This is a genomic window from Haloarcula sp. CBA1129 (assembly GCF_008729015.1).
Classification (GTDB): domain Archaea; phylum Halobacteriota; class Halobacteria; order Halobacteriales; family Haloarculaceae; genus Haloarcula.
In genome coordinates this window covers 2081221-2190685 of record NZ_RKSM01000001.1, presented here as the reverse complement: position 1 = coordinate 2190685, position 109465 = coordinate 2081221, and the positions used below count along the sequence as shown (strand labels likewise).

At 63.6% G+C, this 109465-nt stretch carries 120 protein-coding genes, 4 tRNA genes and 1 pseudogene (1 of these 125 cut by a window edge); 74 read left to right on the top strand and 51 right to left on the bottom strand.

Annotation, left to right across the window (positions count from 1 at the left end):
• Window positions 1-146 precede the first annotated feature (146 nt).
• The gene (locus Har1129_RS10995; RefSeq protein ID WP_151100687.1) at window positions 147-1553 is read right to left on the bottom strand and encodes a class II fumarate hydratase; all 1407 of its coding nucleotides are present in this window, start codon (window positions 1551-1553) and stop codon (window positions 147-149) included.
• 566 nt (window positions 1554-2119) lie between these two features.
• Here Har1129_RS10995 and Har1129_RS10990 point away from each other — a divergent pair.
• From Har1129_RS10990 to Har1129_RS10980, 3 genes are read left to right on the top strand one after another with little or no spacing between them, the layout of a single operon-like run.
• Window positions 2120-3184: a carbohydrate ABC transporter permease gene (locus Har1129_RS10990; protein ID WP_151100686.1), complete on the top strand. Its 1065-nt coding sequence runs from the start codon at window positions 2120-2122 to the stop codon at window positions 3182-3184.
• Complete coding sequence (locus tag Har1129_RS10985; RefSeq protein WP_151100685.1) at window positions 3181-4110, top strand: carbohydrate ABC transporter permease; 930 nt, start codon at window positions 3181-3183, stop codon at window positions 4108-4110. The genes Har1129_RS10990 and Har1129_RS10985 overlap by 4 nt, the downstream gene beginning before the upstream one ends.
• 17 nt (window positions 4111-4127) lie before the next feature.
• The gene (locus tag Har1129_RS10980; RefSeq protein WP_151100684.1) at window positions 4128-5267 is read left to right on the top strand and encodes an ABC transporter ATP-binding protein; all 1140 of its coding nucleotides are present in this window, start codon (window positions 4128-4130) and stop codon (window positions 5265-5267) included.
• Window positions 5268-5306: 39 nt separating this feature from the next.
• Here the strand turns inward: Har1129_RS10980 and fen are convergent, their stop codons facing one another.
• Window positions 5307-6287: a flap endonuclease-1 gene (fen, locus tag Har1129_RS10975; protein WP_151100683.1), complete on the bottom strand. Its 981-nt coding sequence runs from the start codon at window positions 6285-6287 to the stop codon at window positions 5307-5309.
• Between the two features lie 90 nt (window positions 6288-6377).
• A complete protein-coding gene (locus Har1129_RS10970) occupies window positions 6378-6926 on the bottom strand; it encodes a GNAT family N-acetyltransferase (protein ID WP_151100682.1) in 549 nt (182 codons plus the stop codon).
• Window positions 6927-7044: 118 nt separating this feature from the next.
• Here Har1129_RS10970 and Har1129_RS10965 point away from each other — a divergent pair, with 118 nt between their 5' ends.
• Window positions 7045-7458: a DUF3054 domain-containing protein gene (locus Har1129_RS10965; RefSeq protein WP_151100681.1), complete on the top strand. Its 414-nt coding sequence runs from the start codon at window positions 7045-7047 to the stop codon at window positions 7456-7458.
• 36 nt (window positions 7459-7494) lie between these two features.
• Here the strand turns inward: Har1129_RS10965 and Har1129_RS20590 are convergent, their stop codons facing one another.
• Window positions 7495-7662, bottom strand: coding sequence for a hypothetical protein (locus Har1129_RS20590; protein WP_004518770.1), 168 nt, complete (start codon window positions 7660-7662; stop codon window positions 7495-7497).
• A gap of 467 nt (window positions 7663-8129) precedes the next feature.
• Between Har1129_RS20590 and Har1129_RS10960 the strand changes: the two genes are divergently transcribed.
• Both Har1129_RS10960 and Har1129_RS10955 read left to right on the top strand, forming a co-directional pair.
• On the top strand, window positions 8130-8363 hold the full coding sequence (locus Har1129_RS10960; protein ID WP_151100680.1) for a hypothetical protein: 234 nt from the start codon (window positions 8130-8132) through the stop codon (window positions 8361-8363).
• A gap of 113 nt (window positions 8364-8476) precedes the next feature.
• Entirely contained in the window at window positions 8477-9484 is a 1008-nt protein-coding gene (locus tag Har1129_RS10955) for an ornithine cyclodeaminase family protein (protein ID WP_151100679.1), read from the top strand.
• A gap of 18 nt (window positions 9485-9502) precedes the next feature.
• On the opposite strand, the gene Har1129_RS10950 is transcribed toward Har1129_RS10955, so the two are convergent.
• The 3 genes from Har1129_RS10950 to srp19 form a co-directional block, all read right to left on the bottom strand.
• On the bottom strand, window positions 9503-10618 hold the full coding sequence (locus Har1129_RS10950; RefSeq protein WP_151100678.1) for a presenilin family intramembrane aspartyl protease PSH: 1116 nt from the start codon (window positions 10616-10618) through the stop codon (window positions 9503-9505).
• A 75-nt stretch (window positions 10619-10693) separates the two neighbouring features.
• Entirely contained in the window at window positions 10694-10921 is a 228-nt protein-coding gene (locus Har1129_RS10945; RefSeq protein WP_014039740.1) for an H/ACA ribonucleoprotein complex subunit GAR1, read from the bottom strand.
• Window positions 10918-11196 (bottom strand): signal recognition particle subunit SRP19, encoded by a 279-nt coding sequence (srp19, locus tag Har1129_RS10940; RefSeq protein WP_151100677.1) that lies wholly within the window; start codon window positions 11194-11196, stop codon window positions 10918-10920. The genes Har1129_RS10945 and srp19 overlap by 4 nt, the downstream gene beginning before the upstream one ends.
• A gap of 122 nt (window positions 11197-11318) precedes the next feature.
• On the opposite strand from srp19, the gene Har1129_RS10935 reads away from it, so the two are divergent.
• Window positions 11319-12089, top strand: a complete 771-nt coding sequence (locus tag Har1129_RS10935) for a CAP domain-containing protein (protein ID WP_151100676.1) — start codon at window positions 11319-11321, stop codon at window positions 12087-12089.
• A 699-nt stretch (window positions 12090-12788) separates the two neighbouring features.
• On the opposite strand, the gene coxB is transcribed toward Har1129_RS10935, so the two are convergent.
• Window positions 12789-13553, bottom strand: a complete 765-nt coding sequence (gene coxB / locus Har1129_RS10930) for a cytochrome c oxidase subunit II (RefSeq protein ID WP_151100675.1) — start codon at window positions 13551-13553, stop codon at window positions 12789-12791.
• A gap of 142 nt (window positions 13554-13695) precedes the next feature.
• On the opposite strand from coxB, the gene Har1129_RS10925 reads away from it, so the two are divergent.
• From Har1129_RS10925 to Har1129_RS10905, 5 genes are all read left to right on the top strand, one after another.
• A complete protein-coding gene (locus Har1129_RS10925; RefSeq protein WP_151100674.1) occupies window positions 13696-15084 on the top strand; it encodes a heme o synthase in 1389 nt (462 codons plus the stop codon).
• Entirely contained in the window at window positions 15081-15779 is a 699-nt protein-coding gene (locus Har1129_RS10920; RefSeq protein ID WP_151100673.1) for an ABC transporter ATP-binding protein, read from the top strand. The genes Har1129_RS10925 and Har1129_RS10920 overlap by 4 nt, the downstream gene beginning before the upstream one ends.
• A gap of 31 nt (window positions 15780-15810) precedes the next feature.
• Complete coding sequence (locus tag Har1129_RS10915) at window positions 15811-16050, top strand: SelT/SelW/SelH family protein (protein WP_151100672.1); 240 nt, start codon at window positions 15811-15813, stop codon at window positions 16048-16050.
• A 272-nt stretch (window positions 16051-16322) separates the two neighbouring features.
• Entirely contained in the window at window positions 16323-17264 is a 942-nt protein-coding gene (locus Har1129_RS10910; protein ID WP_151100671.1) for an ABC transporter ATP-binding protein, read from the top strand.
• Window positions 17261-18001, top strand: coding sequence for an ABC transporter permease (locus Har1129_RS10905; RefSeq protein ID WP_151100670.1), 741 nt, complete (start codon window positions 17261-17263; stop codon window positions 17999-18001). The genes Har1129_RS10910 and Har1129_RS10905 overlap by 4 nt, the downstream gene beginning before the upstream one ends.
• Window positions 18002-18021: 20 nt before the next feature.
• On the opposite strand, the gene Har1129_RS10900 is transcribed toward Har1129_RS10905, so the two are convergent.
• On the bottom strand, window positions 18022-18561 hold the full coding sequence (locus Har1129_RS10900; protein ID WP_151100669.1) for a dual specificity protein phosphatase family protein: 540 nt from the start codon (window positions 18559-18561) through the stop codon (window positions 18022-18024).
• Window positions 18562-18721: 160 nt separating this feature from the next.
• On the opposite strand from Har1129_RS10900, the gene cofD reads away from it, so the two are divergent.
• The 5 genes from cofD (at window position 18722) to Har1129_RS10875 (ending at window position 22289) form a co-directional block, all read left to right on the top strand.
• Entirely contained in the window at window positions 18722-19714 is a 993-nt protein-coding gene (gene cofD, locus Har1129_RS10895) for a 2-phospho-L-lactate transferase (protein WP_151100668.1), read from the top strand.
• On the top strand, window positions 19714-20460 hold the full coding sequence (locus Har1129_RS10890; protein ID WP_151100667.1) for a tRNA-dihydrouridine synthase: 747 nt from the start codon (window positions 19714-19716) through the stop codon (window positions 20458-20460). Before cofD ends, Har1129_RS10890 begins: the two co-directional genes overlap by 1 nt.
• On the top strand, window positions 20433-21296 hold the full coding sequence (locus Har1129_RS10885) for a triphosphoribosyl-dephospho-CoA synthase (protein ID WP_151100666.1): 864 nt from the start codon (window positions 20433-20435) through the stop codon (window positions 21294-21296). Before Har1129_RS10890 ends, Har1129_RS10885 begins: the two co-directional genes overlap by 28 nt.
• Window positions 21293-21907 (top strand): DUF447 domain-containing protein, encoded by a 615-nt coding sequence (locus Har1129_RS10880; protein ID WP_151100665.1) that lies wholly within the window; start codon window positions 21293-21295, stop codon window positions 21905-21907. The genes Har1129_RS10885 and Har1129_RS10880 overlap by 4 nt, the downstream gene beginning before the upstream one ends.
• A 190-nt stretch (window positions 21908-22097) precedes the next feature.
• On the top strand, window positions 22098-22289 hold the full coding sequence (locus tag Har1129_RS10875; protein ID WP_004516807.1) for a 30S ribosomal protein S17e: 192 nt from the start codon (window positions 22098-22100) through the stop codon (window positions 22287-22289).
• Between the two features lie 56 nt (window positions 22290-22345).
• Here the strand turns inward: Har1129_RS10875 and Har1129_RS10870 are convergent, their stop codons facing one another.
• Window positions 22346-23407, bottom strand: coding sequence for an Mrp/NBP35 family ATP-binding protein (locus Har1129_RS10870; protein WP_151100664.1), 1062 nt, complete (start codon window positions 23405-23407; stop codon window positions 22346-22348).
• Window positions 23408-23535: 128 nt separating this feature from the next.
• Complete coding sequence (locus Har1129_RS10865; protein WP_151100663.1) at window positions 23536-23835, bottom strand: hypothetical protein; 300 nt, start codon at window positions 23833-23835, stop codon at window positions 23536-23538.
• 217 nt (window positions 23836-24052) lie between these two features.
• On the opposite strand from Har1129_RS10865, the gene Har1129_RS10860 reads away from it, so the two are divergent.
• The 31 genes from Har1129_RS10860 to Har1129_RS10705 all read left to right on the top strand — a co-directional run bounded on the left by Har1129_RS10860 (window position 24053) and on the right by Har1129_RS10705 (window position 51316).
• Window positions 24053-24137: transfer RNA gene (locus Har1129_RS10860), tRNA-Ser, on the top strand.
• Window positions 24138-24158: 21 nt separating this feature from the next.
• Window positions 24159-24692 carry a 30S ribosomal protein S13 gene (locus Har1129_RS10855; protein WP_151100662.1) on the top strand — a complete coding sequence of 178 codons (534 nt, stop codon included), beginning with the start codon at window positions 24159-24161 and terminating at the stop codon, window positions 24690-24692.
• Window positions 24692-25207 (top strand): 30S ribosomal protein S4, encoded by a 516-nt coding sequence (locus Har1129_RS10850; RefSeq protein ID WP_004516803.1) that lies wholly within the window; start codon window positions 24692-24694, stop codon window positions 25205-25207. Before Har1129_RS10855 ends, Har1129_RS10850 begins: the two co-directional genes overlap by 1 nt.
• Entirely contained in the window at window positions 25204-25593 is a 390-nt protein-coding gene (locus Har1129_RS10845; protein ID WP_004516802.1) for a 30S ribosomal protein S11, read from the top strand. The genes Har1129_RS10850 and Har1129_RS10845 overlap by 4 nt, the downstream gene beginning before the upstream one ends.
• Window positions 25594-25596: 3 nt before the next feature.
• Window positions 25597-26376, top strand: coding sequence for a DNA-directed RNA polymerase subunit D (locus Har1129_RS10840; protein WP_151100661.1), 780 nt, complete (start codon window positions 25597-25599; stop codon window positions 26374-26376).
• A gap of 104 nt (window positions 26377-26480) precedes the next feature.
• A tRNA-Leu gene (locus Har1129_RS10835) sits at window positions 26481-26565 on the top strand.
• A 24-nt stretch (window positions 26566-26589) separates the two neighbouring features.
• Complete coding sequence (locus Har1129_RS10830; RefSeq protein WP_004516800.1) at window positions 26590-26940, top strand: 50S ribosomal protein L18e; 351 nt, start codon at window positions 26590-26592, stop codon at window positions 26938-26940.
• Window positions 26937-27374: a 50S ribosomal protein L13 gene (locus tag Har1129_RS10825; RefSeq protein WP_008310363.1), complete on the top strand. Its 438-nt coding sequence runs from the start codon at window positions 26937-26939 to the stop codon at window positions 27372-27374. Before Har1129_RS10830 ends, Har1129_RS10825 begins: the two co-directional genes overlap by 4 nt.
• Entirely contained in the window at window positions 27368-27766 is a 399-nt protein-coding gene (locus Har1129_RS10820) for a 30S ribosomal protein S9 (RefSeq protein ID WP_004516798.1), read from the top strand. The genes Har1129_RS10825 and Har1129_RS10820 overlap by 7 nt, the downstream gene beginning before the upstream one ends.
• A gap of 12 nt (window positions 27767-27778) precedes the next feature.
• Window positions 27779-27979 (top strand): DNA-directed RNA polymerase subunit N, encoded by a 201-nt coding sequence (locus Har1129_RS10815; protein WP_023843157.1) that lies wholly within the window; start codon window positions 27779-27781, stop codon window positions 27977-27979.
• The gene (locus tag Har1129_RS10810) at window positions 27976-28149 is read left to right on the top strand and encodes a DNA-directed RNA polymerase subunit K (RefSeq protein WP_004516796.1); all 174 of its coding nucleotides are present in this window, start codon (window positions 27976-27978) and stop codon (window positions 28147-28149) included. The genes Har1129_RS10815 and Har1129_RS10810 overlap by 4 nt, the downstream gene beginning before the upstream one ends.
• A 2-nt stretch (window positions 28150-28151) precedes the next feature.
• Window positions 28152-29357 carry a phosphopyruvate hydratase gene (eno, locus tag Har1129_RS10805; protein WP_151100660.1) on the top strand — a complete coding sequence of 402 codons (1206 nt, stop codon included), beginning with the start codon at window positions 28152-28154 and terminating at the stop codon, window positions 29355-29357.
• Window positions 29354-30175 (top strand): 30S ribosomal protein S2, encoded by an 822-nt coding sequence (gene rpsB / locus Har1129_RS10800; RefSeq protein ID WP_151100659.1) that lies wholly within the window; start codon window positions 29354-29356, stop codon window positions 30173-30175. The genes eno and rpsB overlap by 4 nt, the downstream gene beginning before the upstream one ends.
• A gap of 103 nt (window positions 30176-30278) precedes the next feature.
• Window positions 30279-30662 carry a DUF5518 domain-containing protein gene (locus tag Har1129_RS10795; protein ID WP_151100658.1) on the top strand — a complete coding sequence of 128 codons (384 nt, stop codon included), beginning with the start codon at window positions 30279-30281 and terminating at the stop codon, window positions 30660-30662.
• Window positions 30663-30720: 58 nt separating this feature from the next.
• The gene (locus tag Har1129_RS10790; RefSeq protein WP_151100657.1) at window positions 30721-31101 is read left to right on the top strand and encodes a DUF5518 domain-containing protein; all 381 of its coding nucleotides are present in this window, start codon (window positions 30721-30723) and stop codon (window positions 31099-31101) included.
• Between the two features lie 70 nt (window positions 31102-31171).
• Window positions 31172-32509, top strand: coding sequence for a cytochrome P450 (locus Har1129_RS10785; protein ID WP_151100656.1), 1338 nt, complete (start codon window positions 31172-31174; stop codon window positions 32507-32509).
• Between the two features lie 376 nt (window positions 32510-32885).
• The gene (locus Har1129_RS10775) at window positions 32886-35066 is read left to right on the top strand and encodes a PAS domain S-box protein (protein WP_151100654.1); all 2181 of its coding nucleotides are present in this window, start codon (window positions 32886-32888) and stop codon (window positions 35064-35066) included.
• A gap of 67 nt (window positions 35067-35133) precedes the next feature.
• Complete coding sequence (gene mvk, locus Har1129_RS10770; protein ID WP_151100653.1) at window positions 35134-36117, top strand: mevalonate kinase; 984 nt, start codon at window positions 35134-35136, stop codon at window positions 36115-36117.
• On the top strand, window positions 36114-36866 hold the full coding sequence (locus Har1129_RS10765; RefSeq protein WP_151100652.1) for an isopentenyl phosphate kinase: 753 nt from the start codon (window positions 36114-36116) through the stop codon (window positions 36864-36866). Before mvk ends, Har1129_RS10765 begins: the two co-directional genes overlap by 4 nt.
• Window positions 36867-37120: 254 nt before the next feature.
• The gene (locus tag Har1129_RS10760) at window positions 37121-38533 is read left to right on the top strand and encodes a hypothetical protein (RefSeq protein ID WP_151100651.1); all 1413 of its coding nucleotides are present in this window, start codon (window positions 37121-37123) and stop codon (window positions 38531-38533) included.
• Between the two features lie 264 nt (window positions 38534-38797).
• A complete protein-coding gene (locus Har1129_RS10755; RefSeq protein ID WP_151100650.1) occupies window positions 38798-40144 on the top strand; it encodes a ribonuclease J in 1347 nt (448 codons plus the stop codon).
• A gap of 4 nt (window positions 40145-40148) precedes the next feature.
• Window positions 40149-41189, top strand: coding sequence for a geranylfarnesyl diphosphate synthase (idsA3, locus tag Har1129_RS10750; protein ID WP_151100649.1), 1041 nt, complete (start codon window positions 40149-40151; stop codon window positions 41187-41189).
• 88 nt (window positions 41190-41277) lie between these two features.
• Window positions 41278-42213 (top strand): ArsA family ATPase, encoded by a 936-nt coding sequence (locus Har1129_RS10745; protein WP_151100648.1) that lies wholly within the window; start codon window positions 41278-41280, stop codon window positions 42211-42213.
• A 307-nt stretch (window positions 42214-42520) separates the two neighbouring features.
• The gene (locus tag Har1129_RS10740) at window positions 42521-44260 is read left to right on the top strand and encodes a glutamate--tRNA ligase (RefSeq protein ID WP_151100647.1); all 1740 of its coding nucleotides are present in this window, start codon (window positions 42521-42523) and stop codon (window positions 44258-44260) included.
• A gap of 161 nt (window positions 44261-44421) precedes the next feature.
• Window positions 44422-45387, top strand: a complete 966-nt coding sequence (locus Har1129_RS10735; RefSeq protein WP_151100646.1) for an alpha/beta hydrolase — start codon at window positions 44422-44424, stop codon at window positions 45385-45387.
• A gap of 49 nt (window positions 45388-45436) precedes the next feature.
• Window positions 45437-45766 (top strand): ferredoxin family protein, encoded by a 330-nt coding sequence (locus Har1129_RS10730; protein ID WP_151100645.1) that lies wholly within the window; start codon window positions 45437-45439, stop codon window positions 45764-45766.
• 207 nt (window positions 45767-45973) lie between these two features.
• On the top strand, window positions 45974-46828 hold the full coding sequence (locus tag Har1129_RS10725) for an electron transfer flavoprotein subunit beta/FixA family protein (protein ID WP_151100644.1): 855 nt from the start codon (window positions 45974-45976) through the stop codon (window positions 46826-46828).
• A 2-nt stretch (window positions 46829-46830) separates the two neighbouring features.
• The gene (locus tag Har1129_RS10720; RefSeq protein ID WP_151100643.1) at window positions 46831-48492 is read left to right on the top strand and encodes an electron transfer flavoprotein subunit alpha/FixB family protein; all 1662 of its coding nucleotides are present in this window, start codon (window positions 46831-46833) and stop codon (window positions 48490-48492) included.
• Window positions 48485-50146 (top strand): FAD-dependent monooxygenase, encoded by a 1662-nt coding sequence (locus Har1129_RS10715; RefSeq protein WP_151100642.1) that lies wholly within the window; start codon window positions 48485-48487, stop codon window positions 50144-50146. Before Har1129_RS10720 ends, Har1129_RS10715 begins: the two co-directional genes overlap by 8 nt.
• An 11-nt stretch (window positions 50147-50157) precedes the next feature.
• Window positions 50158-50517, top strand: coding sequence for a hypothetical protein (locus Har1129_RS10710; RefSeq protein WP_151100641.1), 360 nt, complete (start codon window positions 50158-50160; stop codon window positions 50515-50517).
• A 67-nt stretch (window positions 50518-50584) separates the two neighbouring features.
• Entirely contained in the window at window positions 50585-51316 is a 732-nt protein-coding gene (locus Har1129_RS10705) for a GNAT family N-acetyltransferase (protein ID WP_151100640.1), read from the top strand.
• A gap of 4 nt (window positions 51317-51320) precedes the next feature.
• On the opposite strand, the gene Har1129_RS10700 is transcribed toward Har1129_RS10705, so the two are convergent.
• The 5 genes from Har1129_RS10700 to tmcA all read right to left on the bottom strand — a co-directional run bounded on the left by Har1129_RS10700 (window position 51321) and on the right by tmcA (window position 56954).
• Window positions 51321-52295 carry an LLM class flavin-dependent oxidoreductase gene (locus Har1129_RS10700; RefSeq protein ID WP_151100639.1) on the bottom strand — a complete coding sequence of 325 codons (975 nt, stop codon included), beginning with the start codon at window positions 52293-52295 and terminating at the stop codon, window positions 51321-51323.
• Window positions 52296-52370: 75 nt separating this feature from the next.
• A complete protein-coding gene (locus tag Har1129_RS10695) occupies window positions 52371-53972 on the bottom strand; it encodes a class I adenylate-forming enzyme family protein (protein WP_151100638.1) in 1602 nt (533 codons plus the stop codon).
• An 89-nt stretch (window positions 53973-54061) separates the two neighbouring features.
• Complete coding sequence (locus Har1129_RS20585; RefSeq protein WP_191906155.1) at window positions 54062-54226, bottom strand: hypothetical protein; 165 nt, start codon at window positions 54224-54226, stop codon at window positions 54062-54064.
• Complete coding sequence (locus Har1129_RS10690) at window positions 54223-54720, bottom strand: DUF456 domain-containing protein (protein WP_151100637.1); 498 nt, start codon at window positions 54718-54720, stop codon at window positions 54223-54225. The genes Har1129_RS20585 and Har1129_RS10690 overlap by 4 nt, the downstream gene beginning before the upstream one ends.
• A complete protein-coding gene (tmcA, locus tag Har1129_RS10685) occupies window positions 54717-56954 on the bottom strand; it encodes a tRNA(Met) cytidine acetyltransferase TmcA (RefSeq protein ID WP_151100636.1) in 2238 nt (745 codons plus the stop codon). Before tmcA ends, Har1129_RS10690 begins: the two co-directional genes overlap by 4 nt.
• 87 nt (window positions 56955-57041) lie before the next feature.
• Here tmcA and Har1129_RS10680 point away from each other — a divergent pair, with 87 nt between their 5' ends.
• The 6 genes from Har1129_RS10680 (at window position 57042) to Har1129_RS10655 (ending at window position 59984) form a co-directional block, all read left to right on the top strand.
• Window positions 57042-58055: a nitronate monooxygenase family protein gene (locus Har1129_RS10680; RefSeq protein WP_151100635.1), complete on the top strand. Its 1014-nt coding sequence runs from the start codon at window positions 57042-57044 to the stop codon at window positions 58053-58055.
• Window positions 58056-58268: 213 nt separating this feature from the next.
• Window positions 58269-58631, top strand: coding sequence for a 50S ribosomal protein L7Ae (gene rpl7ae, locus Har1129_RS10675; RefSeq protein WP_004516765.1), 363 nt, complete (start codon window positions 58269-58271; stop codon window positions 58629-58631).
• Between the two features lie 11 nt (window positions 58632-58642).
• Entirely contained in the window at window positions 58643-58870 is a 228-nt protein-coding gene (locus tag Har1129_RS10670; RefSeq protein WP_004516764.1) for a 30S ribosomal protein S28e, read from the top strand.
• A gap of 2 nt (window positions 58871-58872) precedes the next feature.
• Window positions 58873-59196, top strand: coding sequence for a 50S ribosomal protein L24e (locus Har1129_RS10665; protein WP_151100634.1), 324 nt, complete (start codon window positions 58873-58875; stop codon window positions 59194-59196).
• Window positions 59196-59660, top strand: coding sequence for a nucleoside-diphosphate kinase (ndk, locus tag Har1129_RS10660; protein ID WP_151100633.1), 465 nt, complete (start codon window positions 59196-59198; stop codon window positions 59658-59660). The genes Har1129_RS10665 and ndk overlap by 1 nt, the downstream gene beginning before the upstream one ends.
• A 66-nt stretch (window positions 59661-59726) precedes the next feature.
• Window positions 59727-59984 (top strand): glutaredoxin family protein, encoded by a 258-nt coding sequence (locus tag Har1129_RS10655; RefSeq protein WP_151100632.1) that lies wholly within the window; start codon window positions 59727-59729, stop codon window positions 59982-59984.
• Window positions 59985-60108: 124 nt separating this feature from the next.
• Here the strand turns inward: Har1129_RS10655 and msrB are convergent, their stop codons facing one another.
• The 10 genes from msrB to Har1129_RS10605 form a co-directional block, all read right to left on the bottom strand.
• Complete coding sequence (msrB, locus tag Har1129_RS10650) at window positions 60109-60513, bottom strand: peptide-methionine (R)-S-oxide reductase MsrB (protein WP_151100631.1); 405 nt, start codon at window positions 60511-60513, stop codon at window positions 60109-60111.
• A 35-nt stretch (window positions 60514-60548) separates the two neighbouring features.
• Window positions 60549-60622, bottom strand: a tRNA-Thr gene (locus Har1129_RS10645).
• Between the two features lie 32 nt (window positions 60623-60654).
• Window positions 60655-61122, bottom strand: coding sequence for an N-acetyltransferase (locus Har1129_RS10640; protein WP_191906154.1), 468 nt, complete (start codon window positions 61120-61122; stop codon window positions 60655-60657).
• Window positions 61123-61206: 84 nt separating this feature from the next.
• Window positions 61207-61782, bottom strand: a complete 576-nt coding sequence (locus Har1129_RS10635) for a CBS domain-containing protein (protein WP_151100630.1) — start codon at window positions 61780-61782, stop codon at window positions 61207-61209.
• A 67-nt stretch (window positions 61783-61849) separates the two neighbouring features.
• Window positions 61850-62623 (bottom strand): GTP cyclohydrolase III, encoded by a 774-nt coding sequence (locus Har1129_RS10630; protein ID WP_151100629.1) that lies wholly within the window; start codon window positions 62621-62623, stop codon window positions 61850-61852.
• A gap of 108 nt (window positions 62624-62731) precedes the next feature.
• Entirely contained in the window at window positions 62732-63070 is a 339-nt protein-coding gene (locus Har1129_RS10625) for a hypothetical protein (RefSeq protein WP_151100628.1), read from the bottom strand.
• A 55-nt stretch (window positions 63071-63125) separates the two neighbouring features.
• On the bottom strand, window positions 63126-63425 hold the full coding sequence (locus Har1129_RS10620; protein WP_151100627.1) for a DUF5785 family protein: 300 nt from the start codon (window positions 63423-63425) through the stop codon (window positions 63126-63128).
• Window positions 63426-63470: 45 nt separating this feature from the next.
• Window positions 63471-64853, bottom strand: coding sequence for a CARDB domain-containing protein (locus Har1129_RS10615; RefSeq protein WP_151100626.1), 1383 nt, complete (start codon window positions 64851-64853; stop codon window positions 63471-63473).
• A 315-nt stretch (window positions 64854-65168) separates the two neighbouring features.
• Window positions 65169-65252: transfer RNA gene (locus tag Har1129_RS10610), tRNA-Ser, on the bottom strand.
• 26 nt (window positions 65253-65278) lie between these two features.
• Window positions 65279-66031 carry a hypothetical protein gene (locus tag Har1129_RS10605; protein ID WP_151100625.1) on the bottom strand — a complete coding sequence of 251 codons (753 nt, stop codon included), beginning with the start codon at window positions 66029-66031 and terminating at the stop codon, window positions 65279-65281.
• 100 nt (window positions 66032-66131) lie between these two features.
• Between Har1129_RS10605 and Har1129_RS10600 the strand changes: the two genes are divergently transcribed.
• On the top strand, window positions 66132-66668 hold the full coding sequence (locus tag Har1129_RS10600) for a hypothetical protein (RefSeq protein WP_151100624.1): 537 nt from the start codon (window positions 66132-66134) through the stop codon (window positions 66666-66668).
• Here the strand turns inward: Har1129_RS10600 and Har1129_RS10595 are convergent, their stop codons facing one another.
• The 4 genes from Har1129_RS10595 to aroA all read right to left on the bottom strand — a co-directional run bounded on the left by Har1129_RS10595 (window position 66669) and on the right by aroA (window position 70333).
• Window positions 66669-67295, bottom strand: a complete 627-nt coding sequence (locus tag Har1129_RS10595) for a uracil-DNA glycosylase family protein (RefSeq protein WP_151100623.1) — start codon at window positions 67293-67295, stop codon at window positions 66669-66671.
• A gap of 1 nt (window position 67296) precedes the next feature.
• Complete coding sequence (gene aroC, locus Har1129_RS10590) at window positions 67297-68496, bottom strand: chorismate synthase (protein WP_151100622.1); 1200 nt, start codon at window positions 68494-68496, stop codon at window positions 67297-67299.
• A gap of 48 nt (window positions 68497-68544) precedes the next feature.
• Window positions 68545-68940: a hypothetical protein gene (locus tag Har1129_RS10585; RefSeq protein WP_151100621.1), complete on the bottom strand. Its 396-nt coding sequence runs from the start codon at window positions 68938-68940 to the stop codon at window positions 68545-68547.
• Window positions 68941-69043: 103 nt separating this feature from the next.
• Window positions 69044-70333, bottom strand: coding sequence for a 3-phosphoshikimate 1-carboxyvinyltransferase (aroA, locus tag Har1129_RS10580; protein WP_151100620.1), 1290 nt, complete (start codon window positions 70331-70333; stop codon window positions 69044-69046).
• Between the two features lie 95 nt (window positions 70334-70428).
• Here aroA and Har1129_RS10575 point away from each other — a divergent pair, with 95 nt between their 5' ends.
• Window positions 70429-71136: an SDR family NAD(P)-dependent oxidoreductase gene (locus tag Har1129_RS10575; RefSeq protein ID WP_225307801.1), complete on the top strand. Its 708-nt coding sequence runs from the start codon at window positions 70429-70431 to the stop codon at window positions 71134-71136.
• A 45-nt stretch (window positions 71137-71181) separates the two neighbouring features.
• Window positions 71182-72048 carry a ZIP family metal transporter gene (locus Har1129_RS10570; protein ID WP_151100618.1) on the top strand — a complete coding sequence of 289 codons (867 nt, stop codon included), beginning with the start codon at window positions 71182-71184 and terminating at the stop codon, window positions 72046-72048.
• A gap of 9 nt (window positions 72049-72057) precedes the next feature.
• On the opposite strand, the gene Har1129_RS10565 is transcribed toward Har1129_RS10570, so the two are convergent.
• The 4 genes from Har1129_RS10565 to Har1129_RS10550 all read right to left on the bottom strand — a co-directional run bounded on the left by Har1129_RS10565 (window position 72058) and on the right by Har1129_RS10550 (window position 77135).
• Window positions 72058-73458 carry a PAS domain S-box protein gene (locus Har1129_RS10565; protein ID WP_151100617.1) on the bottom strand — a complete coding sequence of 467 codons (1401 nt, stop codon included), beginning with the start codon at window positions 73456-73458 and terminating at the stop codon, window positions 72058-72060.
• A 6-nt stretch (window positions 73459-73464) separates the two neighbouring features.
• Complete coding sequence (locus tag Har1129_RS10560) at window positions 73465-74955, bottom strand: ATPase domain-containing protein (RefSeq protein WP_151100616.1); 1491 nt, start codon at window positions 74953-74955, stop codon at window positions 73465-73467.
• 498 nt (window positions 74956-75453) lie between these two features.
• A complete protein-coding gene (locus Har1129_RS10555) occupies window positions 75454-76686 on the bottom strand; it encodes a TIGR00300 family protein (RefSeq protein WP_151100615.1) in 1233 nt (410 codons plus the stop codon).
• Between the two features lie 62 nt (window positions 76687-76748).
• Complete coding sequence (locus Har1129_RS10550) at window positions 76749-77135, bottom strand: hypothetical protein (protein WP_151100614.1); 387 nt, start codon at window positions 77133-77135, stop codon at window positions 76749-76751.
• A gap of 156 nt (window positions 77136-77291) precedes the next feature.
• On the opposite strand from Har1129_RS10550, the gene Har1129_RS10545 reads away from it, so the two are divergent.
• Entirely contained in the window at window positions 77292-78941 is a 1650-nt protein-coding gene (locus Har1129_RS10545) for a thiamine pyrophosphate-binding protein (RefSeq protein WP_151100613.1), read from the top strand.
• A 34-nt stretch (window positions 78942-78975) separates the two neighbouring features.
• The gene (locus Har1129_RS10540; RefSeq protein WP_151100612.1) at window positions 78976-79677 is read left to right on the top strand and encodes an SOS response-associated peptidase; all 702 of its coding nucleotides are present in this window, start codon (window positions 78976-78978) and stop codon (window positions 79675-79677) included.
• A 19-nt stretch (window positions 79678-79696) separates the two neighbouring features.
• Here Har1129_RS10540 and Har1129_RS21210 read toward each other — a convergent pair whose 3' ends face one another.
• Window positions 79697-79822: a hypothetical protein gene (locus tag Har1129_RS21210; RefSeq protein ID WP_255518344.1), complete on the bottom strand. Its 126-nt coding sequence runs from the start codon at window positions 79820-79822 to the stop codon at window positions 79697-79699.
• Window positions 79823-79941: 119 nt separating this feature from the next.
• On the opposite strand from Har1129_RS21210, the gene cysK reads away from it, so the two are divergent.
• Entirely contained in the window at window positions 79942-80871 is a 930-nt protein-coding gene (gene cysK / locus Har1129_RS10535; RefSeq protein WP_151100611.1) for a cysteine synthase A, read from the top strand.
• 33 nt (window positions 80872-80904) lie between these two features.
• Here the strand turns inward: cysK and Har1129_RS10530 are convergent, their stop codons facing one another.
• Window positions 80905-81516 (bottom strand): translation initiation factor IF-2 subunit beta, encoded by a 612-nt coding sequence (locus Har1129_RS10530; RefSeq protein ID WP_004593474.1) that lies wholly within the window; start codon window positions 81514-81516, stop codon window positions 80905-80907.
• A gap of 97 nt (window positions 81517-81613) precedes the next feature.
• Here Har1129_RS10530 and Har1129_RS10525 point away from each other — a divergent pair, with 97 nt between their 5' ends.
• Entirely contained in the window at window positions 81614-81994 is a 381-nt protein-coding gene (locus tag Har1129_RS10525; RefSeq protein ID WP_151100610.1) for a transcriptional regulator, read from the top strand.
• A 10-nt stretch (window positions 81995-82004) separates the two neighbouring features.
• Window positions 82005-82724, top strand: coding sequence for a DICT sensory domain-containing protein (locus Har1129_RS10520; protein WP_151100609.1), 720 nt, complete (start codon window positions 82005-82007; stop codon window positions 82722-82724).
• 37 nt (window positions 82725-82761) lie between these two features.
• Here Har1129_RS10520 and Har1129_RS10515 read toward each other — a convergent pair whose 3' ends face one another.
• Window positions 82762-83889: a CapA family protein gene (locus Har1129_RS10515; RefSeq protein WP_151100608.1), complete on the bottom strand. Its 1128-nt coding sequence runs from the start codon at window positions 83887-83889 to the stop codon at window positions 82762-82764.
• Between the two features lie 121 nt (window positions 83890-84010).
• Here Har1129_RS10515 and Har1129_RS10510 point away from each other — a divergent pair, with 121 nt between their 5' ends.
• Window positions 84011-84382 carry a hypothetical protein gene (locus Har1129_RS10510; protein WP_151100607.1) on the top strand — a complete coding sequence of 124 codons (372 nt, stop codon included), beginning with the start codon at window positions 84011-84013 and terminating at the stop codon, window positions 84380-84382.
• Between the two features lie 36 nt (window positions 84383-84418).
• Here the strand turns inward: Har1129_RS10510 and Har1129_RS10505 are convergent, their stop codons facing one another.
• The 6 genes from Har1129_RS10505 to Har1129_RS10480 all read right to left on the bottom strand — a co-directional run bounded on the left by Har1129_RS10505 (window position 84419) and on the right by Har1129_RS10480 (window position 92670).
• Window positions 84419-86242, bottom strand: a complete 1824-nt coding sequence (locus tag Har1129_RS10505) for an L-aspartate oxidase (RefSeq protein ID WP_151100606.1) — start codon at window positions 86240-86242, stop codon at window positions 84419-84421.
• 125 nt (window positions 86243-86367) lie between these two features.
• Window positions 86368-87843, bottom strand: coding sequence for a Na+/H+ antiporter NhaC (nhaC, locus tag Har1129_RS10500; protein ID WP_151100605.1), 1476 nt, complete (start codon window positions 87841-87843; stop codon window positions 86368-86370).
• Between the two features lie 208 nt (window positions 87844-88051).
• A complete protein-coding gene (locus tag Har1129_RS10495) occupies window positions 88052-89197 on the bottom strand; it encodes an ABC transporter ATP-binding protein (protein WP_370455414.1) in 1146 nt (381 codons plus the stop codon).
• Window positions 89187-91052 (bottom strand): iron ABC transporter permease, encoded by a 1866-nt coding sequence (locus tag Har1129_RS10490; protein ID WP_151100604.1) that lies wholly within the window; start codon window positions 91050-91052, stop codon window positions 89187-89189. Before Har1129_RS10490 ends, Har1129_RS10495 begins: the two co-directional genes overlap by 11 nt.
• A 12-nt stretch (window positions 91053-91064) precedes the next feature.
• Window positions 91065-92189 carry a thiamine ABC transporter substrate binding subunit gene (locus tag Har1129_RS10485; protein ID WP_151100603.1) on the bottom strand — a complete coding sequence of 375 codons (1125 nt, stop codon included), beginning with the start codon at window positions 92187-92189 and terminating at the stop codon, window positions 91065-91067.
• Between the two features lie 64 nt (window positions 92190-92253).
• Window positions 92254-92670 (bottom strand): hypothetical protein, encoded by a 417-nt coding sequence (locus Har1129_RS10480; RefSeq protein ID WP_225307800.1) that lies wholly within the window; start codon window positions 92668-92670, stop codon window positions 92254-92256.
• A 68-nt stretch (window positions 92671-92738) separates the two neighbouring features.
• On the opposite strand from Har1129_RS10480, the gene Har1129_RS10475 reads away from it, so the two are divergent.
• The 5 genes from Har1129_RS10475 (at window position 92739) to Har1129_RS10455 (ending at window position 97374) form a co-directional block, all read left to right on the top strand.
• Window positions 92739-93395, top strand: coding sequence for a sugar phosphate isomerase/epimerase (locus Har1129_RS10475; protein ID WP_151100602.1), 657 nt, complete (start codon window positions 92739-92741; stop codon window positions 93393-93395).
• Between the two features lie 52 nt (window positions 93396-93447).
• A complete protein-coding gene (gene pdhA, locus Har1129_RS10470; RefSeq protein ID WP_151100601.1) occupies window positions 93448-94560 on the top strand; it encodes a pyruvate dehydrogenase (acetyl-transferring) E1 component subunit alpha in 1113 nt (370 codons plus the stop codon).
• 42 nt (window positions 94561-94602) lie between these two features.
• Window positions 94603-95325: a hypothetical protein gene (locus Har1129_RS10465; RefSeq protein WP_151100600.1), complete on the top strand. Its 723-nt coding sequence runs from the start codon at window positions 94603-94605 to the stop codon at window positions 95323-95325.
• Window positions 95326-95497: 172 nt separating this feature from the next.
• Entirely contained in the window at window positions 95498-96823 is a 1326-nt protein-coding gene (locus Har1129_RS10460) for a divalent metal cation transporter (RefSeq protein ID WP_151100599.1), read from the top strand.
• Complete coding sequence (locus tag Har1129_RS10455) at window positions 96820-97374, top strand: hypothetical protein (protein WP_151100598.1); 555 nt, start codon at window positions 96820-96822, stop codon at window positions 97372-97374. Before Har1129_RS10460 ends, Har1129_RS10455 begins: the two co-directional genes overlap by 4 nt.
• 38 nt (window positions 97375-97412) lie before the next feature.
• Here the strand turns inward: Har1129_RS10455 and Har1129_RS10450 are convergent, their stop codons facing one another.
• From Har1129_RS10450 to Har1129_RS10445, 3 genes are all read right to left on the bottom strand, one after another.
• Complete coding sequence (locus Har1129_RS10450; RefSeq protein WP_151100597.1) at window positions 97413-97661, bottom strand: hypothetical protein; 249 nt, start codon at window positions 97659-97661, stop codon at window positions 97413-97415.
• A gap of 19 nt (window positions 97662-97680) precedes the next feature.
• On the bottom strand, window positions 97681-97836 hold the full coding sequence (locus Har1129_RS20580; RefSeq protein WP_004963115.1) for a hypothetical protein: 156 nt from the start codon (window positions 97834-97836) through the stop codon (window positions 97681-97683).
• Between the two features lie 78 nt (window positions 97837-97914).
• Complete coding sequence (locus tag Har1129_RS10445) at window positions 97915-99828, bottom strand: beta-CASP ribonuclease aCPSF1 (RefSeq protein ID WP_151100596.1); 1914 nt, start codon at window positions 99826-99828, stop codon at window positions 97915-97917.
• Window positions 99829-100096: 268 nt separating this feature from the next.
• Between Har1129_RS10445 and Har1129_RS10440 the strand changes: the two genes are divergently transcribed.
• Window positions 100097-100579, top strand: coding sequence for a hypothetical protein (locus Har1129_RS10440; RefSeq protein WP_151100595.1), 483 nt, complete (start codon window positions 100097-100099; stop codon window positions 100577-100579).
• Between the two features lie 488 nt (window positions 100580-101067).
• Here the strand turns inward: Har1129_RS10440 and Har1129_RS10435 are convergent, their stop codons facing one another.
• The 4 genes from Har1129_RS10435 to Har1129_RS10420 form a co-directional block, all read right to left on the bottom strand.
• The gene (locus tag Har1129_RS10435; RefSeq protein ID WP_151100594.1) at window positions 101068-102126 is read right to left on the bottom strand and encodes a hypothetical protein; all 1059 of its coding nucleotides are present in this window, start codon (window positions 102124-102126) and stop codon (window positions 101068-101070) included.
• A 146-nt stretch (window positions 102127-102272) separates the two neighbouring features.
• Window positions 102273-103538: a Dyp-type peroxidase domain-containing protein gene (locus Har1129_RS10430; protein WP_151100593.1), complete on the bottom strand. Its 1266-nt coding sequence runs from the start codon at window positions 103536-103538 to the stop codon at window positions 102273-102275.
• A gap of 81 nt (window positions 103539-103619) precedes the next feature.
• Window positions 103620-104123, bottom strand: coding sequence for a winged helix-turn-helix transcriptional regulator (locus Har1129_RS10425; protein ID WP_151100592.1), 504 nt, complete (start codon window positions 104121-104123; stop codon window positions 103620-103622).
• Window positions 104120-104455, bottom strand: coding sequence for a hypothetical protein (locus Har1129_RS10420; RefSeq protein ID WP_151100591.1), 336 nt, complete (start codon window positions 104453-104455; stop codon window positions 104120-104122). Before Har1129_RS10420 ends, Har1129_RS10425 begins: the two co-directional genes overlap by 4 nt.
• An 81-nt stretch (window positions 104456-104536) precedes the next feature.
• Here Har1129_RS10420 and Har1129_RS10415 point away from each other — a divergent pair, with 81 nt between their 5' ends.
• The 3 genes from Har1129_RS10415 (at window position 104537) to proS (ending at window position 107666) form a co-directional block, all read left to right on the top strand.
• Window positions 104537-105259 carry a hypothetical protein gene (locus Har1129_RS10415; protein WP_151100590.1) on the top strand — a complete coding sequence of 241 codons (723 nt, stop codon included), beginning with the start codon at window positions 104537-104539 and terminating at the stop codon, window positions 105257-105259.
• Window positions 105260-105338: 79 nt separating this feature from the next.
• On the top strand, window positions 105339-106115 hold the full coding sequence (locus Har1129_RS10410) for an S-adenosyl-l-methionine hydroxide adenosyltransferase family protein (protein WP_151100589.1): 777 nt from the start codon (window positions 105339-105341) through the stop codon (window positions 106113-106115).
• Between the two features lie 96 nt (window positions 106116-106211).
• A complete protein-coding gene (gene proS / locus Har1129_RS10405) occupies window positions 106212-107666 on the top strand; it encodes a proline--tRNA ligase (RefSeq protein ID WP_151100588.1) in 1455 nt (484 codons plus the stop codon).
• Window positions 107667-107672: 6 nt separating this feature from the next.
• Here proS and Har1129_RS10400 read toward each other — a convergent pair.
• A pseudogene (locus Har1129_RS10400) lies at window positions 107673-108204 on the bottom strand (patatin-like phospholipase family protein).
• A 488-nt stretch (window positions 108205-108692) separates the two neighbouring features.
• On the opposite strand from Har1129_RS10400, the gene Har1129_RS10395 reads away from it, so the two are divergent.
• Both Har1129_RS10395 and gltB read left to right on the top strand, forming a co-directional pair.
• Complete coding sequence (locus Har1129_RS10395; protein ID WP_151100587.1) at window positions 108693-109106, top strand: CBS domain-containing protein; 414 nt, start codon at window positions 108693-108695, stop codon at window positions 109104-109106.
• A 154-nt stretch (window positions 109107-109260) separates the two neighbouring features.
• Window positions 109261-109465: the 5' portion of a glutamate synthase large subunit gene (gene gltB, locus Har1129_RS10390; protein ID WP_151100586.1), read on the top strand. Its footprint extends 4343 nt past the window's final position; only the first 205 of its 4548 coding nucleotides appear in the window; its start codon is at window positions 109261-109263; the stop codon falls past the right edge of the window.

Genomic DNA, 109465 nt, shown 5'->3' with positions numbered 1-109465 from the left:
GTTCGACACGAGCGCCCTCGCTATTCCACGGCTCCCCGTTCGCAATTTCGAGGGCCGCTCGCTGCTCACGGGTCACTTCGTTCGCCGTTCGCAATTTCGAGGGCCGCTCACTCCGTTCACGCCCCTCGCTTCGTTCGCGCCCCTCGCTACTCCTCGCCCAGAATCCCACGCTTCGTCATCTTCTCGGGGTCGAGCACGTCGTCGACCTCGTCCTCGTCGAGATACCCCTCTTCGAGGACGACCTCGCGGATGGTCTTTTCCTCGTCGAGCGCCTTCTTCGCGACCTTGCTCGCCTTGTCGTAGCCGATGGCGGGGTTGAGCGCCGTCGCCAGCGCCATGCTCTGCTCGACGCGCTCGGCGCAGTGGTCGGCATCGGCCTCCAGTTTGGCGACGAACTTCTCGCCGAACACCGCGCTGCTGTTGGCGATGAGCTTGGCCGACTGCAGGAAGTTCGAGGCCAGCACGGGCTTGTAGAGGTTCAGGTCGATCTGCCCCTCCGCCGCACCGGCTGACACGGCGGCGTCGTTGCCGACGACTTGCTTGTGGACCTGATTGACCGCTTCGGCGACGACGGGGTTGATCTTGCCGGGCATAATCGAGGAGCCGGGCTGGTTCTCCGGCTGGTCGATCTCGCCGAGGCCGTTGCGTGGGCCGGAGGCGAGCAGGCGGAGGTCGTTGGCGATCTTGTTCAGCGAACCAGCGACGGTTCGAAGCGCACCGTGGGCTTCTGACATCGCGTCGTGGGCGGCCTGTGCCTCGAAGTGGTTGTCCGCCTCGCGGAAGCTGAGATCGGTCTCTTCGCTGATGTACGCAGCGGCCTTTTCCGGGAACTCGGGATGGGTGTTGAGGCCGGTCCCGACTGCGGTTCCGCCGAGTGCGAGTTCGGCGAGGCGGCCGTGGACGTCCTGCACGCGGGAAATACCTTTTTCGACCTGCGTGCGGTAGCCGGAGAACTCCTGTCCCAGCGTCACCGGGGTCGCGTCTTGGAGGTGGGTCCGACCGGTCTTGACGACGTTGTCGAACTCGTCTTCTTTGGCTTCGAGTTCGTCACGCAGCGTCTTCAGGCCGGGAATCACGTCCTTCTCGACGGCCTCTAGCGACGCGACGTGCATCGCCGTCGGAATCACGTCGTTGCTGGACTGGCCGAAGTTGACGTGGTCGTTCGGGTGAATCTCGCGGGTCCCGACCTCGCCGCCGTACAGTTCCGTGGCGCGGTTCGAGATGACCTCGTTGGCGTTCATGTTCGACGACGTACCCGACCCGGTCTGGAACACATCGACGGGGAACTGGTCGTCGTGCTCGCCGGCGATGACCTCGTCGGCGGCTTCGATGATACAGTCCGCCTTGTCTGCCGGAATCGTTTCGAGGTCGCGGTTCGCCTGCGCGGCCGCCTTCTTCACGACGCCGAGTGCTCGGATGAACCGCCGTCCGAACGTCACGTCGCTGATCGGGAAGTTCTCGACGGCGCGCTGTGTCTGTGCGCCCCAGTACGCGTCGGCTGGCACCTGCATCTCACCGAGGCTGTCCTGCTCTGTCCGGTACTCGTCGGTCATACGTCCGGGGGGTGGTCCGCCCGGTCGTAAAACCCTCCGGTACGAGTCTGGACACCACTCGTCACAAGCCTGTAGCGTCCGGGATGGAGTTCACTGGGTATCACGAGTCCCCGGTCGGACAGCGGAGACCGTGGGGCTCAGAACCCGTGACCTAGATAAACGTGTATTATCATTCGGAAATATTAAGTAGAATCTCTCTCCACTTACCATGAGTTCGACGCCACAGAGACGTTCATGACTGACGCCCCCACAATGCTCGGTGACGGCAGTGTGTTGCTGTTGTCGTCGGCTGCCGGGGCCCGATGGGACACCGACGGACGTGACACATCGCGAACGCTCGCAGCCGGTGTACCCGCCGCGTTGCAACCGCTCGCCCGCTCGACACGACGACGGGATGGCACACCCGTCATCTGGCGTTCCCACGTCGCCTGCCAGCCTGTGTTGGTGCGACAGGCTGGGCGGGTTGCGTGGTCTGTACGCGTGTTAGCTGGCGAGTCTATGTGACTGACGACACATCCGTCGGGACGATGGACGGCGAACTCACGTCGGCGAACGACTGACCAACCATGCGCGAGATACTCAGTAGACTCCTCGCCACCGGGGGTAGGCTCCGGTCGGCGGTATCGAGAGACGAATCGGACGGAGACCAACTGGCAACAGACGGCGGGGCGACGGTGGAAACGACTCGGGGCGACTCGCTCCGGAACTCACTGCCGGTCGAGTGGGAACTCATCGAATCCGCCCCGTTCTGGCTCCCGCCAGTCCTGTTTGCGGGCTTTTTCGTCTACGGCGCTATCGCTTGGAACTTCCTCCTGTCGCTGACTGACTACAACGGCTTGGGTGGTGCACAGTACGAGACCTTCGATTTCAGTATGTACAGCCGCATGCTGAACGACGGGGCGTTCTGGCAGGCGGCACAGAACACAGTCGTGTTACTGGTCGTGTTCACCGTTCTCTGTCTGGCGCTTGGCCTGTTTGTGGCCATCCTCATCGACCAGCAGATACGCTTCGAGAACACGTTCCGGACGATATACCTGCTCCCGATGAGCCTCTCGTTCGTCGTCACGGCGACGATGTGGGCGTGGGTGTACAACGCCCGCAACGGTGTGCTCAATCAGCTCTTCCGATTGTTCAATCTCGAAGGTGCTCTTGTGGGACTGCTTCGCCCGGCAGGAGTCAACGCCGAAGTCATTCAGTGGCTTTCTTGGAATACGACCGCTCTAGCGGCGGTCATCTTCGCGCTCATCTGGCAGTTCAGCGGCTACGCGATGGTCGTCTTTCTCGCCGGCCTCCGAGCGATTCCGACAGAACACTACGAGGCCGCTCGGGTCGACGGCGCGTCCACGATTCGGATGTATGCGCGGGTAATCATCCCGCAACTCCGCGCCTCCGCGGTGTCGGCGTCGGTCGTGCTGATGGTGTTTGCGCTGAAAGCGTTCGACTTCATCTACGCGCTCCGTGGCTCACAGCCGGGGGCGAACATGGACATTCTGGCGACGATGATGTATCGGGTCGCGTTCGACAGCCTCCAGTGGGCGTACGGGTCGGCCGTCGCTATCGTGCTGTTTGCCCTCGCACTGCTGGTTATCGGACCGTACCTCTACAGCGAATACCGACGGGGTGAACTATGAGTATCAGAGACGGGGACTTCATCGACGAACTCCGCAGTACAGAGAACAGCCGTATCGGCCTGTATGCCCTCCTGCTGGCGGGCATCGCCTTCTACCTCTTCCCGGTGGAGACGGCCGTGATGACGATGTTCAAGACCGAGAGCGCCTTCGCCCGGACGCTCCCGTTCGCACCGCCGGGCACTGACGGCTTCACGCTCGACGCGCTCAGTACCGCTTGGAACACGCTCCGGCCGGGACTGTTGAACTCACTGCTGATGGCGATTCCGGCGACGATTATGTCGGCGCTACTGGGAAGCCTGACCGCGTACGGACTGACGACGATTAGTTGGCGCGGCCAAGTCGGCGTGGTCGTCCTCATCATCGCGGGCATCTTCATCCCATATCAGGCCGTGCTGGTCCCGCTGGCACAGTTCTGGTTCCAGATACTCCCCGGACTGGTCGAGGGGTTCGTCAACACCCTCTTTGGCTTCATTACGGGCGGTAGCTGGGAGTATCCGAGCCGGAACGGCTACGTACAGTTGCTACAGCTGTCGATTACTCACGCGGCGTACGGGATACCGATCTGTACGCTGCTGTTCCGGTCGTACTATCAGAGCATCTCCGAGGAGATGATCGAGGCCGCTCGCCTCGACGGCGCGAGCGCGTTCAGCATCTACCGCAACATCATCCTCCCGCTGTCGCTGCCGATGTTCGCGGTGACGCTCATCTACCAGTTCACGCAGGTGTACAACGACCTGCTGTTCGCGCTGGTGCTCATCAACGAACCGGCCTCACAGGTGGCGACCCAGCGCCTTGCGGCGCTCACTGGCGGGGTCGTCCAGTCGTTCAACACCACGATGGCTGGGGCCATCGTCGCAGCACTGCCGACACTGCTCGTCTACATCGTGTTCGGCGAACAGTTCGCGAAAGGCGTCGCTGGAGAGTAATTACGGAGGTATTCACAATGGCACAACTCACACTGGACGAGGTAACGAAGACGTTCCAAGACGACGACGGCGAAATCATCGCAGTTGACGAGGTCTCGGTCGACATCGAGGACGGCGAGTTCCTCTGTGTCGTCGGCCCATCGGGCTGTGGGAAATCGACGACCCTGCGGATGATTGCCGGGCTCGAAGACATCACGCGCGGTGAAATCCGGCTGGACGGCCAGATCATCAACGACCAGCCGCCGGCCCGCCGGAACGTGGCGATGGTGTTCCAGTCCTACGCCCTGTACCCCCACATGACCGTGCGGGAGAACATGGCGTTCGGGCTGGAGGAGTCGACGGACATGCCCGACGAGGAGATCAACGAGCGCGTCGAGGAGGCGTGCAAGGACATGGGCATCTTCGAACTCATCGACCGCAAGCCCGGCGAACTCTCCGGCGGCCAGCAACAGCGCGTGGCGCTGGGCCGCGCCATCGTCCGGGACCCCGAAGTGTTCCTGATGGACGAGCCGCTGGCGAACCTCGACGCGAAGCTCAAAGCCGAGATGCGGACCGAACTACAGGAACTCCAGCAGGACCTCGACGTGACGACGGTGTACGTCACACACGACCAGACGGAGGCGATGACGATGTCCGACCGCATCGCCATCCTCAACGACGGTGTCCTCCAGCAGTGTGCGACGCCGCTTGAGTGTTACCACGAGCCGAACAACCTCTTCGTCGCGGGGTTCATCGGTGAGCCGTCGATGAACTTCTTCCCGATGACCCTCGAAGGGTCGACGCTCAAAGGCGAGTGGTTCGAGTACGAACTCAGCGATGAGACGGTCGCTCAGGTCGAGGGAACGACCGACATCACGCTGGGCATCAGACCCGAAGACATCGAGTTCGTCCAGAGCGACACCGGTCCGAACGTGTTCGATTCGACGGTCCACGTCGTCGAGCCACGCGGGAACGAGAACACGGCCCACCTGCAGTTCGACGAATCGATGGACGACCAGTTCATCGCGACGGTCGGCGGGATGAAACAGCTCAAGTCCGGCCAGCGCGTCAAAGTCCACATCCCTGAGAACGCGATTCACCTCTTCGATACGGCCAGCGGAGAGGCCATCCGGAACCGCACACTCGACGAGATCGAAACGGTCGAATCGGTCGTCTGAGCTGGAGCCGTTTTTACTGCGCTGTCGGGCAGCCGGTGTTCACGCCCACCGGTCGAGCCCGGTCTGGACGACCGACTCGTCGATGCGCTCGAACCCGCGAGCGACTTCGTCGGCGTCGACCTCCCACTGCTCGGTGACGAACGCGCGGGCGGCGTCAATATCCGGCTCGATGCTGTCGGGGATTTCGTAGTCGTCGGTCACTGCGGGGTCGAGAAACAGGTCCCGGATGCGGTCTGCGTGGTCGATGTGCTCGCCGCGGGCGTCGAGAACAGCGTAGAGGTCGCCGTGCTCGTGGAGTTCCGTGACGGCGGTCTTGGGGCCGATACCCGAAATACCCTCGTTGAAGTCCGTCCCCATCAGGATAGCGGCGTCGACCAGTTGCTCCCAAGTGAGATCGTGCTGTTCGAGCGTGGCCGCGAAGTCCATCAGCTCGGGGTCTCCCTTCGAGGTGATCTGGCGGAGCGTCATCGGCGCGCCAAACAGCAGCGCGTCGTAGTCCTCGGTCCCGACGTAGTCCACGTCGCCCCGACGGGCCATCACCGATGCCTGTCCCTCGCCTTCCGCCGGGGCGTCGACGATAGGCACGCCGAGCAGTTCCAGCAGTTCCCGCGTGGTGTCGACGATAGTGTCGGTCAGCCGCTGGGTCCGAGAGTCCAGTTTCGCCACGCGGGTCGCGTCCCCGGCCTCGCGGGCATCTTCCAGTTCGGACTCGTACTTCTCGCGCTGTTCGCGGCGCTTCTCGACCTCGTCGTCTTTGAGGTCCGTGACCGCGCCGTCGAAGACGAACACCGGCGTCATATCGTGCTCGAAGAACTTCGGCAGGCCTTGGACGACGCCGATGAGGTTTGCCACTTCCTCGCCGTCGCTGGTGGTGTATTTTGACTCGCTGGTGAACTTCACTGTCGTCGTCAGATAGCGATAGAGCCAGTTGTGGGCGTCCACGGCGACGACGCTCCCGCCGAGGTCGCCGAACGAAACGTCCGACAGCGCCGCGAGCGACCGCAAATCAGCGTTTCCCATTGGCAGGCTTTTGGCCGACAGCCGCTTGAATCTCTCGGAGACGACGCGGCATGCCGTCGGGGTTGCTGACGGACCGTTTGTGCCCACGTGTCAGTCTGTGGGCTCGGAGGGCTGCTCCGCCCAGTCGTCGAGGGTCGGCGGGGGGTCGGCGTCGGCCTTCGCGTCGAGGAACGACTCCTCTTCTGTCGAGAGGTCGCGCTTCCGGAACAGGTCCAGTCCGGCCTGATACCGTTCGGTGCTCCGGTCGCCCGGCCAGACAAGGTCGAGTTCGGCCATGCCTGACTCCGCACCGCTGAAGCAGAACCCGGCCCGGTAGGCGGCTTGGTAGGAAAACGGGTTATTGACGCCGATGGACACACGTTCGAAACCCCGCTCCGTAGCACGCTCCCGAACGAATCGCAAGAGGCGGGCTCCGAGCCGGTCGCCCTGCCGGTCCTGCCGAACGGTGATATACCGGACACAGAGTGTGTTCGAGTCTGTCCGGTCAGCGTCGAACGCAGCCGCGGCAACGACGCTGTCGTCCCCGATGACCGCCTTTCCGGTCGAGGTCATCACGAACTTGCCCGCGTACGCGAACTGCTCGTAGTCCAGCCGGAGCCGGTGGCCGTCTTCGGGCCAGCCGAGCAGCGTGAACTCCATAGTGCAACTGGACGGGCCGCTCCCTGTAATCAGTGATGGTCCGACCTGTCTGTTCCAGAGCACCAATCGCTGTCGTCGAATCCGGGAGAGCGAAGTGCCCGGAACTGGAACTCCCTGTATGAGCGTCTCGACGGTGGGGAACGGTCGTATCGAACTGTCCGCTCGGACGGCGCTAGTCGCTGTCGGTGACCTGCTGGCGATTGCTGTGTTCGTCGGTGTCGGCGAACTGACCCACGGGATCAATCCGATACTCAACCCGGGCCGGTTCGCAGGGACGCTGACGCCGTTTTACCTCGGTTGGCTCCTCGTCGCGGGTATCGGTGGCTTGTACACCGCCGCTGCGACCGGGACGGTTCGAGCGGCGGTCGGCCGTACTATCGTGGCGTGGGTGCTGGCAGTCGGGATCGCGCAGGGACTTCGGTCGACGGCGATGTTCCCCGGGAGTGCGGCGCTGACATTCGCACTCGTATCCGTCCTCGTCGGCGGCACGCTGTTGCTGCTCTGGCGTGGTGCAATTGCAGTCGTAAAATAGGGCGGCCTGCTGCAGCGCTACGGTGTCGATGACGGACTATCGCAGGTCGGCGACTTCAAGCGACTCTGTCGACTGGATCCATGCCTGATGGTTCTCTCGGTCGTAGATTACGAACTCTTCGTCGCCGATGTTCAGTTCGGCGTATCGTCGTTCTTGGTCGTCGGTCGCGGCGTCCGTCGTGTTGTCCGTTGCGTTCGTGCTCATTGTCTCGTTTGGAAGTCGGCGTTACCGTTTTTCTCCGATTTAACATATCTCGGGAGACCTAATAAGCACATGGACCCAGTTATCACCGGAGAAAATAGAGGCCATGACCACTCCACTGACCACCTAACCTAGTTCTCAATTTCTGAAACCGGGAGGATGGGAGGCTTCTACCCCGGAATACGGATCGCCGTTGCAGTAGTCTCCGGACAGCAGGGGTGAACCCCGTATCCGCTCTCACGGGGAACCCACGTGTATCTGCGGGCCAGCAAAGACAGGCCGTCATCGACCTTATATTGTGAGTTACTCACAGGAATTGTGGTATATTAATCTTTTCCCACTATCCAACTCATAACTTATGAGGTTGTTACACAGCGGGTACTGAGTAAATTTGCAGGGGCCATTGAATGTATTATTCCGTATTTTAGGGAAACATTCATATACTCTGCTACCATAGATAATTTATACTTATGACGGGATATTACGACATCATTCTCGGACTCATTCCGCTTGCCATGGCTGGCATCACCGCCTCCCTGTTCGTTGTCGGCCTCGAACTGACGACGGCGATTCCGATGGCCTCTGTCGTAACGGTTGGCCTCATCGGCCATGCGATGTTCGTCCGTGCCCCCGTCGACCCGGTTCCAAACGACACGCCGGCCCAGCAGAGCGCGCAGTCGGACCCGGTACAGACAGCGGACTGAGCGCTGTCCCATCGTCTACTCTCCTGCTTTCGATAGATATTGACTGATCGTATTCTCGACTGAACATATTGGCTGCCGGGCAGTATAAGAGTCGGTCGCACAAACGACGGAGTATGCCAACAGATGCGACAGCGCTGTTCTTGCAGAGTGACGAGGTCGCCGACCTCGCTGAACCCGCCGAGTACGTCGACGCTGTCAGAGAGGGATACCGTCAGCGTGGGGAGGGTGCCCCGGCAACTCCCAGAACAACGCTGTTCTCGGACGAGCCCGCAGGAATGTTGACGGGCTATCTCGCGATTCTCCCCGATACCGGTGCGATGGGCGGATACACCTACGCAGCCGGTTTCGGCGGACGAGACGCACACTTCACGCTCCCGATCTTTGACGCCGACAGCGGCGACCCGCTCGCTGTCCTTGACGGCGCGAGCATGAACCCGCACAAAACTGGCGCGGCCGGGGCAGTCGGTGTCGACGCACTGGCCCGCCGTGACGCTAGCGACCTCGCAGTCATCGGCAGCGGCGCACAGGCCCGTGGTCAGGTCCGTGCGACGGCAACAGTCCGGGACTTCGACCGCATCGAGGTGTACTCCCCAACGGCCAGTAACCGGGAGTCCTTCGCTGCGGAGATGAACGACGCACTGGACCCGACTGTGGCGGCCGTCGCGTCCCCGGCCGCAGCAATCGAAGGGGCCGATGTCGTTATCACGGCGACCAGCGCGAGCGAGCCGGTGTTCGACGGCGACTTGCTCGAATCGGGAACCCACGTGACCGCGATGGGCCAGTACCATCCCGAAAAGAACGAACTGGACGCGACGACAATCGAACGCGCCACGTACGTCCCGGACCTGCGTGAGCGGGTGACACAGGACGCCGGGTCGTTCATCAACGCCCTTGATGCGGGCGTCATCGACGAGGACCACGTCCACGCTGAGCTGGGAGACATCGTCGCTGGTAACGCCCCCGGGCGGCAGTCTCCCGACGAGATTACAGTCTTTGACTCCGGTGGCACAGCCATCGAAACCGTCGCTGCGGGCCACATGCTGTACGAGCGAGCGAAGGCCAAGGGCCGCGGCGAGGAGATCGACTTTGCGCCCGCGAGCAAAGCTTTGACCGGCCGATAGTGGCAACCGAAGCGACAGTTAGAGGTACGGGCCGAGGCCGAGAGCATCGACCAGACTGATACCAGCGGCGAGCGCGCCGACGATATAGCCGGCGATGGTCCCACCGTTCAACAGCGGAAGCCCTGCGTGCGCGCGCCCCTTCAGTACCATCCAGAGTAGTATCGTCAGACCGACGTAAGACCCGATCATTGCGGTCAGCGCCGGCAACGGGACACCGAACACCGACAGCACGTCCGACGAGGCGAAAAAGGCGGCGCTGGCGACGAGTATCGACGGGATGATGGCGTCACCGAGCCCGATAAACAGGGCGTCGCGCTCTAGCGGGTCGGCGTGAACGTCGCCACCCTCGCCCGCTTTGCCGGTGTCCGTTGCCTCGTCGGGATGGTCCGCCGGCTGGCTTCCGTCTGCAACTGCCGTACCGTTCGCGTCAGCACCGGATTCTGTGTTTGTTTCCCCCTCTGCTGCGTCGTCCGCCGCCGCCGGTGAGTTGTCGCTCGTCTCGTCTTCCGCTGTCGGGTCCGGCGTCGTCGCGTCGAGATACGAGTACGACAGCGTCATCGGGATCACGAGGACGACGGGGACCTTGAGGTCCATCACGCCCGAGGCCAGCGTGAGCATGTGTTCGGTCCCGTAGACGCTAATCGCATCATACACCGCGAGCACGGTTAGCAAGACCAGCGACGGCAGAATCCCGAAACTGATACCGAACAGACCCGCGGCGGCAGCCCCCATCACCGCACCGGCACTATCGATGACGTACCACTCGGGATACACCAGCAGTGCCGTCCCTAAGCCCAGCGCTAACAGGACGGCAACGACGTTGAGGCCGGCGTACGTGAGCACTGGCGGCACCAGCACCTGAAACACGTACAGCGAGAGCCAGGCCGCCGAGAAGACAATGAGCCCGCGGATGAGCTGGTCAACGTCGTAGCGGAAGGCAAGCAACATAACCGCCGTCGCGACCAGAATCGCCCCGATGTACATGAGGCTATTCGTGGGGTCAGATGGGTCTTCGACGGCTTGGTAGCCAGCCGATTCGAAGGGCTGGACCAGCGCCAGCGCGCCGAGTTGGACGAACAGGAAGATACCAGCGATAAGACCACAACCGCCGAGGATTCGCCACCGTCGCTCCATGCACACACGTCCTACAGGAACCGGTTTGAGCGTTACGAAGCAGGTGTAGACAGGCGTCGGCGGTTCGGAGGGCCGTTACCGCGCGTACAGGACGGTACCGACCAGCGCTGGAAGATGCACGCTGTCGTTCGGCGAGACTGCAAGGTACGGCCGCTCGACCGGGCCGAACACATCGACGACGGAGCCAACAGTCTGGAGTTCCTCGTCGACCACGTCAGTTCCCACGGACGCGTACTCGTCGTCAGGCGCTCGGACCACTGCGAGTCCCTGTGCGACCCGTGAAACAGTACCGATGCGTTTCATTCACGCAGGGCCTGCATGTAGGCCGCCACGGCCCCGAGCAGGTCGCTTTTCGTCGCATCGTCAGCGTCCTTGACGACGACCCGCCCGCGAGCTTCGTACTCGCGTGGATACGTCTTGTCCCGTTCGATGACCGCGTCGTAGCCGACCTGCTGGACGGCTTTGGCGATCTCGTCGATAGTCGGGTCCTCGACGGCTAGATCCAGTGACACGCGACGCCCGTCGCTGCGCGAACGGTTGGCGTCGAGTGCCGCCGGCCAGATAACGTTCTCGACCATACCGGCAGTGGCCGCCCGTGGCATATATGGGTTATCGTCACCGCCGACAGTATCCGAAGTGAAAATCAGTTGAAGTATATGAAGAATCAAGCTTACATACCTCTGTAATCTATCCGTGGTATATGGTAAAGAAAGGGTTACTCGCTATCACCGCCGTGGTGCTTCTTGTGGTTCTGGGGACGGGTGTCCTTATCGGAGCACAGTTTGCGGGCGGGACAGCGGGTCCAACGGCACAGACGACTGATTCACAGAGCGACGACAGCAGTGGTGGTTCAACGTCGACGGCGACAGCGGACAGTAGTACTTCGCCAACACCGACACCGGGAGCAAACAAGACGGCGACGCCGACTGAAACAGCGGCCCCACAACAGGAGGCAATCCCGGCGCGGAAGTTCAATGAACAGAACGTTTCGGACTATATCCGGACGTTCCTCAACGAGGAGCGCGAGGCCGCAGGTGTCCCGCCGTTCACGTCGGGACTCCAGACCGAAGGCGATCTCAACGAGATGGCAAGGGCTCACAGCGAGCAGATGGCCGTCGAGGGGAAGGCGATTCACACAATCGACGGCGTCTCCAGTAAGGACCGGTACCAAGACACTGGACTCTACGACCGGTGTACGTTCGATTCAGCGGAGGGCGAGTACATAGAACAGCCCGACCGAAACCGGTTCGAGGCGGTTGAGCAGACAGTGGCCGGACAGACTTACGAGGAGGACGGCAAAGAGCGGTTCCATGCTACCGACAAGGAAATCGCCAGAAAGATCGTCGATGACTGGATGGCATGGCCGGACTATCGCGAGCGACTCACGCTCCGTAACGCCAATCTCGTCGGTATCGGCGTGGAGATAACCGACACCGGCAACGTGTACGCGACCGCCAACATCTGTGGCTAACGGTCAGACTGGTTGATCGGCGCAGCGACCGCTCTGACGGCTGGGCCGTTCGTGAGCGCTGCCTTGCCGCCACTCTCACACATCGTGTCCAAGTTCTACGCGTTTCAGCTCAATGTGAGCGGTGTCGTCGCTTTGCTCTCTGTGTGAACCGCTCGTAAACCGCACTCGATCTCACCAGCGACGATGAATCGCCGACAGTTCCTCTCACTCTCAGCACTTTCCGTATCCCTCCCCGACCGTGCCGAGTGGGTATTGACGGTGCGACGGAAAATAACGCCTCAGCGCCGAACACGACAGAAACGCCGAACAACACCGCAACACTAACCCAGAGGCCATCCCGAAGCCGTGACGCCGGAATGTTGGCCGCCGGTGTGTGAAGGGCCGAAGCTCGTGGAAGCCTATATTGTGGCGGTTTTGCGGGCGACGTTGTACTGATTGCCACCTGCCAGAACAAGGAACCTTCAATTCAAATAGAGGACTCGATCCAGATCAACCGCGGCGTAGATAGTGGATTCAAACGGTGAAGTAACTGCAAGATGGGTCGTCCAGTAACGACTGGTAGATCGGTTCGGCTCTCCCGTGATCGCTCGGGTCGGTCGTCACTGGCAGTTAGCGTACCGGAAGCTCACGTGCTAGTGTTGAGAGTGATATCCCGTAACTCGCCACTTCTCGAAGGAGAACAGACGCTCAGCTACCGCGCTACTCGCCGCTGTTTCCGGAGCCGTCACCGCCGCTCTTTTGCTCTGCCAGCCAGTCCTCGTACTCGTCCTGTGGGACGACCTCAACGGTCCCAAGCATCTGTGAGTGACCTGAACCACAGTACTCGGCACAGTAGAGCTGGTATGTCCCGGTGTTACCCGCGTTGGTCCGGAGACGGTTGTACTGGCCGGGGAACGCGTCGGATTTCAGTCCAAGTCCGGGAACGTGGAACGCGTGCAACCAATCCGTGGATGTCACGCGCAGCGATACGTCCTGATTGGCCGGTATCTTCAGGTCTGTTCTGGTGGTGACTTCCGCCTCGCCGTCCCAGCTCGATTCGTTGTAGTAGAACGTCCAGCCGTACCGCTGGGCCTCGACGGTAATGAGCTCAGTGTCCTGTTCTTGCAGTGCGGCTTGGTCACCGGCTTCGGCGGTGACGTACGGGCTCGCCATCACCTGATAGGAGGCGACGCCGACGAACAGAAGAATGATCGCCGTTGCGATGGTCCAAGTGACTTCGAGTCGGCGGTTCTCCTGCGTGGGAAGCGCCTCTTCCTGATTACGGAACCGCCAGACGGTGTAGACCAGAATCCCTTCGACGAGGACCGTAATCGGGATAGCGACGTACAGGAGGTTCATATTTAGCCCCCAGATGAGGCTATCCGTCGTCGAGTCCTGAATCTGTGCGGCGGCGGCCGGCTCGACGGCGAGCGCGAGCAACGCAGCACCGAACAGAGCGACCAGACCGGCGCGTTTCCGGGTCATGGATGCGGCTTAGGATTTCGGAGATAAATAACTGCTGTCTTCGCCGCAGGCCCCCGATTTGCAGCAATAGGGCAGCAGAATTGCTCCGAACGGAGACAGCGGAATCGCGAGGTCTAAGTGGCCAGCATCGAAGGATACAATAATGGCAGAGAGCCGGACCTTCACCGGGCTGCTCGCCGCAACCGCTGTCGGCGTGTACTTGCTAGTTCTCGCCGGCGCGACGACAACGCTCACGGATGCGGCAGCAGCCTGTACTACTTGGCCGCTGTGTGACGGACCGGTCGACGTGACGAACACGGCCCTGCTGGTCGCTTGGGGACATCGACTTGTCGCAGCCGCCGTCGGACTTCTCGTGGTGGCTATGACCGTTGTCGGCCTCCGATCCAACTGTCGTGGCCGCGTCAAGGCAGCTATCATTCTCGGAGCCGCGCTGTACCCGGTCCAGATCGCGCTCGGTGCCGTCGTCGCGACGACCACCGAGACGGCACTCCCCGGCGCCCACCTCGCTCTGGGGATGGGCATCTTCGGCTCGTTCGTGCTGGCTCTGGCGTGGCACCTCGAAGCTGAGACAGGCAGCGACGATGAGACCCCCGTGAAGAATCCGACACTCGCGCCGGAACCAGCTGACGACGGGCCGGAACGGTCGCCGACGCTCTCCGCTCGTGAGCGCGTCATCGAAACTCTATCCGCGTACTTCCGCCTGATGAAGCCTCGTCTGATGTGGCTCCTGTGTCTGGTCGCCGCGGCCGGGATGGCACTGGCCGCTGGACAGACGCTCACTGTTCGGACGGTGCTGCTCACGCTCGGGGGTGGCGTCCTCTCTATCGGCGCATCCGGGACGTTTAACCACGTCCTCGAACGTGACATCGACAAGCGGATGGACCGGACCTCGGACCGTCCTATCGCGACCCACCAGATTCCGGTCCGGAACGCGCTGGCGTTCGGATTGCTCCTGTCGTTTGCGTCACTATGGTTGTTCTGGCAGGTGAACGCGCTCGTGGCGGTGCTCGGCCTGACTGCGATTGTGTTCTACAGCGTCATCTATACGCTCGTGTTGAAGCCAAACACTGTTCAGAACACTGTCATCGGCGGGGCTGCCGGCGCACTACCGGCGCTCATCGGATGGGTCGCCGCCGACGGGTCGGTCGGCCTCCCGGGCGTCATCCTCGCCATCGTGATTTTCCTCTGGACGCCGGCGCATTTCTACAACCTCGCGCTCGCGTACAAGGACGACTATGAGGCGGGTGGTTTCCCGATGATGCCGGTCGTCCGTGGCGAGACGGAGACGCGAAAGCACATCGTCTACTATCTCGGGGCGACACTCATCGCCTCGGGCGTCTTGGGCGTGCTCACATCGCTTGGTTGGCTGTACGCTGTCACGTCGGTATTGCTGGGTGCGGTGTTCCTCTGGGCCGTCATCCTGCTCCACCGCGAGCAGACCGAAGCGGCGGCGTTCCGAGCGTTCCACGCGTCGAACGCCTACCTCGGTGCGGTCCTGATCGCCATCGTTGTCGACGCACTGGCACTATGAGTACCACGACAGCGACTCTGAGAGACGCGATACCGGACACGCGCTCGCTGGTGACTGGAGCAGCCGTGTTGAACGCGGAATTCATCCTCATTCTGGGCTATGTCGTCAACACCGCCCAGCCAGCGACGGACCCGTTCCTGCTTGTGTTCCCGTTCATCTGGCTCAACATCGCCGGTCTCGTTTTCCTTCGGGTCCGACCGGAACTGACTGGCCGCCGCCGGACACTCGGCAGTGCGGTTCTCGCTCTGGGCTATCTACTCGTGCTTGGGTACGTCGGCGGCGTGTACGGAACGGGCGGTCAGGGGACCGGCCTTCGGCTAGTCACGCAGGCCCCGCCGGGGTTCTCGCCGACGGTCGTGTTCAGCGGTGCGACCCTTAGCGTGGTGCTTATCCCGTGGAAGATTGCCGGCTACTTGGCGCTCTCGTATCTGGTGTTCGTGACTGCTGTCGACGCGAGTGGCGGCGCGGTGGGCGGCATCGTCGGCCTCTTTTCGTGTGTCTCCTGTGTCCTCCCGATTATCGCGTCGATACTGGGCGGTTTCGTGGGCGTCGGGGCAACGCTATCTCAGGCGGCCCTGTCCCAGTCGTATGGTCTCTCGACGGTGGTGTTCGTCACCTCGGTCGGACTGCTGTACGGTGTCCACCGGTTCGACGTGACGCTTGTCGGTCGGCTCCGAACGTTGATCGGACCATAGGGCTTTCAGGCTGACAGACGTGAAAACGGGTATGAGTTCTGTCGAAATCGAATACTGCGTCCCGTGTGGATTCCGTGAGCGAGCGGTAAACGTCCAGCAAGCGATTCTGTCCGGACTCGAGCAGGAACTCGACAGCGTCCGACTGGTCATGGGCGACCACGGCGTGTTCAGGATTACCGTGGACGACGAGACGGTCTACGACAAAGCTGAGGCCGGCGACGAGTTCGACGTGGACGCTATTGTACGCAAGGTCCGCTCGCACGTCATCTGACAGGCATCGTGATGCTGTCCGTGGAATTCTGTGCCGGAACTGCTATTGGGTCTGTGACGGCCTCCCGCACAACAAACTATTTATTGTTTTGCTGTGACATCTTCGCCACATGGCGACGAAAACCGAATTCTGTGACCACTGTGAAGAGACTACGCCAGTCGTCACGGACAAGCCGTGGCTCCCGGCTGTTTGTCTGGAATGTGGACGTAACGTGTAGTATATAGTCACGCGAGAACGGAACTGCTTTCGGCAACCCGACCGGACGAGGGCGCATGGACGAGGTACTGGTCGCGTCGGATGTCGGGCGGCGCTACGGCGAGACGGTCGCACTCGACGGCGTTTCGCTGACGGCGACTACCGGAGAGGTACTCGCGCTGGTCGGTCCAAACGGGGCTGGCAAGACCACGCTGGTACGCGCGTTGACTGGAACGACAGATGCGACTGGCGAGGTACGGCTGTTCGGCCAGTCACCCAGAACGGTCGCTCGCGACCGAATCGGTCTTTTGCCACAGTCGTTTTCGCCCCACGAGCGGTTGACGGCCCGAGAACTACTTGAGTACTACGCCGGCCTGTACGACGATACCCGTGATGTCGAGGGTGTCCTCGATGATGTCGGTCTGGCTGACACGGCTAGCACAACCTACGAAAATCTCTCAGGCGGGCAACAGCGACGGACGTGCGTTGCGACGGCGCTCATCAATGATCCGGACCTCCTCGTGCTGGACGAACCCACGACTGGCATCGACCCGGCCGGTCGGCGTGACCTCTGGCGACTACTGGAGGGGCTTGCCGACCGCGGCGTGACGATACTCGTGACGACACACTACATGGAGGAAGCCCAGCGCCTCGCGGACCGTGTCGGCCTCCTCGCTGACGGGAGGCTTATTGCACTTGATTCCCCGGAGGACCTCGTCGCTGAGCACGGCGGCGACAGCCAGCTCGTTGTGGAGGGGACCTTCGACGAAGCCGCTGTTGCAGCCATCGACTACCCGGCGGAGACGGCACTCCGGAACGGTCGGTTGGTCGTCTACGGCATCCGCCCGGAATCTATCGGAAACATCACTGCGCAGCTGGGGGAGGCGGGCATCGAGTACGACAGCCTGACTTGGAAACAGCCAGACTTGGAAGACGTGTATCTCGAACTCACCGGGACGGCCGTCGGCCAGCGCGGTGAACCACAGCAGACGGAGCCGGTCGCGGGTGGTGTCCAATGAGTCGACTAGGGCGACTCACATCGGAGACGCGTGCAGCGTCGCTGGCCTTTCTCCGGCGACGGACGGCCGTCTTCTTCACGTTCTTCTTCCCGGTCATCATCGTCGTCATCTTCGGCGTACTGGTCCAGACTCAGCCGGGTGGCGGCGGGCTGTTTACTGAGCCGCCGAGCTTCTACGCGCCGGGATATCTGGCCGTCGTCGTCCTGTTCACGCCACTCTCCCGCGTCGGCAGCGAGGTGGCGCGTCATCGGGACGGCAACCGCTTCGAGAAACTGGCGACGACGCCGCTGACCCGCACCGAGTGGCTGCTGGCACAGACGCTCGTCAACGTCGTCATCATCGGCATCGCCGGCCTCCTGATTCTGGGCCTGATGGTGTGGCTCACCGGCGCGACGATACACCTGTCGGGGCTGTTGCTCCCGTTTGTCGGCCTCGGCGTCGCGCTGTTCTGTGCCGTCGGCGCGATGCTGGGCAGTCTCGCGGACTCGCAGGACGGCGTTATCGCAGCGAGCAACGGCCTCGCACTCCCGTTGCTCTTCCTCTCGGAGACGTTCGTCCCACAGACGCTTCTGCCCGCGTGGCTGCCGACGTGGCTCTCGCCGCTGACGTACTTCTCACGTGGCGTCCGTGCGGCGACGACGGGGACTGGCGAAGCGCTCGGCCCGCTCGCTGTTCTCACCGTCTGTGCCGTCGTCGGCTTTGCTGTCGGCGCACGGCTTCTCCCGCGAACGGACTGAATCCGCTGTGCTGAGGGGCCTTACAGACGCGCGACAGACGACAACAGGTCGAACAGTTCTTCTTTGGTCGCGTTCCCCGATTTGACCGCGTCCTTGGGGTCACGACCCATCTCCTGTACTGTCTCGATGGCACGGTCGGGGCCGTAGTCGTAATGATACACCAGCCATGCGGCGAGTACCTGTCCGGTGCGACCGATGCCGGCCAGACAATGAACGACAACTCGTTCCTCTGTCTCACAGGCGTCGACGAGGAACGGCAGAATCTCGTTGTGGAGGCGGTCCTGAGGGATGAGTTGATGATCGGGAACCGGTACGTGACGGACTGATGACGCTCCGAAGGCCGCCCGATAGCGCTGGATGTTTGCCCCAGCGTCGTCGAGTTGTTGCCCCGGAAGGAGACAGCAGACCCGCTCGATGTCGTGTGCCTGCATATGTGTGACCCAGTCGTCGATAGCGTCCTGATGTGTGGCGGCAGTATGCCAGCCCGGTGCACAGGAGCCGTAGACGTACTCTTCGTTGGAGGTTGCAGGCGCGAAGCGGTGTGGATTCACGATGGGCATAGCACCCGTTGTCCTGCCTATCCTACGTACCCCCTTGATTCTACCCACCCAGTTCTCAGCTGTGATTCTCTGAATAGAAGGTAGTTTCTCCACAACTGCTTACCGACCCGACCGGTTCCAGTGGTCACGTTTATACTGTCAGTTCCCCCTACGTCGAGACATGGTGACGTTTCTTGCCGGTGGGACGGGAACGCCGAAGCTCCTCGCCGGTGCCGACGACGTGTTTTCGCCCGCGGCGACGACTGTCGTCGCCAACACCGGCGACGATATCGAACTGGGTGGGCATCTGATCTGTCCAGACCTCGATACCGGCCTGTTTCTGGACGGTGATGTCCTCGACCGAGAGATGTGGTGGGGTATCGCCGACGACACTGCCGAGACACACGCCGAGCTGACACGACTTGCTGACGCCGCCGGGCTCGACGGCGGCCCGCGATACCTCCCTGCCGACGCACAGACAGCGGGGCGTGATATCGCTCGCTGGCGGCGCTTCTCCGGCGTTGCGGAGTTCATGCACATCGGCGACCGGGACCGTGCGGTCCACATCACGCGGACCTCGCTGCTCGACGAGGGCCACTCGCTGACCGAGGTGACGCGCACGCTCGCAGACGCCTTCGGCCTCGACCGAACGCTGCTGCCGATGAGTGACGACCCCGTCGCTTCGATCATCCACACGCCGAGCGGGCCGATGCACTTTCAGGAGTGGTGGGTTGGCCGCAACGGCGAACCACCGGTCGAGGACGTGGAGTTCCGTGGCTCCGAGACGGCTAACGCGACGGATGCCGTTCTGACCGCGCTCGACGACGCCGTCGTCATTGGACCGTCGAACCCCGTAACTTCGCTCGGGCCGATGCTTGCCATCGACGAGATTGAACAGGCACTCCACGAAACAACGGTCGTCGCCGTCTCGCCGTTCATCGAAGATACGGTGTTCTCTGGGCCGGCAGCGGAGCTGATGGCCGGTGTCGGAGTTGAGCCAAGTACCGCCGGTGTAGCCGAGTCGTACCCCTTCGCTGACGCCTTCGTGCTGGACAACGACGATTCGACCCCGCTGGACGTGCCCGTCGTCCGAACCGACACCACCCTTGATGATGAGGCCGACGCTGACCGAGTGAACCGCGCCGTCGAAACGGCCCTCTCAGAGGTGGCCTGATGTTCGAGCCGCGAATCGCCCTCGCGAGTCTGAGCGGCGAGGCCGACGCGTCGTGGGCCCGCGCGGTCGAATCCCACATCGGGTGTGCGTTCCTCGGCGGTATCGCACTTGACGACCGGACCCGCGAGGCCGCCCGAGCGATGAGGGACCGCGACCGCTCCGAGTTCCTGCCCGACGACCCGGTCGCGTTCGTCGACGACCAGCTCGGCACGCTCGAAGACGCTCCGCTACGCCCGGCGTTCAACGTCCGGAGCGCGGCGCTCGACCCTGTCGAGCGGGCTGCCACCGTTTGTCAGCGTCACGACGCCATCATCGAGATCAATGCCCACTGCCGGCAAGACGAGATGTGCGCTGCCGGTGCCGGCGAGTCGCTGCTGCGGGAACCGGAGCGACTGGCGACGTTCGTGGAAGCAGCAGCGTCGACGGGGGCGACGGTTTCGGTGAAAGGCCGCGCTGAACTCGACGGCGCCTCGCTCCCAGCCATTGCTCAAGCCATCGAAGCGGCCGGTGGCGACATGTTCCACGTCGACGCGATGGACTCGGAGTCCGTCATCGCCGAGGTGACCGACGCCACCGACCTGTTCGTCGTTGCGAACAACGGCGTCCGAGGGGGTGAGACGGCGCGGGAGTACCTCACCTACGGCGCGGACGCGGTCAGCGTCGGTCGCGCAAGCGACGACCACGAGACGCTCCGCGCCGTCCAAAAAGCAACGACGGAGTGGTTCGAATCGGAGGTGTCACCGTGACAGAGCGGTCGGTCGGACAGAACGCCCAACTGGCACTACTACTGGAGGTCTCCGGCACGCCGAAGCCCGGCAACGTCGACCGCGAGCGAGAGTACGACGATCTCCGGTTCGAGCACTTCATGGCCGGTGCCGTCGGGGCTCGTCCCGGACTCGACCGCGCGGCTGCGGGCGACCCCATTGGTCCTGCGTTCGAGACAGCCGTCGAAGGGATGGCGGGACAATCAGCCGGCAACACCCAGTTCGGGGCCTTGCTGATACTCACACCGCTTGTGGCCGCGGCGAGTGGTGGCCGACTATCGCCGTCCGGCATGGACGCTGTGGTCCGTGAGACGACTGTGGAGGACGCGGCAGCGTTCTACCGCGCCTTCGAGCACGTCGATGTCGCTGTCGATGACCCACCTGACGGGCTGGAGCCGCTCGACGTTCGCCGCGGAAGTAACGCGATTCCTGTGCTCCGGGCGCGGGATCTGACGCTGTTCGACGTGATGGCGGAAAGTGCCGATGTTGACGGTGTGGCAGCTGAGTGGGTGTCCGGATTCGAGCGCGTCTTCGAGGCCAGCGAGCGGCTACTGGACGGGTCGGGACCTGTCGCCGACCGCGCGTCGGACGTGTTCCTCGAACTACTCGCGGCAGAGCCCGATACTTTCATCGTCACGCGGCAGGACCGCGAGACCGCCGAGGAGGTCCAGCGACGAGCACAGGCCGTTCTCGACGGTGACGAAGACGCCACCAAGCTCGCCGAGGAGTTCGTCGAGCGGGATATCAACCCGGGGACGACTGCGGATCTGGTCGCGGGCGGGCTGTTCGTCGCGCTGGAGCGGGGGCTCGAAGTGTGACCGAGGGCTCGTCGCCGGACGGCGCTGGCTCCGGAGCAACGTGGCCCGTCACGCTGGGCGGCGTTACCGAGACTATCGTCACTACGTTGGGACCGAACAAGCGCTGGAACGTGGCTGCACTGGGTATCCATGCGCCGGACGGAGACGAGCCAGCCACGGCGACGACGTGGGGCCGGACCCGGACTTGGCGGAACTTCCGTGAGCGCGGGGGTGGCTACGTTCAGTTCACTCGCGACCCGGTCGATTTCGCCGAGGCGGCGCTGTCAGTCCGCGAGGAAGACGCCCCTATCCTCGACAGCGCGGACGCGTGGGTCGAAGTCGATGTCGAGCGGTGTGATTCTGGGTCAGAGGGGGACACGCAGTTGGTCGAGTGGGCGCTATACCCCACCGATAGTGCCGTCGAGCGGCGCGTCGTGCCGACGACGAACCGTGGCCACGCCGCCGTCATCGAGGCGACTGTCGCAGCCTCGCGACTGGACGTGCCGAGCTACGACCGGGAGACGCTATTGGACCGGCTCGCGTATTTCGAGTCCGTGGTCGAGACGGCCGGCAGCGAGCGCGAGCGAGCGGCCTTCGAGCGCGTGCGTGAGTTGGTGGATGCCGACTGGTAGGGACTCCGCACGGAATTAGGGGCATACAGGCGACACACCGCAATCGGTGACAGGCTGTGTCGCACTCTCGCTGGACCTGCCACGCCGACAATCAGCGCACGGCAACCCTTGGGTCCACTCCTCCTGATAAACGTTCGCGTGCGTGGTCCGTTCCGAACCCTTTTTGAGTGCGACCAAGCAAGTAGCGCGCATGGCAATCAAACCCGCCTACGTCAAGAAGACCGGGACGCTCCTCATGGAGCGATACCCTGACGCCTTCGGTGCAGACTTCGAACACAACAAAGATGTCGTCGAGGAACTGACCAACATCGAGTCCAAGGGTGTCCGCAACCGCATCGCCGGCTACGTCACCCGGAAGATGAACAACCCGGTCGAAGCGTAATTCAGTTCTTTCTCTCTGTCTCCCGAGACAACTGAGCTATTGCTCTCTTCTGCCCGCTACTGCTCCGGTTGAGCGGCCTGACTGTCGCTCTGGCGCTTCCGGTGGATGATGCCCTGCATATTGGCGGTGCGGGCGGCGATGTCGCGGAACGATTCGCCGACATCGCTGTCCTCGTCGAGAACGAGCGGTTCACCAGTGGCTCCGCCTTCTCTGACTTCGGGGTCGAGCGGGATTTCCCCGAGGAACGGCATCTCTGTTTCGTCAGCGAACTCGCGGCCGCCGCCGCTGCCGAAGATGTCGTGCGTGCCGCCACAGTCCGGGCAGACGAACGACGACATGTTCTCAACAATGCCCAGAACGGGCGTCTCGTGGCGACCGAACATCCGGAGCCCCTTCCGGGCGTCGTCGAGGGCGACTTCCTCGGGCGTCGTGACGATGACAGCTCCGGAGACGGGTACCTGCTGGAGCATCGTCAACTGCGTGTCGCCGGTCCCCGGCGGCAGGTCGACGACCATGTAGTCGAGTTCGCCCCAGAGCACGTCGTCCCAGAGCTGCGTGAGAACGTTGTCGACCATCGGCCCGCGGAAGATGACAGGGTCGTCCTTGCCGACGAGGAAGTCCATGCTCATCAGCTTCATCCCGTGTTTCTCGACAGGGATGATTTCCTCGTCTTCGGTCGCACGCGGCTGTTCGTCGGCGTCGAGCATCCGCGGGACGTTCGGGCCGTACACGTCGGCGTCGAACAGTCCGACGCGGGCACCGAGTCGCGAGAGGCCGGCGGCGAGATTGACTGCGACGGTGGACTTGCCGACGCCGCCCTTGCCCGAGGCGACCGCGATGACGTTTTTGACTTTCGGGAGCGGGTCTTCGGCCTCCGGGACCCCACGGTCGACGCTCGCCGAGAGATCTATCTCTCGATCCATGTCACCCAGCGCCTCGCGGACCTCGTTCGCCATGGTCGTCTCCGTCGGCGAGTACGGTGCACCGAGCGCCAGATCGATGCTGACCTCGTCGTCAGTCACGTCGATGCTGTTGACTAAGCCGAGTGAGACGATGTCGGCTCCAAGGTCCGGGTCCTCGACCGTTCGCAGGCGCTCGCGTACGTCGTCTGTATTCATGCACAGGAGTAGGTCCCGGAGGTGCGATAAGGATTGTGACACTGCCGAACACGGCCAGAGAGGCCCAACTATTTCCGTCACGCATGCAGGCGCACGCAAGAAGGTCAGGTATGGCGAGCACTCCGAACTCAGGGGTGCCGGAACACGTAGACGCTCTCTCCGTCCAACTCGGCGCGCAGTTCGCCGCCGTCGTGGTCGAACACGAGCCGTTCTGGCGACCCAGCAAACGAGTGCAGTGGCATGCCTGTGTCTATCGTGCCGTCGGGAGCAACTGCGACGTTGGTTCGGCCGCCGAAATCAGCCCGAAGCGTGCCGTCGTCCGCTTCTGTGACGGCGTCAGGCCCAGCGAACCGTTCTAAATGGTCACGGACTGCTGCCCGGTCGGCTGGGTCGACGCTGCTACCGCCGTCGGTGCTATGCCGGTGCATATGCCGGTGTGTGTCTCCAGTGACGAATGGATTGTGCTGGCTCGTCTATTGTGGTGAGACTTGCTATTACCTGTCTCAGTGGGTATGTCTCGGAGTCACGCAGCCGGTTCCCCTTCGTTGCGTTTAAATACAACCCCGGAATAGAAGCGGATAGACTCGTGTAGGGGGACCGGCCCCCGAGTCCGCGTGCTGCGGGCGCGAGTGTCATAGAACGCGTGTCGTGGTAGCCAAGCCTGGCCCAAGGCGCAGGGTTGCTAACTCTGTGGCGTACAGCCTCCGGGGTTCGAATCCCCGCCACGACGCTCACCCATCAGTACCTACATATGAGTGCAGAAGACCCAGACGCGGGCGAGGACGCGGATGCCGAAGAGGAGGAGGACATCCGCTATTTCGTCCGCATCGGACAGACAGACCTCGACGGGACGAAATCCGTCGAGCGAGCACTGACAGAACTGAACGGTATCGGCCACCGGGCCGCCCGAATTATCGCCCAGAAGGCGGACGTCGACCGACGTTCGGTCTTCGGCAAGCTCGACGACGACGTCATCGAGCGCGTCGTCGACCACGTCGAGAACTTCGCCGACGAGGTGCCCGAGTGGATGGCCAACCACCAGAAGGACTACTTCACCGGTGAGACCACCCACGAGACTGGCAACGACCTCCAGCTCACCCGCCGGCAGGACATCAACCGCATGAAGATGATCGACTCCTACCGCGGTGTCCGCCACAAGCGCGGCCAGAAGGTCCGTGGACAGCGCACGAAGTCCACCGGCCGGACGGAGGGGACCATCGGCGTCAACGTCGAGGCGATTAAAGAAGAGCAGGCTGAGGAAGCCGCCGCGGAGGATGACGAATAATGGCGCTTGGTTCGAACACGAAGTTCTACGAGACGCCGAATCATCCCTTCCAGGGCGAGCGTATCGCCGACGAGGCCAACCTCATCGGCCGCTACGGCCTGAAGAACAAAGAAGAGCTCTGGCGCGCACAGTCCGAGCTTCGTGGCTACCGCCGTGAGGCCCGGAAGCTGCTGGGCAGCGCCGGCGAGCACGAGACCGAGGCCGAGGAATTCCTCGCTCGACTCAAGCGCTACGGCATCCTCAACGAGCAGGACCAGCTCGACGACGTGCTGTCGCTTGACGTGACCGACGTGCTGGAACGTCGCCTGCAGACGGTCGTCTACCGCAAGGGCTACGCGAACACGCCCGAGCAGGCCCGCCAGTTCATCGTCCACGGACACATCGTGCTTGACGACGCTCGCGTCACCCGACCCGGCATGACGGTCGAAACCGCCGTCGAGAGCTCGGTCGGCTTCGACGAGCACAGCTCGCTGTCGGACGAACTCCATCCTGAGCGCGCGGAGGCCCAAGAATGAGCGAAGAAACCGAAGACATCTGGGGCATCGCCCACGTGCACGCATCGTTCAACAACACGATCATCACCATCACCGACCAGACCGGCGCGGAGACGCTCGCAAAGAGCTCCGGCGGGACGGTCGTCAAGCAGAACCGCGACGAAGCGTCGCCGTACGCGGCGATGCAGATGGCCGAGGTCGTTGCGGAGAAGGCCCTTGACCGTGGCGTCGAAGGCGTCGACGTTCGCGTTCGTGGTCCCGGCGGCAACCTCCAGACCTCGCCCGGTCCGGGTGCGCAGGCGACGATCCGCGCACTCGCCCGAGCAGGACTGGAGATCGGTCGCATCGAGGACGTCACGCCGACCCCGCACGACGGCACTCGTGCACCCAAGAACTCCGGATTCTAACCAATGACACAGGACTACGAGGTTGAGTTCGTCGAACGCGGTGAGCGCGAGGCCCGGATCCTCGTGCGCGGCATCACGCCGGCATTCGCCAACGGCATCCGCCGAGCGATGGTCGCGGACGTGCCGACATTCAGTATCGACACGGTCCGCGTCATCGAGAACACCAGCGTGATGTTCAACGAGCAGATCGGTCTCCGACTGGGACTGGTCCCGCTCACGACCGACCTCGACGACTTCGAAGTCGGTGACGAAGTGACGCTGTCGCTGTCCGTCGACGGGCCGGCCACGGCCTACTCCAGCGACCTCGTCTCCTCGGACCCGATGGTCGAGGCGGCCGACGACAACATCCCGATCATCGACCTCAAGGACGGCCAGCGCCTCGAAGTCGAGGCCGACGCCGTCCTCGACACAGGTCGGGAACACGCCAAACATCAGGGCGGCGTGGCCGTCGGCTACCGACACCTCCAGCAGGTGGAGGTCGTCGGCGACCTCGGCGAGTTCGAGGACGACGACCCGAACATCCTGCGTGGCGTCATCGAAGAGCAGGCAGCCGAACACGCTGCCAGCGACGCCACCAACGGCGAACTCGTCGCGACAGACGAGTTCGACAACGACCTCCGGAACCGCTACCCCGGCAAGGATGTCGAGGTCTCGGACGTGCCGAACGCGTTCGTGTTCCACGTCGAGACGGACGGGTCGTTCACCACCGAGGAACTGGTCCTGCGCGCGGTCGAGACGCTGCGTGACCGCGCGACCGAACTGAAAGACGCAGTCCAGCTGTAACGATACAATGCCCCGACACACCCCACCACTACCGATGACCGCCCGCTCCCCGAGCGCGAGGACCGAAAGGGGTTTTACGGGGCACGCAAAACGAACAATCGCGCGCAGGGATAGCCAAGTTTGGCCAACGGCGCAGCGTTCAGGGCGCTGTCCCGTAGGGGTCCGCAGGTTCAAATCCTGCTCCCTGCACTTTTCCCACAACGGAGGAATCATATGAGTAAGACGAACCCGAGACTCAGTAGTCTCATCGCCGACCTGAAGTCAGCCGCCCGCAGTTCGGGCGGTGCTGTCTGGGGCGACGTCGCCGAGCGCTTAGAAAAGCCACGGCGCACACACGCGGAAGTCAACCTCGGCCGTATCGAACGATACGCCCAGGAAGACGAGACCGTTGTTGTGCCCGGCAAGGTGCTTGGCTCCGGTGTCCTGCAGAAGGACGTCACCGTCGCCGCTGTCGACTTCTCCGGAACCGCCGAGACGAAGATCGACCAGGTTGGAGAGGCTGTATCACTCGAACAGGCAATCGAAAACAACCCAGAAGGCTCCCACGTCCGGGTGATCCGATGAGCGTCGCAGAGTTCGACGCGGATGTCATCGTTGACGCCCGCGACTGTATCATGGGCCGCGTCGCATCACAGGTCGCCGAACAGGCACTCGACGGCGAGACGGTCGCTGTCGTCAACGCCGAACGCGCTGTGATCACCGGCCGAGAGGAGCAGATCACGGAGAAGTACAAGAAACGTGTCGACATCGGTAACGACAACGGGTACTTCTACCCCAAGCGACCGGACGGTATCTTCAAGCGCACCATCCGTGGCATGCTGCCCCACAAGAAGCAGCGTGGCCGCGAGGCGTTCGAGAACGTCCGTGTCTACCTCGGCAACCCGTACGACGAGGACGGCGAGGTTCTGGACGGCACGTCGCTTGACCGACTGTCGAACATCAAGTTCGTCACGCTGGGCGAGATCAGCGAAACGCTTGGAGCGAACAAGACATGGTAACGAACACGTCTGGCAAGAAGAAGACCGCCGTCGCCCGCGCGACCGTTCGCGAGGGTGAGGGCCGCGTGCGTATCGACTCGCAGCCGGTCGAACTCGTCGACCCGGAGCTGGCGCAGCTCAAGATGCTGGAACCGTTCCGCATCGCCGAGGACGACCTCCGCGGCGAGGTCGACGTCGAAGTGTCCGTCGAAGGTGGCGGCGTCATGGGACAGGCAGATGCCGCCCGGACCGCCATCGCTCGCGGGCTCGTCGACCACACCAACGACGCCGAACTCCGTGACGCGTTCATGGAGTTCGACCGCTCGCTGCTGGTCAACGATGTTCGCCAGTCCGAACCCAAGAAGTGGGGCGGCCCCGGTGCGCGGGCCCGCTACCAGAAATCGTACCGCTAAGGTGATACAGGTATGATGGTACCGGTTCGGTGTTTCACGTGCGGTAACGTCGTCGGCGAGCACTGGGAGGAGTTCAAGGCACGCACCCGCGAGGCCGAGGAGCCCGAGAACCCGGAGAAGGTCCTCGACGAACTCGGCGTTGAGCGCCACTGCTGTCGCCGGATGCTCGTCTCACACAAAGACCTCGTCGACATCGTCTCACCCTACCAATGAACGCACAGGAAAGCCGCTACGAGAAGGCCCGCAAACTCGGCGCACGAGCGCTGCAGTTGGCTCACGGTGCTCCCGTGCTCATCGAGACGGAACACACCCAGCCGATACTCATCGCCGCCGAGGAGTACGACGCTGGCGTCCTACCGTTTACGGTCAACAGGAGTGATTAACGATGACGCGCATCACTGATATCCGACTCCGCCGCGTCCTCGACTCCCGCGGGAACGCGACCGTCGAGGCCGACGTTCTCACCGAGAGTGGGGGCTTCGGTCGTGGCAAGGCACCGAGCGGTGCAAGCACGGGCGAGTACGAGGCCATCGAACTCCCCGCCAACGAGGCCATCGCCAAGGCCCGCGAGGAGGCACTCCCGCGACTCATCGGCGAGGTCCACGCCGGAAACCAGCGTGACGTCGACGCGGCGCTCCACGCCGCCGACGGCACTGACGACTTCTCCGGCATCGGTGCCAACAGCGCTGTCGCCATCTCGATGGCGGCCGCCAAGGCCGGTGCCGACGTGCTGGGCGCACCGCTGTACCAGCACCTCGGCGGCACCTTCCGGGGCAACGAGTACCCGACGCCGCTGGGCAACATCATCGGCGGCGGCGAACACGCCGCGGACGCGACCAACATTCAGGAGTTCCTCGCGGCACCCGTCGGCGCACCGAGCGTCGAAGAGGCCGTCTTCGCCAACGCCGCGGTCCACCAGGAAGTCCACGACATTCTGGCCGACCGCGACCTGCCAGCAGGCAAGGGCGACGAGGGCGCTTGGGCACCATCCGTCTCGGACGACGAAGCGTTCGAGATCATGAACGAGGCCGTCGAGACCGTGGCCGACGACTTCGGCTTCGCGATCTCGTTCGGACTCGACGTCGCCGGTGCAGAGCTCTACGACGCTGACGAAGACGGCTACGTCTACGACGACGGCGTCAAGTCCACTGAGGAGCAGATCGAGTACATCGCCGGGAAGGTCGAGGAGTACGACCTCGTCTACGTCGAGGATCCCCTCGACGAGAACGACTACGAGGCCTTCGCGGACCTGACCGCACAGGTCGGTGACCAGACGCTCGTCTGCGGCGACGACCTGTTCGTCACGAACGTCGAGCGCCTGCAGGCCGGGATCAACGCCGACGCCGGGAACTCCATCCTGATCAAGCCGAACCAGATCGGGACGCTCACCGACGCTGTCGACGCCATCGAACTGGCGACGGCAAACGGCTACGAGTCCGTGGTCTCCCACCGCAGCGGTGAGACCGAAGACACGACAATCGCACACCTCGCTGTCGCCACAGACGCACCGTTCATCAAGACCGGCGCGGTCGGCGGCGAGCGCACAGCCAAGCTGAACGAACTAATCCGTATCGAGGACAACGCAGTATGAGCGGCAACGAAAAAGAAGGTCTCGACGCGTCAGACTCCGACTTCGACCCGTCCGACGAGGACGACGAAGCGGTCGACGCGGAGACCGAAACGGAAGCCGAACAGCCCGCCGACGACGCCACGGAGGCGACAGAGGCCGAACCAACCGATGCCGACACGGAGGCTGACGAAGAAGCCGAGGCCGACGAGGCCGCCGGCCCACAGCTGGACGAGGACGTCATGCCCGACGAGCAGTCGGAAGCTGACCTCCTCATCCCCGTCGAGGATTACCTCGGCGCTGGTGTCCACATCGGGACCCAGCAGAAGACCCAGGACATGGAGCGGTTCATCCACCGCGTCCGGACCGACGGGCTGTACGTGCTGGACGTCTCGATGACCGACGAGCGCATCCGTACCGCAGCGGACTTCCTGTCCAACTACGAACCGGAGCAGATTCTGGCCGCGTCGTCGCGCCAGTACGGCCGGTTCCCGGCCGAGAAGTTCGCCGAAGCGATTGGCGCACGCGTCCGCACTGGCCGGTTCATCCCCGGCACGCTGACCAACCCCGACTACGACGGCTACATCGAGCCTGACATCGTGGTCGTCACCGACCCGATCGGTGACGCCCAAGCTGTCAAGGAAGCCATCACGGTCGGCATCCCGGTCATCGCGATGTGTGACTCCAACAACACCACGTCGAACGTCGACTTGGTCGTCCCGACGAACAACAAGGGGCGCAAGGCGCTGTCGGTCGTCTACTGGCTGCTGGCCAACGAGACGCTCGACCGCCGCGGTGCCGAGCCGACGTACGGACTCGACGACTTCGAGTCCGACATCTAACGTCGCTGAACTGTTTCGTTTTCCGGCCCGCCGACAAGCGAGTGGCGACGACGTTGTGTTGCCAACACAAGACCTACCACGAGCCCCGGAGAAGCCACGGGAAATGGGAGAGGGAGACACGTTCGTCAACGCCGTTATCGGAGCCGTCGCGACCGCACTGCTGAGCGGATTCGTCCCGCTTGCGCCGCTACTTGGCGGCGGAATCGCTGGCTACCTCGAAGGGGGCAGCCGAGACGACGGGGTCCGCGTCGGGTTCCTGTCCGGCGTCATTGGGCTAGCGATGTCGCTGGTCTTCTTCGTGGTCGTGTTCGTCTTTCTGGCCGCGTTCTTGGCGTTCGTTCCCGAGGCACTCGGCGTGTTCGGTGCGATGGGGTTGCTCGTGCTCGTTCTGGGGGCGGTCACGACGGCGGCGTACTTCCTCGGGCTGAGCGCGCTCGGCGGCTGGCTCGGCAACTACGTCAGATACGACACGACTATTGGCGACTGATCGACGGGTCCCGCTGTCGGTAACTACATCACTGGGGACCCCACTACCGAGAACGCATATGCGCGAGTCGGTGATCAACGCCGGAATCGGGGCACTCGTGACGATTGCGCTGTCTTTCATTCCGTTCTCGTCGGTGGCCGGCGGTGCCATCGCCGCGGCGAACCACGGCGGCGGCTACCGAACCGGGCTCTGGCTGGGGACGCTGGCCGGCGTCTGTGCGATGGTCCCCCTGCTCGCCCTCTTTATTCCGGCGCTGTACATCGCCGGACTGCTCGGGTTCGGGATTCCGCCCGGCGCACCGGGCTACGACCTGTTTCTGGCGCTCGTCTTCGCGTTCTTCCTGCTGTACACTGCCGGCCTCAGCGCCCTCGGTGGCCTCGGTGGCGTCTGGGTATCCGCACACACTGACTGGAACCTTGACGCCGACCGCTGGCTCTAAACGCGCCAGAGCCGCCCGATTTCCGACATTTGGCATACCATTCAAGCGTGTTCGGCACTAACTGTGGCTGATGTCAAAGACGCCGCCCGGACCGAAGGGCGAACCGCTGTTCGGCAGTAGTCGGACGTACGCTCGGGACCCGTTCCGGTTCATCTCGGCGCTGGAGCGGGCTTACGGCGATGTCGCCCGTTTCGACATGGGGCCGATGGACACGGTCATGCTGTGTGACCCGACGGCAATCGAACGCGTGCTGGTCTCGGAGGCTGACCAGTTCCGCAAGCCCGACTTTCAGGGCGACGCACTGGGCGACCTGCTTGGTGACGGGCTATTGCTGAGCGAGGGTGAGACGTGGGAGCAGCAGCGAAAGCTCGCGAACCCCGCCTTCTCGATGGCGCGGCTGTCGGGGATGGCCGACCGAATCACCGGCCACGCGGAGGACCGGATTGCCGACTGGTCCCACGGCGATGTCATCGACGCCGAACAGTCGATGACCCGGGTCACGCTGGACGTGATTCTGGACCTGATGATGGGCGTCGAACTCTCCGAACAGCGAGTACAGACCATTGAGGAGCAACTGCTCCCGCTAGGCCAGCGGTTCGAGCCGGACCCCATCCGATTTGCCATGCCGGAGTGGATGCCGATGCCCGATGACGCCGAGTTCGACCGCGCCGTACAGACGCTGGATGCGGTGCTGGACGATATTATCGCGGTCCGCGAGGATTCGCTTGGAACGGACGAGGACGGCCCGATGGACTTCCTGTCGGTGCTCCTGCGCGCTCGCGACGAGGGGAACCAGTCGCCCGAGCAACTCCGCGACGAGATGATGACGATGCTGCTTGCGGGCCACGACACGACGGCGCTGACGCTGACCTACACGTGGTTCTTGCTGTCGGAACACCCCGGGGTCGAACAGCGGGTCCACGAGGAACTGGACGACGTCATCGGCGACGACCGGCCGGGGATGGAACACGTCCGCGAACTGGACTACCTCGAATGGGTGATTCAGGAAGCGATGCGGCTCTACCCACCGGTGTACACGATCTTCCGGGAACCGACCGAGGATGTGACGCTGTCGGGCTACGAGGTCGACTCGGGGACAACGCTGATGGTCCCACAGTGGGGCGTCCACCGCTCCGAGCGGTTCTACGACGATCCCGAGACGTTCGACCCGGAGCGCTGGAAGCCCGAGCGAGCCAGTGAACGCCCACGGTTTGCCTACTTCCCGTTCGGTGGCGGGCCGCGCCACTGTATCGGGAAGCATCTCGCGATGCTCGAAGCACAACTCATCACCGCGACCACGGCCAGCCAGTACCGGCTGGAGTTCCAAGGCGAAACGCCCCTAGAACTGTTGCCGTCGCTGACTGCCCATCCCCGTCAAGAAATGTCGATGCGCGTGCGGAAACGGTAGAGATGTGCACTCCGAGATGACCGCTCCGGCATCGCCGTCGCCTGCCACAGCGTCGGTCCGACGCGACAGCGACCTCGTCACCAGCTATTTACTGTAGAGCCCCGTGTTAACGTGCAAGAAAAGCGGACCTGCACGTCACTCCGATGACCGGATTCAGCCACAGTCACTGCGGGAAGCTTCCGCTCACAACCAACTACTTGACCACCATGACACTGCTGCAGAACATCACTGGCGGCAACCGTCCCGCGCCGTTTGCAGTTGTCCTGCGACCGGCCCTGTCCCGAGACAGTTCCCAGAGCGATATCGCTCCGGGTACTCTTGACCGGTGGAGCGACAGCTATCTCGGCGCAACAACTGGACCCAAACAGGATACCGGATGATGTCTGAGACCGCTGCCAACGGGGACGACAGGGTCCGGGTCCTCTATGTCGGCATCGACTCGGATGACACCGAGGCGCTGTCGACGGCGCTTGAACGCGAGAACGACCGCATCACAGTCGAAACGGCGTGTACCGTCGACGGAGCTGTGGCAAGGCTGGCTGACGATACCGTAGACTGCCTCGTCTCCGACTACACCCTGTCTGACGGGAACGGTATCGAGCTTCTGGAGACGGTTCGCGACGGGCACCCGGACCTCCCGTTTATTATCTACACCGCGCAGGGGAGCGAGGGAGTCGCCAGTGAGGCGATTTCGGCTGGTGTCACGGACTACCTCAAGAAAGAGCCGGGTACCGAACAGCATGCCGGTCTGGCGAACCGAATAACGGACGCCGTCAACCACTACCGCTCACAGCAGGCTGTCAGCGAGCGGACCCAAGCGCTCCAGAGCTACAAGCGGATGGTCAACGCCATGCAGGAGACGGCCTGTATATACGATGCTGCGGGACGGTTCAAAACCGTCAACGAGGCGTTGGCGGAGTGGTACGACGCGACATGTGCCGAACTCGAAGGCCAGACTAGCCGGCTCGTTCCACATATCCGAGCCGAAGGTGAGACAGACCGCTATCAGGAACTACTCGATGGAACGCGGGAGAAACTTAGCGGTGAAATCGAAGCGGAATTCCCCGGCCACGGACATGCGGTGATCGCGTACCAACTAACACCGCTACTCGTCGATGGAGTCATCGACGGAATCGTCGGCGTCGCCCGTGATGTTACCGACCGGAAAGAGCGTGAACGGGAACTGCTCCGGAACAAACGCGCGATAGACGAGGCCCCAGTCGGCGTCACCATCACTGACCCTACCCAGCCGGACAATCCACTGATATACGCCAACGAGCACTACCGCGACCTGACTGGCTACTCACACTCGGAACTGCTCGGGAAGAACTGCCGGGTTCTTCAGGGCGAAAACACCGACCCGGAGCCTGTTGCCACGATGCGGGGCGCGATCGATGCAGAGGAACGCGTGACGGTCGAACTTCGGAACTACCGGAAGGACGGGACAGAATTCTGGAACCGGGTGCGGATCGCGCCGGTTCGCGACGATGACGGGACAGTCGTCAACTATGTGGGGTTCCAGCAGGATATCACGGCGCGGAAACGCCGCGAGAAGCGGTTAGAGGAAACATCGTCACGGCTCGAAGCTCTCTTCGAGAACTCACCGGATATGATCGATGTCCTTGATTCCAATGGGACGATTTGCGAGGTGAACCAGCGGTTCTGTGCGGAGTTGGGGTACGACGAGAGCGAGGTGCTCGGGCGGTCGATCTGGGAGTTCGACCGGAAGTTCGACGCCGAGGACGTACAGACACAGCTTTCCGGGTTCAGTGTCAACGAACGGCGCAAGTTCGAAGGCCTGTACGAACGCCGCGATGGGTCGACGATGCCGGTCGAAGTACATCTGCTTCGGCTCAGTCTCGACGGCGAGGACCGGTTCTTGGCGATCAGCCGTGATATTACGGAGCGCAAGGAGCGCGAGCAGGAACTCGAACAGCAAAACGAACAGCTCGAGCAGTTCGCCAGTGTTGTCAGCCACGACCTTCGGAACCCGCTGACCGTCGCGCGCGGACGCCTCAAGCTCCTGCGTGAGGAGTCTGATAGCGAACATCTCGATGCTATCGACAGCGCACACCAGCGAATGGATACGCTCATCGACGACCTACTCACGCTCGCACGCGACGGGTCGTCACCCGCTTCGCCCGTCGCGGTTGACCTCGAACCGTTCGTCCAGACATGCTGGCAAAACGTCGATACAAAAGCCGCGGCGCTCCGCACTGACATCGCCCGCCCGATCCGCGCCGACGAGAGCCGTCTCCGCCAACTGTTCGAGAATCTCATCCGCAATGCAGTCGAACACGGCGGTGACGACGTAACCGTGACCGTCGGCGAACTGGCTGACGGCTTCTACGTTGCGGACGACGGCCCCGGCATCCCTGTGGCCGACCGCAGAGACGTGTTCGACGCCGGCTACTCGACAGCGGTCGACGGGACTGGGTTCGGCCTGAGTATCGTGAAACAGGTCGCTGACGCCCACGGTTGGACAGTCCGCGTCGTCAGCGGAACCGACGGCGGCGCTCGCTTCGAGTTCACCGACGTTGACACTGTGTCCGGGTAGTACCCCGATGTTCTTCCTGACCGTCGACTCCGAAAACGCCTAACGCCCGGGGTGCACACGGGCGGGTATGGTCACGTCGAGCGCTCCCGGGAAGGTGTACCTGTTCGGGGAGCACGCGGTCGTCTACGGCGAGCCGGCGGTGCCCTGCGCCATCGAGCGGCGAGTGCATGTGACAGCAACTGAGATCGATCAGGGATTGCGCATCCATACGAACGACTTGCAACTGGATGGCTTTACCGTCGAGTACTCCGGTGACGGAGAGAGCCATCCGGACGTGGATGTCGCCGAATCGCTTGTCGAGGCTGGGATGGGGTACGTCAACGAAGCGGTGGCACAGGCCCGTGACGCTGCCGACGCGCCGGAGGCGGGCTTCGAGATATCTGTCGAGGGCGACATCCCGCTCGGGGCGGGACTGGGCTCGTCAGCCGCGCTCGTCGTCGCGGCGATAGACGCGGCAACAAGGGAACTCGGCGTCGAACTGCCGGCGAGTGATATCGCCGACCGCGCCTATCAGGTCGAGCACGCGGTACAGGACGGACAGGCCTCACGGGCGGACACGTTCTGCTCGGCGATGGGCGGGGCGGTCCGCGTGGAGGGCGACGACTGCAGACGGCTGGACGGCATCGACACTCTCCCCTTCGTCATCGGCTACGACGGTGGGGCCGGCGACACCGGGGCGCTGGTCGCCGGCGTCCGGGACCTCCGGGAGGAGTACGACTTCGCCGCCGACACCGTCGCGGCAATCGGCGATATCGTCCGTGAGGGCGAGACGGTGCTTGAAACAGGCGACTACGAGCGCTTGGGGGACCTGATGGATTTCAACCACGGACTGCTCTCGGCGCTGGGCGTCTCCTCGCGGTCGCTGGACTCGATGGTATGGGCGGCCCGCGACGCCGACGCACACGGCGCGAAGCTCACTGGGGCCGGTGGCGGTGGTTGTATCGTCGCGCTGGACGAGACGGACGACGCGCTCACGGCGCTCAAGTACACGCCGGGCTGTGAGAACGTCTTCCGGGCCGAACTGGACACTGACGGGGTCCGGCAGGAATGACAGTCGTCCTCAAACTCGGCGGGAGCGTCATCACGGAGAAAGACGAACCCGAGACGGTCGATCAGGCGGCTCTGTCGGCTGCGGTGTCGGCTATCGTCGAATCGGCAGTCGGCGAGGATATCGTCATCGTTCATGGCGGCGGGAGCTACGGCCATCACTACGCCGCCGAATACGGCGTCAGTACGACCGAAGGGACCCACGACGTGGACGGCGTGCAGGCCATCCACGGCGCGATGTGTCGGCTCAACACCGCTGTCGTGGATGCGCTTACAGAGCAAGGGGTCCCGGCCGTCCCAATCCATCCGTTCTCGGCAGCCACGCGCGACGCCGATGGCGACCTCTCGCTACCGACAGCGCAGATCACGACACTGCTGGAGGAAGGGTTCGTTCCGGTCCTCCACGGCGACCTCGTCGCACACGCTGGCGCGGGCGCGACGGTCCTGAGCGGCGATGAACTGATCGTTGAACTCGCACCCGCTGTCGACGCCGAGCGGGTCGGTGTCTGCTCGACTGTTCCCGGCGTTCTCGATTCGGACGGAACTATCATCGACCGGATCGAGACATTCGAGGCCGTCGCACCAGCGCTGGGTGGCAGCGACGCGACGGATGTGTCAGGCGGGATGGCCGGCAAGGTCCGTGCGCTGCTTGCACTTTCGGCCCCTGCCCTCGTGTTCGGCCCCGACGCGCTCCCCGCGTTTCTCGCCGGTGACAGCCCGGGAACGACTATCGCTGGTGATGACGCCGACTGATGGGACTGCTGTGACTGTCGTCAGCGGGTCCGGCCCAGAGCACGACTCGTACTGTTGGCTGTCAGTACATGGAGAGACTCGGCTCCCGAGGTGTCGCTTGCTGTCGGGATGTTACAGCCGGCGGTATTGGGCAATAGCGAGCGCAGGCAGCCTGCTCCAGCGGTAGTCCTACCCGGATGTATCGGACAGCTAATTTAAATATCACTTTCTCAACTGTCGTAACATATTTGTCCTCTGTTATCAATTATGCGACTATGTCTGCAGTAGGTCTGACCGACGTCTATCGATACGGAACGAGGTTTCTCGGGACATTGCTCGTCGTCGCCGGCGTCGGTGGCGGCCTCATCGCTGCAGGGTACGTGCTGATACAGAACGGCTCGCTCGACTCGTTCTCGGGGACGCAAGGCTATCGCGCGGTACTCGGGATCGTTGTCGGTACGCTCGGCGGACTCCTGTTACTCTCCGGCCTGCTCGGCCTGTCCCACAAGCTCATCGCCGACGCGACGATGGCAGGGACGCTTGCGGCCCGGACAGCGAGTGATGCGGTAGCGACTGAAACGGCCGATGGTACCGCTGCGCCCGCTTCCGAACCGGCGTCGGGTTCCGATGAACCGACGCCAGAACCGGCCGAGCCTGAGCCAGCAGTTTCTCAGGGTCCCGAGCCGGCCGACGACCCCGCGTCTGTCGAGCCGGCGATGGGCGAGTCCGAGGTGTCGGAACCAGTCGCGGACTCCGAGGCGGACGCCGACTCCTCCGGTGAATCGGGGACCCAAGCATCCGCACAGCAAGACCTTGCCCCATCCGACGCGGTAGCGCCGTCTGCTGCCGACACTGCAGCGGCCGAGGCTGGCGACGATCCGGCGGCGGCAACTGACGATGATCCGGCAGCAGATGCTGACCCAGCGACGGATGAGGGCCCCCTAACAGCCGACGACACACCGGAACCACCGTTGGCTGACGAGACGATGGCCTCGGCGGCAGATGCAGACGCCGTGGAGACGGCCGCGGCGGCACAGGACGAACAGAGACCGAACCAACAGTCGGCCGAAAACGCACCCAGCCCGGAACCTGAGACTGCGGACGACACCACTGCGGAGCCATCCCCAACTAATCTCGCCGACGACTCGGACTCGGAGGACCCTCAGCCCGAACCCAGCGAGCAGTCGGACCGCGACCTGCTCGCGGAGGACGCTGCTGCGGAGTCGGAACCGAGCACGGAGCCACAGGAATGGACGCCGCCGGACCCTGCGGAGTTCGACACGCAGAGCGAGGAACCCGCGGCGGCTGACGACTGGGGAGCCGACGAGCCAGCACCGGCCGACGACAGGGGACTCGAATCTGAAGCCGAGACCGACCCCGCAGGTGTCGGCAATCTGGACGCTGACGAGGCTGACCAGCACGACGCCGTGACTCAGGATACCCGACTACTCGACGAAACCGACGAGACAGACACGTCCAGCGGTCCGCGGACGGCAGACGACCTGTTTGGCGGCGCTGCAGACGAACAGCCCGGAGCTGAGGCTGACGAAAGTGTGCAGAGCGAGACAGAGTCACAGGACACGGAGACGACTGCTGACGAGGACTCGACGCCCGCGGAGGACAGTGTCACCGGCTTCGACGTTTCCAGTGATGACGACCCGCTCTCGGACCCCCTAGACGACAAGTAGCGACGAACCCACACCGTTTTAAGAAGCGCCGTTGTAGTCCGGAGTAACCGAGCGCACGGCCGCCCGCGGACTGCGGTTCGGCGGCCGGCAGACGGCGGATGTAAGTTGCGGGACGGAAGTCCCTCCCACTGCGGTTGCACAGGCTACGGGCGTACCCGACTGGCCTGGAGCGCCGACGCGGACAATGTCGCCTACATTGCAGATACCGTCGTTGCCGTGCCCCACCGGATGCCCGCGGCCGGCTTTCCACTCGGAGCTACAACCATGGAAGTCGAAATTGCGACAATTGGCGGTTACGAGGCTGTAGGCCGACAGATGACGGCCGTCCGTGCAGGGGACGACGTCGTCATCTTCGACATGGGCCTGAACCTCTCGAAGGTACTGATTCACGACAACGTCGAGACGGAACGGATGCACTCGCTGGACCTCATCGACATGGGTGCCATTCCGGACGACCGGGTCATGTCCGATTTGGAGGGCGACGTGAAGGCCATCGTGCCGACACACGGTCACCTCGACCACATCGGTGCGATATCCAAGCTCGCCCACCGCTACGACGCACCTATCGTCGCGTCGCCGTTCACCATCGAACTCGTCAAACAGCAGATCAAGAGCGAGGAGAAGTTCGGCGTCCAGAACGACCTCGTCAAGATGAGCGCCGGCGAGACGATGTCCATCGGCGAGCGCAACGAACTAGAGTTCGTCAACGTCACACACTCCATCATCGACGCCATCAACCCCGTGCTCCACACGCCGGAAGGCGCAGTCGTCTACGGGCTTGACAAGCGGATGGACCACACGCCGGTCATCGGCGACCCCATCGACATGAAGCGGTTCCGCGAGATCGGTCGCGAGGGCGAGGGCGTCCTCTGTTACATCGAGGACTGTACGAACGCCGGAAAGAAGGGCCGCACACCGTCCGAGAACGTCGCTCGAACTCACCTCAAGGACGTCATGACGAGCATCGAGGACTACGACGGCGGTATCGTCGCGACGACGTTCTCCTCACACATCGCGCGTGTCAAGAGCCTCGTCGAGTTCGCCGACGACATCGGCCGCCAGCCGGTGCTGCTGGGCCGCTCGATGGAGAAATACTCCGGTACCGCTGAGCGACTGGACTTCGTCGACTTCCCGGAAGATCTGGGGATGTACGGCCACCGCAAGTCCGTCGACCGGACGTTCAAGCGGATCATGAACGAGGGCAAGGAGAACTTCTTCCCCATCGTCACCGGCCACCAAGGCGAGCCGCGCGCGATGCTCACCCGCATGGGTCGCGGCGAGACGCCCTACGAGCTAGACGACGGCGACAAGGTGCTGTTCTCGGCCCGGGTCATTCCGGAACCGACCAACGAGGGCCAACGCTACCAGTCCGAGAAGCTCCTAGGTATGCAGGGTGCACGCATCTACGACGACATCCACGTGTCGGGCCACCTCCGCAGTGAGGGCCACTACGAGATGCTCGACGCGCTCCAGCCGAAGAACGTCATCCCGGCCCACCAGAGCCTCGAAGGGTTCGCGCCGTACGTCGACCTCGCGGAAGACATGGGCTACAAAGCCGGACGGGACCTCCACATCACCCGCAACGGCAACATGATCAAGCTCACCGAGTAAATCGATGTCCGAACGCCATCAGCAGGTCGAAGACGCGATTGTCGCCCGACGAGACCGGGTCAACGACGCCCTTCCCGAGGACCTTCCGGTGCAGAAACCGGACCACCTCTACGAGGCGTCGCGCTACCTGCTGGACGCGGGCGGGAAACGGCTCCGCCCGACGGTCCTGCTGCTGGTCGCGGAGTCGCTGCTCGATGTCGACCCGCTGACGGCAGACTACCGTGACTTCCCGACGCTTGCGGGCGGGCAGGCCGATATGATGTCGGCTGCCCTCGCCATCGAGGTCATCCAGACGTTCACGCTCATCCACGACGATATCATGGACGACGACGCGCTCCGGCGCGGGGTGCCCGCCGTCCACAAGGAGTACGACCTCTCGACGGCAATTCTCGCCGGCGACACGCTGTACTCCAAAGCATTCGAGTTCCTGCTCGATACGGGTGCGGCCCCCGAACGAAGCGTCGAGGCGAACAAGCGACTCGCGACGACGTGTACCCGCATCTGTGAGGGCCAGTCCCTCGACATCGAGTTCGAGCAACGCGATGTCGTCACGCCCGAGGAGTATCTGGAGATGGTCGAACTCAAGACGGCCGTGCTGTATGGCGCGGCTGCCTCGATTCCGGCCACACTGCTCGGGGCCGACGAGGAGACTGTCGACGCCCTGTACAACTACGGGCTCGACGTGGGTCGCGCGTTCCAGATTCAGGACGACCTGCTTGACCTGACGACGCCCTCCGAGAAACTGGGCAAACAGCGCGGTTCGGACCTCGTCGAGAACAAGCAGACGCTGGTGACGCTGCACGCTCGCCAGCAGGGTGTCGACGTGGGCGCGCTCATCGACACGGACTCCGTTGACGCCGTCTCGGAGGCCGAAATCGACGAGGCGGTCGAGCGCCTGCGAGAGGTGGGGTCCATCGAGTACGCCCGCCAGACCGGGCAGGATCTCATCGCCAGCGGCAAGCAGAACCTCGAAGTCCTCCCGGACAACGAGGCCCGCTACCTGCTTGAAGGTATCGCGAACTACCTCGTCGAGCGCGACTACTGAGCGCGGTTCGGCGGCCGTTTTTCCGCGCCTTTTCGACCCTGAATGGTGCTGGTCAGCTACTAAGACGAGAGAGTCCCTAAACAGTCGTGTGACCCGGTTCCTCCTCTACGGCGGCAAGGGCGGTGTCGGCAAGACGACTGTCGCGGCGGCGACCGGCCACCGCCTCGCAACAGCGGGCCACGAAACGCTGGTCGTCTCCACCGATCCCGCACATTCGCTGGCCGACGCCGTCGAGACCGATGTCGGCGGCGAGCCGACGGAAATCCAGCCGGGTCTGTGGGGCGTCGAGGTCGACCCACAGACCGGAATCGACCGCTACCGGTCGCTGTTCGAGGCGCTGGCGGCGGAGTTTTCCGACGCTGGTATCCGGATGGACGAGGACGAAATCGCCGACCTGTTCACGAACGGTGTAATGCCCGGTAGCGATGAGCTGGCGGCTATCGAGGGCATGGCGACGTACATCGAGAGCGACCGCTGGGACCGCGTGGTGTTCGACACCGCCCCGACTGGCCACACGCTCCGCTTGCTCGACCTCCCGTCGGTGATGGACCGCGGGGTTGCAACGGCGATGGACCTCCGCGATCAGGTCCGCCGGAAGGTCAACACCGCCCGGACCATGATGTTCGGCCCGATGGCGAGCCGGCGCGACGACGGCCCGGACGACTTCACAGCGATGCGCGAGCGCATGGAGCGGGTCGGGACAGTCCTACGAGATCCCGAACAGACGGCGTTCCGGGTCGTCACCATCCCCGAGACGATGGCCGTCCGCGAGACGGAGCGGCTGGTCGAGAAGCTCCGTGAGTTCGAGGTTCCGGCGACGACGCTGGTCGTGAACAAGGTCATCGACGACCCGGGCGACTGCAAACGCTGTCAGGGGAAGCAGGCGGTACAGGAGGACGCTATCGCACAGCTCCGGGAATCGCTGCCCGAACTGGACCTGTGGACGATTCCCGACCAGTTCGGCGAGGTGACTGGGTTGGAGTCGCTGGACCGGGTTGGGGCGTCTCTTGGGGATATGGAGTGACGTGTAAAGACGAGCATCCGCGCGAGCGGAGCGAGCGCGGTTCACCGGAACCGAACTCAGTGAGGTTCCGGCTTTTTTCGCCACCGAAAGACTCGCTTCGCTCGTCTTTCGAGCCCTCGTTCGCTCCGCTCACGAGGACCACGTTTTTCGAGTCGAGCGGGACCGAAGGTCCCGCTGACTATGCGAACGGGCGCACCGCGCCCGTGAGCAGAGAGCCTTCCCACAGCGAGCGAAGCGAGCGAGGAAAGGCGACGATGAAAAAGGTGGTCCGACGGCGTTTTGACCCTCGCAGTCGCAGAACCCGATAATGGACGACGAGCTTCAAGACCGTATCACGGAGGCGGCGGAGACGAACGCCCTCCTCAACGCGGTCAAACACGATAGCGAGGCACAGGTCGGCGCGATAATGGGGCCGCTCATGGGCGAGAACCCCGAGTTCCGCGAGCACGGCGACGAGATACCCGGTGTTATCGCGCCGGTCGTCGAGCGGGTCAACGGGATGGACGCCGAGGAGCGTCGCGAGCGGCTGGCGGAGTTAGCGCCGGATAAGCTCGAAGAACTGGAGAGCGAAGACGAGGGCGAGGACCACCCGCTGCCGGACCTGCCCAACGCTGACGAGTACGACACCGTCCGGATGCGGGTCGCACCGAACCCCAACGGGCCGTGGCACATCGGCCACGCGCGGATGGCCGCCGTCGTCGGGACGTACAAGGAGCGGTACGACGGGGAGTTCATCTGCCGCTTCGACGACACCGACCCCGAGACCAAGCGGCCGGATCTGGACGCCTATGACGGGATTCTGGACGCCATCGACTACCTCGGCTTCGAACCGGACGACGTGGTGAAAGCCAGCGACCGCGTCGAGACGTACTACGAATACGCTCGCGAACTCATCGAGAAGGGCGGAGCCTACACCTGTTCGTGTCCGCAGGGCGAGTTCTCCGACATGAAAAACAACGGCGAGGCCTGCCCGCACCGCGAGAAAGACCCCGAAACGACGCGCTCGGAGTTCGAGTCGATGGTCGACGGCGAGTACGACAGCGGCGAGATGGTGCTGCGGGTCCGGACCGACATCACGCACAAGAACCCCGCGCTGCGTGACTTCGTCGCCTTCCGGATGGTCGACACGCCCCATCCGCGAGAGACGGCCGAAGACTACCGCTGTTGGCCGATGCTCGACTTCCAGAGCGGCCTCGACGACCACCTGCTGGGCGTCACGCACATCATCCGCGGTATCGACCTGCAGGACTCCGCGAAGCGCCAGCGGTTCGTCTACGACTACTTCGACTGGGAGTACCCCGAAGTCATCCACTGGGGCCACGTGCAGGTCGACGCCTACGACGTGCCCCTCTCTACGTCAAGCATCGCCGAACTCATCGAGGATGGCGACCTCGCGGGCTGGGACGACCCGCGAGCGCCGACCGTCGCCAGCCTCGAACGGCGCGGCATCCGCGGCGAGGCAGTTGTCAACGCGATGATCGAACTCGGAACCTCCACCTCCAACGTCGACCTCGCGATGTCCTCGATATACTCAAGCAATCGTGACCTCGTCGACGACGAGTCGGACCGGGCCTTTTTCGTCCGGGACAGCGACGACCACGGCGGTCTCGTCGAGCGCCAGATCGTCGGCGGACCGGACGCCGGCGAACCGCCACTGCATCCGGACTTCGAGGACCGTGGCCGCCGCGAGATTCCGGTGACCAGCGGCGTTGTCGTTGAGGGCGGCGACCTACCGGGCCACGGCGAACGTGTCTGGCTCAAGGGCTACGGTTGTGTGCGGCACACCCGCGACGCCTTCGAGTACACCGGCGACGACATCGACGCCGTCCGCGAGGAAGGTGTCGACGTGATTCACTGGGCACCGGCTGATGGACCAAAGCTCCGCCTCCGGACGATGGACGGGGACGTGTCAGGTGTGGCTGAGCCCGGACTGCTCGGCTACGACGCCGACGACGTGGTCCAGTTCGAACGCATCGGCTTCGCCCGTCTCGACGACATCGCGGACGACTCTGAGACGGAGTCCGTTGCGTACTTCGCCCATCCTTGAGACCGCTGTCACGACGGCACTGCAGTCGACTCTTCGGTTGCTGTCTCAGTTTCGACGCCGGCGGTTCGCAGGGGTGCTAGGTGCTGGCGGAATCACCGCCTCGTTTGAGTACGGAACCGGATAGCGTCGGGCTTAAGCCCGTGACGGCCCGACCGTTGGCCGTGACAGACCGCGCTCCCGAGTCGGTAACCGTCCAGCGCGATATCCCGTTCCACGAGGTGGACGGCGAGACGTTGACGCTCGACCTGTACGACTCGCCAGCGACCAGCGGCCCGAAACCGGTCGCCGTGCTCGTCCGCGGCGGCGCGTTCACGTTCGGCGACAAGGGCGAGTTCGCCCGGCACGCGCTCGACCTTGCAGCGGACGGCTTCCTCGTCATCGAACCCCAGTACCGTCTCGCGCCGGAGTGGACCTTTCCGGCGGCACTGGTGGACGTGAAGGCCGCTATCGAGTGGGCCCGAGCGGAGGGAGAAAGCCGCGGCGCGGACACCAATCGAATCGTCGGTGTCGGCCACTCGGCGGGTGCGAACCTCGTCCTCTTGGCTGCGCTGACGGCGGACGAGCCCGGGTTCGAACCCGAACTGTATCCCGGGGCGTCCTCGGCGCTGTCGGCCGCCGTCGGCTACGCCGGCATCTACGACTTCCACGCGTTCGACACCGCGAGCGGCGTTCCAGCCGGGGAGGGTCACCGCGCGTATCTCGGCGGCGGGCCCGACGACGAACCCGCGGCCTACGACCTCGCCTCCCCGGTCGCACAGGTGGACATCGATGCGCCGCCGACGCTGTTGCTCCACGGCACCGAGGACAACGTGGTTCCGCCAGCACAGTCGGAATTGCTGGCCGACGCGCTCGGACCCATGACTGACGTGATTCATGAGACGGTGCCCGCCGACCATGGGTTCCCGTTCCACGGAGCACACTACGACGACGTGTACGAGCGGACCGTCGAGTTCATCGGGCAAGCCGGCGTTGGCGGCCCGGATATCGCCGACGAGACTGGCCCAGTCAATGACACTGGCTTGCCCGGTGGCGACCTGCCGGGACCGTCCGGTGACATCGACGGCCCCCGTCCGACAGATCGCGGTGGGCCGAACAGCCGGAATCGCCGCGACGACCCGGAGTTCTGACGGTCAGGTCGAAACGTTAAGTATCTCGCAAAAATGAGATAAGATACCAATGGCCATAGATCCGGAGTTCGAGGATAACCGCGACGTTGTCGAACAGCACGATGGACACGACGTCTGGGGGCCGGTCGATGAGCCCGAAGAGCTGGGTATCCACGGGACACACGTCGCTGTCGACTTCGACATCTGTATCGCCGACGGCGCGTGTCTGGAGGACTGCCCCGTCGACGTGTTCGAGTGGGTCGACACGCCGGACCATCCGGAGAGCGAAATCAAGGCCGACCCCGCTCACGAGGACCAGTGCATCGACTGCATGCTTTGTGTTGACGTGTGTCCAGTCGACGCCATCGATGTGGACCCCGGCCGTGCAGGCCGTATCTGAGACTGTCGCCAGCCGCTGTTTTCGCGAGCGAGCGGTATTCTCGGTCTGACAGATCAGTGATCCGTAGTAGCTAGCTTGGAAGCCTCCTGAGTGTTGTCCGTATTCTAGCGCACCTTCGCCACTTCCCCCGACCTGTCATGCAGAATTGTAAACATACATTTATTATCTTTTCTTGTGTGGCATACACACACGAGGGTCGTGAGACATATGCACACAGTCGTCATGACGAAGGGCGTTCCGGACTTCCGTGAGGGACAGGTATCGTTCGACGAGGAGGGCCATCTCGAACGGGGGAAGACACCGACGGTGATGAACCCAAACGACAAGCACGCGCTCCGTGCGGCGTTCCAGACGAAAGTCCGCAACGGCGGACACGTTTCGCTGATGAGCATGGGGCCGCCGGGCTACGAGGAGGTCCTCCAAGAGGGGATGCGAGATGTGTACGCCGACGACCTGTATCTCCTCTCGGACCGCGAGATGGGGGCCGCGGACACTTGGGCCACCGCGATGACCGTCGCTACCGGCCTGCAAAAATTCGAGGAGCAGCCCGATCTGGTGTTTGCCGGATTCAAGACGGCTGACGGCGAGACCGGCCACACCGGCCCACAGACCTGCTGGTGTCTGGACTGGCCGATAATCACTCACGTCCTCTCGCTCGATATCGACGAGGACGCCGAGACCGTCCGGGCGAAGCGGCTCGTCGACGGCGACATCTCCGAGATCGAGACGGTTAGCGCGCCGATGCCGTGTTTCATCGTCGCGGACCCCGAGTTCGAACCGACCTACCGGAAGGCGAGTCATCGGCTGAAACACAAGGACCTCCGCGAGGAGACTCAGAACCGGGCTGAGGAGTACGAAGACCTCCTCACAGTCTGGGACCACGAGGACCTCAATCTCGACCCGGACTACATCGGTCTCGACGGCTCGCCGACCATCGTCTCGGGTGTCGACCCGATTCCAAAGGCCCCCTCCGAGCGGGAGGCGACAGTGATCGAGGGCGACGAGAACGAGGCGCTGGAACCGGTACTTGACGAACTGACGCCGTATGCGGCGGGTGACTGACCATGCCTACAATCGACCCCACAGACCACGAAATCGCTGACTTAGGTCCGAAAATCAAAGACGTCGACGACGCCGACGAACTCCGGGCGATGCTGGACCTAGAGGAAGACGGCGAAGACCGTGTCCCCGTCAAGACGCTCATCGAGGACCGCATCGAGAAGGTCGAAAACGAGGACGACGGCGAAATCGACCCGGAAAGCGTCGACCTCTCTGCCCTCACGGTCGCCGATGTGGCGAACATGGTTCGGGACATCGACGACGCCGACGTGCTCCGGGACCTGCTCGAACGCGAGCAAGCGGGCGAGGACCGAAAGACGGCGAAATCACAGATAGAGAGTCGCATCGAATCCGTCGAAGGGACCGAGGAAGCCGAAGGAGGGGCAACAGAGGTCGAGTACGTCCCGCCAGAGGAGAAGCACCCAGACCTCGACCACCCGACAAACGACAAGCAGTGGGTCGAGGGGACTGTCGGCGCGGAGTACCGCGATATGTGGGTGTACTGCGAGACACAGGCCGGCGGACTCGTGGACGTGTCGAGAGAGATGCTCGGCAAGGCCCGGGAGCTGATGGACAGCTACAACGAGGAGTACGACGAACAGGAGCGCGTCGTTGCGGTCCTCATCGGGGCCGACGCGAGCGACCACGTCGAGGACGTCATCGCCTACGGCGCGGACCTCGTCATCTACCACGAGGACGACCGCCTCGACCGCTTCCGCCACCAGCCATACACCGAAATCTTCTGTGACATGGCTCGCGCTGGCGGCGAGCTCGCCGCCGAGGGCCGGGAAGAGGTCGAGTGGAAGGACTACCACGAGCCGCGCTACACCGTCTTCCCGGCGACGAACAACGGCCGGGACCTCTCGGCACTGGTCCAAGGTGAACTCGACTCCGGGCTGGCCTCGGACTGTTCGGGGCTGTACATCGAGAACGCGATGATATCCAACCCCGCGAAAGTCGGTACCGCCGGCGACAAGAAGGAGTTCGAACGGGTCCTCCACATGAAGCGCCCGGATTTCTCCGGGTTCGAGTACTCGACGATCCTCTGTATCGACAAGCCCAACCGGGACTTCCACCCGCAAGGGGCGTCCGTCATTCCGGGGAGCTTCGAGATACCCGAGCCCGATTACGAGCGTGAGGGCGAGGTCGTCGACTACGAGATGGATCTCGACGAGGACTGGTTCCAAGTCGAGGTCGAGGAGTACGACCGCCTCTCGGGTGGTGTCGACCTCACCGGGAACGACGTGGTCGTCGCCGTCGGCCGTGGCATCGGTGACGACCCGACGGAGGGCATCGAACTGGCGCTCGACCTCGTGGACGCCTTCGACGAGGCCGATCTGGGACTTTCCCGCGGGGTCATCACCTCCTCGTACTCCTTCGACGGCCACGTCGAGCAGTACGTCACCGAGGAGCGCCAGATCGGCGAGTCCGGGCAGGCGGTCGACCCGGACGTGTACATCGCCGCGGGCATCTCCGGCGCGATACAGCACAAAGTCGGCTGTGACGAATCTGATACGATAATCGCCATCAACACCGACCCCGACGCGGACATTCGGGACTTCTCGGATTATCTCATCGAGGGCGACCTGTTCGAGGTGTTGCCACAGTTGACCGAGGCGGTCGAAACCGGCGAACTGGGCGCGATGATGGAGGCCAGCGATGACTGACGCCGCCGAGGAGTACGAGGCCGTCGTCGTCGGCTGTGGGCCGGGCGGGGCCGCTGCGGCGGCGACCCTCGCCCGCAACGGCGTCGAGACGCTCGTTCTCGAACGCGGCGTCGACGCCGGCTCGAAGAACGTCTCGGGCGGGCTCATCTACGCCGAGGAGTCGGCTCCCTACACCATCGACGGGCTGTTCCCCGGCTTCCGTGAAGAAGCGACGGAGCGGCCGGTATCGGAGAATATCATCCACAACATCGCCGGCGACAAGGTGAAGTCCTTCGACATCGGCGACCTCCACCACCACGACACGGCGTGGGCCGATGCAGTGCTGCGCCGGAAGATGGACTCTTGGCTCGCCCAGCAGGTCCACGAGCGGACCCGCGAGACCGGCGGCGGCCTGCTGACCGAGGTCCACGTCACCGGCTTGCTCCGCGAACGGGGCGAAATCGTCGGCGTGACGACCGAGGAACTGGACCCAATCAAGGCCGACCTCGTGGTGGCCGCCGACGGGGTCAACTCGGAACTCGCTCGCGACGCCGGGCTGATGGACTGGGAGGAGCCCGAGGAGTGGTTTCAGGGTGTCAAAGCGGTCGTCGACATGGAGCCAGAGGTCATCAACGACCGCTTCGACGTGGCCCCGGACGACGGCGCGGCCCATCTGTTTTCGGGCGACCTGTTCGACGGGGTTCGCGGCGGTGGCTTCCTCTACACCAACGAGTCCTCGCTGTCCATCGGCACGGTGTTCCACCTCGACTCCATCGCCGAGGAGCGGGCCGAACCCCACGAACTGCTCGACAGCCTGCTCACGCATCCGCTCATGGCCCAGTGGCTCGGCGACGAGTACGACGAGCGCGAGTACAGCGCAAAGCTCGTTCCCGACTCGAAGAAGGCGGCCCATCCCTCACCGCACGAGGACCGCCTCGTGTTGGTCGGCGACGCCGCTGGCCAGATGCAGGCCCAAGGACCCATCATCAAGGGCATGAACCACGCCGTCACCGCCGGAGCACTGGCCGCCGAGGCGTTCGCCGACGCTCGGGCGCGCGGTGACCCGTCACAGGCCGGCGAACTGTACGAGAAGAAACTCCACGACGAGGGTGTGATGGACAAACTCCGCCCGACCGGATACAAGGTGTTCGGACGCCTCGGCGAGGTCGGCCCCGTCGACGACCTCTCCGACGCTATCGCCGATTCCGCCGTCGGCCGGTTCGGCGTTCGGGCGGCCTCTGGGCTGCTCGAACGGGCCTACTCGTCACCGCGACTGGTGTCGATGATCCCCGACACCAAACTGCCCTACGTGACGCTGCCGACGGTCATCGCCGAGGAACTCGGCGAGCCGGTGACCGACGAGAACACGGTCTCGCCGCCCGATCTGGCCGACCGCATCGGCGACCTGACTTACGACGTGGGCGACCCCCACATCGAACTTCTCGACAAGTCCTTCGAGGCGTCCGGCACCGCCGTCACGGCCTGCCCGGTCAGCGCCGAGGACTTCGGCGGGGGCTGTTACCGCGACGAGATGGTCCAGACCAACGGGAGTCAGGAACACCTCGTGAGCCTCGACACCCAGCCCTGCGTCGAGTGTGGCACCTGTGCTATCGTCGCTGACACCGAGTGGGAACACCCCGCCGGTGGCAAGGGCGTCGAGTTCAACGAGGGCTGAGCCGTTCGGTGATGAGCCGCCAGTACCGCGACCGCGTTCAGGACCTTTCCCGCCGGGCCGAGCAGGTCCGCAAGTCACTCGACCCCGACCCGCCCGACGACGACCGGGCGATGGAGATTCTTCGGGAGGGGTTCGGCCCCACGGTGGCTCTGTACTGTGAGGCCCGTACCGGCGAGTCGTGGGTCCGGTTCTCCGATTCGGAGTTCGAGCGACTGGAGCGGACGATGAACGACTGGCTGCGCTGCTACGCCGCCTGCTACGGCGTAGAGGTAGCCGGCTCATATAGCGTCAGAGCGGCCGCGGAGTTGCTCGTCGATACGCACAACGTCCAAGACGTGGCAATGCTTCTGACCGGCATTCCGGAGCGGTAGCAACCGGCCTCAGAAAGTACACGGTTTTTGATAAAAGACTAAATACTGTCTCGTGGTATCACACACCATGGAGTTAACAGAGCCACTGCAGTTCGACCACGAGGACCGACGGGACATCTACGAGTACGTCGAATCACACGGCTCAGTCGAACCGAGAGCAGCCCGGTCGGCGCTACAGATGGACCCGCGACCGTTCGGCCATCACGTCGCGATACTCAAACGCGACGGCGTACTGGAGGACATCGACGGCGAACTCCGCGTCGCCTACAACGACACTGTCGAAGAAGAGTTCGAGGCCGACGACATCGAGTTCACCATCCGACAGGCCCGTCAAGAGGACCTCACCGGTCTTGTCGGCGCTATCCGTGCCGCCATCGGCGGCGGTGAGTACGTCGACGCTGAGACTGTCGCCGACGTCGTGGACTCCGAGGGCGTGTTGCTCCGGCACAACGAACTTGAGTCGCGCATCTTCTTCGTCGCCTGCATCAACGACGACGTGGTCGGCTGGGTCCACCTCAAACATCCCGAGGTCGAGAAGCTCAGCCACACGGCGGAGCTGACGCTGGGTGTGCTTGAACGGTATCGAGGCCACGGCATCGGCTCCCAGCTGCTCGCTCGGGGCACCGAGTGGGCGGCGTCGAACGGCTACGAGAAGCTGTACAACTCTGTCCCATCAACGAACGAGGACGCAATCGAGTTCCTCGAAGGCCACGGCTGGGACACCGAAGCCGTCCGCGAGGACCACTACAAGTTCGGCGACGAGTACGCCGACGAGGTGATGATGGAGATCGACCTGTAGTGCGTTAGGTCTGCCCCAGCTCCCGAATCGTCTTCCGAGCCAGCTCACCGTCGACCTGCTGTGGCACAGTTAGCAGAAGCCGGTCGAGGACATCCCTGTCCGTTATCGAATCCCGCTTTCTTCGCGCCTGCTCCGGCGTCCCGGCGATACCGAGGTCAGCCGCCATCTCGTCAGTGACGAGCGCCGTCGCCTCGCCGCGGTCACCCGCCTGCCATGCGTCGGCGATGCGCTCCGCCCGATCCGGATACGTCTCCGCGACTGCCCGGCGGTATCCCTCCCCGCTGCCGACGTAGTAAGCGATGTGCTGTCGGAGTTCCTCGGTGGCCTGTTCGGCGTCCTCGTGGACTACTGCCGGTACGTACGGCGAGACGGTGATTTCGCTGGGGTCGCGGTCGGCCTCGCGTGCGGTCTCGGCGATGTACTCGAACGCCGAGTCGAGTTCGGAAAACGGGATCATGTGCGGGAGCCAGCCGTCGGCGAGTCTGGCGACGACCCGCCTGTTCGCCGGTCCGAGCGCGGCGTGGTAGACGGGTACGTCACGGTCTAACGGCGGGACGCCGTTGACCGACACCACCTCGCCGTCGTAGGTCACCCGCTCGTCGCTCGTCATGAGTTGTTTGACGATGTCGATGGTCTCGTGGGCGCGACGGACCGGCCGCTCGAACTCCATGCTGTGCATATTCTCGATTGACCGAGCTGTACTTGTCCCCAAGCCCAGCACCGCTCGCCCGTCGGAAACGCTGTCGAGAGTCGCCGCTGTCATCGCCAGTACGGCCGGCGACCGTGAGAAGACGTTGAGTATCGCGGTCCCGATCTCGATGTCGTCGGTCCGGGTCGCGATATCCGTGAGTTCGACGACGGCGCTGGCACCCCACAGTTCATTCAGCCAGACCGAGTCGTAGCCGTGGTCTTCGGCCTCGACAGCCAGATCGATTGTGCTGTGGTCCTCGACGCGTGGCACGACGACTCCCAGATGCATGGTGTGACCGACCGCCGGAATCCTAATAAAGAATTGTGTTGGTTCCGTTCCACCACTTCGAAGCCACCGCCGCGCTCACTCTTGCCCGATCATCCGTTCTTGCTCTTGCCAGTACTCCTCGCGGAGTTCGTACTTCTGGATTTTCCCGGTCGCTGTTTCAGGGAGCGAGTCCCGGAAGTCGATGCCTGCGGGGATCTTGTAACTCGCGAGGCGTTCTCTGAGGAAATCGAGGATATCCTGTTCGGTCGCGTCGCTATCGGCCGTCGGGACGACAATTGCCATCGGCGTCTCACCCCAGTCATCGCTCGGAGCCGGAATGACCGCGGCCTTCAGGATACCGGGATGGTCGTACAGCTCGTCTTCCAGTTCGATGGAAGAGATGTTCTCGCCACCGGAGATGATGATATCCTTCCGGCGGTCCATGATCTGTATCATCCCGTCCTCGTCCCACGTCGCGAGGTCGCCGGTGTGGAAGTACCCCTCGACGCGGTCGTTGAACGCTTCCTCGGTTATTTCTGGCTTGTTGAGATAGCGGTCCATCACCTGATTGCCCTGCACCACGATCTCGCCGATGGTCGCTCCGTCGCGCGGCACGTCGTTGCCGTCCTCGTCGACGATTCTGATGTCGGTACACATCGCTTCCGAGCCCTGCTTGACCTTGAGTTCACGGCCTCGTTGGGCGATGCGCCGCGGGGAGTTGCTTGTCGTGATTATCGGCGCGGTCTCGGTCAGGCCGTAGATGTGGATGATGCGCCAGCCGAACTCGTCTTCGACGCGTTCGATGGTCGCTGTCGCCGGGGCGCTGCCGGCTGTCGCGATCCGCACGTCGCGGGCACCCTGTGTTGCGATGTCGCCGTCGTTGGCTCGGTAGTGTTGGATGAGCTTGTTCAGCACTGTCGGCGCGCCACACAGGAACGATACGTCGTACTCGCGGACCCGGCGGAAGGTGTCCGCGGCGTCGAAGGTCCGCTGACAGACGTGGGTGCCGCCGGTGCCGGTGATGGCGTAGGTGTGGCCCCAGCCGTTGCAGTGGAACATCGGCAGCGTCCAGAGGTACGTATCGTCGTCGCGGATCTCCATGTGCTGATTGAGCACCAGCGCGTGCCAGCTCTCCGTTCGATGAGTTCTGACCACGCCCTTCGGGTCCCCCGTCGTGCCGGACGTGTAGTTGACGCTCGCGTCGTCGTCCTCGGTCATGTTCGGCCGGTCCGGTTCGGCTGTCGGCTGCCCGTCGAGGATACCGCTGTAGGCTTCCCATTCCCCGTCGATACGGTCTGGTTCGTAGCCGATGAACGTCTCCGCAGGGATGTCGTCCCGTACTGGCTGGACCTTCTCCGCGAAGTCGTAGTCGGCGATTACCGTCGCCGCTTCACAGTCGTTCAGAATGTACTCGATTTTCGCGGGATCGAGACGGTAGTTCAGCGGGACGAACACCGCACCGAGTTTGTTCGTCGCGTACAGTGTCTCGATGAAGTAGTGCGTGTTTGGCGCGAGGACAGCCACGCGGCTCCCCTTCGAGACGCCCCGGTCCGACAGTGCGTGTGCCAACTGATTGACCCGCTCATTCACCTCAGCGTACGTGTACTCAGTGCCGTCGTGGGCGACGATACCGGTCACGTCGTCGTAGATATCCGCTGCGCGGTCGATGAAGTCGGTGGTGAGCATCTCGCGTTTCATGATAACATACCTCAGTTTCCAAATTCAGTCCCAATTATTATTATATTTTCCTCGTGAACAGTTGACAACCGACTTGGAACAACAGCGGCCTATGGCCACTCGTTCTCGTGACCGTCTATCGGCGCGGAGACGACACCGTCTTTCTGCGCCCAGACGCGAGCGTGGTCCGGACAGACTTCGCGGTTGGCATCCCATGGGATGTGGAGTTCGACTGCAGCCTCGTTCTCGCAGTCGTCCTCAGCGCACTGAGTCATAGGAGCGCGACAGCGACCATGGTGACCAGTATCGATGCCGTTAGCAGGGCTTGAACGACGCCGGAGGCCAGCATCCCGGCAGTCGTCACCAGCGCGGCTTTGGCGCTCCCGCGGGCGTCTTCCTGCCGGTAGAACTCCACGACGAACACCGTGCCGGCGACGCCCAGTAGGATACCGAGCGGGCCGGTAACGAAAAAGAGGACGAGCGCGACGACACCGGCGAGGGCGGCCGTCCAGTTCGACGCCCCGCCGACGCGTGCGGCGACAGCCCCGCCCGCGATGTCGACGGCCCACGTCAGCAAGCCGACAAGCGTTAACACCGCGAGCAGCAGTGTGCCGGGGTCGGTCATCCCGCTGGCGGCCCAGTACACGTACACGCCACCGAGCGAGACGAGTGCGCCGGGGACCTGTGGCGTGAGACTACCGATGACGCCGCCGACCAGTAGAGCGAACGCGAGCGCGAACAGCAGCGTTTCGAGGCCGAGCAGGCTCATTGGTGTCTGTCGAGTTCCTCCTGTACCCAACGGTCGCCGTACAGACGCGTCAATCTTTCGACGACTCCGCCCAACGTGCGCATACACTCCCGCTGAGAGACGAAATCCAGTTCCGCCGTGACGGCCGCCCAAGGACGTGCTTGCAGGACCTTTCGGACGAGAAGGCGCTCTTCCCGCTCAGAGAGTGCCGTCGGGTCGGCTGGGTCCGAGAGGTGCTTCCGTGTGAGTTCACGGAACGGTCGTGGGTTCGTGTCGAGAATCGACGCGCCGCCGGGGACACCGGCAATCAGCCGCCACTCCCACTCAGAGAGGCCAAGCGACGGTTCGCTGTCAGTCGCTCGCAGCACTGCCCGAACGACGTCGGGGTCACAGTCGTCGATTGGGTCCGACAGCACCGCAGCGATACGGTCCTGAAACCACTCACTGTGCCGCGTCGCGAGCGCTGCCCCGTCGTCAGAACAAGGGTCCAGCATCACGACAGAGTACTCGCCGCTGGTCGCGTTCCGTGAGGTGGCGAGATGGACGGTACTGTAGCCGTTCCGCGCCCAGAAGCGGACGAGCTCCGGCGTCGCACCGTAGCCGACGCCCAGCCAGTCTACCCGCCCGGCGAACTCCGCCCTGATCTCCGAGAGGAGGTGCGAGCCGACTCCGCGGGACCTGACCGCCGCGTGGGTCGCGATGCGGAGGACTCGCTGCCCGACCGGAACCCCGGCGGCTTCGTCCCGGAGTTGCGTCGACAGCACGTCCGGAAGCATATTCCCGCGGACCCGCCCGCCCTCGTACATCGTAGCTCGGGTTCCCGCCGAGAGGCCGCCCTCCTGTGCCAGCAACGCAACCGCGACGATATGGCCCTCGTGGGTCAGCGCCCGGACGGTGAGATTCGGTGCGTCCAGCATTCGGGCTAGGTCCGAGGGTTCCGTCCGATAGTGGGCCAGCACGAGCAGACCGAAGACTTCCCTGAGCAGGTGCTCGTCGGCGCGCAGATCCGCCGCTGACAGCCGCCGGTACTCGACGGTCTCCGGCGTCGCATCCGCGATAAGCTGGTCGACCGGTGGGCGGGCATCGAGCAATAGCGCCCGGAACGCCCACACCTCCACGGGGTCGGCGTCGCTGTACCGAATCGGCGTCGTCATCGACACGTCGGTGACGGCGTGGTCGCTCTCATCTAGTCGGTCACGGAACCGCACGGAAAAGCCCCGGCCCGCTCCCTCGTACCCGTGGACGGTCGTGGTGAAGGCGACTGCCGGGGAATCGAGGAACTGTTCGAGTCGCCGGACCGGCAGGGCCGCGGCTTCGTCGACGATGACAACGTCGGGGTCCTCTGGGAGCCCAACGGCATCCTCCGGCGTGCAGAATCTGATGCACCCGCCGCCATCGAGTTCGAGCCACTGGGGTTCTGACGCTCGGTCGCGCGTGAAATCAACGTCGAGCGTCTCCAGCAGGTGGGCCGCCCGCGTGAACACCTCGCCGGCGCTCCGGTACTGCGGGGCTGTCACCAGTACGTCTCTGCCCTCTGCTGCGAGGTTCCCGGCGGCCAGCCCGGCGGCGCTTGATTTTCCCCGGCCCCGGTCGGCCTCGACCACGACCGCTGCACCGTCATTCTGCAGGGACTCGAACGCCCGGACCGCGTCCCGCTGGTCGTCGGTGAGACACTGGGCGTAGGTCTCGGAACGGAACCGCGCGTCAGCTGGCGGAGTCGGTGTGGGAACCGGGCGGTTCGGTGGCGGATTCGTCAGTCCGTCCTGCTCGACAGTGCCCGTGTCGGCGTCGACGATGGCGATGCCCCGGTGTGCCCGGAGCGTCTCGACGAACCGACGGCGGAAGTGGCCGGTCACGTCATCGAGGTCGAACGGCGGGACCGCCAGTGAGTCGTCGAAGCTGTCCCGCTTCTCGGGCCACCGGTCCAGCGGCGGCGCGAGGACGATATAGAGGCCGCCGCCGTCGACAGCGCCGACGGTCCGTCCGACAGCGTCCGGCCGCAGTTCCTCGTGTGCGTCGAGCACGACAGCCGTCCGGGTCCGGCCGAGAAGTTCCTCGGCGCGGGACTGCTCGTGGTGTTCACAGTCGAGGAACGGCTCCGGACCGACGACGGCTGTCTCTCCGCCCGGTACGTCCGCCGCATCGAGTGCTGCCGCCGCTCGCTCCCGCGTTCGGTCGGGGTTGCCCGCCAGAACGAGCAGTCGACGCTCGTTTGCACGGCGGGCTTCCGCTCGGAGCGACCGCGCGATGTCCATACCGGAGGTGGCAGACGCGCCAGTATGGGCCTGACGGTCACGACGCTGTCCAGATGCGTTTTTACCGGACCGGACACAGTGGCCGATATGGCACCCCTCCACACCGCGCTCTGTGCGGAACTCAATGTCGACCACCCAGTCGTGCAGGCACCAGTCGGAAGCGTCTCGACGCCGGCTCTGGCCGCGGCAGTCGCAGACGCAGGCGGCGTCGGAATGCTGGCGATGTCGTGGCGCGAGGCCGACGCGATTCGCGAGGCGTACACCGCCGCCGCAACCGCGACCGACGGCGTGGTCGGCGTCAACGTCGTCCTCGACGAGTCGACGGGCGTGCTGTCCCCGTCGGCGTGTCTCGACGCCTGTCTGGACGCCGGCGCGTCGGTTGTCTCGTTTTCCTTCGGTGACGCAGAGCCCTACATCGACCGGGTACACGACGCCGGCGGGACGGCGATGGTGACCGTGGGTAGTGCTGCCGAAGCCGCGGCGGCCGCCGACGCCGGAGCCGACGTCGTCGTCGCGCAAGGCCGGGAAGCCGGCGGTCACGTCCAGAGCGATGTGACGACGATGGCGCTGCTCCCGCGGGTCGCAGACACGGTCGAGGTGCCGGTCGTCGCAGCCGGGGGACTCGGTGACGGCCGCGGCCTCGCGGCGGCGCTGACGCTGGGTGCCGACGGCGGCTGGTTCGGCACGCGATTCGTGGCGACCGAAGAATCGGGCGCCCACGAGACCTACCGGGAGCGCATCGTCGACGCGCCCGAGACGGCGACGCGACTCACGGACCTGTTCGACCGAGGCTGGCCGGACCAGCCCCACCGAGTGCTGGAGACCGATGAGGTCCGACGGCAGGCAGGCTACGATCCGGACGAAATGGACGACGCCAGTGACCCCGAACAGATTGCACAGATGCCCGACGGCAAGTCAATCAGTCGGCTTGCTGATATGCCTCCGCTGGAAGGCATGACTGGTGCCGTCGAGGCCCTGCCCCATTACGCCGGCCAGAGCGCCGGGCTCACAGCGGCTGTCCGACCCGCCGGCGAGGTGGTGACCCGACTCGTCTCGGATGCGGCGGGCACACTGGCCGATGCGTCGGCAGCCGCGGAATAGGCAGACCACCCGACAGCACCCGTGTGGCGGGCTGGCACGGGATTTCGGCTTCGAAAGCGCTTTTAGGGCCGGTGGCACAGAATGGGGTACAGCCTGCGCCGAGTTGATGATGCTCCCAGCCTTTTCAGGATACACACCACTACGGTGTGACGGGCCGCACGGCCCGGACACGGCGGGGGAGCCTGAGCTCGCGCGCAGGAGGTGAACATAAAAATGCCAGTATACGTAGATTTCGACGTTCCCGCGGACCTCGAAGACGACGCCCTTGAGGCGCTCGAGGTCGCCCGGGACACAGGCGCTGTAAAGAAGGGTACAAACGAGACGACCAAGGCTATCGAGCGCGGCTCCGCTGAGCTCGTTTTTGTCGCCGAAGACGTCCAGCCCGAGGAAATCGTCATGCACATTCCGGAGCTCGCCGACGAGAAGGGTGTTCCCTTCATCTTCGTCGAGCAGCAGGACGACCTCGGTCACGCCGCCGGGCTCGAAGTCGGCTCGGCCGCTGCAGCCGTCACCGACGCCGGTGAGGCTGACGCCGACGTCGAGGACATCGCTGACAAGGTCGAGGAGCTTCGGTGAGGTGACCTCGGATGAGCGCTGAGGAATCCGAAAGCAGCGGTTCCACGCCCGCCGAGGTTATCGAAGTCGTGGGTCGGACGGGGATGCACGGCGAGGCCATGCAGGTCAAGTGCCGCATCCGCGAAGGCGAGAATCAGGGGCGCATCATCACGCGCAACGTTCTCGGCCCGGTCCGCGAAGGTGACGTGCTCCAGCTCCGCGAGACGGCTCGCGAGGCCGACACCATCGGAGGGCAGTAACCATGCCCCGGACACGCGAATGTGACTACTGCGGCACGGACATCGAACCCGGCACGGGCACGATGTTCGTCCACAAGGACGGCGCGACCACGCACTTCTGTTCCTCGAAGTGCGAGAACAACGCCGATCTGGGCCGGGAGGCCCGCAACCTCGAATGGACCGACACCGCCCGCGGCGAGGCCGGTGCGGTCGAGGACGAGGTCGAAGACGTGGAAGCGGACGCCGACGTTGACGAGGCCGAAGCTGACGCAGACGCTGAGGAAGCTGACGCCGACGACGCTGACGAAGATGTCGAGGACGAGGAAGCCGAGGAGGCTGAAGCGTAATGTCCGAGACCGAGCGTACCTTCGTGATGGTCAAGCCTGACGGCGTCCAGCGCGGCCTTATCGGGGACATCGTCTCCCGCTTCGAGGACCGCGGTCTGAAGATGGTCGGCGGCAAGTTCATGCAGATCGATCAGGACCTCGCCGAGGAGCACTACGGCGAGCACGAGGACAAGCCGTTCTTCGACGGACTCGTCGACTTCATCACCTCCGGTCCCGTGTTTGCGATGGTCTGGGAAGGCCAGGACGCGACCCGGCAGGTCCGCAACATGATGGGCGAGACGGACCCCGCCGAGTCCGCGCCCGGCACTATCCGCGGCGATTACGGACTCGACCTCGGTCGGAACGTCATCCACGGCTCCGACCACGAGGACGAGGGCGCAAACGAGCGCGAAATCGCGCTGTTCTTCGACGACGACGAACTCGTCGACTGGGATCAGATCGACGCGCCCTGGCTGTACGAGTAACGCCGGGTCGCCTGCCGCGTTTTTTCGAGCACAACCACCTTGAGGGCGGCGTCCGTACCGAACTGTATGAGCCTGACGCTCTACCAACTCGACGGCTGTCCGTACTGCGAGAAGGTCGCCGACCGACTGGATGAACTCGGCATCGACTACCACAGCGTCTGGGTCGAGGCGCTACACTCCAAGCGCAACGAAGTAAAGCGGGTCTCCGGCCAGCGTGGCGTCCCGGTGCTGGTCGATGAAGACCGCGGTGTCACGATGGCGGAATCGGAGCGTATTCTCGACTTTATCGACGCGACTTACGCGCCTGAAGCGAAGTCTGTGTAGCGGGCGGTGGCTCGTCGCGACTCGTCGACCGGTGTTCCGGTCCCGTCGTCGCCCGTCTCGTCGGTCCCGTGTTCAGTCACTAGCCGTTTCCAGTTCACTGACGGAAGAACGGGTCCGGTGGTCGCTACTCTGACTCGAAGTCAAGCGCCGAGCCGTTGATGCAGTACCGCTTCCCGCTCGGCTCCGGCCCGTCATCGAACACATGGCCCAGATGACCGCCACACTCGGCACAGACGACTTCCGTTCGCTCCATCCCGTGGCTGTTGTCCGCTCGCGTTTCGACGTTACCTTCTTGATACACGTCCCAGAAGCTCGGCCAGCCGGTTTCTGATTCGAATTTCTTGTCGCTGTCGAACAGTTCCGTCCCGCAGCCGGCACAGGTGAACACACCCTCGTCTTCTACGTCGATGAGGTCGCTGCTGAACCGCGGCTCTGTTCCAGACTCACGGAGGATTCGGTACTCCTCGTCGGAGAGTATTTCGCGCCACTCTTCGTCGTTGTCCGGGAGTTCTCCTTCGGATTCACTCATGGGCTACCGTACGCTTTCCAGCGGTAAAAACCTAGAGCCAGGGGTGGGATTTGAACCCACGAACTCTCGATTACAAGTCGAGTGCTTGGACCACCCAAGCTCCCCTGGCACGGTTGCATACCTGCGTTGTGTGGGGACCGTTTAGAGAGTATCGTTTTCGGTCGGCTTTTCGAGCTCGATCCGGTGTGGTGCGTAACCGTGTGTTCGGTAGAACTGTCGGGCCGATTCGTTGTCCACCATCGCTTCCAGCGCGAGAATATCTGCACCGGCCCGGCGGAGTAGTTCCTCTGCCGTCTCAAGCAGTTCGCTGCCGATTCCCTGATTCCTGTGGACCGGTCTGACGAAGATGTTCTCGATGATACCCCGCGTCTCGTCTTGTTCGTACCGGCCGCTGTCGATGGTCACCATGACGAATCCGACGACCTGTCGGTCTATACGGGCGACACGGACGTTCTCAGCGACAATGCGCTGCACGACCGTCTCTCGGACCGCAGTGCGGTTTCGGCTCCCAAACAGGTGTGACCCGTGGGCACGCTGGCTCTCCGCCAGTCGGACCCACAGATCGACGATGGTGTCCACGTCATCCATCGAGGCGGTGGCGATTTCCACGGTGTTACTCCGTGTCGTACGGTCAAAACAGTTCGGCTACGCCGCCGTATCTGCCGCTGCGGGAGAGAGGCCGGCAGGAGTGACTCAGACGTCACGACAGTCCGCACAGAGGAGTTGCCCGTTGAACGACGCTAGATCCCGCGTAAACGTGCTACAGGCGGAACAGATGCCTTGGCTGTCGAACGAATCCTCTGATGCGGACTGCATCCCGTCGGTGGTGGCCTCCTGACCGGTTGTCGCAACCGGCGAGGTCTGCTCCACAACGTCCGTCGACTCACTCTCTAACCTCGCAGTCGAGAGGATGTCGTGCTCGGTCAGCGTTCCCAGCGGCTCTCCGTCAACCGTGACCAAGACAAACTCAGCGGACCGTGTCGCCATTCGGTCCCGCGCCGCCGGGAGTCCAGCGTCGGGCCTGATTGTCGGAATGGATTCACGCATCACGTCGCCGACGGTGGCAGTTTCCGGATCGCCGCCATCGACGATGTATGCCAGCACGTCCCTGTCCGTGGCGACGCCGACCGGTTCGTTCCCCCGTAACACGAGAATCGGATGCTGGTCCTCTCGGATCAGCAACTCCGTCGTTTCAAGGAGGTCGTCGGACTCGCTCGCGCCGACGTACTCTCTGTTCATAACCTCCCGCACAGTGACCTCACCGTTCATGCGTAATATTACCACACGACTGGTCTAAAAGATACCTCCACTACGTTTATATCGCGTGATTCACAAGTTACTCGGTTGTCTCGGTTTCGATGGTGACGGCCTCGCCAGTGGCCCGGCAGGTCTCTAGTGCGTGCTTGGCGTCCATCCCGGCCGTAGCTGCCGTCCGCCCGCGTCCGACACCGACTTTCAACTCTACGTCGACCGCTTCGCGAACGTGGTTGATCGCGTCGTGGTAGTCCGCTTCGTCTAGGTTCGGACAGACCGCGATGACGTTGTCGCCACCGACGAAAAACGACAGCGAGTCGTGGGCCTCACGCATGTACTTCATCAGCGCCGCGTACCCCTGCTCAATCTGGATGAACGTATCGAACTCGTTGAGCTGGTCGGTGTACTTCTCGGTGGCGTCGTCGACGTCGAAATGCGCGAGCTGAACGTCTGTGGCTGTCCGGAACTCCTCGTCGATTGTCTGGCCGCGTAGCACTTCTCGTCGGCCCTTGTCCTGTGCGCTACCGGCCTCCTGAAGCTGTTCTGTCGCCGTTCCCAGCGCTGAGACGGGCGTCGTCCCCGTCGCAACCGAGAGGCTCATCGTCACTGGATACCGGTTCCCTACCGACTCCTGAATAAGTGCGTGTGCGGCCTCATCCAGCCCGTTCGTCACGGCGACCATGTTGTCGAACCGCGAGAAGAAGATGTAGCCGTCGCGGTTCCCGATCAGCTGGGCGAGGTCAGCGTACAACCGGGACTGGAGCGTCTGCAGGTCGACTTCACGGCGGGGCTCAGGCGTCACGGTCCACGGCCCGTAGTTATCAATCTGTATATGGGTGATCTGGGTGTTGGTCACTGTCCATCGTTCGTTTAGAAGCAACGGGTATTGCTCTGTCGAAATTTACCGGCAGGGCGGACGACGCCGCGGCCCGACCGATGTCGGATTCCGGACACGCGGGCCGATTCAACGGCGGTCAGTCAGTACTGCGTCGCGTCGCTGTATCTCGACGGTCCCGACCATCGAATCGTATGCTACGATATCTGTTGCCATCAGTTTCGGGAGGTGCTCGGTGAACAGTTCCCCCGTTAGCTCGTCCCTGTCAGTGTCAGGGACTGCCGCTGGCTCAATACCACGCTCGGCCGCTAGAACCGCTACCGCGAGGTCTGCTACGACCACTGGTTCATCACGATCCGCCAGTATCGAGAGCGCGCGACGGCGAGTGTCATCCGACAGCAGGTCAGCAACAACCTCCTCGGGAAGCCGCTGCTCGGTCCGGTCGCCGCTTGAAGATGTCGTCGCCATACGCGACGCTACACCGGCCTCCTACAAGTATGTGTCGTGCCCGCACACCACACAATCAGGCCTGTTCGAGTCTGTACGGCCACCAGTCCGCCTCGCGTAACGCGCGCCCAAGGGATTTGTGGAGGTCCGGGAAATCCACGAACTCCTCTTGGTCGACGTATTCGAAGATGTCTGCCACGCTGACGACCGTCTCGTAGTCGATCCGAACCGGGTGGTCCCCGTACTGTTCGACGTACTCCTCGGCGGTCAACGGGAAGTCCTCGTCCTCGTCGACTTTCTTCGCCAGCACAGCGTGGCCGTACTTGCGCCGGCCCTCGCTTCCTTCCTCACCGTCCGGATCGTGTGGCCAATCCATACGCGACTCTCTGGACACTGGCACAAAAAGGGTTTCTCTCCCCGCCTAGAGTTCGAAGCCGCTGTCGTTCCGGTTGCCACCCCGTCGGAGGAGCGCGATGACGAGGCCGAACAGGAGCAATGCACCGAGCAGTCCACCGATGACCAGCACCGTACTGATGCCCATGACTGTGGCCGGGAGCGGTCCGAGTCCGCCGTCACCGCCGACCGCGGGTTCAGTCTGGACCGCTGGCTCCGTGCCCGTCGGTTCCGCCTCTGGTTCGGCGCCGCCGTTTCCGTCGGTCTGGACCTCGCTCTCAGCCACCCGAATATTGCCGGCGTCGACGTTGTTGAATTTGATCTGGAACCGTCCCGGCGTCGTCACGACCGTCGACAGCGTCACTGTCCGCTCGGTGTCTGCTGGCACAGTCACCGACGTGCGATTGACGACTTCATCCTCCACCCGCATCCGTGCGTCGTAAGTGCCTTCGATACCGCCGCTGTTGGAGACTGTTGCTTCAACGACGACCTGTTGGCCCTCAGGAACCTGCTCGCTGACAACTGAGGTTCGCGTGATGCTGAATGCAGGCTCGATCTTCCCAATCGCGTAGGCCGATGCTCCTGCAGTGTCCGCTTCGTAGACGACTTGATCGGTCCGCTCCTCGACAACGCTCGTTTCAGCGGCTCGCCACGAGCCGTTCACACGGTGATACACGCGGACTGCCGAAGCGTCGATGCCGGCCGACTGGAGGTTCGAGCGGTTCAACACGAACTGCATCGACGACGGCTGGACCCCCGATGACGATCCGACGGTAACCACGCCGAACACCGATGCGTCCTCGTTATCGGGGACTGTGATACCTGCGTCCGCGGGGTCTGTATACTCGGTTACGTTCTGTGTGAACGACCGCTGGGATGCGTTTACAGTCCACGTCTGGACGGTGAACGTCCGGTTCAGTGCGCTCGGCATCTCGACTTCGTACGGCTTCGCCGTTGGGACTGCGCCGCCACGGACCTCGGTTTTTCGGCTGGTCGCATCTTGGCGTACCGTTACTGCGGTCGCTTTCTTGACCCGAACGAGTCCGGCCGACCGCTCCGGACCTTTAACAGAGATCTGGTATGTCCCGGGCGTGTCGAACTTCAGTGCCCGCGTCCGCTTGACCGATGACCCGGCATCGACGGCCACCCGTTCCGTCGCTTTCGTTGTTCCGTTCGCCATGTACTCAACGCTCATCGCACCGCCGGAGCTCCCTGTGTTCTTGACTGTCGCGGTGACGTTTACCGACTCACCGGCCAGTATCGTGTTTGCCTCTTTCGATGCGCCGGATACGAACAGTCGTGGTGCAGCAGCAACAGGGCCTGCCGCCGTCGCTGCGAGGAGGAGGACAACGACGCAGACCGAGAGGAAGCTCGGAAGGTGCTGCTTTGGGGACCTCTCTTCACGTACCATTACTCAGATATAATCCGGACCATCGACATAAAACCGCCCGATTGCCACGATTCAGTAAACTGTCCTTACGACGCAGAAGGATGGGAATTCTGTGGTTCCACGTTGCGGTGTCTGTTACTCGCGAACTCTGTTTCTCTCAGTCCGATTTACTCCAGCGCAAGACGGCTGCTCACTGTTGTTTGTGGCAGAATACGGTGGGACTGGGATTTGAACCAGAGCAAGACGGTCGCACTCACTGTGTTCGTGCGCTGCGACTTGCAGGGCTCAAGTCCCAGTTGACGTATTTGCCACTCACGGTTTACTCGTGGCAAAAGACGGTGGGACTGGGATTTGAACCCAGGAATCCGTGAGGATACCTGCTTTCAAGGCAGGCGCAATAGGCCGCTCTGCCATCCCACCGCAGTCAAGCATATTCGGTGGGCCTTCTAAGGCCTGTCGGTCTCTCGGACCACAGTCGGCTCGCCGTCGTCGTCGATGACACGGATGCCGAGGTCTTCGAGGAACGCTGTTGTCCGTTGCGGTACGACCCGACCAGCACGGCTCCGGGCGCGTAGCAGCGGGACCATCGTTTTGAGGTCCGCTCGCGTCTCGATGACGGGTGCGGACGGGAGAAAGTCCACGTCGAGGCCGGCATCCGCAGCACGCTCGCCGATAGTTTCGACCGTTGGGGTGGCGTAGCTGTCCTCGAAATCTATCGGCTCGCCGAAACCGGCGTAGTAGACCCGCCCGCCCTCAGCGGGGCCGAGAACCACGCCGCTGGACCGGAGTTTCATCGCTGCGCTGTCGATGAGCTGACGGTTCAACAGCGCCGCGGTCGGCTCGACGGCGGCGACGGTTGCGACCTCCTCCTGTTCGAGGAGGTGCGTCACTGTGTTCCCGACACGACCAGCAAACGTCGACCCGACTTGGACCTCGAACCGGGCCTCGCCCGGTGAGTCGAGGGCGGCTGTCACTGGCTCCCGCACCGCAGCCTCGGGGTCTACGCCGTCCGGGACCTGCTCCGAGGGACGGTAGTTCACCAGCAACTCGGCACCGCTGATCTCCACCGCACGGCAGATGTCGAGCAGCATAGCTTCGTACAGCTTGGCAGCTTCAGCGTCGTCCAAGAGGTCGCCCGCCAGATCCTGTAACACGAACCCTTCGACTGGCGGATCAGCCAGCACAGTTACCGTAGTCATACTGTCTCCTCGGCCCGACTGTGATTAGTCGCTTGTGTTCCAGTGCAGCTACAGAACAATTATAAGATGTGAGCAGTATTTGATAACTAAGAGAAACTATATGGAGCAATCCCAGACCTACAAATGTGACGGATGTGGGTCGGAGTACCGGGTACTCGGGGAGCCGCAACCGAAGATCGTGTGTCGCGACTGCGAACGCGAAGCCACGCTGTCCGGGACAGCGGCGGCACAGCGGGCGTACCATATCGGCTACACGCGGTATCGTGAGGCGCGTCGCCAGCTTTCGGACGCGCTGGCGACCGTCGAAGACGGAGAAATGACCCTCGCTCGCGGGAGTTTCGACAACGCGGCGACCGACTTCGAGGCGAGCGTCGATCAGTTCACGACGGCTGTTGGCGAAGCGGACGACAACACGCTGGCCGAGTTGGCGGAACGAGCACGCAAGAAAGCGACCTGTCTCTGGCAAGCCGCTGAATGGCTCAGCGGTATGACTTACGCCAGCGAACAGGGTGAACCAACACAGGCGAGCCAGTACCGCCACGACGCCGAAAACCGGTTACAGGCAGCAACCGAGTACGGGACAGTGTCCAGTCCGGAAGAGTTGCTCCAGACCACCGAGGTCCAGTCAGACACCTGACTACCGGCCGCGTCGACCCTTCGTCTGGCGGTAATCCTGTCCGAGCGTCTCGCTGAAGTGTTCCAGAAACGCTGTCCGTTCCTCATCGGTCTGCTCACTCGGCGGAATCATCGGGAGGATTTCGAATCCGCGGCCGCGAATCGTCGTCGCGTGCCGGTCCTCGATGTCGAGTTCGTCCTCGCTCATCGTCGTGTACTCGAAGGCCAGTTCTTCGAGCGGGCGCTGGCCGACCGGAAGCAGAATCTCGGGATTTATCATCCGTATCTCGCTGTTGAGATACGGCTCGCAGTTGACGACCTCCTCGTCGGTCGCCGCTCTGTCGGGATGGCGACAGCGGGTCACGTAGGTCAGGAAGGTGTTCTGTAGCTGCGGCCTGTCGGCGTCCGGGTCCGAACACATATCGACTGCGGCCAGAATGTCGAGCAGTTCGCGCTCGTTCTCGCCGGTGAAGGGGATGCCGGACTCGTCAGCGCCAGTTGCGGGCGAATCGCCGAGGACGATGAACTCGGCACCAACGTCACCGTAGCCGTGGACGACAGTCTCGCGCACCTCACACAGCGCCGGGCAGTTCTGGCACTCTTCGTCCATCCCGAACGGGTTCGACTTGGACTCCTGTTCGGCGTCCATCTTACTCCTCGTCGACGGTCTTTGCGTGGGTGTCCGCGTCCTCGGGGTCGTTCTGCGGGCTGGATGGATGGTAGTCGGTGTCGTACTCGCCGGGCCGGTCGTCGAGTCGGTCTGGGTTGATGCGGCCACTAAGGAGCATGAAGTCGAGAACGGTACAGGCGAGCATGGCCTCGACGACCGGGACCGCCCGCGGCGGCAGGACCGGGTCGTGTCGGCCGGTGACGGTAATCTCCTTCTCCTCGCCCGTTTCCCAGTCGACCGTCTTCTGGGTCTTGGGTATCGATACCGGCGCGTGCCACGACACTTCCCCGTAGATGGGCTGGCCGGTCGTGATGCCACCCTGAATACCGCCGTGGTCGTTGCCGACCGGTGTCGGGTGGCCGTCCTCACTACACTCCCAGTTCTCCGTGTACTCACTGCCCTTGGTCGTCCGGGCCTCGCGGCCGATGCCGTACTCGAAGTCGTTGACGGCCGGGATGGAGTACATCGCCTGTCCGAGCCGGGACGGGAAGCTATCGAACCGCGGCGCGCCCAGACCCGACGGGACGCCGCGACACTCGAAGTAGATTGCACCGCCGATGGAGTCGCCTTCTTTCTGGTGCTGGTCGGCCACGTCGCGCATCTCCTCGGCAGCCTCGGGGTCAGCACAGCGGACCTCGTTTTCCTCGCTGTGTTCGAGCATGTCCTCGAAGGTGACCGGCCCCGATTCCACGTCGCCGATCTGGCAGACGTGGGCCTTGATCTGAACGTCGTAGTCGGACTGTTCGAGGACCTGCTTGGCGACGCCGCCGGCGGCGACCCAGTTCACCGTCTCCCGAGCGGAGGAGCGGCCACCGCCGCCCCAGTTCCGGGTCCCGAACTTCGCGGAGTAAGTGTAGTCGCCGTGGGAGGGTCGCGGAGCCGTGATGAACGGCTCGTACTTGCCCGAGCGGGCGTCCTTGTTCTGGATGACCATCCCGATGGGCGTGCCCGTGGTGTAGCCGTCCTGAATCCCTGAGTTGATCGTCACTTTGTCCGGTTCGCCGCGGGAGGTGGTAATCATCGACTGGCCGGGCTTGCGCCGGTCGAGGTCTTTCTGTATCTCCTCTTCGGAGAGTTCGACGCCCGCCGGAACGCCGGAGACGGTACAGCCCATCGCCTCCCCGTGGGACTCGCCGTAGGTCGTCATGCGGAACAGACGACCGAACTCGTTGCCGTTCATTACAGTGGTGTCGGGGTTGGGGGCATTTGAACCTTGTAGATGCGCTCGTCAGTCGACGAGCCACCTGACACGGTCGAGAAGCTGCACTGTCCCCGCCGGCTTGACCTGTTTCTTGAAGACTGCATCGAACACCTCGCCCGCGTCGCCCTGCCACGGCTCCCAAGTGTACCGGACCAGCGTCACCTCCGGATATTCTGTGTGGACTTCACGAGCGATCCTGCCCGGTGTCGAGACGGTTCGCCTGCTTCCGACCACCACGCAGTCGAACCCGTGGTCAGCCAGCAGTGACATCGCCCGGTCGGTGTTCGGTGTCGTAACTAGTTCGATTGCCTCGCGTTCGTCGGCGATATCCGCCTGCAAATCGAGCAACAACTGGTCGTCATCGACGTAGAGGACTGTCGTGGCCTCCGGAGTAGATTGCTCAGAGACGTCTGTTCGATTCACAACGTGTGTTGTAAATATTCCTCACCCAATATAAGCGCACTTATCTATCAGATACATAGTATTCTTTCATTGCAAAACACGGTGTACTCACGCCTGCCGGGGCTTATCGCTGGACAGCAGCACCGAGCGAATCGAGTACGTCAAAGAAATCCGGGAAGGAGACATCGACGTGTTCCGCGCCGGTCACTGTCGTCTCGCCGTCGGCGACCAGACCCGCAACGGCCAGTGACATGATGATGCGGTGGTCCGCGCGGCCTTCGACGGTCGTGCCGACGAGGTCGCTGTCAGCGCCGTAGACGAACAGTTCGTCCTGCTGTTCCTCGACCTCAGCGCCCATCTTGGTGAGCTCGTCGGCCATCGCGCTCACGCGGTCGGTCTCCTTGTAGCGGACGTGCTCGGCGTCGGTAATCCGGGTCACGCCGTCGGCTGCAGCCCCCAGCGTCGCGATGGTCGGCAGGAGGTCCGGCGTGTCCTCGACGCCGACCTCGATGCCGGTCAGTTCGGACTGTGAGACGGTGATTTCGCCGTTTTCCTCGTTCCAGTCGAGGTCGGCCCCCATCCGGTCGAGGATGTCGACGATGGCGGCGTCACCCTGAGCGCTTGGGAACGCCGACGTGACGCGCAGGCCGTCCTCGGCGGCGAGCGCGCCGGCTGCCAGCAGGTAGCTCATCGACGAGAAGTCCCCGGGGACGTTGTAGGCACCGCCTTCGGGCGCGTAGGATTGCCCCCCGTCGACGGCGAACCCGGCGTCGGTCTTCTCGGCGTCGACGCCGAAATCGTCCAGCACTTCCAGCGTGATGTCGACGTACGGCGACGACTTCAGTTCGGTCGTCAGGTCGATGTCGATGCCCTCCGGCGAGACAGCCCCGGCCATCAGGAGCGCGGTGATGTACTGCGAGGACACGTCACCGGGAATTTCGACGGCACCGCCGTCGATGCTGCCGCCGACCACGAGTGGGGCCTGACCGTTCCGCCGCGTGGATTCGGCGTCGCCGTCCAGTTGTCCGATGGCGTCGAGCAGCGGCCCCTGCGGGCGCGACCGGAGCGACTCGTCGCCGGTGAGAACTGTGAGAGCATCCTGTAGCGCGGCCGTCGCAGTGACCAGTCGCATCGTCGTCCCGCTGTTGGCGCAGTCGATGACGTCGTCCGGTGTCTCCGGGCGACCGTCGAAGCCCGTGACTTCGACTGTCGATTCGTCTTCTGCCAGTGAGACGCTGCCGCCGTAGGCCTCGACTGCTCGCATCGTGGCCTTCGTGTCTGCGCTCACAAGTGGGTCGTGGACGACTGCGCCGTCGGCGTAGCCTGCGGCCAGCACCGCCCGGTGCGTGTAGCTTTTCGAGGGCGGGGCTTGCGCTGTCCCCTCGACCATTGATTCGGCAATCGTGATGTCCATGCCCGGTCGGTAGCGGGCGTTCGACAAGAGACTACCGCTCCCACCCCACCGAGGGTGAGAGCAACGACCTTGTGGCTGGCATCGGAAGCATCGCTATGGTCCCAGAGATGGACACTGCGACCGCTGTCGTCACGGGTGCGAGTAGAGGTATCGGCGAGCAGATAGCCCACGCGGTAGCGGGCGCGGGTGCACAGACGGTCATCTGCGCCCGTGACGCGGAGGCGCTCGAGCGTGTCGAGGCCGATATCCGGGACGCGGGTGGCTCCGTGACCGCGATTCGGACGGACGTTCGCGATGAGTACGACGTGGAACGACTGGTCGAAACTGCCACGCGCGCAGGCAACGGGGCAATACAGTACGTCGTCGCCAATGCTGGCGTCTACCACGGAACCGCCGGCGAAACGCCGCTCACCGAGGAGTCCTACGCCGCGTTCGACGACCACCTTCGGACGAATGCTCGCGGCGTGTTCTCGACGATCCGAGAAGCCGTTCCTCACCTCGGTCCGGACGCCCGCGTCGTCGTTCCGACGGGCGTCGTCGCCCGTCAGGGGATGCCCGGCTACGGTTCCTACGCCGTCTCGAAGGCCGCCGCGGAGGCTGTCGCCCGTGGGTTCGCCGCAGACCTCGATATCCCAGTCGGGGCGGTCGACCCCGGACAGGTCGCGACGGACCTCTCCGGTGACGGCGGACGCGACCCAGCAGCTGTCGCCGAAATGGTTCTCTGGGCGCTCCGGGACGCTGCTCCGTCAGCGCTGGACGGCGGTGTCCTCGACTGGGGCGACTATCGATCAGCGACGCGGTGACCGCCACCGATGGGTTTATTAGTAACAACCCGATGATTGTAGATAATGTCTATTAACTCAGACTCAGTTTTTAATAATACTGGCCGCATATCCACCGCCGGCATCGCGAGTGTCGTCGGCCTCGTAGTCCTGTCCGCCGTCGCCGTCACCGGCGGGGCGAGCAAAGTCCTCGTTATTTCTTGGGTTGCGTTCATCGCAATGGGGCTGGGCGCGTGGCTCGGTGCGCGGGCCGACGAGACAAACCCGTACCGACTGGTCTGGGGCTACGGGCTCGCGAGCGGGGCGATGGTCACATCGGCGGCCATGTTCCTCGTCCCGCAGGCGATGGGGCTTGGCGGTCAGGCCGGTGCAGCGCGAATCGGCGGTGTCGGCATCGCTGCCGGGCTGGTCACCGGCTATGGCACCCACACTATCGGCCACCGGCTGACCCACGTTGAGACCGCCTTCGATATGACGACGCTCGCCATCGCCGCCCACGCACTCTCGGCCGGGTTGGTCATCGGGCTGGTCTACGCCTCGATGCCGGAACTGGGTATCCTGCTCGGTCTGGCTATCGTCTCGCACAAAGGACCGGCCGGCTACGCCGCCGCCCGGCGGCTCGGCCGTAGCGGCAAGTCTGCGACTGCCCTGTTGCTCCCCGCGGCTGGCGTCGGCCTGACAGCGATTCCGTCCGCGCTGCTTCCGGTCCCGGAGTCCGCCCTTCTCAACGCAGTCATCTTCGGGTTCGCCGCCGGCATCTTCCTCCACGTCGCGATGGACTTCTTGCCGAACTGTGAGGCCGGCAGCGAAATCGACGAGGTCTGTGAACTACACGACCACTCCCACGACCTGCTCGACGAGCTCCGAACGCACGCCGTCGGGTCGACGGTGGTCGGCGCCGCTGTCATCGTGCTGGCGTGGGTCGCTATCTGACGTTCGCAGTCACCGCACGGGTACAGTCACGGCGACGCTCGTCCCGTCAGCGTCGGTCTGGATGTCGATATCGCCACCGACGTAGCTGATAAGCCAGTACGCGAACCACAGCCCCAGCCCGGACCCGTGTTCGAGCGGCTTTTCGTCCGCCGCTTCGATGACCCGCCGCTCCCGGTCCGGGACCCCCGGCCCGTTGTCCGCAATCGTCACTGTCGCTGTCGAGTCGTGGCGCTCCGTCTGGATAGTGACTCGGGGTGCCGACGCGTCCGAGTGCTTGATCCCGTTCTCGATGAGTTCCTGCATCGCTGGGATGACCTTTGCGTCTATCGAGACAGACGAGACGGGGTCGCTTTCGACGACAAACTCGCCGTCGGGGTATGCTGCGGCCAAACCTTCCGTGATGTCACTGAGGGCGTCTCCGAGTTCGCGCTCGACATTGTCGGTCAGTGAGTCTGCGAGCAGTTCCTGTACGTGATGGGCTTTCTCGCTGATGTCGAGCAGGGACTGCACGTTCGCTTTGATAGTCTCAAGATGGTCGAGCGCGTCGTCGTCGTCGACTAACTCTGACAGAATGTCCGCACGGCCGCTGATTGTCGTCCCGTTGTTGCGGAGATTGTGCCGGAGAATCCGATGGAACACGGTGAGCTGTTGCTCGCGCAGCCGGCGACCGGTGATTTCGTCCTGCATCCCGACGAACCCCTGTATCGTCCCATCCTCATCCTGAATCGGAGCGATGGTCTGGTTGATGATGAACCGCTCACCTGACTTGCGCTCGTTTACGATCTCGCTCGTCCAGACATCGCCGCGACAGATCGTGTCCCAGAGCCGTTCGTAGAACTGCTCGCCCTGTTCACCGGACTTGAGTATTCGCGGTGTCCGGCCGATCGCTTCGTCGGCGCTGAACCCAGTTAACTCCTCGAACGCCGGATTGACGTACTCGATGACACCGTTGACGTTCGTTATCAGAATCGCGTGACCCGCATGCTCGACAGCGTTTCTGAACCGCCGTAGTTCGCTGTTTTGCTCCCTGAGGTCCTCGACGAGATCCTCGGTGTGGCTTCGCCGGGCAAGGAGGTTCGCGATGGTTCGAAAGAGCGCCTGCGTGTCCACCGGCGCGGTCACGATATCGTTTACGACGAGTGGCTGCTCGGCGGCGTCGATATCGGGGAGGTCGACCCTGACGGGTGTCTTCTCCCGGCGGATCAGAATCACGGGACAGAACACCGGATCAGACCGCTGTTTGTACTGGTCTATCGCAGATTTGTATTTCGGAAACGATGACTCGTCGACAATGTGGAGGTCGGCTTCCCGGAACTCGGTGTCCGTGACCGGCGTGTGGTGTTCGGCCACGACGGCGGCGAGTGCTTCCCGGTTGCCATCGCCAGCCAGCAGTAATTGGATGTCAGCCATCGGTGGTTAGCGAGTGGACGAGGGGCCGCTGCTGTCTCCATGCCGTTCGGGAACGCCCTCGAACACGCCGTGCATCCCCGAGACGGGGTCACCGACTTGCAGGCCGTCGGCCGTTATCTCGAACCGGCGGGGCACCGTCTCGAATCCGCCGACGCGCTTTTTCAGTGCGCCGACAACGCGCTGGAGTTCGCCCTCGACCTCGATGTAGTTCTCGAAGACGATGTTGTCGGCGAGGTAGCTGACGTTCTCACTCGTCGGTTCGTGCAGGCCTGTCACGTCTCGGCGCTGGTCGATCAGGATTACGGCGGTGTTCTCGCGCGTGAGATGCTGTGTCAGGGCGTGGAGCCGTCGACGCAGTTCCACGTCGTCCTGTCCGTGCTTGATGGCGTTTTTGTAGCCCGCAATGCCGTCGATAACCACGAGTTCGGCCCCGCGCTCCGCGGCCTGTCTCTTCACGCGGTTCGCGAACTCCTCGGGCGACAGCGCGAGCGATTCCACCTCCTCGACGAGGAGCGTCCCCTCGTCACGTCGCTCCGAGAGCGGTATCCCGAACGTCTCACAGCGGTGGGAAAACGTGTCGATTGACTCGTCGAACAGGTAGGTGAGTGCCGGGGACCCGTCTCCCGCTGCGGAGGCCAGAAACTCCGTGGCTGTCGTCGACTTGCCGACGCCGGACGGGCCGCTGAGAATCGTCACTGTCCCGCGTTCGAGCCCGCCATCCAGAAGCGAGTCCAGTTCCGGAACTCCGGCGGAGAACTGTGTTGGGTCGAACGACCGCGTCCGTCGTTCCGGTTCGAGCGCCGGGTAGACCTCGACGCCGGACTCGCGGATTTCCATCCCGTGTGACCCGTCCTGTTGGCCGATGCCGCGATGCTTGCGCAGTCGAATCCGCCGGCCCGCTCTCTCGTCGCCGTGACTGAGCGAAATGATACCGTCACTGAGCGACCTGAGCTGGGTGTCCATCTGGTTGCTCGGCGTTTTGGTCGCCAGCACGGTCGTCTCCCTGTCCTGTAGAAAGCGTGCGAAGGAGATGACGCGCTTGCGAAACTGGTACTCGGTCGGTTCGAGATACTGAAAGTGCGTGATCGGATCGATGAGCACGCGGTCCGGATCGACTCGCTCGATAGCCTCGCGGATATCCGAAATCAGGTGGCCGTCCTCGACATCTCGCGGCTTGACCACGTCGTAGGACTCGGCCTCCATGAAGAACTCCGAGTCGGGTCCGACATCGAGAAACGTCGCATCGCCGATGTCGATACCGAGTTCGGCAGTGTTCGCCAGCAGGTCGGCAGCCGACTCTTCGGCATGAATGAACAGTACGTCGTCGCCTGCCTCAAGCCCTGCTTCGAGAAACTGCGTGCCAAGCAGTGTTTTGCCGGTTCCGGGCGGCCCGATAACGAGATAGAGCCGCCCTTCTACCAGTCCTCCTCTGAGAAGCGAATCGAGGCCGGAGATACCGCTGGAAAGCTGCGTGAACTGCCGCGCGGGAGCGGTCATAGAAGGAGTATCGGATGGCGGGTAATAAGCATCTCGCGAGAGGTCAACGAGTGATAATTGGTGCCGCTCGAAACAGTAATTGCGACTACATTGCTGTTTACACCGCTTCGACTGATGTTGCTCTCCCTGAAACAATTGCCCACCCAGAATCAGTACAAAAAATGTGAACGAAAAAATGCCCACTCGCGACGCTCGTGGCTGCCTACTCTTCACCAAGCAACTGCTCAGCTAAAATCGGGACAAATGTCCACAATCCACCTTTTTTACCGTCGGGTGCGCTCCCAGCGGTCGCACACCACTCGGTAAAAAAACGTGGGCGAAAAATGCCCACTCGCGTCGCTCGTGGCTGCCTACTCTTCACCAAGCAACTGCTCAGCTAAAATCGGGACAAATGTCCACAATCCACCTTTTTTACCGTCGGGTGCGCTCCCAGCGGTCGCACACCACTCGGTAAAAAAACGTGGGCGAAAAATGCCCACTCGCGTCGCTCGTGGCTGCCTACTCTTCACCAAGCAACTGCTCAGCTAAAATCGGGACAAATGTGCCGATGTCGGTGACCATCCCGACCGCCTGTGCGGACCCGCGGTCGAGCAGTTGGGTCACCGTCGCGGGGTTGATGTCGACGCAGACGGTCCGTGTCGTCGAGGGGAGGCAGTTTCCGACGGCGACCGAATGCAGTAGCGTCGAGAGCATCAACACCATGTCGGCTTCGTGGGCCTGCTCTCGGATGGCGTTCTGGGCCTCGACGGCGTCAGTGATCGTGTCCGGGAGCGGGCCGTCGTCGCGGATAGAGCCCGCGAGAACGAACGGGCGGTCGTTGTCGACACACTCGTACATAACGCCGGACTCGATGGTCCCCGATTCGACGGCCTCGGCGATGCCGCCCTCGCGAATCACCTCGCTGATGGCGTAGATGTGGTGTTTGTGGCCGTGGCGCGGATGGTCCAGACTCTCGGTGTCCATGCCGAGCGACGTGCCGTAGATGTCCCGCTCGATGTCGTGGACGGCGAAGCCGTTCCCCGCCGACAGCATATCGACGTAGCCCTCCCGAACGAGCCGGGCGAGGTCCTCACGCGCACCGGAGTGGATGAGTGCCGGCCCACAGACGGCCATCACCTTGCCGCCCTCTTTTTTCGTCTCCTTGATCGCGTTCGCGATCTTGCGGATAGTCGATTCCGACGGTCGTTCTGAGGAGACACCGCCCTGCATGAAGCCAAACGCGCCGCCGGAATCGCGTGGCCGCTCCGGGGGCTGGACTTTGATCCCGGTCTCGTCAGTGACGACCATGTCGCCTTCCTCGATGGCGTTGAGAACTTTGGTGTAGGCTTGGGGGCCGTCTCCACTGTCTTCTACCACTACGGCGCAATCCATCTCCATGTCTTCGACTGCTATCCACTCGCCGTCGTGGCGGATGAACGTCGGGTGGTTCGTCGTCGAGTAGAAACCGTGCGGGACAACCTGATCGTCGGGCGCGGGGACGAGCGTGGCGTCTTTGGGGTCCGAAGGATTGACGCCGTGCTGGTGGAGTTCGTGGACAATCGACTGGAGCTGGTCCTCGTCGTCGGCCTCGACGAGCATCCGCGCGTAGGACTCTTCGTCTTTGTGGCGGCCGATATCGAACTCCTGAACGGAGAAGGAGCCGCCCAGATCCATGATGATACCGAAACAGGACTGCATCATCCCGGAGTCGATGATGTGCCCCTCTAGCTCGACTTCGCGAGAGACTGTCATGGCGAAGACATGGGGGCAGGTGTGTAAGACGGTTTTGGGTCTGTGCTACCCCGGCGGCCCGGCTACTGCCCGTCAACGTGCCGTTGCACGGCCCACGAGCTCTCTGTGTTGGCCGCACACAGGCGCTCGAAGAACCGCTTGAGCCCGTCGGACTCCGTGGTCGGCAGGACGTGCAATCGCACTGTCCCGCTGCGGACGGCGACGCGGAATACGTCGGTCGTTTCCTCGTCACGGACCAGCCACAGCGGCATCGGCAGGTCGTGGAAATCACCGTAGCGATACGGCCCGGCCTCAAGGATGTCGACGACTGTCTCAGCGAGTTCCGGTGTCGTCCGCTCTTGTGCTGGGGTGAGCCGGAACTCCGTCCCGCCCTCGTATTCGACCCCGCTCCCGTGGGGAAAGCGCCGCTGTGGGTGTGCGGGGATGCTGAACGAGGGGTCCGTGGTCATCTGTCACGTAGTTGGGCGCTTTCGGATTTAAATTCGCGGGCTGTGTGGGATCGGTAGTATAGATCCCCGGCGTCCGTGGCGACCGGGTGCGGTCTAGCATGGCCGGCGGCGAAGTAAAGTCATGAGAGTGAATTGTCTTACGAGTGAGGAGTCAGTATGGACGTTAGTCTGGCGGTGGTAGACCGTCTCGTCGCGAACGGCATCGATACCGTCTTCGGGATCCCGGGGAAGCAGTCTCTCCCGCTGAACGAGGCTATCGGCAACCGAGACGATATCCGCTTTGTCGTAGCACGACACGAAACCGCGGTCACACATCAGGCATGGGGCTATGCGGAAACGAGCGGGCAGATAGCCAGCACTGTTGTCGTCCCCGGCCCGGGCGACATGAACGCGATGAACGGCCTGAAAAACGCGCTGAACGACTGCACGCCGCTGGTGCATTTCGCTATCGAAACCGAGCCAGCACTCCGGGGTGGTGATGCGATTCACGAAACGCCGCCCGACACTTACGACAACGTCGTCAAGGAGAACATACTGCTGAAAAACCCTGAGACGACAGCGGCGACAATCGACCGAGCAGTGCGAACCGCCCAGACCGCTCCAAAAGGACCGGTCAGGGTCGGTATCCCGAAAAACTTCCTACAACAGGATGTTCCACTTGCCGGTGCAAGTACACCCGCGACGCCGTCGCCCAGCGAGGTCCCGGAACAGGAAGTCGCAGCCGCCGCCGAGCACCTGCTCGCGGCCGAGATGCCAGTTATCATGGCGGGCGGTGGTGTCCGAGCATCGGACGGGACAGCGGCGCTCCGAAGCCTCGCCGAACGACTCGGTGCGCCCGTCGTGACGACGTACAAAGGCAAAGGCGTGCTCCCGGAGGACCACGACCTCAGCGCCGGCGTCCTGAGTGGGAGTGCAAGCCCCGAACTACTCGACTGTCTCGCCGACTCCGATGTCATGCTCGCCGTCGGCTCCGACCTCGACGCACACGGGACACGCGGATGGTCCGTGGAACTACCCGAGACACTCGTCCACGTTACCATCGACTCCGATGACCTCGGTACGGGCTATGACCCGACCGTCGGCATCCTCGCAGATGCCGCGGACGCGATGACGGCGCTTGAGAACACCATCGCGGCGGCTGATACCGCTCCCGCCTCGAAAGCAAACGGTACCGAACGCGCACAGGCTGTCCGTGATGCCACTGCACGTCGAATCGAACCGCTCGTGGATTCGGACCCACCGCTCTCCTCTGTTCAAGCCCTACAAACGCTCCGAAGTGAACTCCCTGAGGAGGCCATCACAGCTGTCGATGCCGGTGGATTCCGCGTCTGGGCACTGAATACGTTCGAGGCACACGGGCCACGCAGCTACGTCAACCCCGGATCGTGGGCGACGATGGGAACGGGACTGCCGTCGGCGATTGGGGCACAGTTAGCGAACCCGGACACGCCCGTCGTTGCGTTGACTGGCGACGGCGGACTGATGATGTGTGTACACGAACTCCACACGGCAGTCGCGGAACAGCTTCCCATAACTGTCGTTGTCCTCAACAATGACGATTACGCGATTATCAGCGAGGAGGCCGGCCGCAGCTACGACCTCGAACAGCAGGCGTACAGCTGGGACGGGACGCCGCTTGATTTCGTGACTATCGCGAACGGAATGGGGATGGACGCCGTGCAAGCTAACACGCCGTCCGAAATCCGCACAGCGGTTCGCGATTCGGTTCAAACGGACGCGCCGACGCTCGTCGAAATCAGCACCGACCCGGCGGAGCCACAGGCAAGCGAGTGGATGAGCGAGTAGTGGATTTATCCAGCGGCGACGACAAAAGGAGGCTATGTGTGGCCGCTACAGTTTGTTTTCCCCCCGCGAAGACGTCGAGGCGCGGTTCGACGCCGAGTTTGCCTTCGAGTACGAGTCGCGATACAACGCCGCTCCGAGCCAAGACTTGCCGGTCATCACCGACGAGTCGCCCGGTACAATCCAGCGGATGGAGTGGGGGCTGATTCCCGCTTGGGCCGACAACCGAACGGACCACGGGCACATCAACGCCCGCGCCGAGACGCTTGCCGAGAAGCGGTCGTTCGCAGAGGCCTACGAGTCCCGGCGCTGTTTGGTCCCTGCTGATGGGTTCTACGAATGGGTCGAGTCGAGCGACGGGAAGCAACCGTACCGCGTGGCACTGCCTGATGACGACCTGTTCGCGATGGCGGGACTGTACGAGCGGTGGGAGCCGCCACAGCGCCAGACCGGGCTGGGGGAGTTCGGCGCAAGCGGCGGCGACTCGGGCGAGGAAGACGATATCGTCGAGTCGTTCACGATTGTGACGACCGAGCCGAACGAGACTGTCGCCGACCTCCATCACCGGATGGCCGTCATCCTCGACCCCGATGAGGAATCGACGTGGCTGCGCGGCAGCGCCGACGACGTGTCCGCGCTGCTTGACCCGTATGACGGGGCTATGCAGACCTACCCGGTTTCGTCAGCGGTCAACAGCCCTGCCAACGACTCGCCGGAACTCATCGAACCGGTCGGATAGCGATGGCTGGGTATCGGCGTTACTCGCTCGGCGTGTTCTGTCGCTTGAACTGGTGCAGCATCTTCCAAAGCGTGTCTTCGTCGACCTGATCTTCGGCGACGGATAGCTGTCGGTACAGGCCCTCAGAGACGGTGATCTCGGGCATTACTGGAACGGTCGCGTTGGGACCACATAAGTTTCTGGAGACTCGGAACCGAGTGAATGTATCATACCCTCAGTATTTTGGGTGCAACGTTACGTCGGCAAATGGTCTTTTCCCGACGTATGCAGTCGTATGCTCAGCGAGACGACGAGGGAACTGTCGCATCCAGTGTGACTGCGCTCATCGGCGACACGCCGCTTGTCTGTCTCGACAGCGTCGCGGATAATCTGCTCGGCAAGGTCGAAGCGGCGAACCCCTACTCGGTCAAGGACCGCATCGCGCTGTACATGGTTGAGGCGGCCGCCGAGTCCGGTGCTCTTCCCGACGACGGGACAGTCGTCGAAGCGACCAGCGGCAACACCGGCATCGGACTGGCCGCCGTCTGCGCTGCACGGGGCTACGACTGCGTGCTGACGATGCCCGAATCGATGAGCGAGGAGCGACGACAGTTACTGTCTGGGCTCGGCGCGGACCTCGAACTTACGCCAGCTGACGGCGGGATGAGCGGCGCTATCGAGCGCGCGAACGAACTCGCGGACGCGCCCGGCACTGTCCGCGCCCGGCAGTTCGAGAACGAAGCGAACCCGCGAGCCCACCGTGAGACGACAGGCCCCGAGATCTGGGCCGATACCGACGGCGATGTGGACGCCGTTGTCGCCGGCGTCGGGACCGGCGGCACGATAACCGGCATCTCGGAATACATCGAGGAAGAAGTCGGTGCAGACCTCACCTCCGTCGCCGTCGAACCGGACCAGTCGAAACTGCTGTCAGCGGATGACCCGGACAGCCACGACATTCAGGGCATCGGCCCCGGCTTCGTGCCGGATATCCTCCGTCGTGATCTCGTTGACGAGGTACGGACCGCGAGCAAGGGGGAATCCATGGAGGCCGCTCACCGCCTTGCCAGCGAGGAAGGGATTATGGTCGGTATCTCCTCGGGGGCAGCACTGCACGCGGCGACGGCGTACGCCACCGAGAATCCCGACGAGACGGTGGTCGTCGTCCTCCCGGACACCGGCGAGCGGTACCTCTCGACGGATCTCTGGGACTGAGCGAAGCGTTGCGACGCTGCGGGAAAACTGCCCTTACGCGACTCGACCGAACGCCAGCGTACCGCTGATGCTTTCGATGTAGGCCTCGACGACTTGGCCCTCGCGTGCGCCGGAGACGAAGATGGTGTATTTCCCCTTCTCGGCGACGCCGTCGCCCTCGCGGCCGGTGCCGGTGATCTTGACCTCGTACGTCTCGCCCTCTTCGAGCGTGGGTCGGTCCTGTTGGGTGTTCGAACTCGCGCCCTTGGCGACCGGGCGGAACGCACCACAGGCCTGACAGCGCAGCATATCGACGCCGTCTTCGTTCTTGAGGACGGTGTCGGGCAGGCCACACTCGGAACAGGTGACGTACTCGGCGACGTACGCGTCTACGGCGGCATCGAAGTCAGCGGTGTCGAACGACCCGTTGTAGCGGGCTTCGCCGCCGTCGAACTGGCCGTTGGTCCCGAACTCGCGCTGGATGGCCCGGTGGAGATGCTGTGCGTCCCGCGAGACGGCGTCGGCGATAGCTTCCAGATTCGTCAGGCGTGTGAACGCACCGTCCGTCTGGCCTTCGGGATCTGGAATCGAGAGCCGTTCGCCGGCTTCCCGGGGCTGGTCTGGTAGCACGTCATACGCACGCTGTAGGGCGGACTCGTAGTTCATACATCTTAGACGGTGCTGGCACGTAAATGGATTCCGTCACATCTGTGATTAATTGTCGGCCAGTGATATTAATACCGAGAGCGGATAATTGGTTGACATGGATCGACACGAACAGCGCGTGGAGACATCGGGACTATCGTCCCAGCGACTCGATACGCTGTTACGGGCGCTTGCGGCCGAGCCCCGGCGGATGATATACACCTATCTCGCCGAACACGGGTCGGCCACAACCACGGAACTCACTGATGTGATCGTGGGCTGGACCAGAGCGCGCGGGCGGGTCACCGACACCCGCAACTGGGATGCTACCCGTACTGCGCTTCACCACCGCCACCTCCCCGTTCTCGATGAGGCTGGCGTTATTAGCTACGACGCTGCCCAGCAGACCGCAACACTGGCATCGCTGTCGCCGTCGACGGACGAGATTCTAGCGACGATAACCGATCTGGAGACCGCTGAGGCAGACCACGGAGACTGATCGTGCATCGATGACAGTCAGTACATTCCTCCGGCGCTTCGAGGACTCGGACGTGGCGATGACTGTGTACGGCCCGCCCACAACGGCGACTGCCGCCGAGCGTCTGGCATCTCAGGGGCTCAATGCCAGTTGGCAGGAACTCCCGACCGGGAACCAGAACGCGTTTGTTGTCATCCATCGTAACGGCGCGTTCGCCGAGACAGTCCCGCTCACTGCGCTGCAGGCGTTTCTGTGTCAGCCGACGATAGGTTCCGACGACTACGGAACGCCCGACAGCGACCCGGGCCGGCAGCTCCTTCGCTCGGCGCTCGCGAACACGCTCCTGTCCTCGCTCACGCCGGCACAGTTGCTCGCAACGTCTCAGGAGTTCGAGGACAGGGCCTACCGCGTCGGGGCGGGAACCCTTCGAGTGAGTTTCCAGTCGCTGTCGATTTTCCGCTCTCAGCGCGCCCGGTATGAGACGCTTGCCAGCGACACGGCCCTCGACATCCACGTGTACGGACAGGCCGACTGGGAGCCGCCGACGATACCCGGGATCACGTTCCATCCGCTCACGGACGATGCCCTCGAATCGGTCTGGCTGCTGGCGTTCGACGCCGCCGGGGACGACCAGAACAAGTGCGCACTCGTCGCCGAAGAAACCGAGGGCGGACCGTTTCGTGGCGTCTGGACGTACCACCCACGGCTCGTCGACGAGATCATGACAGCGGTTGTGGCCGTTGACGAGTAGCGGCCGAAGCCGCGCCGTCTCGGACACACAGCGGATGCTAGTTCGGACACGAAAGCGGCACTCGGAGCCCGAGTCCGTCACGCTCCAGCGGCGTCCCGAAGGGCCGAGAGCGCGCCCTGAGTGTCTCCCGGAGCCACTCCGCCACCGCTTCGCTGGCGCGCCCGACTTGCGCGTACGTGTTCTCGACCGGCGTCAGTCCGAGCGCGGTCAGCCGACCGTCGTCGAGACGGAGTTCGAACAGGAAACTCCGGTCGTTTCGGTAGCCGGCCTTGACCGCGTAGTCGTCGACGAAATTTCCGGTGTCGTACATGATCGGCCGACCGCGGTACACCTCGACGCCCTGAACGACATGGGCGCTGTGGCCGTGGACCACGTCAGCCCCGTTGTCTATCAGCCAGCGGGCGAACGCCTGCTGTGTCTCGCTCGGTGCGGTCACCCAGTTTGGCCCCCAGTGGGCAGTGACGACGAGCAGGTCGGGGTCGGCGTCACGGGCCGTTGCCAGCGTACCCCCGACGCGGCGGCGAGTCAGCGGATGGTTCGGGTCGAGCGGTGCGTAAGCCGTGCCGGGGCTGTCGGCGTCGGCAGCATAGCTCGGCGACTGGTCGGTCACCGAAACGACGGCGACTGAGAGCCCCGCGATGTCGACGACCGCTGGCTCGAACGCGCCGTCTCGGCTGCCGCCAACGCCCGCCGACGCGATTCCGCCATCGGTGAGATGCGCCGGCGTGTCAGTCAGCGCTGCCGGGCCGAAATCGAGCAGGTGGTTGTTCGCCAGTCCGACACAGGCGACGCCGGCGCGGTCCAGCGCGGCCACGGCCCACCCGGGACTCGCTCGGAAGTGAAACCGCCGGCCGGGCCGTGGCTCGCCGCGGTCCGAGACACAGCATTCGAGGTTCGCCACCAGCCCGTCGAGTGATTGGAGTCGATCGAGCATCGACCCCCAGATAGCCGTCGGTCCGTCCGGGGCACCGCGCCAGCGTTCGTCGACGCTCCGCCCCAGCATCACGTCGCCGACGAAGCCGATGCGTAGGGACGCATCGGTCGGGACCGATGGCGGACACGACACGTCCGCGTCACGGGTGGCTCCCAGACACCCCGAAACGGCGGTGAGACCCCCGAGTGCGAGGCCGCCGCTGGCGAGGACGGTTCGACGAGTCAGTGCCACAGTGGCTACACTATCGGCTGGGACCGTCTTGAATCTCGGTGCGTTAAAAAGGCAGTTGGCCTGTGTGGTATTTGGACACACACTAGACGGTTACTTTTAGTCACCTACCGTCCGTTCAGGTATGTCTGGCGACACCACGCGTGACCACGGCGCGGACGAAGAGTGTACGACCACGGAGTCGTTTGCCGACCACGGTCTCGATGACGGCAGCGTCCTCATCAGTCGGACGTACAACCGAATCGCGGCGGACGGCGAACCAACGTTCGAGCCGACATCTGCGTTCTTCGACACGCTGGAGGGGGCGTTCATCTGGGCCTACATCGGCACGATTGACGAACCCGGTGTCCCACCCCACGTCGAAGCGGCCATCGAAGACGCCCGGGAGTTCACGCGCCAGAAGTTCGAGGACGATTCTGACGCGGACCTCCGGACGGACGTGATTCCGACGTTTTACCAGCAGGTCGCCGGCTTCCACTGCGCCTACCGGGACTGAAAAAACAACTACGGGCGAGCCGTGGTGTGGACTAGCCTATTCGAGGTGGTGGTAGTCGAGTTCGTAGCCGACGTCGACCGCCTCGCTGACGGCCTCGCTCGGCTCGGCGACGCCGCGGGTCGTCAGTTCGAGCCCGGTGTCGCCGCGGTCCACAAGGATGTTCCGCCGCCAGTCCGGGTCGACGTCAGGCGCGTCGGTTCGGTAATGTGCGCCGCGGGACTCGTCGCGCTCGCGCGCGCCCAGAAGCAGCGCCTCGGCGACTGTGAGACTGAACGAGAGATCGACGGCGAGTTCGAACGAGAGGCTGGTCCGGTCGCCATCGATGCCGATATGCCCCGTCCGTTCACGGAGCTCGCGGAGCGTTTCGAGTCCGTCCGACATCGATTCCTCCGAGCGGAGGATGCCGGCGTGCTCCCACAGCAAGTCGCCGAGGTCTGCTAGCAGCTCCTCTGGCGTCTCGTCGCCGTCCGACGCCTCTAGTTCACGCAGCGAGCGGAACTCGCGCTCGGCGATGGCGCGTTGCCCGTCCGGCAGAATGTCGTCGCGGTCGTCGCTTGTCACCTGCGCCGCGACGTGGTCGCCGACGAGCGCGCCGATGGCAACTGTCTCCGCGAGCGAGTTCCCGCCGAGGCGGTTCGCACCGTGCACGCCCGCTACCGTCTCGCCGACGGCGTAGAGGCCGTCGACGCCGGTCTCGCCGGTCTCGAAGTCGATGTCGACGCCGCCCATCGAGTAGTGGGCGGTCGGCGCGACTTCCATCGGCTTCTCGGTGATGTCGACGCCGAGGTCCATGAACCGCTCGTACATCCGCGGGAGCCGCGATTTGATGTACTCGTCGTCGCGATGGGAGATGTCCAGATAGACCCCGCCGTTCTCCGTTCCACGGCCCTCGCGGAGTTCCTGTGCGATGGCGCGGGCCACCACGTCCCGCGCGTCGAGTTCCATCTGGTCCGGCGAGTACTCTTCCATGAATCGCTCGCCATCGGCATTGAGCAGCCGACCACCTTCCCCGCGGACCGCTTCGGTGACGAGGCGGCCGTCCCAGTCCTCGCCGTAGCGGTCGCCAACCATCCCCGTCGGGTGGAACTGCACGAACTCCATGTCCATCAGCGACGCGCCGGCGTCGAGCGCCAGCGCCGGGCCGTCGCCGTTGTTCTCCTCGTCGCGTGAGGAGTGGCGGTTGTACAGGGCGGAGGAGCCACCCGCCGCCAGAACGACGTGGTCCGACTCGAAGAGGATGAACTCGCCGCTCTCCATGTCGTAGCCGGCCGCGCCGTAGACGCGGTCGCCGTCCGACAGCAGGCGCGTAATCATCACGTTGTCGCGATAGGGAATTTCGAGCGACTGAGCCTTGTCGACGAGCGTATTCAGCATCGCCTCGCCCGTGCGGTCGCCGACGAAGCAGGTCCGGCGGAACGACTGCGCGCCGAAGTACCGCTGATTGATTTTCCCCTCGTCGGTGCGGTCAAACGGCATCCCCCAGTCGTCGAGTTCCCGGATGCGGTCCGGCATATGCTTGGCCGTCAGCTCGACCGCTTTCGGGTCGTTGATGAAGTGGCCCTCGTCCAGCGTGTCCGCGGCGTGAATCGTCCAGTCGTCTTCGGGGTCAAGCGACCCCAGCGAGGCGTTGATGCCGCCGGCGGCCCATGTCGTGTGTGCATCGCCGTGGTCTCGCTTGCCGATGACCAGCGGCTCGACACCGTTCTCGGCGAGCCCGATAGCGACTCGTGCCCCGGCAGCGCCAGCGCCGACGACCAGCACTGGCACCGACACCGTCTCGTAGTCGACCGCCGGGCCTGCATTGCTCGCCCGACTGTCGGCAGCCTGCTCGCCGTCAGCGAATGGCTTCTGTGGTGTCATCATATAGTGTAGGGGCTGTGGACTTATCAGGGCTTCGCGCGCACGCGTACGCGAAAGCCCGGAGCCAGACGGAACGGTATGCAGCCACAGTCACGCGTTCGCTACTGTTGGCAGCGCAATGCCGGTTAGTCCTCGCCCGCCGTCACTGACCCGGCACCGCCGGACTTCGCGGCCGTGTCTTGGGCGTCAGCGCGGTCCGCGTAGACGATCTGCCAGCCGGTGACGCCCATGAACAGCAACACGAGCGGCGAGAGAAAGCCGAAGAAGTAGTACGGGGCGTATTCCAGCGTCGGGACGCCGAGCGTTCCGGCCATGAACAGTCCGCCGCTGCTCCACGGGATAAGCGCACTCGTCGTCGTTCCTGACGCTTCGATGGCCCGGGAGAGATTCTGGCTCTTGAGCCCCTGTTCGTTGTACAGATTACCGAGCGTCATCCCCGGCACCACGATACTCACGTACTGTTCCGCCGCGAGAATATTCATCGAAATCGCGGAAACAGCGGTCACGCCTGTCAGGCTCGCGACGCTGTGGCAGAGTCGCCCGAGATGGTGGGAAAGTACCGCGAGCACGCCAGCACGTTCGAGCAGGCCACCCAGCGCGAGTGCGGCAATCGCGATTGTCACGATCCACGCGCCGCCGGTCAGTCCGCCACTCTCCAGAAGTCCGTTCACGAGTTCCATGCCCGTCTCCGGCGCTGTCCCGGACTGTGCCGCCGACCAAGCTGCACCGAATCCGGTTCCCTGTACGAGCATCGACGTCGCAACGCCCGCGAAGACCCCAGTTCCGAGGGTCGGCAGCGCGGGGATGCCGCGTAGCGCAAGTCCAAAGGTCACAACCACTGGCAGAAACACGAGCGGCGAGACGACGTACGTGCTCTCGATTGCCGTCTGGATGGACGCGACGCGGTCAGCAGGAATGGCCCCGGCGGCCCGCAGCCCGAGGCCGGCGTACAGGAGGACGGCAATCGTGAACGCGGCGAGCGTGCCGGCCCGCATCGCGTTGATGTGCTCGTACAGGTCGGTGTCCGTCACTGCGGCGGCGAGGTTCGTCGTATCCGAAAGCGGGGACTGTTTGTCTCCCGTGTAGGCCCCGCTGAGAATCGCACCGGCAGTCATCGGTTCCGAGATGCCCAGCCCCGAACCGATACCGATGAGTGCCACCCCGAGCGTCCCGGCTGTCGTCCAAGACGAACCCACGGCAAAGGAAATAATAGCTGAGAGGATTGCCGCTACTGGGAGAAACACTGTCGGCGTGAACAGCTCTAAACCGAAGTACATCAGGCTGGGAATCGTGCCCGCCTGAATCCACGACGCGATGAGCGCGTAGACGGTGAACATGATGAGAATCACCCGCATCCCCATGAGCAGGCTACTGGCAATGCCGTCGTACAGGTCATCCCACGACAGCCCGAGGTGATACCGTGCGAACAGGCCGGTGAACGCAATCCCCCAGAACAGCGGGAACTGTGGGTCCAGATCGAAGGCAATGAGGCCCACACTGAGGAACACGATCATTCCCGCGATTGGCACGAGCGCGGCACCCAGCGACGGTCGCTCAGATGGGTCGATGTCGTCGAACAGTCGGGGTTCGAACTCGACCATTACTGCACCCCGTCGTGCTTATCCGGCCGGACCCCGACGCGACTCTGGTTTTGAGTCGGTGATTTCCACACGCCCTGTCGACACGCTCCGATACGCCTCTTCCGACCACTTGCGACGGCCCCGCGTGTCATATTGATATCGGCGATAACCACAGGTGGGTTAAAACAGGTCTCATTCCGGCGTGGGCGTGGGGATTGGTAGCTTACGACTATTTATCGACAATGTGTGCGTCCGTCGGGGCAAAGCCGACTGTCACGGTGCCGGTCGGTGGGTCTTCGGCTCGTAACAGGAGTTCTCGGCCCGCCCAGTCGAGATGCACGCGCGTCGTGTCCCCGAGGAACTCCGCGCTCGTGACCGACGCCGTCAGCGCGTTTCGGTCGGCCTCGACGGAGAGTCGCTCCGGCCGCACACAGAAGGTAAGCTGGTCGCCGGATGAGACGGCTGACTCCGGGCCACTGTCGCCGTTCAGGGCTACCGAGAGCGTGATGTCTTCGACAGTCACGTCGGCGACTGATTGTCCGCTCCCATTGCCAGCGCCGTCAGAGGCATCAGGCGACCGCACTGCTGTCACCGCGCCGCTGAGAACGTTGTTGTCACCGACGAAGGTGGCGACGAACTCCGTCGCCGGCTCGTGGTAGATGGTCCGCGGTGGCGCGACCTGTTCCGGCGTCCCGTCGCGCATGACCGCCACGCGGTCTGAGACGGCCAGCGCCTCCTCCTGATCGTGGGTGACGTATATCGTGGTGATTCCCAGTTCCTGCTGTATCTCGCGGACCTGCACACGCAACCGTTCCCGGAGCTTCGCATCGAGAGCACTCATCGGCTCGTCGAGCAAGAGCACGTCGGGACCGGGAGCCAGCGCACGGGCCATCGCCACCCGCTGTTGCTGGCCGCCGGAGAGCGTGTCGGGATCGCGGTCCACCATGCCGCCGAGGTCGACCAGTTCCAGCAGGTCGCGGACCCGCGACTCGTCGCTGCCGCCATCGGGTGGGTCGGAGAACTGGAGCCCGTAGGCGACGTTCTCCCCGACGGTCATGTGCGGGAACAGCGCGTAGTTCTGGAAGACGACGCCCACGTCGCGGTCCTCCGGCGGGACGCCGGTGACGGACTCGCCGCCGAACCGGACCGTGCCCCGCGTCGGGTCCTCGAAGCCGGCGATGAGCCGGAGCGTCGTCGTCTTCCCGCAGCCGGAGGGACCGACAAGCGTAAAGAACTCGCCTTCTTGCACGGAGAGCGACAGGTCCTCGACGGCGGTCGTCTCACCGTAGCGTCTGGTGACGCCGTCGAGTTCGACGGCCGGCGTGCCGTTCCGGTCCACGGCAGTACTGTCCGACGGCGACTCCTTAGAACCCAACGTCGTCACCTCCGAGTCGGTCGATGAGCAGGAAGCTCGCGCTGGTGACCACGAGCAGGACGACGCCCATCGCCGTCGCGGGGCCGAGCCGGCGGCCGATGAACCGCTCGATTGCGATGGGCATCGTGAACTGGTTCGTCCCGGAGGCAAGTACAATCGTCGCCGAGAACTCCCCGATTGAGATAGCGAACGCGAAGGCGGCCCCGGCGACGACGGCGGGCCACACCAGCGGGAGTTCGATGTCGACGAGTGCTCTGGCGCGCGGTGCACCGAGCGCACGGGCGGACTCGACCAGCGTGTGATCGATACTTTCGAGGCCGGGCGCAACCGTCCGAACGACGAACGGGTAGCCGGCGACGGCGTGAGCGGCGACGATGGCGAGGCCGCCGCCAACGGCGAGACGGGTGCCGCCGATTTCGATGCCGAAGACGAGGCCCCGAAGCAGGCCGAGACCGACGACGATGCCCGACACGGCGAGGGGAGCCATCGCGACGGCGTCGACGAGCTTTCGGCCCCGATAGTCCCGCGTCGTCAGCACGGCCACGACGACGCCCATCGGGAGGGCAACGGCGAGCGAGGCGATGCCGAACAAAAGCGAATTCCTGACCGCGTCCCACGGTTGGACCTGAAACGACGCGCCGGTCGTCTGCCGGTCGATGAGGAACTGATAGTTTGCTAGCGTCAGCCCCTCCGGCCCGCTAACGCTGGCGAGAACCATGCTCGCTATCGGCGCGACAAACACCGCCAGCGCAACGACGCCGTAGACGGCGAGCCCCATTCGGGGGAGCAGTTCACGGACCGAGAGCGACGGCGGGGTCAGCGGCCGCCGCGGGAGCGGTCGAATCCCGCGCGACCGCACGGTGTGGCGCGCCTCGTACCGGAGATAGGCGTACAGCAGCCCCAGCGAGATGCCGAGTTCCAGCAGGGCGAGCGCGGCCGCTTCCGCGTACTCCAGATCGCGGATGAGGCGGTAGACGAACACCTCGACGGTCGCCAACTGGAAGCCGCCGAGCGCGAGGACGATGGGGAACGTGCTGAAGGTGAACACGAACGTCAGTGCCGCGCCCATCAGTACCGACGGGTACAGCTGCGGGGCGACCACATCGCGAAACGCCCGGAAAGGGCTCGCGCCGAGGCTCCGCGCCGTCTCGACCGCGCTGGCGTCGACGGACTCCCACGCGGCGGTGGTCACCCGTGCGACAAGTGGGGCGTTGTAGAAGGCGTGGGCGACGATAACGGCCTCCAGCGTGAACAGGAGGTCGACGCCCCCGAGGCCGAGCGCGCCGAGGACGGCGTTGAGCGTTCCGTTCCGGCCGAACGTGGCGACGAAGCCGACGGCGACCATTATCGACGGGAGGACGAACGGGAGAATCGTCAGCGACCGGAGCGTCCGCCGTCCGGGGAACTCGAACCGGGCCAGCAGATACGCCGCCGGCAGTCCGAGGGCAACGCTGGCGACGGTCGACAGCGCCGCTTGGTACGCCGTGAAGCCGATGACCCCCAACCGTCGGTCCGGCGACAGGACACTTTCGACGACTGCACCAATCGATTCACCCGCGAGCAACCGCGCCGGCTCCCCGAGATAAAACGGGTCCTGCAGTATCGAGACGAACACCTGCACCGTCCAGCGGCCGTCCACGAGAACGCTGTCGATGAACACCGTCGCCACCGGGTAGTAGAAGATGCCGAGCAACAGCGCGATGGTCGCTGTCGCAAGCGCGGAGAGCGCCCAGCGGTCGACGCTGTTGCGGATAGCTCGCCCCCGTCCGCTGGGTGTGCGGTCCGCTGTCTCTGTCGGCTCCTCGCCGTCAGTACTACCGCCGCCATCGCCACCGCCGCCGAGATCTCGGGCCACAGTCAGTCGTCGTTAGTTCGAAGCGAACTGCCGCTCCCAGTCGGAGATCCAGCCCGAGACGGAGCCCTTGAGCTCGTCGTAGCCGAAGGTGACTGGCTCCGGGGGTTCCTGAGCCAGTTCGGCGTAGTCCTCGGGGAGCTCGGCGGATTCGGTCGCCGGGAACTGGACGTTCCGGACGGCGATTTCACCCTGAATCTCCGGGCGCAGCAGGAAGCCCATGAACTCCCGCGCGAGGTCGGGGGTGTCTGCCCCCTCGAAGACCGCCATCCCCTCCGGGTTAGCGTAGCCCTGATCGTTCAGGAATCGGATCTGGTGTTTCTCCATGTTCGCGTCGTTGCGGTCGGCAAACACCTGATCGGTGGAGTAAGAGACGACCATCGGCGCTTCGCCGCCCGACCACGCGCTGTAGGCGTCACTCCACGAACCGAGGACCCGAACGTCGTTAGCTTGCAGGTCGCTCCAGTAGTCCAGATAGCCGTCGGGCCCGAACTGCTTGACCGTGTGCAGCAGGAACGCCCGCCCGGTCGCGGAACTGGCGGGGTTCTGCGTGATGAGGTCGCCGGCGTGTTCCTCGGCCAGCAGGCCATCGAACGTCGCCGGCGCTGTGGTTGCCGTCCCGTTGAACACCAGACTGATGTAGCCGGTGTCGTAGGGAATCGCCCGGCCGTCGGGATCGAACTGCAGGCCAGACTTGATGTCGTCCTGCCCGGCCACGTCACCGACGTCGGCGAACAGCCCGCCGTCGAGGTTCTCGTCGACCCGGACGAGATGGTCCGTGTTCAGCCCGAGATACATGTCGGCCTCAATGTCGACGCCGGCGTTCCGGCGCTCGATGTAGTGGTTGACCTCGTTGCTCGGCGTCTGCCAAATCAGGCGGGCGTCGAACTCTTCTTCGAAGCGCTGTTTCACCCACGCGCCCGGACTCGTCGACGGCGAGTCGACGAACGCGCTGTAGGTGCCGACAACGAGCGTCTCCTCGGCACCGCCGGCATCGCCAGTGGCTGTTCCGTTCGCAGTTGCCTCACCGGTACTCGACGCCTCAGTGCTCGCCGCGTCGCTGCCGCCCAGTCCGGCACAGCCGGCAAACGAGACGGACACTGTCGCGCCGGCCGCTGTCAGGAACGAACGTCTATCCATTACACCGTGGTCACACCCAGTGGTACTTAATCCCGGTGTTCCTGAATCCTAACGTCTCAGCTCCTTAAAACCCCACAGAGAGCGTTATTACCCTGCGGTACTGCAGGATGGTAACTGAGTTGTAGGCAACGATCGCCAGCGTCACCACAGCGAACAGGGCAAGAAATATCGTCGCGTTGCGCTCGGAGAGCAGTCGCCAGCCCGCGACCAGCCATAGCATCGCCCCAAACTTCACCAGCCAGAGCCCAGCCAGCCCGAACTCCGAAAGCATCGTGTTGACGACGACGTTCCCTTCCTGCAGTCCGACGGTGAGCCCGGTCATCGTCAGGAGGATGTCACCGATTGTTGCGACGAGGATGACTGTCCAGAGCACTGCATGGGTGTGCGACAGCTGGTGTCCTCGCCAAAGTGTCACCCCATCCTTGTCTGCCTCTGCGCTCTCTTTGCCGAGCATCATGGATTTGTTGGGCGGAAACGGCATGAATACTCGGGCTCAGCGGGGTTGGTGAAGGGACTGTTTTATTTTCGCTGTCGTGAAAAGCCACGATAATGAACCTTGTCGGCAAGTGCCCGCCGAGCCCAGCCAAGCTTAACGCCGCGGCCGACCGGGGCTTTGACAGCGTGGAACTCTATCTCAGACCGGCGGACCTCGACGACATAGCGGCTACAGCGGCGACCGTCGAACAATCACCCGTCTCCGCGGCGTCAGTCCACACACTTCATGCCCGCCCGGACGACCCGGAGCCGTTCCGTCAGAGCGATGCACTTGCCCAGCGACTCGACGCCTATCTCGTGGTCCACAGCCAGTACGCCCAGCATACGCACACCGGCCTGCTTGACAGCTACGACTTCACCGCGCCGTACGGCTACGAGAACAACCCCGGTATGAGCGTCTATTCCCTTCAGAATCTCTTGCTGGACCGCGGCCACGACCTCGTTCTCGATACGGCCCACCTGTTCATGGCCGAGCCGACGTATCTCGATGCGCTTTCGGGGTTGCTCCGGGAGTACGGCGACCAGATTCAGGTCGTTCACTTCACCGACGGCACGTCGCTGGAAGACGGGCTGGCGTTCGGCGACGGCGACATCCCGCTCGAACGGACCGCCGAGGTGCTCGCCGCCCATTTCGACGGAGCTGTCGTCCTCGAAGTGATGCCCGACTATCAGGCCGACGCCCGTCGGCACGTGCTGGAGTGGCTTGACTAAGCGGCCACAGACACAGCTTTTTGCCGGCCCCCTTCGTGTATGGTGATACGATATGTCACACGACGTTCTCAATCGGGCTCCCGACGACCGCATACAGGCGCTCGATGCAGACGGTGAGATCGTCGACCCGGACCTTATCCCGGACCTCTCCGACGAGGCGCTGGTGTCGATGTACCGCGATATGCGCTTTGCCCGCCAGTTCGACGAGCGGCTGATAAGCCTCCAGCGCCAAGGCCGACTCGGCACGTACTCGTCGCTCGCCGGTCAGGAGGGGTCACAGATCGGGTCGACGTACGCGCTGGCCGATGAGGATACGATTTTCTATCAGTACCGAGAACACGGTGCGCTCGTCGCCCGCGGGCTCCCTTGGGAGTACGTCCTCTACTGGATGGGCCACGAGGCGGGTAACGCCGCCATCGGCGACGTGAACGTGTTCCCGCTGAACATCTCTATCGGCGCGCACCTCCCTCACGCTGTCGGGTGGTCGTGGGCGGCAAAGCGCAAGGGCGACGAGCGGGCCGGCGTCGTCCACTTCGGCGACGGAGCCACCAGCGAGGGGGACTTCCACGAGGCGATGAACTTCGCTGGCGTGTTCGAGACGCCGACAGTGTTCGTCTGCAACAACAACCAGTGGGCCATCTCCGTGCCGCGGGAGCGCCAGACCGCCAGCCAGACGCTGGCCCAGAAGGCCGACGCGTACGGCTTCGACGGCGTGCAGGTCGACGGCATGGACCCGCTTGCGACCTACACTGTTACCGAGGCCGCCCGGGAACGGGCCGTGGGTGCCGACGGCGGGGCGCAGGAACCCATCTTCATTGAGGCCGTCCAGTACCGCTTCGGCGCGCACACGACCGCCGACGACCCAGACGTGTACCGGGACGAGGCGGACGTCGAGGCGTGGCGCGAGCGCGACCCGCTGGACCGCATGGAGCAGTTCCTCAGAAACTGCAATCTGCTAGACGACGAGAAGATAGACGTGATGGACGACACCATCAACGAGCAACTCGGCGAGATTATCGACAACGCCGAAGCACACGCCGCCGACCCGACGGACCTCTTCGCCGACGTGTACGCGGAATCGACCCAGAACATCGACGAGCAGCGCGAGTACTTCGAGGACCTTCGTGAGCGCCACGGCGACGACGCGCTGCTTGAGTCCGAGTAGCCGACCGAGCCTGTTATTGCCGTCCCGTCGCTTCCGGTTACTGTGACAGAGTGGCCACCGGCCGACCCCGCCGACGCGACAGCCGTTGCACAGCAGCGCGACGAACTGGTCGCGGCGGTCCGTGACCACGCCGGACAGGTCGCCTACCAGCTCGCCCGGCTGGAAGGCGGCGACTACGGGCAGGCTGACATCGAGACCGACCGCGGCGAGTGGACCGTCAAGTACGAGGGTGGCGATCTGGAGTACCTCCGGTTCTCGCCGTCGCGTGGCTCCGATGTGTACGTCATCTCGACCAAACAGCCGCCGGAGCCCGAGCCGCTGGCGGCCGCGCTCGCCGATTACGATGCCTTCGTCGATGGGTTCAACGACTACGTCGCGTCGCTCGACGGCGTGCTCGACGACGTGTCGACGGAGTTCCCCGACATCGCGACCACCGACGGCGTCGTGACCGAACGCGACCGTGTTCTCGGCCGCATCCGAGAGATCTGTGACCAGATTGCTCGGGAACTCCAGCGCTACGAGGGCGGCGACTACGGGACCTTCACCGACAGAATCGGGGGCACGCGCTGGGAACTGAAGTGGGACACCGACGGCGCGTCGTATCTCCGCGTCGGCGGGAGCAACGGCCTTTATTTGCTTTCCCAGTACGAACCGCCTTCGGCGGCCGACATCCGCGAGTACGCTCCACAGTTCGCGGATTTCGTCGACGCCTACAACGACCACGTCGAGGAACTGGAATCGGACCTCGGAACCGTCGAACTCTGAACCGGCACAGCCACCGTCGGCGGGGCAGCGCTCTACTCGGTGAGCCGATAGCGTGTCGGCTCGACAACGCCTTGGTTTCTACGTAATCGCTGTACTGCAACCGAATTACTGCAAAATACCACCGAAAGATATGTCGGCAGTATTTTCAGGGGGCCTCACCCAAGCCGGAGGTATGAGTTCGACCGAAACCGTCGACAGTTCGGCTGTGAGCAAGGGGACAATCGGTGACTACGTCGAAGCGATGGGGCCGTCTTGGATTGCGGGCGCAATCGCCGCCGGCCCGGCCACGATTGCCAGTCTCGTCACTGCGGGCGGCGCGTTCGGCTACAGCCTCCTGTGGGTCGTCGTCCTCTCGGCGGGTGCGGGAGCGCTGGCACAGTATCTCGCGATGCGGCTGGGACTGCTGACCGAGCGGGGGATCGTCGCCGTCGTCGAGGACTATATCGGGGAAACGTGGGCGTGGCTGCTGGTCGGCGACGCAGTGCTTGCGGCCGGCGTGGCACAACTGGTAATCATGAAGACCGTCGCCACGGTGTCGGCGACAGTAACGGGAATCGACGCACGTATCTGGGGCGTCGCTTGGGCGCTTCTCCTCGCAGCGGGACTGGCTGGCGGCGGCTACCGGTTCCTCGAACTGGCCGCGAAAGTCCTTGTTCTGCTGGTCGTCGTCGCGTTCGTCGCCAGCCTGTTCGTCGTTCCCATCGACGCCGGCGCGGCGGTGGCCGGACTGGTACCGACGGTTCCGTCCGGGAGCGCGCTGGTCGCGGCCGGTATCCTCGGTGGCGCGGTCCACATCACGCTCATCACGATGCACTCCTACACGATGCGAGCCCGGGGCTGGACTCGCGAGGACTACGACCTCGCGACGGTCGACGTGGGGGCGTCCATGCTGGTGGCGTTCGGGGTCTACAGCCTCGCCATCTTTCTGGTGACGGCGAGCGTGCTCACCTCCGGCGACCTCACGACAGTCGGCGCTGCGGAGGCGCTTGGCCCGCTGGTCGGCGACAGCGCCCGCTGGCTGTTCCTGCTCGGGCTCTGGGGTGCGGCCGTGTCGACGCTCGGCGGTAACACTATCGTCCCACCGTTCCTGCTCGCCGACAAGCTCGGCTGGGGCACCACTATCGAGGACAGCCGCTACCGCGGACTGCTCGTCGCCGTGGCGCTGCTGTCCGCACCCGGCGCGTTCATCGGCGGGAACGTGTTGGGCCAGCTCGTTCTCGTGCTCGCGCTCGGCACCGTCGGCACGCCCTTTGTCATCGCGATCGTCCTCTATCTCCTGAACTCCGACGCGGTCCCGGAGTCGAACTCGCTACTGGCTAACGTCGGTGGACTTGCACTGATCACTGTTTCGGGTGGGCTCGCCGCGAACTTCGTCGTCGAACAGCTCGGCGGCGGTATCGGTCCGCTCTCCGGGTTCGTACTGGCCTTTGCCGTCGCGCTCGGGCTCGCCATGGTCGGCCTCGGCGGGAAGTTCCTGCGGGAGGAACGCCTCGCGTGACCGGTGTCGAGTTCCCGCTTTCCGGGTCGACGCTCGTCACCGGTCCCTCGAACGCCGGTAAGACGCGGACGACCGCCGCCGCGCTTGACACTTGGCTCGACAGCGAGGGACCCGAGGGCGTCGTCGTTCTCGATTTCGCGCCCGAACTCGAACGGGCCGGGAAGGTCTTGGGCGGCCGCCTCGACCGATTCGTTACGCTCCCGGAGCCGGTCTGGGTTGGCCGAATTGACGCCAGCGCGCCGCGAGCCGAGAGCGAGACGGACGATCAGGCGGTCGCACTCGCCCGGGAGAACGCCCGCCGTGCCGAGCGACAGCTTGACGCGCTGCCGGCGGACCCCCGAGCGGTGTTCGTCAACGACGCGACGATTCCGTTTCAGCACGAGGGCGCTACAGTCAGCCGGCTCACTAGATACTGTGACGGGGCAGATGTGACCGTCCTCAACGCCTTCGAAAGTGACGAACTGGGCGTTGATGACCCGGTGTCTCGGGCCGAGCGGGACGCCGTCGCTCGGCTTCGGGCCTGGGCCGACCGGACCGTCGACCTGTCGTAGCGTCCCGTCAGACGCCGACTGGACGCGTCAACGGCTGGCTACGGCCCGCCGTGTTCTCGGAACCAGACGCGCTCTCCGACCGGGCTTTCGTCGTCGCCGATGTCCAGTCGACTGACGAACAGGTCGCGAATGGCCATGGTAACGACGAGTTCAATCGGCTCGCCGGACTCGTCTTCAACAGTGACGGTACAGTGGCCGTTTTCCTCCACTATCTCAGCGACTGTGCCGACTGTCCATCGGTCACGGTGGTGTGATGGCTCCTGTGCGTGAATGCGGTCGTGATTCATAGAAACTGCTGTCCGTGTCTCACCGATTCCACTCGTAGAACCACCACGCGCCACCGAGCACTATCAGGCCGATTCCGAGCGTCGAGGTCGCGGGCTCCGGGATAATAAACAGCACGAGTCCAATGAGTACCATTCCGACCGGTTCGAGTTCGTCGAGATACTGGATGATGTCCATATCTCACCCTTCACCCGCCTGCCGTATAGAGGTTCGTCTGGCTATCGGGAAGAGAGCGAACCGAGAACGGTGACCGGGTCAGCGGAAGCGGAACGTTTCGAGGTTCTCCGGCGCGAAGGTCCGGATGTTCTGGTCGTGGTACAGCGACGAGGAGAGGTCCTGTGTCGCGGATTCGTCGCCGTGGACACAGAGAATTTTCTCCGGTCGGGGGTTCATCGTCTTCACGAAGTTCTCAAGCCCCTGCCGGTCGGCGTGGCCGGAGAAGCCGTCGACCGTCTCGACAGTCATCTCAAGCGGAACCGTTTCGCTGCGCCCGCTGCCGCCGACGGGAACTTCGTCGATGCCGCGCTGGATTCGATTGCCGAGCGTCCCCTGCGCCTGATAGTCGACGAAAGTGAGCGTCGAATCCGGGTCGGAGCCGAGTTGTTCGAGCCAAGACATGACCGGACCGCCAGTGAGCATTCCGGAAGTGGAGAGGATGATACAAGCATCGCCGTCGGCGATGTCCTGTCGCTCCTCGTCGCCGTCGATGTGATTGAACTGGTCGGCGAGGAACGGGTTCCGGTCTTCGTCGAAGATGCGGTCCTGCAGGTCATCACGGAGGTACTCTGGGTAGGTCGTGTGGACGGCTGTCGCCTCCCATATCATCCCGTCGAGGTGGACCGGCATCTCGGGGATATCGCCGTTTCGCATCGCCTCTTCGAGGACGAGCATGAGTTCCTGTGACCGCCCGACCGCGAAGGTCGGAATGAGAACCTTGCCGTCGCGGTCGTGCGCGTTCTGAATGATCTGTTTGAGCTTTCGCTCCGAGTCCTCCTGATCGGTCTGGTAGTCGTTGCGGCCGCCGTAGGTCGACTCCAGCACGAGCGTCTCGACTCGCGGGAAGTCGTTGACCGCGCCGTCGAACAGGCGCGTGTCGTCGTAGTGGATGTCGCCGGAGAAGGCGACGTTGTACAGGCCGTCGCCGACGTGGAAGTGACACACCGACGAGCCGAGGACGTGGCCGGCGTTGTGCAGGGTCAGCTTGATGTCCGGCGCGATGTCCGTCACGTCGCCGTACTCAAGCGGGATGGTGTGTTTGATCGCCTCTCGAACCATCTCAGAGTCGTATGGCGGGGTGCGGCCGTCGTCCGCGGCGGTGTCCAGATAATCGAGCGTCAGCAGGCCCATCAGGTCCCGCGTCGGCTCCGTACAGTAGATGGGGCCGTCGTAGCCGTACTCAAAGAGTAGCGGAACGAGCGCGGAGTGGTCCAGATGTGCGTGGGTCAGCACGACGGCATCGATGCCGTTGGTCCCGGCCCCGAACGCTTCCGGGATGTCCAGATACGGCTGTTCGCCGTTCGATCCGGGCTTGTTGCCACAGTCGATGAGGATGCGCGTGTCCGGCGTCGAGAGGATAAACGCGGAGCGGCCGACCTCCCGACAGGCCCCTAGGGTCGTGATGCGGACGTACTCGTCGTCGGACATCGGCTCGCGGTGGATCTGCCGGCCGACGCGTTCGAGGATATCCCGTCGGTCCTCGCGCTCCTGTTTGAGGAAGTTCCGGACGTTCTCGACCGTCGAGGACTCGATGGGGGGCGTCCGAACGACTTCGGGTGTCCACCCGACCTCCTGTGTGATCTCACGCAGGGTCGCGCCGCGCCGGCCAATGACGACGCCGGGCTTCTGTGCCTGAACGACGACTTCGCCGGTGTCGGTGTGGAAGCTCAGGTCCATGACGCCGGCTTCCTCTGGGATGAGTTCCCGGATCGCCGCCTCGGCCTCGGCTGGCGGGGCCAGTACGTCCGGGTCCGGGCGGACCGTGATGCGTTTACGGAGTTTCGACGCGAGCCGGCGAACGAGGTCGCTGTTCGCGGCGAACTCCTTCGGGTCCCGCGTGTATATCACGAGTTCCGGTCCCTCGTAGGTGACATCCGAGACTGAAATACGGCGCGGGACTTCGTCGTCGATCGTTGCCTTCACGTCTTCGAGTTGCTTGTCTACAGTGCTCATAGCTCAAAACGGGGTGTCATCCCGGTAGCGGGGCCGTCCACGGCTGGTGCGGGCCGACCTAGTGCCGCGGGATGTACGCTCTCTAATAAAGTCATCAGTTATCGGTGAGTTGCCTCCGGACGTGGAGAGATGTCCGGAAAACCGTCCTCTATTTCCCAGTATTCCCCTCGTGTTATAAAAGCCTTCGCAATACGGCGGTCGTGACTGTCCCGCAGTCGCCGCTGCGCGTGCCCACAAGCGGTAAACGCGCACTGTGAGATACTCAACCATGCGACTGACACCTGCGGCCGTCCACAAAGAGTACGAGTGGGTACAGGAACGGGGTAGCGAGGTTGTCCCGCTGGTAAACGAAACGCGAGCCCACCTCGGCTCTCAGTTCGATGTCAACGTTGACAGGCTCACAGACGACGCCTACACGGCCGCTATCGGCGAGGTGTTCGCCGACGGCGACCGGGCGGTCAACGTCGCCGCGCTGGTCCGTCTGCTTCGAGAACTGGACGTCGAGAGCGATTACCCGGGCTTCGTCGTCGACGAACTGCTGGGCCGTGAGCTGGCAGCGATGATTGCCGGCGGGCAACCGCTCCGGCTACTCGCGGAGGCCACCTTCCACGTCGCAGACGTTCGAACCCATGGAGACGACACGGAAACCGCCGGCGCTGACGATCTCGACGCCGCGCTCGCGGCCGGAGTCCAGACGCGGGTCCCGGGCTGGCCGTGGCAACGCACGGAGAGTCCGTTCGCTGTGGAGTGACCCCGCCAAAGAGTCTGGTATCGGACTGTTGCCCGGCTCCGGCATTTGTTATCTCCCTAAAACTTATTTATAATATACATTTCGGGGAACAAATATTACTCTGGTAGGCAAATCTGGTAAGTACACGGATAGCACTCCTACATGTTTGGTGAGCAGATTCCGAGCCAGTGTCCGAAATGTGGGTCGGTGGATGTCCGGATAAACAGGGTGGCACCGTCCTCTCACGAGCGCGGGGACGAGTGGCGTATCCGTGCCGAGTGCCGCGACTGTGACGAGTACACCGAGTGGTTCAAATAGGGGCAAGCGCGGCAGCATGGGGTTCCGTCGTAGGTGGGAACTGCGACCATCGCCGGACGTCGCCTCGTACCAACAGGTGTCCGACGCCGAATCGTGGAGTCACGGCAATTTTCGGCAAAAATCATCGGTCGAGCGTCTGGAGCGACTGCCAGCCGACCCGAGCTACTGTTTGAGCCCCATTGGCTGAGCTGTCAGTTGCCTGAAAACGAAAACGAGGGCGTCGTCAGGAACGCCGTCTCGTACCCCTCGTGACGGGACACCTGCGGTGGGGCAACGATGTCGACACCGACAGACGGCTCCTGCGCTGTCGTCTCGACGGTTGCGCCGTAGTGATATCCGAGTTCGGGATGGACCGCGGCGGTCAGCGCGTCGTCAAACACCGTCTCACCGTTGGTGTCTACGGTTCCGTCGAGAGACATCATCGGAAGGGGGACGCGGTTGTACGGTGTCCGAGCCGAGACGGCGAGATACGACTCCCCGTCGGCGAGGAATTCGGCGTCCCGAAGCCATGTGACGGCGTAGACGCCGTCGCTTCCTTTGTCTGTTCCGAGCACTGTTCCGGGGAGCGCAGATACTTCGGGGACTTGCGATGTCGGCACCATGTCCATATTCATCAGGTCGACCGCCGCGCGTTCGCCCTGTGTCTCGGGGAACTCCTCGAAGGAGAGCTGATCACGACTGTTCTGTGCGAAGTCGAACTCGACTGTGGCCTCGCCGGCCTCGCCGAACCGTCCCTCGAAGGCCCCCAGCCGACGTTCGCTCATTCCGTTGACGCGGACCGAAAGCTGGTAGACGCCGTCACCGTCCAGCGCGTAGTTGTCTCCGTAGTGAAACCCCATGTTCTGAGAGATCATCGGCCATGGAGACTTGTTTGCGACCGTCTCGCCGTCGCGCTCAATAGTGATCGAGAGGCCGGCGGACACCGGGAGGACCATTTCCGTCTCGGGGTCCCAGACGGTCGCCATCAGGTGGAGGCTATCTTTGCTCCGGATGTCGACCTTCTCGGCCGTCGTCCCAGTCACGGTCCAGAAGCGGTGGGGAAAGGAGTAGCTCAGCCCGACCATGTACTCGCCCGCCTGTGCCATCCCGGCCATCCCCATTCCCTCAGCGTGGGTGGGGCGGTACGTGGCGTCGGGGCGGTTCTCGACCAGCGGTGGGGCGCGTGTCGACTGGGAACTCAGCGAACCACACCCCGCCAGAACCGTCGTGCCGGCGAGACCGGTACTGGCGAGGAACTCTCGGCGATTCATGGACCGCCTTTGGGTCCTCGTCTGAAAGACCGTTCTGGTACGATAGCCGAATTCCGTGGCGGGACCCGGACGACACAAGACCCGTCTTCGGTCAGTCCACTCGCGGGTCAGTCGAGAACCGCGAGCCGGTGTCCTGACCAGATCAGTCAGGCCGGGTCGGCCGGCGGGAGTGCCCGCAGGTCCCGCGGCGGGAGCAGGTAGTTCCCGCGTCGCGCGACGGTCATGTACTGGAGAATGCCGTTGTTCACTCGCTGGCCGACAGCGGAGTCGTTAGCGACGTCTGTCCCGTTCATCGCCTGTTTCGTCGCGACGAAGTCGGCAATAGAGCGCTGCAGCGAGAGGAAGTGCAGCCCTGCTTCGCCGCCGTCGGTCGAACTAAAGTCCCGGCGGAGAATGGTCGGCGTCCCGTCTTCTCTGACGCGGGACATCTTCTGTGCGTGGCCGACGACGCCGTCCCGTCTACCGCTGTCAACCACGTCCTCGGGACACTCGCCAGCCCCGTTGTCAGTGCCGAGGTTCTCGCCGACGCCTTCGACCTTGTCTTCGGCGGCGTGGGCCGGACAGAACATCTTCGAGACGCGCTGGTCCCGGGAATCCTGTTCGTACCACTGCTGGAGTTGCAGTCGGATTTTCGAGAGGTGCTGGGTCGTGCCGCCTGCGAACGGCCCCGAATCGACCGTCACGCGGTCCTCGGAGGCCTGATTCTCCTTGAACCCGGATTTGAACCCCATGAACAGCGGGGCTTCCTCTGGGACCGGTTCGGAGTCCGGAACCCCGTCGATGTCCTGCTTCTCAGCGGGCAGGCCGGCCCCGACGAATCCCGTCCGTCGCTCCGCCTCGCGAAAGATGCCCTCGAAGGTAGCACTTATTTCGTGGTCGTTTGCGGTATCTCGATTGCCCTTGAGCGCTTCCTCGGCCTCGATGACGACGCGCTCGTCGTCACTAGCGAGGTGAAGCAGGGCGTCGGGCGTGTCGAGTTCGGGGTCTTCAAACGGGGCAAGCGCCATTGGCTCGGGCAGGTCGACGCCGGCGACGTCGGCCTCGAAGCGGTCGAAGTAGGCCGGACTGTACCCGAGCGTGAACAGCAGCCCCTCGTTACTCCACTCGTAGGCCTGTTCGAGACCTCGAAGCGCTGCCTCGGCCTGCTCGCGGTCGGCGTCCGTCGGCGTCCCGTCGCCGGTGTAATCCAGTAACAAGAGGACGTGGTGGCGCGACAGTCGGTGGTTCCCCGCGTCGTCGGTCGCCAGTGACGTGTCCCACGCGTGCTGGCGCTCCGGAAGCGACGAGGGGTCGTCGGTTCCTTCGGGCACCGTCCCCGACCCGCGGTCGAGGCAGGCGGCCAGCGCCGCGGTGCCGCCGATGGCGACGGCGCTTTTAGCGAACTCGCGTCGGGAAATCCCGCGTTCAGTCATCACCCAGTCTATGGACCGCCCGTCCAATTGGGTTGTGGTACGGGACTCGAAATCGGTCGGTCTGCCGTGGCAGTCATCGGGCTAGCCGCTCTCGAAGAGACGGTCAAGTAACCGGGCGAAGCGATCCGACAGGCGCTCGGAGGCCGTGGGGTCGACCGCTGTGAGCAGTTCGACAGTCAACTCCGGCCGGCAGAGCGCCAGCGTCACCCGGCCACTGTCTCGGCGCTTTTCGACGATATCGTATTCGACTAGGCCGCTGAGGTGGTGTTCGAGCGTGCTCCGGGCGATATCGAGGTGGTCGGACACCTCGCTGGGGCGAGCGGTCTCGCACTCTATGAGCGTCACGAGAATGTCTCTTGCCGTCTCCCGCCGGAGGAAGGCGATGGCGTGGCGCTCCCAGAGACCAAATGACGCCGGGTAGTAGTGCGTGCGCCCGTTGACTGACTCGCTGTGAACGCGGTCAAGCCGGGCCAGATGGTACTGGACCTGTCCCGTTGCGAGGTCCAGTGCCCGCGTTAGTTCTCGGAAGTGAACACCAGGGTTCGACTCGATATGCCGGTGGATTCGGGCTCTGGTGTCGCTCATAGCCCCTCCTTGTTGAGGCGTTTCTCGACTGTCCGGGCGTAATACACTGCACCGAGGACGAGGACGACAAAGAGGGTATCGAGCGCGTGTTCGATAAAATGGTGAGTCGGTTCTGAGACCACAGCGAACCCTGACAACAGTGCGATGAGTGGGCGGGCAAACAGCGCGGTGAGTGCGAGCACAATCAACAGATACGCACGAGTCCCGCGCTGCCGGTACGCCACCAGAGCGAGCCCACACAGGACCGCCCCGGCTACAGCGGAAAGGACAACGACGGCGGCGATGTCCCAGTTCCCGGCACCGAGGTCGCCCCCAATACTGAGCGGTTTCATCAGGCGCTCACTTCGGAACCACGGTGCCTCAGTCGTTCGGTTTTGCGCGACTTTTTTATCGGACCGCTGAGACGTGGCGGTATGGACTGTATCGGCTTCATCTGCGAGCCAGAGCATTCGGTGTTCGGTGCCGTCGCAGAGCGACTCTCCGCACGGGGGTTTGACATCCAGTTTCTCCGCCCCGGAAACCCGGTATCAGAAGCCGATATCGACGACTTGGCCGCGCTCGTCAACACGACGCTCCGGCCCGAGTCGTTCAGCGCGCTTCGGTACGCTGACAGAGTCGGCGTCGAAACGTGGAACGGGTTCCTGCCGACGACGGCGCTGTCTTGCCGACTCGTCGCTCTCCACGGGCTGGAACAGGTCGGCTGTCGGGTCCCGACAGTCTGGTTCCAAAAGCCCGATTGCGACTACGTCGCCCGGACTCGCTACTCTTGGGACGGCGTGCCGGAAGCCAGCGGCGAAGGCGATTTCTATCAGGCCCGGGTCCGGGATGAACCGGTCGAGTACAAGTACTTCGCCGTCAACGACGGCCGCGAAACTCATTTGCGAGCGATTCAGGTCCGGTCGGAAGTCACCGGACTGGACCACGTCATCAGCGAGGAAACCGTCGAGGTAACGCTTGCGGCCCGTGTCCGGGAGTTACTGGACCGATTCGGCGCACGCGCACTGAGCGTCGAGTTCGTCGAGAGTGAGTCGGAGTTCTACGCCCAAGCGGTCGACCCCGCACCGGGATTCGCCGGAACCGGGATGGAACGCCGCGTCGCCGACTCTATCGCCTCGCTAACGACAATCGGTGCCTGAATGACCCGATGATGCGTCGGTTGGTATCAGGGCACAAGATTATACAGGTAGACCGACGTGGTGGCAACCGGAGCTTCACATGAGCACGTTCGTTCATCTCATCGCGGATTACGGCCCGGCCGACCCGGCCTTTTCAGAGGTCGTCCACCGTCTCACTGCCGCCGACCCGACGATAACCGTCCAATCGACCGAAATAAAGCCGTTCTCGACGGTTGCCACTGGATTCTGGATCGCTCAGCTCGGCCTCCACAATCCCCCGTTCGACGACCTGCTGATCTACTCGAACACAGCGCCACGAACCACGGAGTCGACGCCGGAGCGGGCCGACAGCGGCGGTCCGCTGTGTTATCTCGAACTGGACAACGGCGTCCCCGTCATCGCCGTCGACGCCGGCTACAACCTCTCGTTTATCGCCGACCATGCCACGACCTTCCGCGAGATCGAACTCCCGGCGGACACCGGCCAGTTCCGCTCACGGGACGTATTCCCGCGGCGAGTCGCCGAAATCGCGAACGGAAACCGCTCCTCGCTCGGTGCGGAGCGGTCACTCGATGACGTGCCGGCCCCGCCCGAGTCCGTGGTCTGTCACGTCGACGGCTACGGGAACGTCAAAACCTCGATCCGCCACTCGGCGTTCACACCGGGGAGTGACACGGTCACTGTCGAACTCAACGGCGAGTCTCGGGAGGTCGTTGTCAGAAACGCCGTGTCAGACGTTCCGGAGGGTGCTCTCGCCATCGTTCCCGGCTCGGCAGGCGGTGGGGACCCCTATCAGGAGCTATTCTTGCGCGGCGGGTCCGCAGCGGCGGCCTTCGGAGACCCTGTGCCGGGGGACGAACTGACGGTTCTGGCCTGACGGTTTCGGCGGACACCGAACACTAGTCCCGGCCGCGTGCCAGCGCCTCACCACCCTTCGGGGAGTTTATTAGCGCCGTGGGCCACGACACACCTAATGAGTGGCGAGCAGGAACTCGGCATTACCGAGAGCAAGGAGCATTCACCCGGCGAGTGGTACGCCGAGGTCGTTCAGAAGGCCGGCCTCGCGGACTACGCCCCCATGGGCGGGTTCATCGTTACGCGTCCGCGTGGTTACGCCATCTGGGAGCGTATCCAGAACAACCTCGACGGCTGGTTCAAGGACACCGGCGTCCAGAACGCCTACTTCCCGCTGTTTATCCCTGAGAGCTATCTGGAGAAGGAGAAAGACGTCGTCGAGGGGTTCGATCCCGAAGTCGCGTGGGTGACCCACGGCGGCCACGACGAACTCGAAGAGCGCCTCGCCGTCCGGCCTACTAGCGAGTCCATCATCGCGCCGTTCATGGCCCAGTGGACCCGCTCGCACCGGGATCTCCCGATGCGATTGAACCAGTGGTGTTCGGTCGTCCGGTGGGAGGCCACCGAGACGAAGCCGTTCTTCCGCACGAAGGAGTTCCTCTGGCAGGAGGGTCACACTGCCCACGCCGACGAAGACGGCGCGTGGGAGGAGACGATGACTCGACTGGATCAGTACGCCCGCCTCTACGAGGAGGTTATGGCGATGCCGCCGCTGAAGGGCCGCAAGCCGCCCCACGACAAGTTCCCCGGGGCGCACACGACGACAACCATCGAGACGCTAATGCCTGATGGCAAGTCCGTGCAGGCCGCTACATCACACTACCTCGGGACCTCGTTCGGCGAGGCGTTCGACATCACATACGCCGACGCCGACGAGGAAGAGAACACCGCCCACACGACATCTTGGGGGCTGTCTTGGCGCGCGATGGGTGCGCTCATCATGACCCACTCCGACGATCAGGGGCTCGTCCTCCCGCCCGCACTCGCGCCCGATCAGGTCGTCGTCGTCCCTATCTGGCAGGAGGACAATCAGGAGGAAGTCGTCGACTACGCCGCCGACCTCGCTGCCGAACTCGACGAGGCCGGCGTCCGCGTCGAACTGGACGACCGCGAACACCGCAATCCCGGCTTCAAGTACAACGAACACGAACTCCACGGCGTGCCGCTCCGGGTCGAAATCGGCCCCCACGAGGTCGAGGACGGCGAGGCGACGCTCGTCCACCGCCCCGACGGCGAGACCGAGACGGTCGACCGCGACGGCATCGCTGACACTGTCACCGACCACCTCGACACCGTCCACGCAAAGCTGTACGCCGACGCCGAGGAGACGCTGGAGGGCGAGATCCGCGAGGCGGAGTCCCGCGAGGAGATTCTGGGAACCATCGGCCAGCACGGCGGCTACGTGAAATGTGGCTGGTGTGGTGACGAGGACTGTGAAGAGCCGATCAAGGACGCTATCGCCGCGGAGATCGTGATGGTTCCGCTGGACCGCGACGAGGAGCCGATCCACGACGACTGCGCCATCTGTGGTGAGGATGCCGAGGAAACGGCGTACTTCGCGAAGAGTTACTGAGAGCCGTTATCGCGGCGACTGATCCAGAAACGCGTCGGCTTCGGTTCGGCCCTTTTCGATGAGGTCCTTGATGAATCGGGGGTCACGGTCACGTTTCGAGGCCGCTGTCAGCTTTTCATCGAGGACCAGTCGCCGAATCGCCATGTGCTTGAACTCGTCCGGGAGCTACCCTTTTTCCACCCAGTCGTTGACTTTCCGGACGAAGAACAGTTCCTGATTCAGCGAGAGATTTCCGGACAGTTCCTGCCGGCGGTCGGTGATCTCCGCCAGCGACTCGTTCAGCAGGAGCGAGGGCGTCGTCGCGGCGACATCACACCAGAGGGTCTCCAGTAGATCACCGGTATCGTCGGGCCTCTCACTGAGGAGGCCGTAGCAGGCTGTGACTGCACACAGAGCCACCGGAGGTGCCACTCAATCCCGCGAGGTTGTCCTCGGTGTCGACCGCTGGCAGGAGTCGCTGCAGCGCACCGGCTGTAAACGTGCTGTGGCTGCCGCCGCCTTGACAGGCGATAGCGACGCTGGGACCCTGACCGGACATGGTTTAATTCATATACAAGGGGACTGTATAGATGCTTGCCGGCCGACTGATACTGTCGGCTGTACTTCCGTGAAGCATATCGCTCCTTCTGGGTAGCAAGTACTTCACGAAGGGACAGCCCACAGTATGAAGGAAGGATGGGGTCGGGGAGCGTGTGACATTTTCCTCCGTGCCCCCGATGATCACTGCTGCCCCTATGTATATAAATCGCCGTCAGACTACAGTCATACAAACGCCAAACGGCGAACAGATACCGTCGTGGGAACTATACGTAAACCGAACAGTCTGGGTCAGCAGTGGTGAGCTGGCAGCCCTGTGCTGACCGACCAGTCGGGACTGCACTGTCGGGGGACAGCGCGCGACTGATTCGGCGGTGCATACGTTGTGGTGAGCGTGAGATATTAAGACCTTATATATTTCTCTGTCGCTGTGATCGATAGATATCCGGAACCAACACAGTTATATCTCGACCCATGTTATCAGCTGCCATGGACGACGTGTTTGTCGGACGAATTATGTCATCGCCTGTCACCACTGTTGCCGCCGATGCGAACGCGAAAGCGGTCGCCAAGCGGATGCTTGACGAGAACATCAGTTCTGTTGTTGTCGTCGATGATGGCGGAGGGGTGTTGGGGATTCTCACCTCCACGGATTTCGTCGAGATCGCCGCAGAGGGTGGCGACACGACAGGGCTAGACGTGTCTGAGTTTATGACGACGGATCTGGTCACAGTAACGGCAAACGACCCTGTTGAGGTGGCCGCAGACCTGATGCTGGACCACAGCGTCCATCACCTCCCTGTCGTCGATGAGACGGAAGGAGTGGTCGGAATGTTAACGACAACTGACATGACGGCCTACGTTTCGGGTATCGAGCAGTCATCTGCGCCCGTACTCGGCTGAGCACCATGTGAACCGCCAGCCTTCGGACGATCAGTTATAAACCAAGATACAGTTCGAACAATCGTTATAAATATATATTCCCTAATGTGGGGTTAAACAACACTAATACCATTAGGATTACCCTCTTATAGTGGCATCCCCAGTCGTGAAACACATGGTTGAGCGACAGACAGGTCTCTCTGCAGGCGACGCCGGGCTTGCAGATCCCACGGACGAACGGTCGAACTGTGGTGTCGGGGTCGTCATGGACCTCGACGGCGACAGCGACCACTGGGTCGTATCGGACGGACTCGAACTCCTCGACAACCTCGAACATCGAGGGACGACAGGAGCCGAGCAGGACACGGGCGACGGAGCGG

What these genes read in the sequence shown, in the direction of transcription:
- Har1129_RS20590 (WP_004518770.1), bottom strand. Translation starts at nt 7,662, where the DNA reads ATGAGCACGAACGCAACGGACAACACGACGGACGCCGCGACCGACGAC.
- Har1129_RS10445 (WP_151100596.1), bottom strand. Translation starts at nt 99,828, where the DNA reads ATGAGCACTGTAGACAAGCAACTCGAAGACGTGAAGGCAACGATCGAC.
- Har1129_RS10990 (WP_151100686.1), top strand. Translation starts at nt 2,120, where the DNA reads ATGCGCGAGATACTCAGTAGACTCCTCGCCACCGGGGGTAGGCTCCGG.
- Har1129_RS10620 (WP_151100627.1), bottom strand. Translation starts at nt 63,425, where the DNA reads ATGGATTGGCCACACGATCCGGACGGTGAGGAAGGAAGCGAGGGCCGG.
- aroA (WP_151100620.1), bottom strand. Translation starts at nt 70,333, where the DNA reads ATGGACATCACGATTGCCGAATCAATGGTCGAGGGGACAGCGCAAGCC.
- Har1129_RS10690 (WP_151100637.1), bottom strand. Translation starts at nt 54,720, where the DNA reads ATGAGCCTGCTCGGCCTCGAAACGCTGCTGTTCGCGCTCGCGTTCGCT.
- Har1129_RS10820 (WP_004516798.1), top strand. Translation starts at nt 27,368, where the DNA reads ATGGTAACGAACACGTCTGGCAAGAAGAAGACCGCCGTCGCCCGCGCG.
- Har1129_RS10615 (WP_151100626.1), bottom strand. Translation starts at nt 64,853, where the DNA reads ATGGTACGTGAAGAGAGGTCCCCAAAGCAGCACCTTCCGAGCTTCCTC.
- Har1129_RS21210 (WP_255518344.1), bottom strand. Translation starts at nt 79,822, where the DNA reads ATGCCCGAGATCACCGTCTCTGAGGGCCTGTACCGACAGCTATCCGTC.
- Har1129_RS10870 (WP_151100664.1), bottom strand. Translation starts at nt 23,407, where the DNA reads ATGAATACAGACGACGTACGCGAGCGCCTGCGAACGGTCGAGGACCCG.
- Har1129_RS10725 (WP_151100644.1), top strand. Translation starts at nt 45,974, where the DNA reads ATGCACACAGTCGTCATGACGAAGGGCGTTCCGGACTTCCGTGAGGGA.
- Har1129_RS10900 (WP_151100669.1), bottom strand. Translation starts at nt 18,561, where the DNA reads ATGCCCATCGTGAATCCACACCGCTTCGCGCCTGCAACCTCCAACGAA.
- Har1129_RS10950 (WP_151100678.1), bottom strand. Translation starts at nt 10,618, where the DNA reads ATGGAGCGACGGTGGCGAATCCTCGGCGGTTGTGGTCTTATCGCTGGT.
- Har1129_RS10525 (WP_151100610.1), top strand. Translation starts at nt 81,614, where the DNA reads ATGGATCGACACGAACAGCGCGTGGAGACATCGGGACTATCGTCCCAG.
- Har1129_RS10825 (WP_008310363.1), top strand. Translation starts at nt 26,937, where the DNA reads ATGAGCGTCGCAGAGTTCGACGCGGATGTCATCGTTGACGCCCGCGAC.
- Har1129_RS10410 (WP_151100589.1), top strand. Translation starts at nt 105,339, where the DNA reads ATGAGCACGTTCGTTCATCTCATCGCGGATTACGGCCCGGCCGACCCG.
- Har1129_RS10830 (WP_004516800.1), top strand. Translation starts at nt 26,590, where the DNA reads ATGAGTAAGACGAACCCGAGACTCAGTAGTCTCATCGCCGACCTGAAG.
- Har1129_RS20585 (WP_191906155.1), bottom strand. Translation starts at nt 54,226, where the DNA reads ATGACTCAGTGCGCTGAGGACGACTGCGAGAACGAGGCTGCAGTCGAA.
- Har1129_RS10395 (WP_151100587.1), top strand. Translation starts at nt 108,693, where the DNA reads ATGGACGACGTGTTTGTCGGACGAATTATGTCATCGCCTGTCACCACT.
- Har1129_RS10505 (WP_151100606.1), bottom strand. Translation starts at nt 86,242, where the DNA reads ATGACACCACAGAAGCCATTCGCTGACGGCGAGCAGGCTGCCGACAGT.
- Har1129_RS10965 (WP_151100681.1), top strand. Translation starts at nt 7,045, where the DNA reads ATGAGCGTCTCGACGGTGGGGAACGGTCGTATCGAACTGTCCGCTCGG.
- rpl7ae (WP_004516765.1), top strand. Translation starts at nt 58,269, where the DNA reads ATGCCAGTATACGTAGATTTCGACGTTCCCGCGGACCTCGAAGACGAC.
- Har1129_RS10705 (WP_151100640.1), top strand. Translation starts at nt 50,585, where the DNA reads ATGGAGTTAACAGAGCCACTGCAGTTCGACCACGAGGACCGACGGGAC.
- Har1129_RS10600 (WP_151100624.1), top strand. Translation starts at nt 66,132, where the DNA reads ATGGAGCAATCCCAGACCTACAAATGTGACGGATGTGGGTCGGAGTAC.
- Har1129_RS10425 (WP_151100592.1), bottom strand. Translation starts at nt 104,123, where the DNA reads ATGAGCGACACCAGAGCCCGAATCCACCGGCATATCGAGTCGAACCCT.
- Har1129_RS10565 (WP_151100617.1), bottom strand. Translation starts at nt 73,458, where the DNA reads ATGGCTGACATCCAATTACTGCTGGCTGGCGATGGCAACCGGGAAGCA.
- Har1129_RS10570 (WP_151100618.1), top strand. Translation starts at nt 71,182, where the DNA reads ATGTCTATTAACTCAGACTCAGTTTTTAATAATACTGGCCGCATATCC.
- rpsB (WP_151100659.1), top strand. Translation starts at nt 29,354, where the DNA reads ATGAGCGGCAACGAAAAAGAAGGTCTCGACGCGTCAGACTCCGACTTC.
- Har1129_RS10755 (WP_151100650.1), top strand. Translation starts at nt 38,798, where the DNA reads ATGGAAGTCGAAATTGCGACAATTGGCGGTTACGAGGCTGTAGGCCGA.
- Har1129_RS10875 (WP_004516807.1), top strand. Translation starts at nt 22,098, where the DNA reads ATGGCAATCAAACCCGCCTACGTCAAGAAGACCGGGACGCTCCTCATG.
- Har1129_RS10765 (WP_151100652.1), top strand. Translation starts at nt 36,114, where the DNA reads ATGACAGTCGTCCTCAAACTCGGCGGGAGCGTCATCACGGAGAAAGAC.
- Har1129_RS10555 (WP_151100615.1), bottom strand. Translation starts at nt 76,686, where the DNA reads ATGACAGTCTCTCGCGAAGTCGAGCTAGAGGGGCACATCATCGACTCC.
- Har1129_RS10625 (WP_151100628.1), bottom strand. Translation starts at nt 63,070, where the DNA reads ATGGCGACGACATCTTCAAGCGGCGACCGGACCGAGCAGCGGCTTCCC.
- proS (WP_151100588.1), top strand. Translation starts at nt 106,212, where the DNA reads ATGAGTGGCGAGCAGGAACTCGGCATTACCGAGAGCAAGGAGCATTCA.
- Har1129_RS10740 (WP_151100647.1), top strand. Translation starts at nt 42,521, where the DNA reads ATGGACGACGAGCTTCAAGACCGTATCACGGAGGCGGCGGAGACGAAC.
- Har1129_RS10845 (WP_004516802.1), top strand. Translation starts at nt 25,204, where the DNA reads ATGAGCGAAGAAACCGAAGACATCTGGGGCATCGCCCACGTGCACGCA.
- Har1129_RS10575 (WP_225307801.1), top strand. Translation starts at nt 70,429, where the DNA reads ATGGTCCCAGAGATGGACACTGCGACCGCTGTCGTCACGGGTGCGAGT.
- Har1129_RS10810 (WP_004516796.1), top strand. Translation starts at nt 27,976, where the DNA reads ATGAACGCACAGGAAAGCCGCTACGAGAAGGCCCGCAAACTCGGCGCA.
- tmcA (WP_151100636.1), bottom strand. Translation starts at nt 56,954, where the DNA reads ATGGACATCGCGCGGTCGCTCCGAGCGGAAGCCCGCCGTGCAAACGAG.
- Har1129_RS10540 (WP_151100612.1), top strand. Translation starts at nt 78,976, where the DNA reads ATGTGTGGCCGCTACAGTTTGTTTTCCCCCCGCGAAGACGTCGAGGCG.
- Har1129_RS10545 (WP_151100613.1), top strand. Translation starts at nt 77,292, where the DNA reads ATGGACGTTAGTCTGGCGGTGGTAGACCGTCTCGTCGCGAACGGCATC.
- aroC (WP_151100622.1), bottom strand. Translation starts at nt 68,496, where the DNA reads ATGAACGGCAACGAGTTCGGTCGTCTGTTCCGCATGACGACCTACGGC.
- Har1129_RS10995 (WP_151100687.1), bottom strand. Translation starts at nt 1,553, where the DNA reads ATGACCGACGAGTACCGGACAGAGCAGGACAGCCTCGGTGAGATGCAG.
- Har1129_RS10520 (WP_151100609.1), top strand. Translation starts at nt 82,005, where the DNA reads ATGACAGTCAGTACATTCCTCCGGCGCTTCGAGGACTCGGACGTGGCG.
- Har1129_RS10785 (WP_151100656.1), top strand. Translation starts at nt 31,172, where the DNA reads ATGTCAAAGACGCCGCCCGGACCGAAGGGCGAACCGCTGTTCGGCAGT.
- cysK (WP_151100611.1), top strand. Translation starts at nt 79,942, where the DNA reads ATGCAGTCGTATGCTCAGCGAGACGACGAGGGAACTGTCGCATCCAGT.
- Har1129_RS10605 (WP_151100625.1), bottom strand. Translation starts at nt 66,031, where the DNA reads ATGACTACGGTAACTGTGCTGGCTGATCCGCCAGTCGAAGGGTTCGTG.
- pdhA (WP_151100601.1), top strand. Translation starts at nt 93,448, where the DNA reads ATGTCACACGACGTTCTCAATCGGGCTCCCGACGACCGCATACAGGCG.
- Har1129_RS10440 (WP_151100595.1), top strand. Translation starts at nt 100,097, where the DNA reads ATGCGACTGACACCTGCGGCCGTCCACAAAGAGTACGAGTGGGTACAG.
- Har1129_RS10970 (WP_151100682.1), bottom strand. Translation starts at nt 6,926, where the DNA reads ATGGAGTTCACGCTGCTCGGCTGGCCCGAAGACGGCCACCGGCTCCGG.
- srp19 (WP_151100677.1), bottom strand. Translation starts at nt 11,196, where the DNA reads ATGGTCGAGAACGTTATCTGGCCGGCGGCACTCGACGCCAACCGTTCG.
- Har1129_RS10790 (WP_151100657.1), top strand. Translation starts at nt 30,721, where the DNA reads ATGCGCGAGTCGGTGATCAACGCCGGAATCGGGGCACTCGTGACGATT.
- Har1129_RS10850 (WP_004516803.1), top strand. Translation starts at nt 24,692, where the DNA reads ATGGCGCTTGGTTCGAACACGAAGTTCTACGAGACGCCGAATCATCCC.
- Har1129_RS10480 (WP_225307800.1), bottom strand. Translation starts at nt 92,670, where the DNA reads ATGCCGTTTCCGCCCAACAAATCCATGATGCTCGGCAAAGAGAGCGCA.
- coxB (WP_151100675.1), bottom strand. Translation starts at nt 13,553, where the DNA reads ATGACCCGGAAACGCGCCGGTCTGGTCGCTCTGTTCGGTGCTGCGTTG.
- Har1129_RS10720 (WP_151100643.1), top strand. Translation starts at nt 46,831, where the DNA reads ATGCCTACAATCGACCCCACAGACCACGAAATCGCTGACTTAGGTCCG.
- Har1129_RS10550 (WP_151100614.1), bottom strand. Translation starts at nt 77,135, where the DNA reads ATGACCACGGACCCCTCGTTCAGCATCCCCGCACACCCACAGCGGCGC.
- Har1129_RS10475 (WP_151100602.1), top strand. Translation starts at nt 92,739, where the DNA reads ATGAACCTTGTCGGCAAGTGCCCGCCGAGCCCAGCCAAGCTTAACGCC.
- Har1129_RS10485 (WP_151100603.1), bottom strand. Translation starts at nt 92,189, where the DNA reads ATGGATAGACGTTCGTTCCTGACAGCGGCCGGCGCGACAGTGTCCGTC.
- msrB (WP_151100631.1), bottom strand. Translation starts at nt 60,513, where the DNA reads ATGAGTGAATCCGAAGGAGAACTCCCGGACAACGACGAAGAGTGGCGC.
- Har1129_RS10695 (WP_151100638.1), bottom strand. Translation starts at nt 53,972, where the DNA reads ATGAAACGCGAGATGCTCACCACCGACTTCATCGACCGCGCAGCGGAT.
- Har1129_RS10680 (WP_151100635.1), top strand. Translation starts at nt 57,042, where the DNA reads ATGGCACCCCTCCACACCGCGCTCTGTGCGGAACTCAATGTCGACCAC.
- Har1129_RS10700 (WP_151100639.1), bottom strand. Translation starts at nt 52,295, where the DNA reads ATGCATCTGGGAGTCGTCGTGCCACGCGTCGAGGACCACAGCACAATC.
- Har1129_RS10960 (WP_151100680.1), top strand. Translation starts at nt 8,130, where the DNA reads ATGACGGGATATTACGACATCATTCTCGGACTCATTCCGCTTGCCATG.
- Har1129_RS10430 (WP_151100593.1), bottom strand. Translation starts at nt 103,538, where the DNA reads ATGACTGAACGCGGGATTTCCCGACGCGAGTTCGCTAAAAGCGCCGTC.
- Har1129_RS10925 (WP_151100674.1), top strand. Translation starts at nt 13,696, where the DNA reads ATGGCAGAGAGCCGGACCTTCACCGGGCTGCTCGCCGCAACCGCTGTC.
- Har1129_RS10415 (WP_151100590.1), top strand. Translation starts at nt 104,537, where the DNA reads ATGGACTGTATCGGCTTCATCTGCGAGCCAGAGCATTCGGTGTTCGGT.
- Har1129_RS10920 (WP_151100673.1), top strand. Translation starts at nt 15,081, where the DNA reads ATGAGTACCACGACAGCGACTCTGAGAGACGCGATACCGGACACGCGC.
- Har1129_RS10635 (WP_151100630.1), bottom strand. Translation starts at nt 61,782, where the DNA reads ATGAACGGTGAGGTCACTGTGCGGGAGGTTATGAACAGAGAGTACGTC.
- Har1129_RS10560 (WP_151100616.1), bottom strand. Translation starts at nt 74,955, where the DNA reads ATGACCGCTCCCGCGCGGCAGTTCACGCAGCTTTCCAGCGGTATCTCC.
- Har1129_RS10915 (WP_151100672.1), top strand. Translation starts at nt 15,811, where the DNA reads ATGAGTTCTGTCGAAATCGAATACTGCGTCCCGTGTGGATTCCGTGAG.
- Har1129_RS10595 (WP_151100623.1), bottom strand. Translation starts at nt 67,295, where the DNA reads ATGGACGCCGAACAGGAGTCCAAGTCGAACCCGTTCGGGATGGACGAA.
- Har1129_RS10775 (WP_151100654.1), top strand. Translation starts at nt 32,886, where the DNA reads ATGATGTCTGAGACCGCTGCCAACGGGGACGACAGGGTCCGGGTCCTC.
- Har1129_RS10985 (WP_151100685.1), top strand. Translation starts at nt 3,181, where the DNA reads ATGAGTATCAGAGACGGGGACTTCATCGACGAACTCCGCAGTACAGAG.
- Har1129_RS10945 (WP_014039740.1), bottom strand. Translation starts at nt 10,921, where the DNA reads ATGAAACGCATCGGTACTGTTTCACGGGTCGCACAGGGACTCGCAGTG.
- Har1129_RS10890 (WP_151100667.1), top strand. Translation starts at nt 19,714, where the DNA reads ATGTTCGAGCCGCGAATCGCCCTCGCGAGTCTGAGCGGCGAGGCCGAC.
- Har1129_RS10905 (WP_151100670.1), top strand. Translation starts at nt 17,261, where the DNA reads ATGAGTCGACTAGGGCGACTCACATCGGAGACGCGTGCAGCGTCGCTG.
- Har1129_RS20580 (WP_004963115.1), bottom strand. Translation starts at nt 97,836, where the DNA reads ATGGACATCATCCAGTATCTCGACGAACTCGAACCGGTCGGAATGGTA.
- Har1129_RS10420 (WP_151100591.1), bottom strand. Translation starts at nt 104,455, where the DNA reads ATGAAACCGCTCAGTATTGGGGGCGACCTCGGTGCCGGGAACTGGGAC.
- Har1129_RS10815 (WP_023843157.1), top strand. Translation starts at nt 27,779, where the DNA reads ATGATGGTACCGGTTCGGTGTTTCACGTGCGGTAACGTCGTCGGCGAG.
- Har1129_RS10955 (WP_151100679.1), top strand. Translation starts at nt 8,477, where the DNA reads ATGCCAACAGATGCGACAGCGCTGTTCTTGCAGAGTGACGAGGTCGCC.
- Har1129_RS10460 (WP_151100599.1), top strand. Translation starts at nt 95,498, where the DNA reads ATGAGTTCGACCGAAACCGTCGACAGTTCGGCTGTGAGCAAGGGGACA.
- Har1129_RS10910 (WP_151100671.1), top strand. Translation starts at nt 16,323, where the DNA reads ATGGACGAGGTACTGGTCGCGTCGGATGTCGGGCGGCGCTACGGCGAG.
- Har1129_RS10665 (WP_151100634.1), top strand. Translation starts at nt 58,873, where the DNA reads ATGCCCCGGACACGCGAATGTGACTACTGCGGCACGGACATCGAACCC.
- Har1129_RS10655 (WP_151100632.1), top strand. Translation starts at nt 59,727, where the DNA reads ATGAGCCTGACGCTCTACCAACTCGACGGCTGTCCGTACTGCGAGAAG.
- Har1129_RS10795 (WP_151100658.1), top strand. Translation starts at nt 30,279, where the DNA reads ATGGGAGAGGGAGACACGTTCGTCAACGCCGTTATCGGAGCCGTCGCG.
- idsA3 (WP_151100649.1), top strand. Translation starts at nt 40,149, where the DNA reads ATGTCCGAACGCCATCAGCAGGTCGAAGACGCGATTGTCGCCCGACGA.
- Har1129_RS10855 (WP_151100662.1), top strand. Translation starts at nt 24,159, where the DNA reads ATGAGTGCAGAAGACCCAGACGCGGGCGAGGACGCGGATGCCGAAGAG.
- Har1129_RS10865 (WP_151100663.1), bottom strand. Translation starts at nt 23,835, where the DNA reads ATGCACCGGCATAGCACCGACGGCGGTAGCAGCGTCGACCCAGCCGAC.
- Har1129_RS10935 (WP_151100676.1), top strand. Translation starts at nt 11,319, where the DNA reads ATGGTAAAGAAAGGGTTACTCGCTATCACCGCCGTGGTGCTTCTTGTG.
- fen (WP_151100683.1), bottom strand. Translation starts at nt 6,287, where the DNA reads ATGGGAAACGCTGATTTGCGGTCGCTCGCGGCGCTGTCGGACGTTTCG.
- Har1129_RS10510 (WP_151100607.1), top strand. Translation starts at nt 84,011, where the DNA reads ATGTCTGGCGACACCACGCGTGACCACGGCGCGGACGAAGAGTGTACG.
- Har1129_RS10435 (WP_151100594.1), bottom strand. Translation starts at nt 102,126, where the DNA reads ATGAATCGCCGAGAGTTCCTCGCCAGTACCGGTCTCGCCGGCACGACG.
- Har1129_RS10730 (WP_151100645.1), top strand. Translation starts at nt 45,437, where the DNA reads ATGGCCATAGATCCGGAGTTCGAGGATAACCGCGACGTTGTCGAACAG.
- nhaC (WP_151100605.1), bottom strand. Translation starts at nt 87,843, where the DNA reads ATGGTCGAGTTCGAACCCCGACTGTTCGACGACATCGACCCATCTGAG.
- Har1129_RS10760 (WP_151100651.1), top strand. Translation starts at nt 37,121, where the DNA reads ATGTCTGCAGTAGGTCTGACCGACGTCTATCGATACGGAACGAGGTTT.
- Har1129_RS10670 (WP_004516764.1), top strand. Translation starts at nt 58,643, where the DNA reads ATGAGCGCTGAGGAATCCGAAAGCAGCGGTTCCACGCCCGCCGAGGTT.
- eno (WP_151100660.1), top strand. Translation starts at nt 28,152, where the DNA reads ATGACGCGCATCACTGATATCCGACTCCGCCGCGTCCTCGACTCCCGC.
- Har1129_RS10710 (WP_151100641.1), top strand. Translation starts at nt 50,158, where the DNA reads ATGAGCCGCCAGTACCGCGACCGCGTTCAGGACCTTTCCCGCCGGGCC.
- Har1129_RS10530 (WP_004593474.1), bottom strand. Translation starts at nt 81,516, where the DNA reads ATGAACTACGAGTCCGCCCTACAGCGTGCGTATGACGTGCTACCAGAC.
- cofD (WP_151100668.1), top strand. Translation starts at nt 18,722, where the DNA reads ATGGTGACGTTTCTTGCCGGTGGGACGGGAACGCCGAAGCTCCTCGCC.
- Har1129_RS10715 (WP_151100642.1), top strand. Translation starts at nt 48,485, where the DNA reads ATGACTGACGCCGCCGAGGAGTACGAGGCCGTCGTCGTCGGCTGTGGG.
- mvk (WP_151100653.1), top strand. Translation starts at nt 35,134, where the DNA reads ATGGTCACGTCGAGCGCTCCCGGGAAGGTGTACCTGTTCGGGGAGCAC.
- ndk (WP_151100633.1), top strand. Translation starts at nt 59,196, where the DNA reads ATGTCCGAGACCGAGCGTACCTTCGTGATGGTCAAGCCTGACGGCGTC.
- Har1129_RS10450 (WP_151100597.1), bottom strand. Translation starts at nt 97,661, where the DNA reads ATGAATCACGACCGCATTCACGCACAGGAGCCATCACACCACCGTGAC.
- Har1129_RS10840 (WP_151100661.1), top strand. Translation starts at nt 25,597, where the DNA reads ATGACACAGGACTACGAGGTTGAGTTCGTCGAACGCGGTGAGCGCGAG.
- Har1129_RS10980 (WP_151100684.1), top strand. Translation starts at nt 4,128, where the DNA reads ATGGCACAACTCACACTGGACGAGGTAACGAAGACGTTCCAAGACGAC.